This is a genomic window from Streptomyces sp. NPDC047000 (assembly GCF_040644295.1).
Taxonomy (GTDB): Bacteria; Actinomycetota; Actinomycetes; order Streptomycetales; family Streptomycetaceae; genus Streptomyces.
Window position 1 is genome coordinate 57,105 of record NZ_JBEYWE010000015.1, and the last position, 113,948, is coordinate 171,052.

Annotated in this window: 99 protein-coding genes and 1 pseudogene (2 of these 100 cut by a window edge); 36 read left to right on the top strand and 64 right to left on the bottom strand. The window is 72.5% G+C overall.

The window, feature by feature from the left end:
* The 6 genes from cobT to ABZ862_RS23145 all read right to left on the bottom strand — a co-directional run.
* Positions 1-3,332: the 5' portion of a nicotinate-nucleotide--dimethylbenzimidazole phosphoribosyltransferase gene (gene cobT, locus ABZ862_RS23120; protein WP_360960945.1), read on the bottom strand. Its footprint begins 667 nt before the window's first position; only the first 3,332 of its 3,999 coding nucleotides appear in the window; its start codon is at positions 3,330-3,332; its stop codon lies off the left edge, out of view.
* 416 nt (positions 3,333-3,748) lie between these two features.
* Positions 3,749-4,984, bottom strand: a complete 1,236-nt coding sequence (cbiE, locus tag ABZ862_RS23125; RefSeq protein WP_360960947.1) for a precorrin-6y C5,15-methyltransferase (decarboxylating) subunit CbiE — start codon at positions 4,982-4,984, stop codon at positions 3,749-3,751.
* A 203-nt stretch (positions 4,985-5,187) separates the two neighbouring features.
* Positions 5,188-5,823 (bottom strand): GNAT family N-acetyltransferase, encoded by a 636-nt coding sequence (locus tag ABZ862_RS23130; protein ID WP_360960949.1) that lies wholly within the window; start codon positions 5,821-5,823, stop codon positions 5,188-5,190.
* A gap of 150 nt (positions 5,824-5,973) precedes the next feature.
* On the bottom strand, positions 5,974-6,813 hold the full coding sequence (locus ABZ862_RS23135) for a MetQ/NlpA family ABC transporter substrate-binding protein (protein ID WP_360960950.1): 840 nt from the start codon (positions 6,811-6,813) through the stop codon (positions 5,974-5,976).
* Positions 6,814-6,923: 110 nt separating this feature from the next.
* Positions 6,924-7,691, bottom strand: a complete 768-nt coding sequence (locus ABZ862_RS23140; RefSeq protein ID WP_360960952.1) for a methionine ABC transporter permease — start codon at positions 7,689-7,691, stop codon at positions 6,924-6,926.
* On the bottom strand, positions 7,691-8,734 hold the full coding sequence (locus ABZ862_RS23145) for an ATP-binding cassette domain-containing protein (protein ID WP_360960954.1): 1,044 nt from the start codon (positions 8,732-8,734) through the stop codon (positions 7,691-7,693). Before ABZ862_RS23145 ends, ABZ862_RS23140 begins: the two co-directional genes overlap by 1 nt.
* Positions 8,735-9,289: 555 nt before the next feature.
* Here ABZ862_RS23145 and ABZ862_RS23150 point away from each other — a divergent pair.
* The gene (locus ABZ862_RS23150) at positions 9,290-9,649 is read left to right on the top strand and encodes a hypothetical protein (RefSeq protein WP_360960956.1); all 360 of its coding nucleotides are present in this window, start codon (positions 9,290-9,292) and stop codon (positions 9,647-9,649) included.
* A gap of 1 nt (position 9,650) precedes the next feature.
* The gene (locus ABZ862_RS23155) at positions 9,651-10,073 is read left to right on the top strand and encodes a hypothetical protein (RefSeq protein WP_360960958.1); all 423 of its coding nucleotides are present in this window, start codon (positions 9,651-9,653) and stop codon (positions 10,071-10,073) included.
* 71 nt (positions 10,074-10,144) lie between these two features.
* On the opposite strand, the gene ABZ862_RS23160 is transcribed toward ABZ862_RS23155, so the two are convergent.
* Positions 10,145-10,642 (bottom strand): N-acetyltransferase, encoded by a 498-nt coding sequence (locus ABZ862_RS23160; protein ID WP_360960960.1) that lies wholly within the window; start codon positions 10,640-10,642, stop codon positions 10,145-10,147.
* 195 nt (positions 10,643-10,837) lie between these two features.
* Positions 10,838-12,064 carry a glycerophosphodiester phosphodiesterase gene (locus ABZ862_RS23165; protein ID WP_360960962.1) on the bottom strand — a complete coding sequence of 409 codons (1,227 nt, stop codon included), beginning with the start codon at positions 12,062-12,064 and terminating at the stop codon, positions 10,838-10,840.
* Between the two features lie 399 nt (positions 12,065-12,463).
* On the opposite strand from ABZ862_RS23165, the gene ABZ862_RS23170 reads away from it, so the two are divergent.
* On the top strand, positions 12,464-13,135 hold the full coding sequence (locus ABZ862_RS23170) for a lysophospholipid acyltransferase family protein (protein ID WP_360960964.1): 672 nt from the start codon (positions 12,464-12,466) through the stop codon (positions 13,133-13,135).
* 70 nt (positions 13,136-13,205) lie between these two features.
* Here ABZ862_RS23170 and ABZ862_RS23175 read toward each other — a convergent pair whose 3' ends face one another.
* From ABZ862_RS23175 to argH, 4 genes are all read right to left on the bottom strand, one after another.
* Positions 13,206-14,729 carry an MFS transporter gene (locus tag ABZ862_RS23175; protein WP_360960966.1) on the bottom strand — a complete coding sequence of 508 codons (1,524 nt, stop codon included), beginning with the start codon at positions 14,727-14,729 and terminating at the stop codon, positions 13,206-13,208.
* Entirely contained in the window at positions 14,726-15,301 is a 576-nt protein-coding gene (locus tag ABZ862_RS23180) for a helix-turn-helix domain-containing protein (RefSeq protein ID WP_360960968.1), read from the bottom strand. Before ABZ862_RS23180 ends, ABZ862_RS23175 begins: the two co-directional genes overlap by 4 nt.
* A gap of 79 nt (positions 15,302-15,380) precedes the next feature.
* Positions 15,381-16,352, bottom strand: coding sequence for an aldo/keto reductase (locus ABZ862_RS23185; RefSeq protein ID WP_360960970.1), 972 nt, complete (start codon positions 16,350-16,352; stop codon positions 15,381-15,383).
* 132 nt (positions 16,353-16,484) lie between these two features.
* Positions 16,485-17,912, bottom strand: coding sequence for an argininosuccinate lyase (gene argH, locus ABZ862_RS23190; RefSeq protein WP_360960972.1), 1,428 nt, complete (start codon positions 17,910-17,912; stop codon positions 16,485-16,487).
* Between the two features lie 229 nt (positions 17,913-18,141).
* On the opposite strand from argH, the gene ABZ862_RS23195 reads away from it, so the two are divergent.
* From ABZ862_RS23195 to ABZ862_RS23205, 3 genes are all read left to right on the top strand, one after another.
* Positions 18,142-18,996: a hypothetical protein gene (locus tag ABZ862_RS23195; protein ID WP_360960974.1), complete on the top strand. Its 855-nt coding sequence runs from the start codon at positions 18,142-18,144 to the stop codon at positions 18,994-18,996.
* Between the two features lie 133 nt (positions 18,997-19,129).
* A complete protein-coding gene (locus ABZ862_RS23200; RefSeq protein ID WP_360960976.1) occupies positions 19,130-19,717 on the top strand; it encodes a pyridoxamine 5'-phosphate oxidase family protein in 588 nt (195 codons plus the stop codon).
* A 3-nt stretch (positions 19,718-19,720) separates the two neighbouring features.
* Entirely contained in the window at positions 19,721-20,434 is a 714-nt protein-coding gene (locus ABZ862_RS23205; protein WP_360960978.1) for a L,D-transpeptidase family protein, read from the top strand.
* Here ABZ862_RS23205 and ABZ862_RS23210 read toward each other — a convergent pair.
* Together ABZ862_RS23210 and ABZ862_RS23215 are read right to left on the bottom strand one after the other, a co-directional pair.
* Positions 20,421-21,917, bottom strand: a complete 1,497-nt coding sequence (locus ABZ862_RS23210) for a HAMP domain-containing sensor histidine kinase (protein ID WP_360960979.1) — start codon at positions 21,915-21,917, stop codon at positions 20,421-20,423. The genes ABZ862_RS23205 and ABZ862_RS23210 overlap by 14 nt on opposite strands.
* 38 nt (positions 21,918-21,955) lie before the next feature.
* On the bottom strand, positions 21,956-22,696 hold the full coding sequence (locus ABZ862_RS23215) for a response regulator transcription factor (RefSeq protein WP_360960981.1): 741 nt from the start codon (positions 22,694-22,696) through the stop codon (positions 21,956-21,958).
* A 150-nt stretch (positions 22,697-22,846) separates the two neighbouring features.
* Between ABZ862_RS23215 and ABZ862_RS23220 the strand changes: the two genes are divergently transcribed.
* The 5 genes from ABZ862_RS23220 (at position 22,847) to ABZ862_RS23240 (ending at position 28,143) form a co-directional block, all read left to right on the top strand.
* Positions 22,847-24,199: a ferredoxin reductase family protein gene (locus ABZ862_RS23220; protein ID WP_360960983.1), complete on the top strand. Its 1,353-nt coding sequence runs from the start codon at positions 22,847-22,849 to the stop codon at positions 24,197-24,199.
* A gap of 7 nt (positions 24,200-24,206) precedes the next feature.
* On the top strand, positions 24,207-24,707 hold the full coding sequence (locus ABZ862_RS23225) for an FMN-binding protein (RefSeq protein WP_360960985.1): 501 nt from the start codon (positions 24,207-24,209) through the stop codon (positions 24,705-24,707).
* 101 nt (positions 24,708-24,808) lie between these two features.
* Positions 24,809-26,191, top strand: coding sequence for a ferredoxin reductase family protein (locus ABZ862_RS23230; protein ID WP_360960987.1), 1,383 nt, complete (start codon positions 24,809-24,811; stop codon positions 26,189-26,191).
* Positions 26,192-26,216: 25 nt separating this feature from the next.
* Positions 26,217-27,350 (top strand): FMN-binding protein, encoded by a 1,134-nt coding sequence (locus ABZ862_RS23235; RefSeq protein WP_360960989.1) that lies wholly within the window; start codon positions 26,217-26,219, stop codon positions 27,348-27,350.
* Positions 27,343-28,143, top strand: a complete 801-nt coding sequence (locus ABZ862_RS23240) for an FAD:protein FMN transferase (RefSeq protein ID WP_360960991.1) — start codon at positions 27,343-27,345, stop codon at positions 28,141-28,143. Before ABZ862_RS23235 ends, ABZ862_RS23240 begins: the two co-directional genes overlap by 8 nt.
* Before the next feature lie 415 nt (positions 28,144-28,558).
* Here the strand turns inward: ABZ862_RS23240 and ABZ862_RS23245 are convergent, their stop codons facing one another.
* From ABZ862_RS23245 to argC, 5 genes are all read right to left on the bottom strand, one after another.
* On the bottom strand, positions 28,559-29,104 hold the full coding sequence (locus tag ABZ862_RS23245) for an arginine repressor (protein WP_360960993.1): 546 nt from the start codon (positions 29,102-29,104) through the stop codon (positions 28,559-28,561).
* A 7-nt stretch (positions 29,105-29,111) separates the two neighbouring features.
* Positions 29,112-30,326, bottom strand: a complete 1,215-nt coding sequence (locus tag ABZ862_RS23250) for an acetylornithine transaminase (protein WP_360960995.1) — start codon at positions 30,324-30,326, stop codon at positions 29,112-29,114.
* Positions 30,323-31,297 (bottom strand): acetylglutamate kinase, encoded by a 975-nt coding sequence (argB, locus tag ABZ862_RS23255; RefSeq protein WP_360960997.1) that lies wholly within the window; start codon positions 31,295-31,297, stop codon positions 30,323-30,325. Before argB ends, ABZ862_RS23250 begins: the two co-directional genes overlap by 4 nt.
* Entirely contained in the window at positions 31,294-32,445 is a 1,152-nt protein-coding gene (gene argJ / locus ABZ862_RS23260) for a bifunctional glutamate N-acetyltransferase/amino-acid acetyltransferase ArgJ (RefSeq protein WP_360960998.1), read from the bottom strand. Before argJ ends, argB begins: the two co-directional genes overlap by 4 nt.
* A gap of 88 nt (positions 32,446-32,533) precedes the next feature.
* Positions 32,534-33,562, bottom strand: a complete 1,029-nt coding sequence (gene argC / locus ABZ862_RS23265; RefSeq protein WP_360961000.1) for an N-acetyl-gamma-glutamyl-phosphate reductase — start codon at positions 33,560-33,562, stop codon at positions 32,534-32,536.
* Between the two features lie 221 nt (positions 33,563-33,783).
* On the opposite strand from argC, the gene ABZ862_RS23270 reads away from it, so the two are divergent.
* A complete protein-coding gene (locus tag ABZ862_RS23270) occupies positions 33,784-34,215 on the top strand; it encodes a carboxymuconolactone decarboxylase family protein (protein WP_360961001.1) in 432 nt (143 codons plus the stop codon).
* A gap of 19 nt (positions 34,216-34,234) precedes the next feature.
* Here ABZ862_RS23270 and ABZ862_RS23275 read toward each other — a convergent pair whose 3' ends face one another.
* The gene (locus ABZ862_RS23275) at positions 34,235-36,781 is read right to left on the bottom strand and encodes an alpha-L-arabinofuranosidase C-terminal domain-containing protein (protein ID WP_360961003.1); all 2,547 of its coding nucleotides are present in this window, start codon (positions 36,779-36,781) and stop codon (positions 34,235-34,237) included.
* A 186-nt stretch (positions 36,782-36,967) separates the two neighbouring features.
* Between ABZ862_RS23275 and ABZ862_RS23280 the strand changes: the two genes are divergently transcribed.
* Complete coding sequence (locus ABZ862_RS23280; protein WP_360961172.1) at positions 36,968-37,453, top strand: DUF6314 family protein; 486 nt, start codon at positions 36,968-36,970, stop codon at positions 37,451-37,453.
* Positions 37,454-37,512: 59 nt separating this feature from the next.
* Here the strand turns inward: ABZ862_RS23280 and ABZ862_RS23285 are convergent, their stop codons facing one another.
* The 3 genes from ABZ862_RS23285 to ABZ862_RS23295 all read right to left on the bottom strand — a co-directional run bounded on the left by ABZ862_RS23285 (position 37,513) and on the right by ABZ862_RS23295 (position 40,145).
* Positions 37,513-38,106 carry a histidine phosphatase family protein gene (locus ABZ862_RS23285; RefSeq protein WP_360961005.1) on the bottom strand — a complete coding sequence of 198 codons (594 nt, stop codon included), beginning with the start codon at positions 38,104-38,106 and terminating at the stop codon, positions 37,513-37,515.
* Positions 38,107-38,209: 103 nt separating this feature from the next.
* Complete coding sequence (locus tag ABZ862_RS23290) at positions 38,210-38,662, bottom strand: GNAT family N-acetyltransferase (protein WP_360961007.1); 453 nt, start codon at positions 38,660-38,662, stop codon at positions 38,210-38,212.
* A 10-nt stretch (positions 38,663-38,672) separates the two neighbouring features.
* Entirely contained in the window at positions 38,673-40,145 is a 1,473-nt protein-coding gene (locus tag ABZ862_RS23295) for a PLP-dependent aminotransferase family protein (RefSeq protein WP_360961009.1), read from the bottom strand.
* Here ABZ862_RS23295 and ABZ862_RS23300 point away from each other — a divergent pair.
* From ABZ862_RS23300 to ABZ862_RS23315, 4 genes are all read left to right on the top strand, one after another.
* Positions 40,144-41,163 carry a DMT family transporter gene (locus ABZ862_RS23300; RefSeq protein ID WP_360961011.1) on the top strand — a complete coding sequence of 340 codons (1,020 nt, stop codon included), beginning with the start codon at positions 40,144-40,146 and terminating at the stop codon, positions 41,161-41,163. The two genes, ABZ862_RS23295 and ABZ862_RS23300, sit on opposite strands and share 2 nt — an antisense overlap.
* A gap of 99 nt (positions 41,164-41,262) precedes the next feature.
* Complete coding sequence (locus ABZ862_RS23305; protein WP_360961013.1) at positions 41,263-41,463, top strand: DUF1918 domain-containing protein; 201 nt, start codon at positions 41,263-41,265, stop codon at positions 41,461-41,463.
* A gap of 320 nt (positions 41,464-41,783) precedes the next feature.
* Complete coding sequence (locus ABZ862_RS23310; protein WP_360961015.1) at positions 41,784-42,644, top strand: 3-hydroxybutyryl-CoA dehydrogenase; 861 nt, start codon at positions 41,784-41,786, stop codon at positions 42,642-42,644.
* A gap of 205 nt (positions 42,645-42,849) precedes the next feature.
* Positions 42,850-43,110 carry a hypothetical protein gene (locus tag ABZ862_RS23315; RefSeq protein WP_360961017.1) on the top strand — a complete coding sequence of 87 codons (261 nt, stop codon included), beginning with the start codon at positions 42,850-42,852 and terminating at the stop codon, positions 43,108-43,110.
* A gap of 51 nt (positions 43,111-43,161) precedes the next feature.
* Here ABZ862_RS23315 and ABZ862_RS23320 read toward each other — a convergent pair.
* The 10 genes and pseudogenes from ABZ862_RS23320 to infC form a co-directional block, all read right to left on the bottom strand.
* A pseudogene (locus tag ABZ862_RS23320) lies at positions 43,162-43,704 on the bottom strand (NUDIX hydrolase); the annotation flags it as partial.
* Between the two features lie 152 nt (positions 43,705-43,856).
* On the bottom strand, positions 43,857-45,197 hold the full coding sequence (locus tag ABZ862_RS23325; protein WP_360961019.1) for a transcriptional regulator: 1,341 nt from the start codon (positions 45,195-45,197) through the stop codon (positions 43,857-43,859).
* Positions 45,198-45,469: 272 nt separating this feature from the next.
* Positions 45,470-46,567 carry a PP2C family protein-serine/threonine phosphatase gene (locus tag ABZ862_RS23330; RefSeq protein ID WP_360961021.1) on the bottom strand — a complete coding sequence of 366 codons (1,098 nt, stop codon included), beginning with the start codon at positions 46,565-46,567 and terminating at the stop codon, positions 45,470-45,472.
* Positions 46,568-46,952: 385 nt separating this feature from the next.
* Positions 46,953-49,469 (bottom strand): phenylalanine--tRNA ligase subunit beta, encoded by a 2,517-nt coding sequence (pheT, locus tag ABZ862_RS23335; protein ID WP_360961023.1) that lies wholly within the window; start codon positions 49,467-49,469, stop codon positions 46,953-46,955.
* Positions 49,469-50,590 carry a phenylalanine--tRNA ligase subunit alpha gene (gene pheS, locus ABZ862_RS23340; protein WP_360961025.1) on the bottom strand — a complete coding sequence of 374 codons (1,122 nt, stop codon included), beginning with the start codon at positions 50,588-50,590 and terminating at the stop codon, positions 49,469-49,471. The genes pheT and pheS overlap by 1 nt, the downstream gene beginning before the upstream one ends.
* Positions 50,591-50,723: 133 nt before the next feature.
* Entirely contained in the window at positions 50,724-51,797 is a 1,074-nt protein-coding gene (locus ABZ862_RS23345; protein ID WP_360961175.1) for an ATP-binding protein, read from the bottom strand.
* Positions 51,798-52,011: 214 nt separating this feature from the next.
* Positions 52,012-52,872, bottom strand: a complete 861-nt coding sequence (locus ABZ862_RS23350; protein ID WP_360961027.1) for an RNA methyltransferase — start codon at positions 52,870-52,872, stop codon at positions 52,012-52,014.
* A 285-nt stretch (positions 52,873-53,157) separates the two neighbouring features.
* A complete protein-coding gene (rplT, locus tag ABZ862_RS23355) occupies positions 53,158-53,541 on the bottom strand; it encodes a 50S ribosomal protein L20 (RefSeq protein ID WP_067134332.1) in 384 nt (127 codons plus the stop codon).
* Positions 53,542-53,651: 110 nt separating this feature from the next.
* Positions 53,652-53,846, bottom strand: a complete 195-nt coding sequence (gene rpmI, locus ABZ862_RS23360; RefSeq protein WP_055470308.1) for a 50S ribosomal protein L35 — start codon at positions 53,844-53,846, stop codon at positions 53,652-53,654.
* A gap of 110 nt (positions 53,847-53,956) precedes the next feature.
* The gene (gene infC / locus ABZ862_RS23365; RefSeq protein ID WP_360961178.1) at positions 53,957-54,640 is read right to left on the bottom strand and encodes a translation initiation factor IF-3; all 684 of its coding nucleotides are present in this window, start codon (positions 54,638-54,640) and stop codon (positions 53,957-53,959) included.
* Positions 54,641-55,209: 569 nt separating this feature from the next.
* On the opposite strand from infC, the gene ABZ862_RS23370 reads away from it, so the two are divergent.
* Positions 55,210-55,527: a DUF1844 domain-containing protein gene (locus ABZ862_RS23370; protein WP_360961181.1), complete on the top strand. Its 318-nt coding sequence runs from the start codon at positions 55,210-55,212 to the stop codon at positions 55,525-55,527.
* 41 nt (positions 55,528-55,568) lie between these two features.
* Here ABZ862_RS23370 and ABZ862_RS23375 read toward each other — a convergent pair whose 3' ends face one another.
* On the bottom strand, positions 55,569-56,303 hold the full coding sequence (locus tag ABZ862_RS23375; RefSeq protein WP_360961029.1) for an SseB family protein: 735 nt from the start codon (positions 56,301-56,303) through the stop codon (positions 55,569-55,571).
* A 165-nt stretch (positions 56,304-56,468) separates the two neighbouring features.
* Here ABZ862_RS23375 and ABZ862_RS23380 point away from each other — a divergent pair, with 165 nt between their 5' ends.
* On the top strand, positions 56,469-57,521 hold the full coding sequence (locus tag ABZ862_RS23380) for a serine hydrolase (RefSeq protein WP_360961031.1): 1,053 nt from the start codon (positions 56,469-56,471) through the stop codon (positions 57,519-57,521).
* 18 nt (positions 57,522-57,539) lie between these two features.
* On the opposite strand, the gene mycP is transcribed toward ABZ862_RS23380, so the two are convergent.
* Both mycP and ABZ862_RS23390 read right to left on the bottom strand, forming a co-directional pair.
* Positions 57,540-58,727: a type VII secretion-associated serine protease mycosin gene (gene mycP / locus ABZ862_RS23385; protein ID WP_360961033.1), complete on the bottom strand. Its 1,188-nt coding sequence runs from the start codon at positions 58,725-58,727 to the stop codon at positions 57,540-57,542.
* Positions 58,724-59,938, bottom strand: coding sequence for a hypothetical protein (locus tag ABZ862_RS23390; protein ID WP_360961034.1), 1,215 nt, complete (start codon positions 59,936-59,938; stop codon positions 58,724-58,726). Before ABZ862_RS23390 ends, mycP begins: the two co-directional genes overlap by 4 nt.
* A 1,681-nt stretch (positions 59,939-61,619) precedes the next feature.
* Here ABZ862_RS23390 and ABZ862_RS23395 point away from each other — a divergent pair.
* Positions 61,620-62,822: an amino acid deaminase/aldolase gene (locus tag ABZ862_RS23395; protein ID WP_360961036.1), complete on the top strand. Its 1,203-nt coding sequence runs from the start codon at positions 61,620-61,622 to the stop codon at positions 62,820-62,822.
* A gap of 118 nt (positions 62,823-62,940) precedes the next feature.
* Complete coding sequence (locus ABZ862_RS23400) at positions 62,941-63,600, top strand: hypothetical protein (RefSeq protein WP_360961038.1); 660 nt, start codon at positions 62,941-62,943, stop codon at positions 63,598-63,600.
* Positions 63,601-63,648: 48 nt separating this feature from the next.
* On the opposite strand, the gene ABZ862_RS23405 is transcribed toward ABZ862_RS23400, so the two are convergent.
* From ABZ862_RS23405 to ABZ862_RS23415, 3 genes are all read right to left on the bottom strand, one after another.
* Entirely contained in the window at positions 63,649-64,404 is a 756-nt protein-coding gene (locus ABZ862_RS23405; RefSeq protein ID WP_360961184.1) for a 3-oxoacyl-ACP reductase, read from the bottom strand.
* An 89-nt stretch (positions 64,405-64,493) separates the two neighbouring features.
* Complete coding sequence (locus ABZ862_RS23410) at positions 64,494-65,915, bottom strand: aldehyde dehydrogenase family protein (RefSeq protein WP_360961187.1); 1,422 nt, start codon at positions 65,913-65,915, stop codon at positions 64,494-64,496.
* 40 nt (positions 65,916-65,955) lie between these two features.
* Positions 65,956-67,320: a glutamine synthetase family protein gene (locus ABZ862_RS23415; RefSeq protein ID WP_360961040.1), complete on the bottom strand. Its 1,365-nt coding sequence runs from the start codon at positions 67,318-67,320 to the stop codon at positions 65,956-65,958.
* An 86-nt stretch (positions 67,321-67,406) separates the two neighbouring features.
* On the opposite strand from ABZ862_RS23415, the gene ABZ862_RS23420 reads away from it, so the two are divergent.
* Both ABZ862_RS23420 and ABZ862_RS23425 read left to right on the top strand, forming a co-directional pair.
* Entirely contained in the window at positions 67,407-68,216 is an 810-nt protein-coding gene (locus ABZ862_RS23420; RefSeq protein ID WP_360961042.1) for an FCD domain-containing protein, read from the top strand.
* Positions 68,217-68,317: 101 nt separating this feature from the next.
* On the top strand, positions 68,318-69,016 hold the full coding sequence (locus ABZ862_RS23425) for a gamma-glutamyl-gamma-aminobutyrate hydrolase family protein (RefSeq protein WP_360961044.1): 699 nt from the start codon (positions 68,318-68,320) through the stop codon (positions 69,014-69,016).
* 73 nt (positions 69,017-69,089) lie between these two features.
* On the opposite strand, the gene ABZ862_RS23430 is transcribed toward ABZ862_RS23425, so the two are convergent.
* Positions 69,090-69,659 carry an XRE family transcriptional regulator gene (locus ABZ862_RS23430; RefSeq protein ID WP_360961046.1) on the bottom strand — a complete coding sequence of 190 codons (570 nt, stop codon included), beginning with the start codon at positions 69,657-69,659 and terminating at the stop codon, positions 69,090-69,092.
* A 603-nt stretch (positions 69,660-70,262) separates the two neighbouring features.
* On the opposite strand from ABZ862_RS23430, the gene ABZ862_RS23435 reads away from it, so the two are divergent.
* The 3 genes from ABZ862_RS23435 to ABZ862_RS23445 all read left to right on the top strand — a co-directional run bounded on the left by ABZ862_RS23435 (position 70,263) and on the right by ABZ862_RS23445 (position 73,171).
* Positions 70,263-71,192, top strand: coding sequence for a 5'-3' exonuclease (locus ABZ862_RS23435; protein WP_360961191.1), 930 nt, complete (start codon positions 70,263-70,265; stop codon positions 71,190-71,192).
* 99 nt (positions 71,193-71,291) lie between these two features.
* Positions 71,292-72,152: a siderophore-interacting protein gene (locus ABZ862_RS23440; RefSeq protein WP_360961048.1), complete on the top strand. Its 861-nt coding sequence runs from the start codon at positions 71,292-71,294 to the stop codon at positions 72,150-72,152.
* A gap of 65 nt (positions 72,153-72,217) precedes the next feature.
* Entirely contained in the window at positions 72,218-73,171 is a 954-nt protein-coding gene (locus ABZ862_RS23445; protein WP_360961050.1) for an RluA family pseudouridine synthase, read from the top strand.
* Between the two features lie 45 nt (positions 73,172-73,216).
* Here the strand turns inward: ABZ862_RS23445 and ABZ862_RS23450 are convergent, their stop codons facing one another.
* The 11 genes from ABZ862_RS23450 to ABZ862_RS23500 all read right to left on the bottom strand — a co-directional run bounded on the left by ABZ862_RS23450 (position 73,217) and on the right by ABZ862_RS23500 (position 84,713).
* Positions 73,217-76,078: a DEAD/DEAH box helicase gene (locus ABZ862_RS23450; RefSeq protein WP_360961052.1), complete on the bottom strand. Its 2,862-nt coding sequence runs from the start codon at positions 76,076-76,078 to the stop codon at positions 73,217-73,219.
* Positions 76,079-76,162: 84 nt separating this feature from the next.
* Positions 76,163-77,113 carry a twin-arginine translocase subunit TatC gene (gene tatC, locus ABZ862_RS23455; protein ID WP_360961054.1) on the bottom strand — a complete coding sequence of 317 codons (951 nt, stop codon included), beginning with the start codon at positions 77,111-77,113 and terminating at the stop codon, positions 76,163-76,165.
* A gap of 47 nt (positions 77,114-77,160) precedes the next feature.
* Entirely contained in the window at positions 77,161-77,451 is a 291-nt protein-coding gene (gene tatA, locus ABZ862_RS23460; protein WP_360961056.1) for a Sec-independent protein translocase subunit TatA, read from the bottom strand.
* A gap of 260 nt (positions 77,452-77,711) precedes the next feature.
* Positions 77,712-77,906: a hypothetical protein gene (locus ABZ862_RS23465; RefSeq protein ID WP_360961058.1), complete on the bottom strand. Its 195-nt coding sequence runs from the start codon at positions 77,904-77,906 to the stop codon at positions 77,712-77,714.
* Between the two features lie 45 nt (positions 77,907-77,951).
* Positions 77,952-78,212: a hypothetical protein gene (locus ABZ862_RS23470; RefSeq protein ID WP_360961194.1), complete on the bottom strand. Its 261-nt coding sequence runs from the start codon at positions 78,210-78,212 to the stop codon at positions 77,952-77,954.
* Positions 78,213-78,304: 92 nt separating this feature from the next.
* Positions 78,305-79,357 carry a WYL domain-containing protein gene (locus ABZ862_RS23475; protein WP_360961060.1) on the bottom strand — a complete coding sequence of 351 codons (1,053 nt, stop codon included), beginning with the start codon at positions 79,355-79,357 and terminating at the stop codon, positions 78,305-78,307.
* An 18-nt stretch (positions 79,358-79,375) separates the two neighbouring features.
* Positions 79,376-80,353: a WYL domain-containing protein gene (locus ABZ862_RS23480; protein ID WP_360961063.1), complete on the bottom strand. Its 978-nt coding sequence runs from the start codon at positions 80,351-80,353 to the stop codon at positions 79,376-79,378.
* Positions 80,354-80,506: 153 nt separating this feature from the next.
* Complete coding sequence (locus ABZ862_RS23485) at positions 80,507-80,878, bottom strand: FKBP-type peptidyl-prolyl cis-trans isomerase (RefSeq protein ID WP_360961066.1); 372 nt, start codon at positions 80,876-80,878, stop codon at positions 80,507-80,509.
* A 73-nt stretch (positions 80,879-80,951) separates the two neighbouring features.
* Positions 80,952-81,956, bottom strand: coding sequence for an FKBP-type peptidyl-prolyl cis-trans isomerase (locus tag ABZ862_RS23490; protein WP_360961069.1), 1,005 nt, complete (start codon positions 81,954-81,956; stop codon positions 80,952-80,954).
* 126 nt (positions 81,957-82,082) lie between these two features.
* Positions 82,083-83,444, bottom strand: coding sequence for a Pup--protein ligase (gene pafA, locus ABZ862_RS23495; protein ID WP_360961072.1), 1,362 nt, complete (start codon positions 83,442-83,444; stop codon positions 82,083-82,085).
* A 9-nt stretch (positions 83,445-83,453) separates the two neighbouring features.
* Positions 83,454-84,713: an MFS transporter gene (locus ABZ862_RS23500; protein ID WP_360961075.1), complete on the bottom strand. Its 1,260-nt coding sequence runs from the start codon at positions 84,711-84,713 to the stop codon at positions 83,454-83,456.
* 120 nt (positions 84,714-84,833) lie between these two features.
* Between ABZ862_RS23500 and ABZ862_RS23505 the strand changes: the two genes are divergently transcribed.
* Positions 84,834-85,856 (top strand): LacI family DNA-binding transcriptional regulator, encoded by a 1,023-nt coding sequence (locus ABZ862_RS23505; RefSeq protein WP_360961197.1) that lies wholly within the window; start codon positions 84,834-84,836, stop codon positions 85,854-85,856.
* 108 nt (positions 85,857-85,964) lie between these two features.
* On the opposite strand, the gene prcA is transcribed toward ABZ862_RS23505, so the two are convergent.
* The 6 genes from prcA to arc form a co-directional block, all read right to left on the bottom strand.
* Positions 85,965-86,744, bottom strand: coding sequence for a proteasome subunit alpha (gene prcA / locus ABZ862_RS23510; RefSeq protein WP_360961078.1), 780 nt, complete (start codon positions 86,742-86,744; stop codon positions 85,965-85,967).
* Between the two features lie 61 nt (positions 86,745-86,805).
* Positions 86,806-87,651 carry a proteasome subunit beta gene (gene prcB, locus ABZ862_RS23515; protein WP_360961081.1) on the bottom strand — a complete coding sequence of 282 codons (846 nt, stop codon included), beginning with the start codon at positions 87,649-87,651 and terminating at the stop codon, positions 86,806-86,808.
* Complete coding sequence (locus ABZ862_RS23520; protein WP_360961084.1) at positions 87,603-88,193, bottom strand: endonuclease VII domain-containing protein; 591 nt, start codon at positions 88,191-88,193, stop codon at positions 87,603-87,605. The genes prcB and ABZ862_RS23520 overlap by 49 nt, the downstream gene beginning before the upstream one ends.
* An 8-nt stretch (positions 88,194-88,201) precedes the next feature.
* Complete coding sequence (locus ABZ862_RS23525) at positions 88,202-88,420, bottom strand: ubiquitin-like protein Pup (protein WP_360961087.1); 219 nt, start codon at positions 88,418-88,420, stop codon at positions 88,202-88,204.
* 189 nt (positions 88,421-88,609) lie between these two features.
* On the bottom strand, positions 88,610-90,121 hold the full coding sequence (gene dop, locus ABZ862_RS23530) for a depupylase/deamidase Dop (protein ID WP_360961090.1): 1,512 nt from the start codon (positions 90,119-90,121) through the stop codon (positions 88,610-88,612).
* A 255-nt stretch (positions 90,122-90,376) separates the two neighbouring features.
* Positions 90,377-92,143 (bottom strand): proteasome ATPase, encoded by a 1,767-nt coding sequence (gene arc, locus ABZ862_RS23535; RefSeq protein WP_360961093.1) that lies wholly within the window; start codon positions 92,141-92,143, stop codon positions 90,377-90,379.
* 234 nt (positions 92,144-92,377) lie between these two features.
* On the opposite strand from arc, the gene ABZ862_RS23540 reads away from it, so the two are divergent.
* Complete coding sequence (locus ABZ862_RS23540; RefSeq protein ID WP_360961096.1) at positions 92,378-92,695, top strand: ferredoxin; 318 nt, start codon at positions 92,378-92,380, stop codon at positions 92,693-92,695.
* Positions 92,696-92,764: 69 nt separating this feature from the next.
* Here the strand turns inward: ABZ862_RS23540 and ABZ862_RS23545 are convergent, their stop codons facing one another.
* The 3 genes from ABZ862_RS23545 to ABZ862_RS23555 all read right to left on the bottom strand — a co-directional run bounded on the left by ABZ862_RS23545 (position 92,765) and on the right by ABZ862_RS23555 (position 96,170).
* On the bottom strand, positions 92,765-93,343 hold the full coding sequence (locus ABZ862_RS23545; protein ID WP_360961099.1) for a hypothetical protein: 579 nt from the start codon (positions 93,341-93,343) through the stop codon (positions 92,765-92,767).
* Positions 93,344-93,670: 327 nt separating this feature from the next.
* Complete coding sequence (locus ABZ862_RS23550) at positions 93,671-94,573, bottom strand: tRNA (adenine-N1)-methyltransferase (protein WP_360961102.1); 903 nt, start codon at positions 94,571-94,573, stop codon at positions 93,671-93,673.
* A 67-nt stretch (positions 94,574-94,640) separates the two neighbouring features.
* Positions 94,641-96,170: a site-2 protease family protein gene (locus tag ABZ862_RS23555; RefSeq protein ID WP_360961105.1), complete on the bottom strand. Its 1,530-nt coding sequence runs from the start codon at positions 96,168-96,170 to the stop codon at positions 94,641-94,643.
* Between the two features lie 174 nt (positions 96,171-96,344).
* On the opposite strand from ABZ862_RS23555, the gene ABZ862_RS23560 reads away from it, so the two are divergent.
* Both ABZ862_RS23560 and ABZ862_RS23565 read left to right on the top strand, forming a co-directional pair.
* A complete protein-coding gene (locus ABZ862_RS23560) occupies positions 96,345-97,280 on the top strand; it encodes a RecB family exonuclease (RefSeq protein ID WP_360961108.1) in 936 nt (311 codons plus the stop codon).
* Positions 97,281-97,294: 14 nt separating this feature from the next.
* Positions 97,295-97,966 (top strand): response regulator transcription factor, encoded by a 672-nt coding sequence (locus ABZ862_RS23565; protein ID WP_360961111.1) that lies wholly within the window; start codon positions 97,295-97,297, stop codon positions 97,964-97,966.
* Between the two features lie 183 nt (positions 97,967-98,149).
* Here ABZ862_RS23565 and ABZ862_RS23570 read toward each other — a convergent pair whose 3' ends face one another.
* From ABZ862_RS23570 to metH, 3 genes are all read right to left on the bottom strand, one after another.
* Positions 98,150-99,754, bottom strand: coding sequence for an ABC transporter substrate-binding protein (locus ABZ862_RS23570; protein WP_360961114.1), 1,605 nt, complete (start codon positions 99,752-99,754; stop codon positions 98,150-98,152).
* Between the two features lie 550 nt (positions 99,755-100,304).
* Positions 100,305-101,081, bottom strand: coding sequence for an HAD family phosphatase (locus ABZ862_RS23575; RefSeq protein WP_360961117.1), 777 nt, complete (start codon positions 101,079-101,081; stop codon positions 100,305-100,307).
* 269 nt (positions 101,082-101,350) lie between these two features.
* Complete coding sequence (gene metH / locus ABZ862_RS23580) at positions 101,351-104,866, bottom strand: methionine synthase (protein ID WP_360961120.1); 3,516 nt, start codon at positions 104,864-104,866, stop codon at positions 101,351-101,353.
* Positions 104,867-105,202: 336 nt separating this feature from the next.
* Between metH and ABZ862_RS23585 the strand changes: the two genes are divergently transcribed.
* The 6 genes from ABZ862_RS23585 to ABZ862_RS23610 all read left to right on the top strand — a co-directional run bounded on the left by ABZ862_RS23585 (position 105,203) and on the right by ABZ862_RS23610 (position 112,945).
* Positions 105,203-105,967 (top strand): IclR family transcriptional regulator, encoded by a 765-nt coding sequence (locus ABZ862_RS23585; RefSeq protein ID WP_360961123.1) that lies wholly within the window; start codon positions 105,203-105,205, stop codon positions 105,965-105,967.
* Between the two features lie 802 nt (positions 105,968-106,769).
* Entirely contained in the window at positions 106,770-107,564 is a 795-nt protein-coding gene (locus tag ABZ862_RS23590; RefSeq protein ID WP_360961126.1) for an MIP/aquaporin family protein, read from the top strand.
* A gap of 89 nt (positions 107,565-107,653) precedes the next feature.
* Entirely contained in the window at positions 107,654-109,213 is a 1,560-nt protein-coding gene (gene glpK, locus ABZ862_RS23595) for a glycerol kinase GlpK (protein WP_360961128.1), read from the top strand.
* Between the two features lie 9 nt (positions 109,214-109,222).
* Positions 109,223-110,839 (top strand): glycerol-3-phosphate dehydrogenase/oxidase, encoded by a 1,617-nt coding sequence (locus ABZ862_RS23600; RefSeq protein WP_360961131.1) that lies wholly within the window; start codon positions 109,223-109,225, stop codon positions 110,837-110,839.
* Positions 110,840-111,108: 269 nt separating this feature from the next.
* Positions 111,109-111,780, top strand: a complete 672-nt coding sequence (locus ABZ862_RS23605) for a FadR/GntR family transcriptional regulator (RefSeq protein WP_360961134.1) — start codon at positions 111,109-111,111, stop codon at positions 111,778-111,780.
* A gap of 175 nt (positions 111,781-111,955) precedes the next feature.
* The gene (locus ABZ862_RS23610) at positions 111,956-112,945 is read left to right on the top strand and encodes a PAC2 family protein (RefSeq protein WP_360961137.1); all 990 of its coding nucleotides are present in this window, start codon (positions 111,956-111,958) and stop codon (positions 112,943-112,945) included.
* 126 nt (positions 112,946-113,071) lie between these two features.
* Here the strand turns inward: ABZ862_RS23610 and mshC are convergent, their stop codons facing one another.
* A protein-coding gene (mshC, locus tag ABZ862_RS23615; protein ID WP_360961140.1) for a cysteine--1-D-myo-inosityl 2-amino-2-deoxy-alpha-D-glucopyranoside ligase crosses the window boundary here: on the bottom strand, positions 113,072-113,948 show its 3' portion. It continues 353 nt past the right edge of the window; 877 of the gene's 1,230 nt are visible here — the last part of the coding sequence; its start codon lies off the right edge, out of view — the gene reads right to left on this strand; the stop codon is at positions 113,072-113,074.

Consider the following 113,948-nt stretch of genomic DNA (forward strand, 5'->3'; position numbering starts at 1 on the left):
CGGGGCAGCAGCCCCGGTGTGGCGGGCAGTTCGGCGGCCACGCCCACGTCGATGACGCACACCTCGGCGCCCACCTGGCTCGCGAAGGCGTTGCAGACCGCTCCCCCGCCGAGGAAGTTGGCCACCATCTGCGCGGTGACCTCCTGCGGCCAGGGCGTGACGCCCTGCGCGTGCACCCCGTGGTCGCCCGCGAAGACCGCGACCGCCGCGGGCTCCGGGATCGGCGGCGGGCACTGCCGGGACAGACCGGACAGCTGGGCGGAGATGATCTCCAGCATCCCGAGCGCCCCGGCCGGCTTGGTCATGCGCTTCTGCCGCTCCCACGCCTCGCCGAGCGCCTTGGCGTCCAGCGGGCGGATCCCGGCGACCGTCTCGGCGAGCAGGTCGTGCGGGTCCTCGCCGGGCAGGGCGCGGCGGCCGTACGTCTCCTCGTGCACCACCCACGACAGCGGGCGGCGCTTGGACCAGCCCGCCTGCATCAGCTCGGGCTCGTCGGGGAACTCGTCGACGTAGCCCACGCACAGGTAGGCGATGACCTCCAGATGCTCGGGCAGGCCGAGGGCCCGGACCATCTCGCGCTCGTCGAAGAAACTGACCCAGCCGACCCCGAGGCCCTCCGCGCGGGCGGCGAGCCACAGGTTCTCCACGGCGAGCGCGGCCGAGTACGGCGCCATCTGCGGCTGTGTGTGGCGGCCCAGGGTGTGACGGCCGCCGCGGGTCGGGTCGGCGGTGACGACGATGTTCACCGGGGTGTCGAGGATGGCCTCGATCTTCAGTTCCTTGAACTGCTTGGCCCGGCCCTTCGGCAGCGACTTCGCGTACGCGTCGCGCTGGCGCTCGGCCAGTTCGTGCATGCTCCGGCGGGTCTCGGCGGAGCGGATGACGACGAAGTCCCAGGGCTGCGAGTGGCCGACCGAGGGCGCCGTGTGGGCCGCCTCCAGGACGCGGAGCAGCACCTCGTGCGGGATGGGGTCGCTGCGGAAGCCGTTGCGGATGTCGCGGCGCTCCCGCATGACCTTGAGCACGGCCTCGCGCTCGGCCTCGTCGTAGGCGGGCGCGGCCGGTCCGGTGGAGCGGTGCGTCTCCGGCTCCGGCACGGGCGGCGCCCCGGGGCCGGCCTGGGTCTCGACGCCCGGCTCGGCCGGTTCGCCCGCCTCGGCCGGCGCTCCCTGCGCGTCGGCTGACTCCGGCTCCTGCGGCCCGGGGGCCGGAACCGCCGCGTCGTCCTCGTGCGCCACGGCCACGGCATCGGCATCGGCTCGCGGCGCCGGGACGATGGGGACGGGGCCGGCCGTCGTGGCGGGTTCGGGTGCGGCGGCTCCGGTGGGTTCCGGGATCTGCGGCCCGTCCACCGGCAGCACGATCGGGTGCGGCGGGGTCGGTGCGAGGTGCGGGGTGGTCGGCACGATGCCTTCGACCGGGACGAACTCGCCCAGCGGCTGGTCCGGCCGGGGCTCCAGCGGCACGCCTCCGGGAAGCGGCGTCCCGGCGGCGGCCGGCTGCTCCGGGTCCTGCCCGGCCGGCGTCTCCGCCACCGGCTCCGTCACCGGTTCGACCGCCCGCTCTGCCGGTACGGCCGGTCCGGCGGCGGGAACGGCCGCGAACCCGGGCGCGGGGTCGGGGTCGGGGGACGCCACCGCGAGCTGGGGATCGGCGACGGCCGTCTGCGCGGCGGGGTCCCCGGCCGGGAGCTGGGGGTCCGCCACGGGTCCGGGGGCTTCCCCGGCGGAGGGGGCGAACTGCTGCTCCGGCGCGGCGGGGACCGCCTCCGGGACGGCCTGGGCGTACGCCTCCGCCGCCTGGACCGCCTCGGCCGGCGGCACGGACTCCGGGGCCGCCGGGGCCTCTTCCTCCACCGTCTCCGCCACGGCAGCCGAGGCCACCGGCACGGGCTCGGGGTCCTGACCGGGGGCGACGGGGAGCGCCGTCTCGTAGAGATACGTCGTCCCGGCCGCCGGGGCGGGTTCCCCGGGGGCCTGCTGAACGGGGGCGGCCTCGTGGACCTGCCCGCTCTCCGCACCGTCGGCCGGCTGCGGGACCGGGGCATCCGGAAGGACGTCACCGGAACCGGACACGGGCACGGGCGCGGGAACGGCCTCGGGAACGAACAGGGACCCGGCGCTCACCATGCCGTCCGGCCCCACCGGCACCGGGTCCGGGCCCGGAGTCATCGGCACGCTTCCCGTCCCCTGGTCACCGGACGGCACCGGCGCGGGCGCGGGCCCGCTCACGGTGCCCTGCGCCGCCTGCGCACCGCTGTCGTACGTCACTTCCGCGAGGGGGGCGCCGTGGCCGCCGTCGGGCCGGGCGGGGTCCTGGAACCGGCCGCCCGTCCCCTCGGCGGCGCCGGACCCGTCGGGAGGGCCGGGGACCGTCTCGGGCACCGGTCCGGTGCCCGGCCCGACCGCTTCGCCGCTCTGCGTCACGTCCCGGTCGGGCACACCGGGCTCGGGCACGCCGGGCTCCGCGTGCATCCCGGCGTCCGCCTGTCTCACGTCCTCCACCGGAACCGTAGCCTCGGCCATAGCGGGAGCCGGAGTCGCAGCCGGGGCCTGGGCCTGGGCTTGGGCCACCTCGGGCACCGGGATCCCGGCCACCACGGGCCCGGCCACCACAGGGGCGGCCGGAGCGGCGACCGCCGGGGCGACGGACGGAACGGGGACCGCGGGGGCGGCCGGAGCCACCGGGGCGGCGGAGACGGCCGAGGGGACGGACGGGACCGTCGGCACGGCGGAGACGCTGGGTCCGGCGTGGCCCCCGGCGGCGGGCGCGGGCGCCGCATGGGTCCCGTGCGCCCCTCCCGCGGGAGCCCCCCACGGCACCGTGCCCTGGGGCACCGCACCCGGCGGTGTTCCGGTGCGGGAGGCGTCCAGGTACTCGGGTCCGGCCGGGGAGGTCCCGGCCGCGGGCGCCCGGTGCCGGGCGGGTGCCCCCGCCGGACCGCGGTCGGCGAGGGAACGGACCGGGCTGGCGGAGGTGCTGGGCATCGGCGGCCCCAGATGCAGCGGGCGGCGCGGGCCGGCGGACGGTACGAGGGGCACCGGGCCGGCGTTGCGGACGGCACCGAGGTCGACGGAGCCGGTGTCACGGCCGCCGGCCTCGTGCGCACCCGGTTCGTGGAGGGGCTCCACGACGGTCTCCACCACCGGTTCCGGGGCGGGCGGCGCCACCTCGTTGCCCCACGCGCTCTGGGCACCCGGCAGCAGGAGGTCTTCGTCCTCGGCGGTCGTCTCGGAGAGGTAGGTGTAGCCGAGCGGGGGGACGCCCGGCTGTTCCACCATGCCCGCGCTCTCCGGCTGCCCGTCGCCCGGGACCTGGCCGGTGTCCGTCATGCGTACCCCTCGCCCATCGGTTTAGTGCTTCTACGACCTGCTACCGGGAACGGCGCACCGACCGTCCCGTGGAGAAGAACGAGCGGGTGTGCCCGGCGGCACGAACGACCCGCCGCCAAAAGGCGACAAAGCCATTCGGAGGCATTCTCGTGGCCACCCGGCCGTCGTGACACCTCGATCCGCGACAGCCCGTTGTGGACTGCGCCACAGCCCGCCGCGGACCTCGCCACATTGCGCGTCCTCCGGTTCCGCCGTACCACTGCTCCCCCCAAAAGGGGCGTGTTTTCCGGACATTGACGAACGAATTTCCGGGCCGCACGAGCGGTGCAACGATCGGCCAGCCTACCGCGCGCAGTACGACAACAGGATCACGGGGGCGCAATCCGGAAGAAGCATCCGCCATCCGGACGGCGTGCTCATCGAGTCGGTTCGCGGCGCACCAGTTCACCGCTGAGCAGGAAGGCGACACTGCGTTCCTTCTCCGTCCAGGCGCGGGTGTCGAGCTCCACGGACTGGAGGAGCGAGCACGCGACCCGGTAGCCGCGCTCGGTCAGGTCCCGCCCGACGAGTTCGGCCTCGTCGCGGGTGGCGGCACGGGTGACGACCCGCTGCGGGCGCCGGTCGGCGACGGCGGAGACCACCGCCGCGCCTCCGCCGCCGATCCGTACGACGTCCGGTTCGGGCAGGTTCTCCAGGACGTGCGGCGCGCTGCCGTGCACGACGTGGAGCTGGACGCCGAAGCGGCGGGCCGCCGCCTCGGCGCGGGCGCACGCCTCGGGGTCCCGGTCGACGGCGATGACGGCGGCGCCGCTGCGCGCGGCCTCGGTGGCGAACGCGCCGCTGCCGCAGCCGATGTCCCACACCAGGTCCCCGACACGCGGTCCGAGCCGGGCCAGTTGGGCGGCACGCAGCGGTTCCGTCTCGCCCTCGCCGAGCGGGGCGCCGTAGGCCTCGGCGGGCTGGGTCCAGCCGCGCGGTCCGGCGCCCGGGTCGCGCCCGTTGATCCAGGCGCCCTCCCCCGGCCCGGTGGGGCCGCCGCCGGTGCCGCCCGTGCCGCCGATGACGATGACGACGTTGGGGTCGCGCCAGCTGTGGTCGGGGGCCTTGTCGGAGGTGACGACGGTGACACGCTCGCGCTCGGTGCCGAGTTCCTCGCAGATGACGAAGGTGCGGTGCACGCCGTCGAGGAGCAGGCCGAGTTCGGCGGGTCCGGCGCCGGGCGAGGTGAGGACGGCGACCTTGGAGTGGGCGCGGCACACGTTCACCGCGCGGCGCAGGGTGCGCCGGTGGGCGACGACCACCTGGGCGTCGTCCCAGGGCATTCCGGCGCGGGCGAAGGCGGCGGCGACGGAGGAGACGGCGGGGACGACCTCGACCTCGAGGCCGAACTCGGGTGCGCGCAGGGCCCGTACGACGCCGAAGAAGCCGGGGTCGCCGTCGGCGAGCACGACCGCGGTGCCGCGGTGGGCGGCGACGGCGCGGGCTGCGAGGGCGAGGCTGCCCAGCCGGATGCGTTCGGCGGTGGGCGGCACCTCGGGGAGCGCCAGGTGGTGGAGGGCGCCCGCGACCAGGGTGGCGGCGCCGAGGGCGGCGCGTGCCGCGCCGTTCAGCGGCGAGCCGTCCCAGCCGATCACCGTGACCCGGTCGGCCATCGTCGTCAGTCTCCAGGGTGTCGCGCGGGTCGTGGGGGGGCGGCCCGCGTCGGAGGCGGACTCCGTGAGCGTACCCGGTCGACCGGGGCGAATGCGGCGACGGGGCGGTTCGGGACGTGTCCGGAACAGTCCGACGGAAGGGGCCGGTGCGCGCGTCCGGGACAGGTCCCGTGACCTGCGCCGTGACAGGTCCCGCGGGGGCCTCAGTTCCAGTCGGCGTACGACATGAAGCCGTCGGGGTCGGTGAGCTGTCCCGCGCCCTCGATGTCCTCGGGCAGCAGGCTCCAGACGATGTAGTCGGTGCGGATGTCGGACCAGGTGCCGTCGTCGGTGCGGACCCGCGCTATGCAGGCGTTGCGCAGGACGCCCTCGCTGATGCAGCCGATCTTCTGGGCGACCTGCTGGGCGGCGGCGTTGTCGGCGGCGGTGCGCAGCTCGACGCGTTCGAACCGCTGGGCGCCGAAGAGCCATTGGGCGGTGGCGAGGGCGGCTTCGGAGGCGTAGCCCTCGCCGCGCGCCCAGGGGGCGATGACACACGCCAGTTCGGTGGCCCGGACGCGCCAGTTGGTCCTGGCCAGCCGGACGACTCCGACGAGGCGCTGGGTGAGGAACTCCGCGACGGCGAGGTCGAGTCCGCGGCCCGCGGCCCGTTCGGCCGGGGCCTGCTCGGTGATCCAGGCGCGGGCGTGGTCCTCGGTGAACGGCTGGGGCAGGTCGGTCCAGGCCCCGACCTGCTCGTCGTTCATCATCTCGGACAGCGCGCGCACGTCGTCCTCGTCGAGGTGACGAAGCACCAACCGCTCCGTGCTGATGGAGATGTCGGGGAAGGTGCTCGTCATGCGCCGCTCCGTAACCTTCGGAAATCCTGGGGGCCTGCGAACTGCCCAGCATGCAGCATGAAACCACTGAACGGCACGACGGGGCCCACTCGGGGTGAGGGAGCGGACCCCGTGCGTGGCGGCATGCGGGTGTCGGGCGAGGCGCGGATCTCAGAAGGCCGGGATGACCGAGCCCTGGTACTTGTCCTCGATGAACTTCTTGACCTCGGGCGAGGTGAGGAGCTTGGCGAGCTTCTTCACCCGCGGGTCCTTCTCGTTGCCCTTCTTGACGGCGAGGAAGTTGCCGTAGGGGTTGTTCTTCGCGGATTCCAGGACGAGGGCGTCCTTGGCGGGCTTGAGGTTCGCGGAGATCGCGTAGTTGCCGTTGACGACGGCGGCGTCCACGTCGTCGAGGGAGCGCGCGGTCTGGGCGGCCTCGACCTCCTTGAACTTCAGGTTCTTGGGGTTCTTGGTGATGTCCTGCGGGGTGGCCTCGGTGCCGGCGCCGGACTTGAGGGTGATGAGTCCGTTGTCGGCGAGCAGCTTCAGCGCGCGGGCCTCGTTGGAGGCGTCGTTGGGGACCGCGACGGTCGCACCGCTCTTGAGCGCGTCGGCGCTCTTGACCTTGTGGGAGTAGAGGCCCAGCGGCTCGAGGTGCACGGTGACGACGGGCACGATGTGGGTGCCGCGCTTGCTGTTGAAGTCGTCGAGGTAGGGCTTGGTCTGGAAGTAGTTGGCGTCCACCGAGCCGTCCTCGGTCGCGGTGTTCGGGACGATGTAGTCCTGGAACTCCTTGACCTCCAGGTCGAGTCCGGCCTTCTTCGCGAGATGCTGCTTGATGTAGTCGAGGATCTCGGCGTGCGGGACGGGGCTGGCGGCGACGACGAGCGGGCCGCTGTAGTCGGCGGAGCCGGAGGAGGACGAGCCCTTGTCCGAGCCGCAGGCGGAGAGCGCCAGGGTGAGGGCTCCGGCGGCGAGGACGGCGGTGGTGATCTTGGCGGTGTTACGCACGAAAAGTGCCTTTCCTGAGGGGTGGTGCGGCCCCGCGGGGTGTGCGGGGAGTCTGCGGGTGGGGGTGCGGTGAGGAGGTGTGCCGTGGGTGAGGAGGCGCGGGCCGGGGGTCAGAGGGCCTTGCCGGCCTCGGCGGCCGCGGTCGCGGGCTCGGTCGCGGCCCCGGGCTCCCTGGCCTTCAGCAGGCGGAGCCTGGGCGCCGGACCGGAGTGGCCGCCGCGGCGGTGCAGGGAACGGGCGGCGAGGTCGCCGGCGAACTGGATGGCCGAGATGACGACGGCCAGGATCACCACGGTGATCCACATCAGCTGGGTCTCGAAGCGCTGGTAGCCGTAGCGGATGGCGATGTCGCCGAGGCCGCCGGCGCCGACGGTGCCGGCCATGGCGGAGTAGCCGATCAGCGCGACGACCGTGGTCGTGGTGCTGGAGATCAGGGAGGGCAGGGCCTCGGGGACGAGGACCTTGCGCACCACCGTCCAGGTGTTGCCGCCCATCGCCTGCACGGCCTCGACGAGCCCGCCGTCCACTTCGCGGACGGCCGTCTCGACCAGCCGCGCGAAGAACGGGATGGCGCCGACGGCGAGCGGCACGATGGCGGCCTCACGGCCGATGGTGGTCCCGGTGATCCAGCGGGTGAACGACATGAGCGCGACCATCAGGATGATGAACGGCATCGAGCGGGCGATGTTCACGACCTGGCCGATGACCTTGTTCGCCACGACGTTCTGCAGCAGGCCGCCGCGGTCGGTGAGGACGAGCAGGATGCCGAGCGGAAGTCCGCCGACGACGGCGATCAGGGTGGACCAGCCCACCATGTAGAGGGTGTCCCAACACGCCTGCGACAGCAGCGGTTGCATCTCCGACCAGTCGGTCCCCATCACTTGGCCCCTTCCTTCACCGGCGCGGACGCCCCGGCCGCGCGTTCCACGACGTCAATCTGCAGGCCCTGTTCACGCAGGAAGCCGATGGGCACCACGTTGTCCTCGTAGCGGCCGGGCAGTTCGATGCGCATCCGGCCGATCTGGAGCCCGCCGACGGTGTCGATGGCGGCGCCGAGGATCGAGATGTCGATGTTGTAGGTGCGGGACAGCCGGGAGATGACGGGCCGGGTGGCGGCCTCGCCCTGGAAGGTGACGTCGACGACGGTGTGCTCGTCCCCGCTGCCCGTGCCGCCCACCGGGAAGAGCGCGGCGGCCAGTTCGGAGCCCGGGGTGGCGAGCAGTTCGCCGACGGTGCCGGACTCGACGACACGGCCGTTCTCCATGAGGGCGGCCGAGTCGCACACGCTCTTGACGACGTCCATCTCGTGGGTGATGAGCAGGACGGTCAGGCCGAGCTGCCGGTTGAGGTCGCGCAGCAGCTGGAGGATGGAGCGGGTGGTCTCCGGGTCGAGGGCGCTGGTCGCCTCGTCGGACAGCAGCACCTTGGGGTCGCCCGCCAGGGCGCGGGCGATGCCGACGCGCTGCTTCTGGCCGCCGGACAGCTGGGCCGGGTAGGCCCTGGCCTGGTCGGCGAGGCCGACCAGGTCGAGCAGTTCGAGCGCCTTGCGGGACCGTTCCCTGCCGGACCTGCCGAGGATCTCCAGCGGCAGTTCGACGTTGTCCTGCACGGTGCGGGTGGACAGCAGGTTGAAGTGCTGGAAGACCATGCCGATACGGCTGCGCGCCCGCCGCAGCTCCTTGCCGGCCCGGGGTCCGCGCCCGGCGAGGGCGGTGAGGTCGCGCCCGTCGACGGTCACCGTTCCGGCGGTGGGACGTTCCAGCAGGTTGACGCAGCGGATGAGCGAGGACTTGCCGGCGCCGGACTGGCCGATGACGCCGTACACCTCGCCTTCGCGGACGTGCAGGTCGACGCCGTCGAGGGCGGTGACCTCCCGGCCGCGGGAGCGGTAGACCTTGGTGAGGCCCGTGGTGGTGATCACGTGGGTTTCCGTCACTGTCGAGTGCGCGGGCGCGGGTGGGCCCGGGCGCACGGCTGCATTGCTTCGGGGCGCGGCACGGTTCCCGCCGGAGGCGGTCGGAGCGGGGGAACGCGGTGCGCCGACGGGCAGCGGTCACGGACGCGGCGGTGCGGCGTACGGACGTGCCGGGGCTGCTCGCTTCGGGGCGCGAGACTTGTCAGGCGGTGCGGGGGCCCTCTAGAAGGCGCACATTCGACACATACAACGAGCACCGGGCGTCCTGGTCGCCTCGGTCGCAGTGCTGCGGCAGCTCGTCGTGGTCATGCGATCAGTAAAGCAGACATACGGTGTCGAGAAATCCGCCCTGTCCACATTACGGACACGCGCGGACAGTGCCGGGACGGCTGCCCGGACCCGGCCGGACCCGGCCTTGACCAGTACTGACGGGCCGGAGCGGGCCGCCGCCCCGGGCTCCCGCCCGCTCCCCTCCGCGGGCGGGCTGTGGTCAACACCACGCACCCGACGGCACCCGGGCCCGGCGCGATCGCCGCGCACCGCCCGTAATAGGGTCGCCGCATGTTCACTGCCCTGACGCTGGTGACCGGGGTCGCCGCGCTGCTGCTCGCCGCGTGGTGCGGCTGGGCCGCCTACCGCGACCAGCCGACGAAGGACTGGCACTTCATCGGTATGGCCGTGGTCTCGCTGCTGGCGCTGATCTCCCTGGTGACCGGGATCGTGCTGCTGGCGCGGGGCGGGAAACCGGAACAGGGCACGACGATCTTCGTGGCGTATCTGCTGGGGGCGTTCGCGTGCGTCCCGGCCGCCGGGATGATGTCGCTCGCGGAACGGACCCGGTGGGGCTCGGTGACGGTCGCCGCCGGCGGCGTCGTCCTCGCCGTCCTCGAGGTGCGGCTCTACGACATCTGGGGAGGCTGAGGTGACCGCCACGCAGGAGAAGCCCGCGAGGACCCGCCTGATCAGCGGGCCGGGCATGCTGCTCGTCTGGTTCTACGGGGTGATGGTGGTCGGCGCGGTGTCGCGCTCGGTGTTCCAGATCGCCACCGACTTCGGCAGGGCCCCGCTCGCCTACACGCTGTCCGCGGTCGCGGGCGTGGTGTACGGCTTCATCACGTACTCGCTGGTCCGCGGCGGGGAGACGGCCCGCAGGGCGGCGCAGTTGTGCTGCGCCGCCGAACTCGCGGGCGTGCTGGTCGTCGGGACGTGGACCCTGGTCGAGCCGTCGGCGTTCCCGGACTCGACCGTGTGGTCGTCCTACGGCGCCGGATACGTCTTCATCCCGGTGCTGCTGCCGGTCTCGGCGCTGTACTGGCTGCGCAGGTCCCGCACCGCGGCGCCGTAGCCCTGCCGCGGCCCCGGTCCCACGGCGCCGGTCCGGCCGGTGGCGCGGTCGGGGTCGGGCCGCCGGCGGGGTCAGGCGGTGGCGGCGTACGTCTCGGCGGGCTTCTCCAGGACGATCACCGGCACACCGTCGTGTCCCTTGGCGGTGCCCACCCGCTCGTAGCCGACCCGGCGGTACAGCCGCAGACTGCCCTCGCTGCGATGGCCGGCCTCCAGGCGGAACCGCTTGGCGCCGTGGTCCGCGGTGAGCGCCGTCTCGGCCGCGTGCAGCAGGCGGGCGCCGACGCCGTGGCCCTGGAGACGGGGGTGGACGCAGAGTTTGTTGATGGCGGCCGCGCCCTCCGCCGTCACCGACCCGTGCACCGAGCCGACGACTTCGTCACCGAGCCGCGCCACGATGACGCAGTCCTCGGTGAGTTCGTGACGGACGGATTCGAGACTCTGGACGAGCGGGTCGATGTGGTAGTTGCCGTACAGTGCCGCCTCGCTCTGGAAGCACAGGTACTGCAACCTGAAGATCTGCTCCGCGTCTCGCTCGGTCGCCCCCGAGATGGTCACGCTCATGCCCATGCGCGCACGCCTCCCACCTGATCAGCTGGTTCAACCACTCCTATCCCCGGGGTGGAGGCCCGGCAACCGCCGCCGGCTGCGGACCTCCCGGACATCTCAGGCATTCCGTGCCGGGGTGGGGCTGTGAGATAGCCGACGGGGGTGCCCTCTCGCGCGGGAGGAGGACTTGTGCTGCGTGTACGGCCGCGAACGGAGTCAGCCGGCGAGGAAGTCCGCGCGGGCCAGCAGTCCGGTGTCCGCGTTGTCGGTGAACACCCCGTCGATCCCGGTCGCGAAGTAGGCGCGGAACGCACCGAACGCGTCGCCGTACGCGTCCGCGGCCGTCCCCTTCCGGAACTCCGCGGGCAGGAACGGGTTCTCGTTGCGCATGGTGTAAGGGTGCAGGACCAGCCCCGCCTTGTGCGCGTCGGCGACCAGCGTCGTGGGCGTGCCCAGGGTGCCGTCGGTGTTCCGCGGGATCACCAGGTCCAGGGTCGGGCCGATGCCCTGCGCGTAACCGGCGATCTCCCTCAGGCCCCCGGGCGTGATCAGGTCGGCGACGGTGCGCGGGTCGTTCGCCTCGACGAAGTCCCAGGGGCGGCTGCCCGCCGAGGACAGCAGCACCACCAGGGGGTTGTCGACGAGGGTGTTGAGGCGCTGGATGCTGCCCGGCTCGAAGGACTGCAGGATCACCGGCGAGTTCCGCTTGCCCTTGCCGTACCTGTGCAGCAGCTTGGCGACCCGCTCCTCCAGGCCCAGGCCCAGCTTGCGGAAGTAGGTGGGGTGCTTGGTCTCGGGGTAGATCCAGACCTGCTTGCCGCGCCTGCGGGTCTGCTCGTCCTGCCACTTCAGGACTTCCTCGAAGGTGGGGATCTCCCAGCGGCCGTTGTAGAGGGTGTTGTGCGGCCGGTTGGCGGGGATGCGCTCGACGGCGCGCAGGGTCTTCAGCTCGGCGAGCGTGAAGTCCTCGGTGAACCAGCCGGTGGTGGAGACGCCGTCCAGCAGCTTGGTGGTCCGCCGGGCGGCGAACTCGGGGTGGTCGGCGACGTCCGTCGTGCCGCCGATCTCCGGCTCGTGACGGCAGACCAGGTGGCCGTCCCTGGTGGGCACGAGGTCCCCGGCCTCGACGATGTCGGCGCCCAGGTCGAGGGCCAGCTCGTAGGAACCGAAGGTGTGCTCGGGGCGGTAGCCGCTGGTGCCGCGGTGTCCGATGATCGCCGGCACCGGAAGGCTCCTGAGACCCCCGCGGCCCGCCGCCGCACCGGCCCCCGCGGCTCCGGCGGTGCCGCCGAGCCCGAGGACCGCACCGCCCGCGCCCAGCACGGCGGCACCGAGCAGGAAACGGCGGCCGGTGCCGTGCGCCGGCCCGGACGGCTCGTCCGCCGCGTCCGCTCCGTGGGCGTCGCGGGCGTCGTGCGTGCTGTCCGGCCGCTGCGTGTCCATGCGTGGTCTCCTGCCGTCCGCCGGGCGTCTGGGTCCGGCGCCCCCGCCCTCCGGGTACGCCGTCGGTGCGGGGTGATCGTAGGGGGACGGGCATGACGGGCGGGAGAGCGCGGGGTCAACTCGGGGAGTACAGCGGGAGTGGGGCCGGGGGCGGGACCGGGAGGGGTACGGGGCAGGAGGGGAGGCGGCGGGGGCGGGCGCGATGTCCGTCACATCGCCGCGGGAAGGTCACGGACGGATCCCGTGACGCCACCGCAGGTGAACGAGCGTCAACCTCACGTAAGACCTCGGTGAACCGCGCGCCGTCGACGTGCGCTACCCCCCGGGCCGCGAGTATCGTCCTCACCTGCACAGACTCATACGATTCGCCTCGGCTTCCTCTTCACACCGGAGGGCACGTTGTCCCGCTTCACCCTCATCAAGGCAGTGCTCGGACCGATCATGCGCCTGATGTTCCGCCCCCGGGTGGAGGGCGTGGAGCACATCCCCGCCGAGGGGCCCGTCATCCTGGCGGGCAATCACCTCACCTTCATCGACTCGATGATCCTTCCCCTGGTCTGCGACCGTCAGGTGCTCTTCATCGGCAAGGACGAGTACGTCACCGGCAAGGGCGTCAAGGGCCGGCTGATGGCCTGGTTCTTCACCGGGGTCGGCATGATCCCCGTCGACCGCGACGGCGGCAAGGGCGGGGTCGCCGCCCTGATGACCGGGCGGCGGATCCTGGAGGAGGGCAACGTCTTCGGCATCTACCCCGAGGGCACGCGGTCCCCCGACGGCCGCCTGTACCGGGGGCGTACGGGGATCGCACGGCTGACGCTGATGACCGGGGCGCCCGTCGTGCCGTTCGCCATGATCGGCACCGACAAGATCCAGCCGAGCGGGTCGGGGATGCCGCGGCCCAGCCGGGTGACGGTGCGGTTCGGAGAGGCGATGGAGTTCTCCCGGTACGAGGGGATGGACCGGGACCGGTATGTGCTGCGGGCGGTGACCGACTCCGTGATGACCGAGGTCATGCGGCTGTCGGGGCAGGAGTACGTGGACATCTACGCCACCAAGGCCAAGGCTGCCTGAGCCCGCTCCACGGGACGGGGTCACCGGGCGCGCGGTGACCTCTCGCGGGCGGCCACCGCGAACGGGACCGTCACTCGGTGTTCTCCAGGTGCTGGTCCCTCAGCAGGTGCCAGGCCGTGCCCGCTGCCAGGAGGAGTACCGCCGCTCCCACCGCCGAGGCCAGGGTCAGGCCCTGTACGAAGGACTCCCTCGCGGCGGTGAGCAGCCGGGCCGCCGTGCGGGGCGGGAGTGACCCGGCCGCCCGCACCGCCGCACCGAGGGACTCCCGGGCCGCCGACGGGATGCCCGGCGGGGCCGGGAAGGCACGGTAGACGCTGGTCACGATCGTGCCGAGCAGGGCGATGCCCAGGGCCGCGCCCAGTTCGTACGCCGTCTCCGAGACCGCCGACGCCGCACCCGCCTGTTCCCTGGGCACCCCGGCCAGGATGACGTCCGCGGTCACCGTGAAGGAGAAGCCCGCGCCGACGCCCACGACCAGGAGCGCGGCGCCCAGCACCGGATAGCCGGTGGAGCGGTCGATCGTCGCCAGCGCGGCCAGGGCGAGGCCCACCGCCGCCAGGCCGCCGGAGACCACGGCCCGTACCGAGAAGCGCCGGGCCGCGCGCCCCGCGACCAGGCCCGCCGCCACCGCGCCCACCGCTGCGGGCAGTTCGGCCAGCCCCGCCTCGAACGGCGGCCTGCCCTGGACGAGTTGCAGATACTGCGACAGGAAGAACACCAGACCCGACATGCCGAGCACGGTCAGCAGGTCGGCGAGGACGGCGGCGCTGAAACCCCGGTTCCGGAACAGCCGGATGTCCAGCAGCGGGGCCGGGAGCGTGAGCTGGCGGCGGACGAACCCGTACAGCGCCGCCGCGCCCAGCAGTCCCGCGGCCGCGGAGGGCGGGGTGGGGCCGTGGGCCGCGGCCTCCTTGACGGCGTAGACCACGCCGATCACGCCGACCAGCGAGAGCACGACGCTGCTCATGTCCCAGGGGCCGGGAGCCGGGTCTCGTGACTCGGGCAGGGTGCGGATGCCGACCAGGACCAGGACCGCCATCACGGGCAGGTTGATCAGGAACACCGAGCCCCACCAGAAGTGCTCGAGCAGGAAGCCCCCGGTGATGGGGCCGACCGCGGTGCCCGCGGAGGCCGTGGCTCCCCAGATGCCGACGGCGAGGCTGCGCTCGCGCGGGTCGTGGAAGAGGTTGCGGATCAGGGCGAGCGTGGCGGGCATCAGGGTCGCGCCCGCGACGCCGAGCAGCGCCCGCGCCAGGATCATCGTCCCCGGGGTCGTCGCGTAGGCGTTCAGCACGGACACCGCGCCGAACGCGGTGGCGCCGCCGAGCAGGATCCGTTTGCGGCCGATGCGGTCGCCGAGGCTTCCCATGGAGACGAGCAGACCGGCGATGACGAAGGAGTAGACGTCGCCGATCCAGAGCAGCTGGGTGCCCGACGGCTCCAGGTCCTCGCTGATGTACGGGGTCGCGAGACCGAGGACGGTCGCGTCGACCGCCACCAGCAGCACGGCGAGGACGAGGACGGACAGCGCGAGCCAGCGGCCCTGCCGCCGTGCCTCCCCGGCGGTGATCGCCGGCCGCAGGGTGCCGGTCATGATTCCTCCCCGTGCGCCGGGTCCGCCCGCCGGCCGCGCAGTACGCCGCCGAGCAGCAGTTCGGTGATCATGCGGGTGTAGTCGTTGCGGGCCACCCGGCCCTCGGCCACCGCCCAGGCGCCGGAGGCGAGCAGGCCGAAGAGGGCCTCGGTGAGCCAGGCGGGGGTCAGGTCGATGCGGAACGCGCCGTCCGCCTGGCCGCGGCGGAACAGCGCGGCGATACGGCCGTCGATCCTGGCCCAGCCCGCGTTCTGCTCCTCGCCCTCGAACAGCTGGTTCTCGGTGTAGAGGAAGGCCAGCAGCCCGGCCACCGGTTCGATCCCGGCGACCAGCCGCCGTACCGCGTCGGGAGCCGGTCCCCCGTCGAGGCGGGCCGCGTCCAGCACCCGCTCGCACTCCGCGATGCCGAGCGACTCCAGCGCCCGTACGAGGGCGTCGCGCCCGGCGAAGTGGCGGTGCAGCGTGGCGCGGCTGATCCCGGCGGCCCTGGCCACCTCGTCCATGGTGGAGGTGGCTTTGCGCGTCAGCAGGGCTGCGGCGGTGCGCAGTACGTGGTCACGGTCGACGGCCATGAGACGACTCTAACCCACATGAGACGTCGATGTCTCACCATAGGCGTGCGCGTCTCACGACCCCTCTCCGGTCGAGGTGTCAGTGCCAGGGCAGCTGTCCGCGCCGGCTCCAGTACTCGCCCGGTTCCTCCACCAGCGTGGCGAGGCGGTCCAGCTGGCGCTCGTCCAGGGCGACGGCGGCGGCGTGGAGGTTGGAGCCGAGCTGGCTGGTGGTCGCGGCGCCGGAGAGGACGACCTCGGCCCAGGGGCGGTGCAGGACGACGGCGAGGGCGACGGCGTCGCAGCCCATGGAGGTCTCCGCCGCGACGGTCTTCAGGATCTCCGGGGCGGCGGACCCCGCGAGACGGCCGTTGGCCATGCCCTCCTTGACGATCACCGTGAGCCCGGCCGCGTGGGCCTCGGCGAGGGCGGGCCCGGCCGAGGTCTCCAGGAGGTTGTAGGTGGACTGGACGGTGCCGAACAGGGGACGGCCCCCGACGGTGATCTCCAGGGCGCTGCGGATCGCCTCGGCCTGGGCGGGACCGCTGGTGGAGAAGCCGACGGTGACGCCCCGGTCGGCGGCGTCCGCGAGCCTGGCGTGCAGTTCCTTGTCGGTGAGGGCGGGGCTCTCGGGGGTCACGGAGTGGATCTGGTAGAGGTCCAGCCGGTCGCCCAGCAGGGCGTCGGTCTCGGCGCGCTGGCGCTCGTAGGCGGCGAGGCTGTGGTCCTTGACCTCGTGCGTCCCGGCGTCGGACGACCAGCCGGCGGTGTAGGTGTAGCCCCATTTGCTGCCGACGACGACGTCGGCGGCCTCGGGGCGGGTGCGGAGCCAGTCGGCGAGGAACTCCTCGGAGCGGCCGTAGGAGCGGGCGGCGTCGAAGTAGCGCACGCCCTGGGCGTAGGCGGCGTCGAGGAGGTCGTGGGTGCGTTCGCGCAGGGCGCCGACGCTGCGGTCGGGCGGCAGGTCCCGGTCCCGGCCGAGATTGATGTAGCCGGGACGGCCGACGGCGGCGAGACCGAGGCCGAGGTGGCAGGTGGCGGTCGTCGCCGAGGCCAGTCGGGCGAAGGACATCACGGGGCTCCGTTCGTTCTGCTCCGGTACGGCTCGCCCCCAACGTAACCCGTGATCAGGTACCGGCGGGCGGGGGCGGTGCCGCACGGCTGCGGCACCGCCCCCGCCCGCCCGTTCAGCGGACCCGGTACGTCACTTCCGGGCGCCGGCCCAGCCGTACTGGACGGCCAGGTCCGCCTTGACCTCGGTGAGCTGGACGGCGACCGCGCCGGGCGCCGTGCCGCCGCGGCCGTCGCGGGAGGCCAGGGCGCCGGGGACGTTCAGGACCGAGCGCACCTCGGGGGTGAGGTGGGCGCTGATCTTGGCGAACTGCTCGTCGGTGAGCTCGTCGAGTTCCTTGCCCTCGGCCTCCGCGGCCTTCACGCACTCGCCGGCGACCTCGTGCGCCACCCGGAACGGCACGCCCTGCTTGACCAGCCACTCGGCGATGTCGGTGGCCAGCGAGAAGCCGGCCGGGGCCAGTTCCGTCATGCGCTCGCGGTGCACGGTGAGGGTGGCGATCATGCCGGTGAAGGCGGGGAGCAGGACCTCCAGCTGGTCGCAGGAGTCGAAGACGGGCTCCTTGTCCTCCTGGAGGTCGCGGTTGTAGGCGAGCGGCAGGGCCTTGAGGGTGGCCATCAGGCCGGTCAGGTTGCCGATCAGGCGGCCGGACTTGCCGCGCGCCAGCTCGGCGATGTCGGGGTTCTTCTTCTGCGGCATGATCGACGAGCCGGTGGAGAACGCGTCGTGCAGGGTCACGAAGGAGAACTCCTTCGTGTTCCAGATGATGATCTCCTCGGCGATGCGGGACAGGTCGACGCCGATCATCGCCGTGATGAAGGCGAACTCGGCGGCGAAGTCGCGCGAGGCGGTGCCGTCGATGGAGTTGCCGACGCTGCCGCGCTCGAAGCCGAGGTCCGCCGCGACCGCCTCCGGGTCGAGGCCCAGCGAGGAACCCGCGAGGGCACCGGAGCCGTACGGCGAGACGGCGGTGCGCTCGTCCCACTGGCGCAGCCGCTCGGCGTCCCGGGACAGTGCCTGGACGTGGGCGAGGACATGGTGGGCGAAGAGCACCGGCTGGGCGTGCTGGAGGTGGGTGCGGCCCGGCATCGCGACGGCCGGGTGGGCCTCCGCGAGGCCGATCAGCGCGTCCTGGAGATCGGCGATCAGGCCGCCGACGATCCGGGCGTGGTCCCGCAGGTACATCCGGAAGAGGGTGGCGATCTGGTCGTTGCGGGAGCGGCCCGCGCGCAGTTTGCCGCCGAGGTCGGGGCCGAGGAGTTCCAGGACGCCGCGCTCGAGGGCGGTGTGCACGTCCTCGTCGGCGATGGTGCCGGTGAACGCGCCGGAGGCGACGTCGGCCTCCAGCCGGTCGAGTCCGCCGAGCATCCGGGTCAGCTCGTCCTCGGTGAGCAGTCCCGCCTTGTGCAGCACGCGCGCGTGGGCGCGGGAGCCGGCGATGTCGTAGGGCGCGAGCCGCCAGTCGAAGTGGACGGACGCGGACAGCTTGGCCAGGGCCTCGGCGGGACCGTCGGCGAAACGGCCGCCCCAGAGCCGTACGTCACCGCTGTTGCTGCTCACTTGCGCCGCTCCTCACGCTGCTGCACCTGTCCGGCACGGACGGTATCGACCTGCATGAGTATGCAGAGGTCTGCATGATTCGTCAATCCGAGTGGGCCGGACGGACCCTTCTCGACGTGTGCACGACCAATCTGAAACTTCCTTGAACAACCGCAACCGCTTTCCCGTACTCCCCACCGAGCACGGCGCCGCTCCTGTCGACCACCCCTGACCCTAGTGAGGTCTCCGCATGTCCAGGGCACTTCCGAAGTACAACAAGCGTCGCGTCGTGATGATCGGCGGCGCCGCCGCCGTGGTGCTCTCCGGCGCGGTCATCGCCGGGTCCGCCCTCGCCGGCCAGTCGTCCGGGAGCGACGCCGCCCAGAACGCCCGCACCCTGGCGGACCCCGGCACCATCACCTGCCCGGACGTGAAGTCGCAGCTGCCCGCGGTCCCCGCCTCCGCCCAGGCCGAGGTCGACCGCAACCTCACCCTCCTGAACACACAGATCCAGGAAGCCAACACCCGGCTCCGGAACACCGTCGGCCAGGGCGGACCCAACTTCGTCAACAACGCCATCCTCGGCCCCCTCAAGGACAAGCGCGTCTCCACCATCGACCGCATCGCCATCGCCATCGGCCGCACCTCCACCAAGCCCACCGGCCTGGACTCGCTGGCCGCCTGCACGCTCGGCACCGGCGGCACCGCGACCGGCGGCACGGGATCCGGCACCGCGACGGCCGCGCCCGGTGCCACGGCCACCCAGCAGGCGAGCGGCAGCACGGGCGGCGGCTCGACGGCCGCGAGCGGCGCCGGCACCATCACCTGCCCGGACGTGAAGTCGCAGCTGCCCGCGGTCCCCGCCTCCGCCCAGGCCGAGGTCGACCGCAACCTCACCCTCCTGAACACACAGATCCAGGAAGCCAACACCCGGCTCCGGAACACCGTCGGCCAGGGCGGACCCAACTTCGTCAACAACGCCATCCTCGGCCCCCTCAAGGACAAGCGCGTCTCCACCATCGACCGCATCGCCATCGCCATCGGCCGCACCTCCACCAAGCCCACCGGCCTGGACTCGCTGGCCGCCTGCACGCTCACCAAGTGACGTGACAGGCAGCCGCGGCCGCCCCGTTCGAGCGCCGGCCGGGGCGGCCGCGGTGACGGCGCCGCCGGGAGCGCACCGCCGTACGCGGAAAATCCCCGGACGGCCGAACGGATCCCGTCGATAATCGGCGGACATGGGAAAGACCTACGAACGCATCGACGGCAGACTCCGTACGTTCATCGAGTCGCAGCCCCTCTTCTTCACGGCGACCGCCCCGCTGTCCGGGGACGGCACCGTCAACCTCTCCCCCAAGGGCCTGCGCGGCTCGTTCGCGGTGCTGGACGACCACACCGTGGCCTACCTCGACTTCGCCGGGTCGAACGCCGAGACGATCGCCCATCTGCGGGAGAACGGGCGGATCACCCTGATGTGGTGCGCCTTCCAGGGCCCGCCGAACATCGTGCGCGTCCACGGGCGCGGCGAGCCGGTCTTCCGCGACGACCCGCGCTTCCCCGGTCTCCTCACCCGCTTCCCCGGTATCGACCCCGCCGCGCACGGTCTGCGGGCCGTCATCGTCGTCACGGCCGAACTCGTCCGGGACACCTGCGGATACGCGGTGCCCTTCATGACGTACGACGAGGACCGCGACCTGCACGGCAAGCGGTTCGCGCGCGAGGACGACGCCTCGCTGAGCGCGTACTTCACCAAGAAGGACCACGTGGCGACCAGCCTGGACGGACTCCCCGGGCTGCCGCTGCCACTGCCTCCGGCTAGCTTCTGAGGCATGCGCCCAGGTGCCGTCGCCCTCCTCGCGTCCCTGTCCCTGCTCACGCCGGCCGCGGCGGCCGCCTCCGCACCGGCAAACCGGCCGCGGCCGCTGGCCGCCCGGCTCGCGGACACCGGCGGCGGCCGCCAGCTGATCACCGCCGAAGCCCCCGCGGCACGCGCCACGACCGGCACCGTCACCTGGTGGGACCGGCGCCACGGCCACTGGACGCGTGCCGGTTCGGCGGTGGCACGGTTCGGGGCGAACGGCCTCGCCGAGGGCGCCTCACGCGTCCAGGGCACGGACACCACCCCGACCGGGCTGTACGGCCTGCCGTTCGCCTTCGGCACCGAGGCGCCGCCGCCCGGCACCACCGAGCCCTACCGGCCGGTCCGCCGGGACTCCTGGTGGTGCCAGGACAACGGTTCCCGCTCCTACAACCGCTGGACGCAACCGCTCCCCGCTGACTGCGGCGCCCCTGACGCGGAACACCTGATCACCTACCCGGTGCAGTACGCGCACGCGCTGGTCATCGGCTTCAACTACGACCGTCCGGTACGCGGCCGCGGCGCCGGGATCTTCCTGCACGTCAACGGCAGCGGGGCGACGGCCGGCTGCGTCTCGGTGCCGAAGGAGGCGATGCGCCGCATCCTGGCGTGGGCCGACCCGGCACGCGCCCCGCACATCGCCATCGGCACGACCGACGGACCGACGGCGATCACCCGGTACTGACGGCCACCGGCAGGCGGACCGAGAACGTCGTCGAGCCCGGCTTGCTCTCCAGGCCCACCGTGCCGCCGTGCGCCTCCGTCACCGCCGCCACGATCGACAGGCCGAGGCCCGCGCCGCCACCGGTCGCCTCGGTGCGGCGGCGGTCGGCCCGGGTGAACCGCTCGAAGACGCCGGGCTGCACCTCGTCCGGCACGCCGGGCCCGTCGTCGTGCACGGTGACGACGGCCGTCCCGGCCTCGGTCTCCAGGGCCGCGGTCACCGTGGTCCCGGCGGGCGTGTGCAGCCGGGCGTTGGCCAGCAGATTGGCCAGCACCTGCTGGAGACGGTGCGCGTCACCGGTGACGGTCACGGGCTCCTCGGGCAGCTCCAGCGCCCACCGGTGCCCGGGGCCCGCGGCGCGCGCGTCGGTCACCGCGTCCAGGACGAGCCGGGTGAGGTCGACGGGGAGCCGTTCCAGGGGGCGGCCGGCGTCCAGGCGGGCCAGCAGCAGCATCTCGTCGACCATCTCGCCCATCCGCGCGGACTCGGCGGCGATGCGCTCCAGGGCCCGCGTCACCTGCGGCGGCACCGGGCCGGGGTGCAGCAGGGCCAGTTCGGCGTGGCCGCGCACCGAGGCGACGGGGGTGCGCAGCTCATGACTGGCGTCGGCGGCGAAGCGGCGCAGCCGCTCCTCGGAGGAGTGCCGTTTGGTGAGCGCGTCCTCCACATGGCCGAGCATCCGGTTGAAGGCGCCCGCCACCTGCCCCACCTCGGTGCGCGGGTCGGCCCCGGGGGCGCGGGAGGGCAGCGCGACCTCGCCGCTGGCCAGCGGGAGTTCGCTGACCCGGCGGGCGGTCGCGGCGACCCGTTGCAGCGGCCGCAGGGACAGCCGTACCCACAGGGCTCCGGCGACACCGGTGATGGCGAGGGCGGCGCCGAAGACGACCGCGGCGACCAGCAGCAGCCGGTGCACGGCCGCCTCGACCGGTTCCAGGGGCAGGCCGCTGATCAGCACGTCACCGTCCAGGCCGTGGGCCGCCATGACGCGATAGGAGCGCAGCGCGGACAGCTCCACGCTGTGGCCCCGCCCGTCGGCCGGGATCGCGGCGAGCTGCGCGCGGTCCCGCCCGGTGAGGGGCACATTGTGCAGATCCGTCGAGTCGTCGTTCCCGCTCGGCACGACGGCCGCCGTGGTGACGATGCCGTCCTTCACCCGGGCGCCGAAGGTGCCCGCTCCCTGCCTGCGGGTGTCGCCGTTCTCGTCGCCGTCACGGTCGTCGCGTGGCTGCTTCTTGTGTTCCAGGCTGGCCGGGAAGCGGGTGCCGACGTCTCTGAGCTGCTGGTCGAGCCGAGTGGTCAGGAAGCCGCCGAGCTGGAGCACCGCGGCGAGACCGACGGCGGCGCAGCTGATGGCGAGCAGCACGACGAGCCCGGCGGTCAGCCGGGCCCTTATGGTGCGCGGCCGGGGGATCCCGCGGACCAGGCGGCCCGCGCGACGCCCCACCGTGCGTGCCCACCGTGCGACGGCCCGCGCCGCCGCCCTCACCGGCCCACCGGCTTGAGGACGTACCCCGCGCCGCGCACCGTGTGGATCATGGGCTCGCGTCCCACGTCGACCTTCTTGCGCAGATAGGAGATGTACAGCTCCACGACATGGGCCTGGCCGCCGAAGTCGTAGGACCACACCCGGTCGAGGATCTGCGCCTTGCTGAGCACGCGCCGCGGGTTGCGCATCAGGAAGCGCAGCAGCTCGAACTCGGTGGGCGACAGCTCGATCAGCTCACCGCCGCGGGTGACCTCGCGGGCCTCCTCGTCCATGACGAGGTCGCCCACCGCCATCCGCGGCCCCTCCTCCTGCTGGCGGGCCATGCCGGCACGGCGCAGCAGTCCGCGCAGCCGGGCGACGACCTCCTCCAGGCTGAAGGGTTTGGTGACGTAGTCGTCGCCGCCCGCGGTGATACCGGCGATACGGTCCTCCACCGCGTCGCGGGCCGTGAGGAAGAGCACACAGACGTCGGGCTTCACCGAGTGCAGGGTGCGCAGCACGGCGAAGCCGTCGGTGTCGGGGAGCATCACGTCGAGGACGACGGCGTCGGGCATCAGCTCGCGGGCCTCGGCGAGGGCGGCGCCGCCGTCACCGGCCGTGCGGACCTCCCAGCCCTCGTAACGCAGGGCACCGGAGAGGACCTCGGCGAGGTCGGGGTCGTCGTCGACGACGAGGACGCGCAGGGGCGAGCCGTCGGGGCGGGTGAGGGCGGGTCTGCCCGAGCGGGTGGTGTTCATGGCCCTTCAAGGATGCGCCCTGCCTCACCCGCGGAGTGTCTCGGAACGCTCTGAGTTCCCTCTGAGTGTGCTGGGCCGGCCCCCGGTTCAGAGGTTCCTCAGAAGTAGCGGCGCGAGAGTTGCAGGCCTGACGGACGAAAGGACCCAGCCATGACCGCCGTGTACGAGCGGAGGACGGCACCACCCGTGACACCCGCTCCCCCTCGATCCCCCGCGGGCCCGTTGCTCGCCCTGCTGTGGGCCGGTGCGGCTGCCGTGGTGGGCCTGTGGTGGCTGGACACCGGCTCGGTGGTCGGCGCGGCCGGCTGGCTGACCGGCGCCGGGCGCATCGCCGGTCTGCTGACCGGGTACGCCTGTGCGGTGCTGGTGGGTCTGATGGCCCGGGTGCCGCTGCTGGAGCGCCGGATCGGCTCGGACCGGGTGGCGCGCTGGCACGCGATGGCGGGCCGCTACACGATCTGCCTGCTGGTCGCGCACGTCGTGCTGATCCTGCTCGGTTACGCCGCCCAGGACCACGCCACGCTGTGGCACGAGACGGTGACGGTGGTCACCGACTATCCCGAGATGCTGAAGACGACCATCGGCACGGTCATCCTGTTCGCGGTCGGCATCACGTCGATGCGCGCCGCGCGCCGCAAGGTCAGCTACGAGTTCTGGTACTACGTCCACCTCCTCACCTACGGCGCCGTCTTCCTGGCCTTCAGCCACCAGCTGGTCCTGGGCAACGACTTCAACGGCCACCCGGTCGCCACCGCCGCCTGGTACGCGCTGTACCTGGGCGTCGCCGCCCTGGTGCTGTGGTACCGGATCCTCGCCCCGGTGCGGCTGAACCTGCGCCACCGGCTGAGCGTGGAGTCCGTCCACAAGGAGTCGCCGGACGTGTACTCCATCGTCATCCGCGGCCGGCACCTGGACGAGATGGGCGCCGAGTCGGGGCAGTTCTTCCGCTGGCGGTTCCTCGGCCAGGGCCTGGGCTGGACGTCCACGCCGTACTCGCTGTCCGCGCCGCCCCGCAAGGACCTGCTGCGGGTCACCGTCAAGGCGCTCGGCGGGCACAGTGCCGCCGTGTCGATGCTGCGTCCCGGCACCCGGGTGTGGGCGGAGGGCCCGTACGGCGGGATGACCGCCGACCGGCAGACCTCGTACAAGTCGCTGCTGATAGCGGCCGGCGTGGGCATCACCCCGATGCGGGCGCTGTTCGAGACGCTGCCGGGCGAGGTCACCCTGCTCTACCGGGCCCGCACCGCCGAGGACCTGGCCCTGGGCGCGGAACTGGAGGCCGTCGCGCGCTGGCGCGGGGCGAAGATCCTCTACGCCCTCAACGGTGCCCGCGGCAAGCGGCCCGACCTGTCCGCCCGGGCGCTGCAGGCGAGCATCCCCGACCTGGCCGAGCACGACGTGTACATCTGCGGTCCGCACGCGTTCGCCCAGGACCTGTACCAGGCGCTGCACGCCGCGGGCGTGCCGGACCGCCGTATCCACCACGAGTCGTTCGAGCTGTGAGGCCGTCGTGCACGCGTTGAAGAAGAACCGTCCCCTGCGCCGTATCGTGCTGGCGAGTGCCGCCACCGTGTCCGGCATGGTGATGCTGCTGTCGCTGAAGCCGCACGCCGCCCAGGACCTGGCCGTCGGCTCCTCGTCGACCGCCCCGCAGGGCAGCTCGTCGGCGGCACCCGCGCCGTCCAGCAGTTCGGGAAGCTCGAGCAGCGGTTCCAGCGGCTCCTCGACCAGCGGCAGCAAGACCTACACCGGTGACACGGTGCAGACCCGCTGGGGCCCGGTCCAGGTGCGGATCACGGTGAAGAGCGGCAAGATCACCGACGTGACCGCGGTGTCGTACCCGTCGGACAACCCGCGCGACCAGGAGATCAACTCCTACGCCATCCCCCAGCTGCGCAGCGAGGCGCTCGCCGCGCAGAGCGCGAACATCGACAGCGTGTCGGGGGCGACGTACACCAGCGACGGCTACAAGCAGTCCCTGCAGTCGGCGCTGGACTCGGCCAAGCTGTGAGCGCCGGGGACCGATTACCCGGTGCCGGGCGGCGGACGGTGAACGCTGGGCGGGCACGGCACGTACCTCTGGGCCAAGGGCCGAGTCCCGACGGAGGAACCGTGACCACCACGCTCGCAGGCGGCCGTGCCGCCCGCCGCCAGACGATGCGCCGCATCCGCCCGCGCCGCTCCCCGGCCGTACCGCTGCTGCTCGCCGTATGGGCGGGCGCGGCGGCCGTGCTGTGGCTGTGGTGGCACAACACCCCGTCCATCGCGGACACCGACGGGAAGATCCTCAACGCGGGCCGGATCACCGGCCTGCTGGCCGGCTACCTGATGGCGCTGGTCGTGCTCCAGATGGCCCGGGTGCCCGCGCTGGAGCGGCGGGTCGGCTCCGACCGCGTGGCCCGCTGGCACGCGATGAGCGGCCGCTACACCCTCAGCCTGATCGTCGCGCACGTCTTCCTCACCATGTGGGGCTACGCGCTCCAGGCGGGCAAATCGCTCGGCGGCATCGCCCAGCAGACCTGGGACTCCGTCAACCAGCTGCCCGACATGGGCAAAGCCGCCGTCGGCACCGGCCTGTTCGTCCTCATCGGGCTGTCCTCGGTCGGCGCGGTGCGCCGCCGGATGCCGTACGACACCTGGTACCACGTGCATCTGACGACGTACGCGGCGGTGTTCCTGACCTTCTGGCACCAGATCACCACCGGCAACGACTTCGCCGTGGAGCCCATGGCGAAGACCTTCTGGTACGGCCTCTACGGCGCGGTCAGCGTGCTGGTGGTCTGGTACCGGATCATCGTCCCGATCCGCCTGAACCTGCGGCACCGCATGCATGTGGAGGCGGTCGTCGAGGAGGCGCCGGGCATCGTGTCGGTGCTCATCGGGGGGCGCAAGCTGCACCGGATGGGTGCCGAGGCGGGGCAGTTCTTCCGCTGGCGGTTCCTCGCCCCCGGGATGCGGTTCAGCTCCCACCCGTACTCGCTGTCGGCGGCGCCCCGCCCGGACATGCTGCGCATCACGGTCAAGGCGATCGGCGACCACAGTGCCCGGCTGCGCGAGCTGCGCCCCGGCACCCGGGTGTGGGCCGAGGGCCCCTACGGGGCGATGACCGCCTCCCGGCGCAGCCGCGGCAAGGTGCTGCTGGTCGCGGGAGGGGTCGGTATCACGCCGATGCGGGCGCTGTTCGAGACGCTGCCCGGTTCCGCCGGTGACCTCACGCTCCTGTACCGGGCCAACAGCACCCAGGACCTGGCCCTGTGGGACGAGCTGGCGGTCATCGCCAAGGAGCGCGGCGCGCGCCTGATGTACGCGGTCAACAGCCCGGACGGGGCACGTCCGGACATCTCCGCGGAGAACCTCCAGCGCAAGATCCCCGACATCGAGCGCCACGACGTGTTCATGTGCGGGCCGGCCGGCTTCGCGCAGTCGGTCTACGAAGCACTGCGCGGCGCGGGGGTTCCCGCCCGCCGCATCCATCACGAGTCGTTCGAGATGTGAGCGACGGGACAGGAGCCCAGGAACGATGAGGAAGAGCCATCCCGTCCGGCGCGTCGTGCTGGCCACCGCCGCGACCGTCTCCGGCGTCGTGCTGCTGCTGTCGCTCAAGCCGGCGACGGACCCGGCGTCCGCCTCCGCGGCGGGCGGCGCGGCCTCCGCCTCGGCGGCGGGCCAGGAGGCCCCGCAGGGCGGCACCTCGGCCGGTACGGGCACGTTCACCGGCGACGTCGTCACGACCGAGTACGGGCCGGTGCAGGTCCGCCTCACCGTGGCCGGCGGGAAGATCACCAAGGCCGAGGCGGTCCAGGCTCCCAAGGGCGGCACCAGCGACCAGAAGACCGCGCTGTCGGTGCCGAGGCTGAACCAGGAGACGGTGACGGCGCAGAGCGCGTCCATCGACTCCGTGTCGGGGGCGACGTACACCAGCACGGGGTACAAGAAGTCGCTGCAGTCGGCACTGGACCGGATGAAGAAGGCGAGCGCCTCGTCGGGGTCGTCCTCGGGGTCGTCGGGTTCCGCCCAGGCGAAGACGGTCACCGGGCAGGTCGCGCAGACGGAGTACGGGCCGGTGCAGGTCCGGATCACGGTCGCCAACGGCAAGATCACCAAGGCGGAGGCGGTGCAGGCGCCCAAGGGCGGGCTGAGCGACCAGAAGACGGCGCTGGCGGTACCGAAGCTCAACCAGGAGGCGGTGGCGGCGGGCAGCGCGTCCATCGACTCCGTGTCGGGCGCCACGTACACGAGCACCGGGTACAAGAAGTCGCTGCAGTCGGCACTGGACCAGGTGAAGACGGGCGGAGGGTCGGGCTCGTCGTCCGGCGCGTCCGCGAGCGCCTCGTCGGGGTCGTCCGCGGGCTCGGGGTCGGGGTCGTCGGGTGCCGCCCAGGCCAAGACGGTCACCGGGCAGGTCGCGCAGACGCAGTACGGGCCGGTGCAGGTCCGGATCACGGTCCTCAACGGGAAGATCACCAAGGCCGAGGCGCTCCAGACCCCGCAGGGCGGGCTCAGCAGCCAGAAGTCGGCGGCCGCGGTACCGAAGCTCAACCAGGAGGCGGTGGCGGCGGGCAGCGCTACCATCGACTCCGTGTCAGGAGCGACGTACACCAGCAGCGGTTACAAGAAATCCCTTCAGTCCGCCCTGGACCAGGCCGGTGGCTGACGCCGTGGCCGAGTCGCGGGACGCCCCCGCCGCCGTGCGGCACGCCGAGGAGGTCATGGGCACGGTCTTCTCCTTCGACGTGCGCGGCGGGGAGCCGGGGGCCGTGCGGGAGGCGCTGGCCGAGGCGGTGGCCGGACTGCACCGCGTCAACGAGGTGTTCAGCACCTACCGCGACGGCAGCCAGATCTCCCGCCTCGCCCGGGGCGAGCTGACGCTCGAGGAGTGCGATCCGGAGGTCGCCGAGGTGTTCGGGCTGGCGGCGGAGGCGGAGCGGACGAGCGACGGCTGGTTCAGCACGCGCTACCGCGGCACGCCGGACCCGACCGGCATCGTGAAGGGCTGGGCCGCGGAGCGCGCGGCGCGGCTGATCGCGGCGGCGGGCGTGGCCGGGGTGAGTGTGAACGGCGGCGGCGACGTGCAGATGATCGGGGCGCCGGAGCCTCAGCGGCCGTGGCGGGTGGGCATCGCCGACCCCTTGCGGCCGGGCGGCCTCGCGGCGGTGATCACTGCGGCGGGGGTGGCCGAGCTGGCGGTCGCCACGTCGGGCACGGCGGAGCGGGGCGCGCACATCGTGGACCCCCGGACGGGGAAGTCGGCGGTGACGGACCTGGTGGCGGTGACCGTGGTGGGGCCGCGCCTGACGTTCGTCGACTGCTGGGCGACGGCGGCGTTCGCGATGGGCTCACGGGAGGGACTGGCGTGGCTGGAGTCCCTCCCGGACGTGGAGGCGCTGCTGATCACCGCGGGCGACGAGGTCCGCTGCACGGGCGGCCTCGCGGCACGCCTGGGATGACCCCCGCACCGGTCCCGGCTGCCGGACGGGGCCCCAGCGGCACGATCGCCCACAGGCCGGGCCTGAGGCGGCTGCCCGCCCCTGCGACCGAGGCCGACGGCAACTCCCCAGGGGCGCGAGGAACTGCGCGACCAGCCACCACGCCCCCACGCCCGGCCGCAGGCTGAGGCAGCTGCCCGCACCTGCGACCAAGGCCGACGGCAACTCCCCAGGGGCGCGAGGAACTGCGCGACCAGCCACGACACCGCCGCACCCGGCCGCAGGCTGAGGCGGCTGCCCGCACCTGTGACCAAGGCCGACTGCAACTCCCCCAGGGGCGCGGGGAACTGCGCGACCAGCCACCACACCCCCGCACCCGGCACCCCACAGCAAGCCGCAGGCTGACGGCACCCGGCGTTCCAGGAGGCGCCGCAGGCTAGTGGTGGCCGTTCTGAGCCAGGCGGAGCAAATGGTCCGCCAGAGCCTGCCCGCCCTCGGGATCCCGCGAGATCAGCAGCAGCGTGTCGTCGCCGGCGATGGTCCCCAGGATGTCCTGCAGCTCCGCCTGGTCGATCGCCGAGGCGAGGAACTGCGCCGCGCCGGGCGGGGTCCGCAGGACGACGAGGTTGGCGGAGGCCTCGGCGGAGATCAGCAGCTCCTGGGAGAGACGCCGCATCCGTTCCTCCTTCGCCGACTCCCCGAGCGGGGCACGCGGCGTGCGGAACCCGCCCTCGCTCGGCACCGCGTAGATCAGGTCACCGTCGTTGTCCCGGATCTTCACGGCGTTCAGCTCGTCGAGGTCCCGGGACAGCGTCGCCTGCGTGACGTGCAGCCCGTCGTCGGCGAGCAGCTTCGCCAGCTGGCTCTGCGACCGCACCGGCTGCCGGTTGAGGATGTCCACGATCCGCCCGTGGCGGGCGGTGCGGGTCTGCGGCACCGGGCCGCCGACCGCGGCGTGCCCCTGGTCCTGCGCCTGACTCATCGTCGTCTCATCTCTCCGGATCATCCGTCCCGTCGGCCGCGTCGAGGATGCCGGGCAGCGCCGTGAGGAACGCGTCCACCTCCGCGTCCCCGATGTTCAGCGGCGGCATCAGCCGTACGACGTCGGGGGCGGGCGCGTTCACCAGGAACCCGGCCTCCTGGGCCGCCTGCTGCACGCTGGGTGCGTGGGGCCCGGTGAGCACGATACCCAGGAGCAGGCCCGCACCCCGGACATGCCCGATCATGGGGTGACCCGATGACTCGATGCCGTCGCGCAGTCTCGCGCTCTGCCGCTTGACGTTGTCGAGGAGTCCCTCCCCCTCGATGGTGTCCAGCACCGCGAGTCCGGCGGCGCAGGCGACGGGGTTGCCGCCGAAGGTCGTGCCGTGCTGTCCGGGCTTCAGCAGTTCGGCGGCCCGTCCGAAGGCGACGGTGGCGCCGAGCGGGAGGCCGCCGCCGAGCCCCTTGGCCAGGGTGACCACGTCGGGCAGCACACCGTCGTGGGCCTGGTACTCGAACCAGTGCCCGGTACGGCCGACGCCGGTCTGCACCTCGTCGAGGACGAGCAGCGCCCCGGTGGCGGCGGTGATGGCGCGGGCCGCCTTGAGGTAGCCGGGCGGCGGGACGACGACGCCGTTCTCGCCCTGGACCGGTTCGATGATCACGAGGGCGGTGTCCTCGGTCACCGCGGCGGCCAGCGCCTGCGCGTCGCCGTAGGGGACGTGGGTGACGTCACCCGGCAGCGGGTGGAAGCCGTCCTGCTTGCCGGGCTGCCCGGTGAGCGCGAGGGCGCCCATCGTGCGGCCGTGGAAGCCGCCCACCGTGGCGACCATGTGACGTCGGCCGGTCAGCCGGCCGATCTTGAAGGCGCCCTCGTTGGCCTCGGCACCGGAGTTGCAGAAGTAGACCTTGCCGTCGCGGCCGAAGAGCCGCAGGAGCCGTTCGGCGAGGGCGACGGGCGGCTCGGCGACGAACAGGTTGGAGACATGGCCGAGGGACGAGATCTGCCGGGTCACCGCCTCGACGACGGCCGGGTGGGCGTGGCCGAGGGCGTTGACGGCGATGCCGCCGACGAAGTCGGTGTACTCCTTGCCGTCGGCGTCCCACAGCCGGGCGCCCGCGCCGCGCACGAGCGGCAGCCGGGGGGTGCCGTAGTTGTTCATCAGCGCGCCCTGCCAGCGCTGGGTGAGCTCCGTGTTCGCGGACGTCGTCGTCCCGGTCATCGCGCATCCCCCGTCGCGTCGGTGCCGCCGGTGTGCCCGGCGTGCTCGGTGTGGTCGGTCCGGTCGGTGTCATCGGCGTCGTCGGGCACGACCATGGTGCCGATGCCTTCGTCGGTGAAGATCTCCAGCAGGATCGAGTGCTGGACCCGTCCGTCGATGACACGGGCGGTCTGCACCCCGCCCCGGACGGCGTGCAGGCAGCCCTCCATCTTCGGGACCATGCCGGCGGACAGGTCCGGCAGCAGCCGCTCCAGCTGGGAGGCGGTGAGGCGGCTGATCACCTCGTCGGAGTCCGGCCAGTCCTCGTAGAGGCCCTCCACGTCGGTGAGGACCATGAGGGTCTCGGCGCCCAGCGCCGCAGCCAGTGCCGCAGCAGCCGTATCAGCATTGACGTTGTAGACATGTCCGTCGTCCTCGCTGCGTGCGATCGACGAGACGACCGGGATGCGGCCGTCGGCGAGGAGTGCCTCGATCGCTCCGGTGTCGATGGCCGTGATCTCGCCCACCCGGCCGATGTCGATCAGTTCGCCGTCGATCTCGGGCTGGTGACGGACGGCGGAGATGGTGTGCGCGTCCTCGCCGGTGAGGCCGACGGCGAGCGGTCCGTGCCGGTTGAGCAGCCCGACCAGCTCGCGCTGCACCTGCCCGGCCAGCACCATCCGTACGACGTCCATGGCGTCCTCGGTGGTGACCCTGAGGCCCGCCTTGAACTCGCTGACGATGCCGTGCCGGTCGAGGGCCGCGCTGATCTGGGGGCCGCCGCCGTGCACGACGACGGGCCTGAGCCCGGCGTGGTGGAGGAACACCACGTCCTGCGCGAACGCGGCCTTCAGGTCCTCGTCGATCATGGCGTTGCCGCCGAACTTGATGACGACGGTCTTCCCGTTGTGCCGGACCAGCCAGGGCAGCGCCTCGATGAGGATCTGCGCCTTGGGCAGCGCGGTGTGCTTGCGTGCGGGGGCGTTGGTCATGACGAGTACGCGCTGTTCTCGTGGACGTAGTCGGCCGTGAGGTCGTTGGTCCAGATCGTCGCGGACTCAGCGCCTGCCGCGAGGTCCGCCACGATGTGGACCTCGCGGTAGCGCATGTCGACCTTGTCGCGGTCCTCGCCGACGCCGCCGTTCTTGCACACCCAGACGCCGTTGATGGCGACGCTCAGGCGGTCGGGCTCGAAGGCGGCCTTCGTGGTGCCGATGGCGGACAGGACGCGGCCCCAGTTGGGGTCCTCGCCGTGGACGGCGCACTTGAGGAGGTTGTTGCGGGCGATCGAGCGCCCCACCTCGACGGCGTCGTCCTCGGTCGCGGCGTTGACCACCTCGACCCTGATGTCCTTGCTGGCGCCCTCGGCGTCCCGGATGAGCTGCTGCCCGAGGTCGTCGCAGACGGCGCGCACGGCCTCGGCGAACTCGGCGGGAGCGGGGGTGATCCCGGAGGCGCCGGAGGCGAGCAGCAGCACGGTGTCGTTGGTGGACATGCAGCCGTCGGAGTCGACGCGGTCGAAGGTGGTGCGGGTGGCGGCGCGCAGCGCGCGGTCCAGTGCGGCGCTGTCGGCGTCGGCGTCGGTGGTGAGGACGACGAGCATGGTGGCGAGGCCGGGGGCGAGCATGCCGGCGCCCTTGGCCATGCCGCCGACGGTCCAGCCGTCCCGGGTGACGACGCTCGTCTTGTGGACGGAGTCGGTGGTCTTGATGGCGATGGCGGCCTTCTCGCCGCCGTGCTCGGACAGCTGGGCCGCGGCGGTCTCGACGCCCGGCAGGAGCTTGTCCATCGGGAGCAGGACGCCGATGAGCCCGGTGGAGCAGACGGCGATCTCCCCGGCACCCACCCCGAGGACATCGGCGGCCTTCTCGGCGGTGGCGTGGGTGTCCTGGAAGCCCTTCGGTCCGGTGCAGGCGTTGGCGCCGCCGGAGTTGAGGACGACGGCGGACAGCTCTCCGCTCCGGAGGACCTGCTCGGACCACAGGACGGGGGCGGCCTTGACGCGGTTGGAGGTGAAGACGCCCGCGGCGGCGCGGCGCGGCCCGGTGTTGACCACGAGGGCCAGATCGGGGTTGCCGTTCTCCTTGATCCCGGCGGCGATGCCCGCCGCCGTGAATCCCCTGGCTGCCGTGACGCTCACTGTTTCCCCTTGTCCGTCCGTGTCCCGGTGTTCATGCGTGTCCCGGTGTTCATGCGTGTCCCGCAGGCCGTCCGCCGTGCCGTACCGCTCACGGTGCGACTCCGACGGCGGACAGGCCGGTCGTCTCGTCGAGGCCCAGGGCGATGTTCATGCTCTGGACGGCACCGCCCGCGGTGCCCTTGGTCAGGTTGTCGATGGCGCTGATCGCGATGATCCGGTGCGTCGCGGCGTCGAGCGCGACCTGCATCTGAACGGCGTTGGAACCCTGGACGGACGCCGTGGCGGGCCACTGTCCCTCGGGGAGCAGCCGCACGAACGGCTCGTCGGCGTACGCCTTCTCGTACCCGGCGCGGACGGCCTCGGCACTGACGCCGGGCTTCGCCTTGGCGCTGCAGGTGGCGAGGATGCCGCGGGGCATGGGCGCGAGGGTCGGGGTGAAGGACACGGCGACCGGCTCGCCGGCGGCGGCGCTGAGGTTCTGGATCATCTCGGGGGTGTGCCGGTGGCCGCCGCCGACGCCGTACGGCGACATCGACCCCATGACCTCGCTGCCCAGCAGATGCGGCTTGGGCGCCTTGCCCGCGCCGGAGGTGCCGGAGGCGGCGACGATCACCGCCTCGGGCTCGGCGAGGCCCGCCGCGTACGCCGGGAAGAGGGCGAGGGAGACGGCGGTCGGATAGCAACCGGGCACCGCGATGCGCTTGGACCCCTCCAGCGCGGCGCGGCCACCCGGAAGTTCGGGAAGGCCGTAGGGCCAGGTGCCGGCGTGCGGGGAGCCGTAGAAGCGCTCCCAGTCGGCCGGGTCCTTCAGCCGGAAGTCGGCGCCCATGTCGACGACGAGGACGTCGGGGCCGAGCTGTTCGGCGACGGCGGCGGACTGCCCGTGGGGCAGGGCGAGGAACACCACGTCGTGCCCGGCGAGCACCTCGGGGGTGGTCTGCCGCAGCACCCGTCCGGCCAGCGGGAGCAGATGCGGCTGGAGCGCGCCGAGCCGCTGTCCGGCGTTGGAGTTCGCAGTGAGGGCGCCGATCTCGACGCCGGGATGGGCCAGCAGGAGGCGCAGCAGTTCACCGCCCGCGTACCCGCTCGCCCCGGCCACCGCCGCACGTACCGCCATGGATCTCCTCCTCCTAGACGGCATGACTATACGTTTCGCTGCACGTTTATGCAATCTTTCGGGGTCGCCGGAGGTGGCGGAGGGCCGGTACGAGGAGGGGCGAGGGCGGCGTGATGTGATCGCTCCGCTTGCCCTGGAGTGTGCTCCAGCACCTAGCGTCGCCCCTGATCCACCCTACGGACGTCCGCCGTGAGGACGGCGGGCGGGAACGGACGGTCGCGATGAGTGAGAGCACCACCCGTGAGGAGCGGTATGCCCGGGGCATGGAGGTGCTGCGGAGTGTCAGCGGCGAGGCGGGGCAGCGGGCCGTCGAGTCGCTGGCGGACATCAGCCCCGAGCTGGGTCACCAGGTCGTGGCCTACGGCTTCGCGGAGATCTACGCGCGGCCCGGTCTCGCGCCGCGCGACCGCCAGCTGGTGACGCTGGGCATGCTGACCGCGCTGGGCGGCTGCGAGGCGCAGCTGGAGGTGCATGTGGGCGCGGGGCTGAACGTCGGGCTCACGCCCGGGGAGATCGTGGAGGCGCTGCTCCAGTCGGCCGCGTACTGCGGTTTCCCCCGGGCGCTGAACGCGACCGCGGTGGCCCGGAAGGTGTTCGCCGAGCGCGGGCTGCTGCCGGTGGAGCAGCCCGCGCCGTCGGGGGACGGGGCCTGAGGCACCCGGGTGAGGCCGGCTACCTCTGCTTGATCCTGAGGAAGGTGACGGAGTTCGCCGGGAACGTGTACGTGAAGCGGTCGGCGACCGTCGTGAGGACGGATGTGACGGGGGCGACGGGCGTGGCGGTCTCGGTGTTGACCGCGTCCGGCGCCGCCGTCAGGGTGGTCACCCGGGCCCGTGAGGCGACCCTGGCCCCTCCCAGGTCGACGGCCGTACGGGCCGCAGCGTCCTGGGCGTTGACGACCTTCACGATCAGGTCACCGGTCCTCGCGTCCCGGGTGACGACCTGGCGGAAGGGCTCGGCGGGGCGGTCGTCGGTGAAGCTTCCCCACTCGGTGCCGTCCAGGTAGAGGGTGACCTGCCGGCCCCGCACCGTGATGTCGATGTCGTAGGCGCGGCCGGTCTCGACCGACCCCGCCTTCGAGATCAGGGTCGACTTGCCGCCGTCCACCGCCTGTTCGACGGCCGACTGGGTGTTGTTCCAGCCGCCCAGGTTCCACCAGTAGAAGTTCCCGGTGTCCCGCACGCCGAACGCGACCAGGAAGCCTTCCCTGCCGGACTTCTTGGTCGCCTTCACATGCAGGTCGTAGTCGTGCCAGGCGGGGTCGCCGGCAAAGACCATGGTGTTCTCGGCCGCGGTGTCGCTCTGGACGTACTGGCCGTCCTGGACGCTCCAGCTGCCGGTGCCGGTGTGCGTCCACTGCCCGGCGTCACCGGAGAAGTCGTCGGTGAGCAGCGGGGTCCCGTCGGCGGCGGTCACCCGCACGTCGTCGTAGGCGGCGCTGGTGTTCCAGGTGGACAGGCCGACGGCGCCGGTGAGGGGGCCGAGCAGGGAGGGGGTGCCGGTGGCCGTGGAGGGCACGACCCGGGTGCCGGTGTTGCTCATGAAGAGCTTCTGGACCTCGTAGTTGGCCGAGTTCCAGGAGGCGTGGTTGTTGAACCACACCAGGTCGGGGCGCCACTGCACGTAGTCCTCGTTGGCGAACAGCGGTGCGTAGGACGCGAGTCGCACGACGTCCGCGTTGCGTTCCAGGCCCGTCATGTAGGCCGCCTCGGCGAGGCCGTTCTTGAAGGTGTTGCCCTGGGAGGCGTACTCGCCGAGGAAGACCTTGGGGCCGGTGCGGTCGTAGCCGTCGTAGCGGTCGTTGTTCTGGAGGAACCAGCGGGTGCTGTTGTAATAGTGCTCGTCGACCATGTCCACCTTGGCGTCCCGGTTGAGCTGCCAGGCCGTGTCGAAGGTGGAACCGGAGTCGTCGGGACCGGCGTTGGAGATCACCGTCATGTACGGGTACCTCGCCTCGATCGCGGCGCGGAACTGCTTGAAGCGGGCGAAGAACTCGACGGGCAGGTTCTCCTCGTTGCCGACCTCGATGTGGGTGAGGTGGAAGGGCTTCGGGTGGCCCATCTCGGCACGCTTGTGTCCCCAGGTGGAGGTGACGGGGCCGTTGGCGAACTCGATGAGGTCGAGGGTGTCCTGGATGTGGCGCCGGAGCAGGGCGTCGTCGTCGACGGCCTGGTTCTGGCCGCAGCCGGTCACCAGTGCCGGGACGACCGGCAGGGGCATGGCGCCGATGTCCTCGGCGAAGCGGAAGTACTCGTAGTAGCCGAGGCCGTAACTCTGGTTGTAGCCCCAGAAGTTGCTGTTGACGGCCCGGGTCTCGACGGGGCCGACGGTGTCCTTCCACTGGTACGACCGCTTGCGCTGCCAGCCGGACGCCTCGCTGTAGTCCTGCATGGAGCCGGTGTTGACCAGGCAGCCGCCCGGGAAGCGCACGAAGCCGGGGTGCAGGGCGGCGACCTTCTCGGCGAGGTCCTTGCGCAGGCCGTTGGGCTCGTGCCGGTAGGTGTCACGCGGGAACAGCGACACCATGTCGAGCGCGGCCGGGGCCGAGGAGGCGACGGTCAGCCGGCCGGTGGCGGAGGTACGGGTCGCGGTGAACGACGCCTTGTACTGCGCCCATCCGCCCCGTACGGCCACCCGGCGGGCGGCGGCGAGGGGGCCGTCGGCGTCCTGGAGGGTCACGGTGAGCGCGGTGCCGTCCGCGGCCCTGGCCCACACCGAGAAGTCGTACCTCTCGCCCTTCTCCACCGCGATGCCGGTGTTGTAACCGGCGTTGGTGACCGAGGAGCCCGCTCCGAGGGAGAGGTAGGCGCGGTTGCGGTCGTTCAGGCGGCCGGAGTCGTCCGTCACCGCGGCGGTCCCGCTGACCGTCCACGCGGTCAGCGGGGTGTACGCCTTGTTGTCGTCGGTGGAGTACTCGAAGGACCGGTTCTGCACCAGCTCGGCGTACAGACCGCCGTCCGCGGCACGGTTGATGTCCTCGAAGAAGACGCCGTACATGGTCTTGGCGATCTTCGCGCCCCGGGCGGTGGGGTCCACGGTGATCGCGTAGTCGGTCGTGCCGGCCGTGCCGGTCGTGCCGGTCGTGCCGGTCGTGCCGGTCGTGCCGGTCGCATCGGTCGCGCCGACGGCGTGTGCGGGGGCCGGGACGAACGTCGCGGCCAGCAGGAAAGCGCTTGCCCCTAGGGCGAGTCTCAGGCGGGTGACGGGGGTGCGTGGCATGGATTCTCCGCGGCTCTGGAGGTTCGGGAGATCGCTCGAGTACGTGCCGGCCGCCAGACAGTCGTTCGACATATCAGACAGCGATCAGCACGTCGAACGGCAACATAGGGTTGCGACATGACCGCGTCAATGGGGCAGGCCCGAAAGGAGCGCCCGGGAACGTAGGCTCGGCACATGGCTCGGCACATGAGTGGTACAGCCCGATATTGGCCCGTGCCGGACGTCCTGGCGCATCTGGCGGGGTGCTGGCGGGTGGAGCGCACCGTGGAGGACCTGGCGAGCGGCGCCCTCGGGCGTTTCGAGGGGACCACGTCGTTCAGCCCGCTGCCCGGGGGCGGGCTGCTGCACGAGGAGGCGGGGAGTTTCACCTGGCAGGGCGTGACACGGCCCGCCGAGCGCACCCTGCGGTTCCTGCCGGGCGCCGCGCCGGGCACGGCGGATGTGCGGTTCGCCGACGGGCGGCCCTTCCACGACCTGGACCTGACCTCGGGACGGTACGTCGCCGACCATCCCTGCTCCGCGGACCTCTACCGGGGCGAGTTCACCGTCCGGGACGCCGACCACTGGCGGACGGTGTGGCGCGTCGGCGGCCCGGCGAAGGACCTGGTGCTCACGACGGACTACACGCGTGACGTGCCGCAGGCTCCCGCCTCACCGGCCCCGGGCGCCTGAGCGCAGCCCTCGCCCGCGCCACCGCGTCACCACCCCGGTCCCCGGTGTCCAGTGCCAGGTCACAGCCGTGCCGACTGGCCGGGTGCCTTGCCGAAGCGCAGGAACCAGCGGCCCGCGAACCCGGCGACCGTGGTCGTCGCCAGCGGGCGCACGTCGATGTTCCAGAACGTCGAAGGCGGCGCCTTCAGCGCGTACACCACGGCGGCGCGGATCACCGAGGGCTCGGCCACCGCGACGATACGGCCGCCGTCCTCCAACGGCCGGGTGTCGAGCCAGCCGCCCACCCGGGAGATGAACGTCAGCAGCGACTCGCCGCCGTGCGGGACGGAGCGCGGGTCGGCGAGCCAGGCGTCCACCATGTCCGGTTCGCGGGCCATCGCCTCGCCGAGGGTGAGCCCGCGCCAGCGGCCCATGTCGCAGTCGCGCAGGGCGGGCTGCACGAGCGGGGCGTAGCCGAGGGCGTCGCCGGTGGCGCGGCTGCGCGGGGTCGGGGAGCAGTAGCGCAGTTCGGCCGCGGCGAGCGGCAGCAGGTCCCGGGCGACGCGACGCACCTCGTCCCAGCCCGCCTGGTCCAGCGGCCGGTCGTCGTCGAAGCGCTCGGCGAGCAGCGGTGAGCCGCGGGCGGCGGCGACGAACGTGACCCGAAGTGACATGCCGAGATGGTGAGCCGCGCGAGTGCGCAGGTCAAGGGCCTTCGGTGTGAGGTCACCCAGGGTGCGCGGAATCTCACCGGGCGGCCGGGGCATGACGGACAAGTCACTCGAAAAGCAGCGCCATCCAGTGGTCGGGGCGGGCGAGCGGCGCGAAGCCGAGCTTCTCGTAGACGCCGTGGGCGTCCTGGGTGGCGAGCAGGACGCGCCGCAGCCCGTACGGGCGCAGATGCTCGCGCACCGCGCCGACGAGCGCCGTGCCGATGCCCTTGCCGCGCACGGCCGGGTCGACGTACACGTCGCACAGCCAGGCGAAGGTGGTCCGGTCGGTCACCACCCGGGCATACGCCACCTGATCACCCGAAAATGTCTCGTACACGCCGAAGTTGAGCGATCCGGCGATGGCCCGGTCCTGCTTCTCGCGGGGCCGGCCGAGGGCCCAGTAGGCGTCGGTGGACAGCCAGTGGTGGACGCGCGCGGCATCGACGCGGGCGGGGTCGGCGGAGAACTCGTAGCCGTCGGCCAGGGCCGGGGGAACGAGGTCGGAGGTGTCGTCCATGGCGTGATCCTCACAGGCCGGGTCGGGGCTGTCGACCGGATTCCGCGGCGGTCAGCACCTCGTCGAGGGCGGTGCGCAGCCGCCGTACGCCTTCGGCGAGTTCCTGGGTCCCGGCGACCGCCGCGAAGCTCAGCCGGACGTGTCCGGCCGGGGGTTCGGCGCTGAAGTAGGGGCGTCCCGGGATGACGGCGACGCCCGCGCGCAGGGCACCGGTGGTGAGGGCGGTCTCGGTGACGCCGTCGGGCAGCCGGAGCCAGAGCTGGTAGCCGCCCGACGGCACGTGCGGCAGGGCCAGTTCGGGCAGCTCCAGGTGCAGCGCGGCGGTGAGCGCGGTACGGCGGGTCGTCAGTTCCGCTGCCACGGAGCGCAGATGGCGGGGCCAGGCGGGCGAGCCCACGAGTTCGAGGGCGGCTTCCTGCAGCGGCCGGGGCACGAAGAAGGAGTCGACGACCTGGATGGCGCGCAGCCGTTCCAGCACGGGTCCGCGGGCGGCGAGCGCGCCGACCCGGAAGCTGGGCGAGGTCGCCTTGGTGAGCGAGCCGACGTGCACGACGACGCCGTCGGGGTCGTCGGCGGCGAGCGGTGGCGGCAGCGGGCCGGCGTCCTCGTGCGCGAGCCGCCGTACGAAGTCGTCCTCGACGACGAACGCGCCCGCCGCGCGGGCGATGCGCAGCACCTCGGGGCGGCGGTCGGCCGACAGGACGGCGCCGGTCGGGTTCTGGAACAACGGCTGGCAGACCAGGGCGCGGGCGCCGGTCGCCCGGAACGCGTCGGCGAGCAGGGCGGGACGTACGCCGTCGGCGTCCACCGGGACGGGCACGGGTCTGAGGCCGGAGGCGCGGGCGATCGCCAGCATCCCGGGGTACGTGGGCGACTCGACGAGCACGGGGGCGCCGGGCGGGGCGAGGGCCCGCAGCGCGGTGGTCAGGGCGCTCTGGCCGCCCGCGGTGACCAGTACCTCGGCGGCGGTGACGGCGCCGCCGATGCCCCGCGCGAACCACTCGCGCAGCTCGGGCAGCCCGTCGAGGGGCGGGCGGCCCCAGGCCCCGGGTCTGCGCCCCGCCCGGGACAGCGCGGCGGCCATGGCCCGCTCGGGCTGGAGGGAGGGGTGCAGATAGCCGCCGCTGAACTCGATCACCCCGGCCGGCGGCGCGGCCAGCGAGACGGTGACCCCGGAGGCGTCCACGGTGCGCGGCACGAGATCGGCGGTGCCGTCGGCGCTGAGGGCGACCTCCTGCCAGGAGGTGTCAGCGGCCGGGGCCGGGGCCGTACGGGGGCGGGCGCGGAAGGCGCCGGCGCCGGGCCGGGTGACGACCAGGCCCTCGGCGGCGAGCCGGGCCAGGGCCCGGGAGACGGTCACCGGGCTCACCCGGAAGCGTTCCACCAGGGCCCGGCTCGACGGGAGCTTTCCACCTTGAGAGTAGCGGTCGAGCTCGCTCCGCAGCCGTTCCGCCAGTTCATCGACGCTGCTACGCTCATGCATGAGAGCACAGGATAGCGCTACCGCGCCGACCCAGATAGCGGTCACCGCCCCGACGGCCGGTCCGACGGCCGGTCCGGCAACGGGCCCGGCGGCGCACACCGGAACCCGCACCGCCGCACCTGCCGCCGCCACGTCCGCCGCGGGCACCGTCCAGGCCGCCCTGGGCGTCGTGGCGTTCTCGCTCACCTTTCCCGCGACCGTCTGGGGCCTGGAGGGCTTCGGGCCGTGGAGCCTCGTCACGGTGCGGTGTGTCCTCGCCGCGCTGATCGCGGGCGCCTGCCTGCTCGGCGTGCGGCGGCCGCCGGGCGCGGACGGGCGGCGGCGCAGAGGCGTTCCCGTCCCCGCGCGCCGCCACTGGCCGGGTCTTGCGGTCGTCGCCGCCGGGGTCGTGATCGGCTTCCCGCTCCTGACGACCCTCGCCCTGCGCACCTCGACCACCGCCCACGCGGCCGTGGTGGTGGGCCTGCTGCCGCTGACCACCGCCGTGTTCTCGGCCCTGCGGGTCGGCGCCCGGCCCTCGCGCCGTTTCTGGGCCGCGGCGCTCGGCGGGGCCGCCGCCGTGGTCGCGTTCACCGCGGCGCAGAGCGGCGGCGCCCTGACGGCCGCCGATCTGTATCTCTTCGGCGCGCTGCTGGTGTGCGCCGCCGGATACACCGAGGGCGGACGGCTGGCCCGGATCATGCCGGGCTGGCAGGTCATCGGCTGGGCCCTGGTGCTGTGCCTGCCCCTCGCGGTGCCGGCGGCGGCACTGGCCCTGTCGTACGAGCCGGTGAGGCTGAGCGCGCACGGGGTGGCCGGGCTGCTGTGGGTCGCGGTGGGCTCGCAGTTCCTCGGGCTGGTCGTCTGGTACCGGGGCATGGCGGCCGTCGGCATCCCGCGCGCCAGCCAGTTGCAGTTGGCGCAGCCCCTGCTCACACTGGTGTGGTCGGTGCTCCTGCTGGGCGAGCACCTGACGGTGGCCGCGCCGCTGACGGCCGCCGCGGTGCTGGTGTGCATCGCGGTGACCCAGCGGGCGTGAGACCGAGCGGGCCCGTGCGGCCCTCGTACGGCCGTGCCGCGCGCCGTAGACTCGGGGCCACGGACCGCTGCTCCCGCACCCGTGAGGAGGCCGTTTCAGATGCGTGCAACCGTGGGCGACCAGCTTGTGCAGCACGGCAGGGTGGTCGGACAGCACGACAAGACCGCCGAGATCGTCGAGGTCCTCGGCGATGCGGGCACTCCCCCGTACCGCGTCCGCTTCGACGACGGCCACGAGGCCCTGTGCTCCCCCGGCCCCGACTCGGAGATCCGCCACAAGGAACTGCGCCGGACACACTGACCGCACGCTGTCCGCGTCCCTACACCGGCCGCGCCCGTCCGTCCGTCGTACGGCACGGCGTGCCCGCCGGCCACCGCCGAACGGTGGCCGGCCCCGTCGCGTGCCGCGACACGCGCCCGGCGCACGGCCGCGTCACATCCGGTGCGTGTCCCGTCCCACGGCAAGGACACCTTTCCCCCGGCCGATCGATCATCGATACTACGGGGTAACCTGCTCGTCCGGAGCAGGGCGCCGCACGACGGAGCACCTGCTCCTGCCGTTGATCAGGCACGCTGGTGCGCCGCCCCGGAGGCGGTCCGCACGGAACCGAGAGGGACGATGTGACCGACATCGAGCGCGTCGGAGTCGTGGGCTGCGGCCAGATGGGTGCCGGTATCGCCGAGGTGTGCGCCCGCGCCGGACTGGACGTGAAGGTCGCCGAGACCACCGGTGAGGCTCTGGAGTTCGGCCGGACCCGGCTGCTGGGCTCGCTGTCCAGGGCGGCCGGACGCGGCAAGATCACCGAGGAGGAGGAGCAGGCCACGCTGGCCCGGCTGACCTTCACCACCGACCTCGGCGAGTTCGCCGACCGCGATCTCGTGATCGAGGCGGTCGTGGAGAACGAGCAGGTCAAGACGGAGATCTTCCAGGTGCTCGACCAGGTGGTGACCCGGGCGGACGCCGTCCTCGCCTCCAACACCTCCTCCATCCCGCTGGTGAAACTGGCGGTCGCCACCTCACGGCCGGACCAGGTGATCGGCATCCACTTCTTCAACCCGGCCCCGGTGCAGCAGCTGGTCGAGCTGATCCCGGCGCTCACCACGTCCGAGGCCACCGTCGGGCGGGCCCAGGCGTTCGCGGAGAAGCTGCTGGGCAAGCACGCCATCCGCGCCCAGGACCGCTCCGGCTTCGTGGTCAACGCGCTGCTGATCCCGTATCTGCTCTCCGCGATCCGGATGTTCGAGTCGGGCATCGCCAGCCGCGAGGACATCGACAACGGCATGGAGCTCGGCTGCGCCCACCCGATGGGCCCACTGAAACTGTCCGACCTGATCGGGCTCGACACGGTCGCCTCGGTGGCGAGGAGCATGTACGACGAGTTCAAGGAGCCGCTCTACGCCGCTCCCCCGCTGTTGCAGCGGATGGTCGACGCCGGCCGGCTCGGCCGCAAGACGGGCTCCGGCTTCTACACCTACGCCTGACCCCGCCCCGCCCCACCTCCTCTCGCCGTCGTCCGCCGGACCCGGCACCGTCGTCCGTACGGTGCCGGGCCCTCCGCATTCACACTCCGTGTGCGCCCAGGGCCCGCATATGCCCGGCGCACACCCTCCCGCCGCGCCCACCAGGGGTGTTGACTCACCATGCACATGCAAGGGATGTGAGACGACTACGGAAAGGAGCGGACCTGTGACCGCCGATCCCGAGCATCCCGTCGTCCATTCAGAAGTCGCGGAGTTACGGCGCCGCCTCGACGTGGCCTACGCCCGCGTCGAAGGCGGACTCGCCCTGCTCAGCCACCGCACCGAGGAGACCGCCAAGGAGCTGGACGAGCTGAGCGCCCGGATCGTCACGCTGGAACACTCACGCTGGCCGCTGCCCTCGATCGCGGCCCTCACGGCCCTGGGCGCGCTGGCCGTGACCGTCTGGCAGGCCGCGGGCCGGGCCTAGTCCGGTCCGGGACCCGGGCACGGACCCCGGCGCGGTCCCGGCCACGGACCCCGGCACCGCGTCCTGACCGAGCCTGAGATGGTGCAGCAGCAGTAACGCGGCCGCCATGTTGGCGGCCGGGACCTCGCCGCGGGCGACCATGTCGGGGACGAGTTTGAGCGGGACCCACTCCCGGCGGTCCGACTCGAAGTCGTCCACGGGGTGTCCGACGTAGTCGCCCTCGTCCGACCAGTAGATGTGGTGCCGCGCGTCGGTGAGACCGTTGGACGGCTCCACCGTCATGAGGTGGCGCAGGGTTCCCGGCCGCCAGCCGGTCTCCTCCTCCAGTTCCCGGGCGGCCGCGACGGCGATGTCCTCACCGTCCTCCACCACGCCCGCCGCGAGCTCCCAGCCCCAGCTGTCGGTGATGAAACGGTGGCGCCACAGCAGGAGGACCTCGTTGGCCCCGTTCACCACCGTGGCCACGGCCACGGGCCGCAGCCGGATGAGGAAGTGGTCGAGATGCCGGCCGTCCGGCAGCTCGACGTCGGCGAGATTGACGCTGAACCAGCGGTTCGCATACACGGTCTGCTCGTTCTTTTTCATCCACTGCACGGTTCTGCCACCTTCCGACGGGTAAGTGGCAATATCGCAGCAGAAGCATCCGGACAGCAGGTGCGACGGCGGGCGCATCGCGGTCCGTGCGCGGCGCGCGGCGGTGCGCCCCGGGCCCCGGTCGCCGCCACCGTTGCGCCCTGCCGCCACCGCTACAGCGGTACCCGCAGGGCGCCGTCGATGAGTTCGGCGGCCTCCGCGGTTCCCGCGCCGCCGCTGCGCACCAGATGCTCGCGCACCACGCGGAGTCTGTCCCGCAGCCGCTGCGACTCCATCCCGCGCGCCGCCTCGGCCATCCGTACCGCCGTCGCCACCGCCCGGTCGGCGTTGCCCTGCCGCAGCTCGACCTGGCTGAGCATGGCCAGCCGGTGCACCCGCCCCCGGTCGTGGGCGGGGATGTCCACGGCCGCCGCGGCATGCTCCTGGGCCGCCGCCAGCTCGCCGAGGCTGAGCAGCGCCTCCGCCACCTGGACGTTGACCAGGCCCGGCTGGACGTAGCCGGTCTCGTCGGGTTCGTGGCCGCGCCGGATGCGTTCGGCGGCGTCCTCGGCACGCCGGATGCAGGACAGGGCGCTCGTGGCGTCGCCGAGATGGGCGTACGCCTTGGCCTGCATGGCGTAGAGGTCGGAGGCGAGGGCGGGGGTGATGTGCCGGCCCGCGGCGCGCAGCGCGGCCTCGGCGAAGGCGACGGCCTGCCGGAACTCCCGCATGAACAGCGCCTGGTTGACCAGCAGCGCGATCACATAGGCGCCGAGCCCCCGGTCCCCGCTGGCCTTGGCGAGCCTGAGGGCCTGATGGAAGTAGCGCTGGGCGAGGCCGTGCGCGTCGGAGTCGTAGGAACAGATACCGGCGATGGCCACCAGCCCGCCCGTGGCACGGTGCAGCTGACGGCCCGTGGCGTCGGTGTAGCTGCCGCGCAGCAGCGGGGACGCCTCGGCGTTGAGGAACCCGACGATCCGGCCGCGGGTCGCCACGCCGCCCGCCTTGCGGTACATCTGCTCGTAGTGGGTGCGGGCGGCGCGCAGCATGCCGAGGTCGGCGTGGGTGACCCGGTGACGGCCGCCGCGGGAGACGTCGGTGTCCTCGGGCGGGTTCTCCCACTCCCACACCGGCATCACGGCGGGTGTGCCGGTGACGGCGGGGGCGCCCAGGAGATGCGGACGCTGCTGCTCGTCGGAGCGCCACAGGGCGGTGGCCCGCTCGACGAAGCCGGACAGCGAGGTGGTGTGCGGGGCGACGGGTTCACCGGGGACACCGAGGCCGATGTCGTCGAGGGTGACCGGACGGTGCAGCCGGCCGGCGAGCACCTCGCAGATCAGGTCGGGCACCTGACCCCGGGGCCGCTGTCCCTTCAGCCACCGCGCGACGGCGGTGTGCTCGTAGCGCAGGGCGAGTCCGCGCGCCCGCCCTTCCTGGTTGACGTGCGCGGCGAGCCCCGCGTGGGAGATGCCCGCTTCGTCCAGGATGGCGTCCAGCAGAGTGTTGGGCTGCATCTGTGGCCCCCTGGTGACCTCGATGCGTCAGAAGACTAGTGCGTCCCGGTTCACACGGGGTGTGAACGGAGTACGCCGATCCGCAGGGTGTGCGCACTGTCGCGCAGAGTCCCCGCCTTGTTGACTGAGACACCTCGAAAGAGGCGGCCGGGCCGCCGGCTCCCCCTCGTACAGTGCGGCGGCCCGCGTCCGCGCCGTCCGCTCAGCCGCCCGCCCGACCCGCGGCGGGCGGACGGCGCCGCCGCGACGGCGGCTGCACCACTGTCCCCGGCTCATCTGCGGCCGGGGCGTGCCCGGTGCCCGGCGTGCCGGCCGCCCGGTGACGGTGGCGGGCCGGGAGCGCGGCCGCGGTCCCGGTGCAGGACCAGCAGGGCGGCGTCGTCGGAGGGGCTGGTCCCGGCGTGCCGCAGCAGGAGGGTGAACACGATGCGCAGGACGGACTGCGGGAACGGCGGTCCCTCGCGCACGGCCGCGGCGAGGGCGGCACGGAGCGGAAAGAACCGGCCATGGGCGTCCCGGGCGTCCTCGGCACCGTCCGTGTGCAGGAACAGCGCCTCACCGGGCAGCAGTTGCGGGCACACCACGGCGGGGAGGTCCGCGGGCAGCGGGAACAGCCCGAGGGGCGGCAGGGGTTCGGCCGCGGTGAGCGGTTCGACCCGGTCCTCACCGAGCAGATACGGCCAGGGGTGACCGCAGTTGAGGGCCCTCAGCTCGCCGTCGGCGCCGATCTCCAGGAGCAGGACGGTGACGAACTCCTCCGCGGACGCCTCGCCCGTCGCTCCGCCTGTGTCCTCACCGGGTGTCTCGCCGTGCGCGGTGCCGGTGCCCGCGCCCAGGTGCCGCTCCAGCGCACGGTCCAGGCGGCGCAGTAAGCCGCCGAGTTCGGGCTCGTCGTGGGCGGCCTCGCGGAAACTGCCGAGGACGGCGGCCACGGTGCCGAGGGCGGCGAGACCGTGTCCGCGGACGTCCCCCATCACGACCCGCACCCCGTACTCGGTGCCGATCGCCTCGTAGAGATCGCCGCCGACGACGGCCCCGTGCTCGGCGGACAGCCGGGCCGCGGCGATGCTCAGCCCCTCGATACGGGCGGGCAGCGGCCTCAGCAGGACGCTCTGCGCGGCACCCGCGACCCGGTGGACCTGCCGCAGTTCGCGCAGCAGACCGCGGTTCGCGAACAGGATGAGCGCGCTGCCGACACCGAAGAACACCACATTGGTGAGCAGCCGGGCGCAGAACAGATGCCGTTCGGCGAGCGGGCAGGTCAGCTTGTACGTGAGCGCGGTCGCGCCCCACAGGGTGGGCAGACCGAGCGTCAGCGCCCGGCACAGCGGCCGGCGGTGCGCCCGGCCGGACGGCACCGTGTCGGACACGGCCGTGCCGGACGGGGTCCTGCCGGGCCCGGCCCCGTCGGACGGGGCCCTGCCCTGTACGGCCAGGGCGGACCGGACCCTGCCGATGAGACTCCTGCCGGAGCGGGCTCTGCGGGGATTCCCAGCCCTGGTGCGGATCATGGCGTTGGCCCCCCAAGTAGGCCCGGACAGCCGAGACGGGCCCCGAAAGGCCGGTCCGATTCTGTCGATCACACGCGCCCGGAGGGGCAGGCACCGGCTCTTCTCACCCGAATGAGTGAGTTACCCCTGGTCAGGTGCGGTGTCGGGCGCTCCCTCAGGTGCATTTATGCGCGCGGCAGGCGGAGAGGGCCGGCCCGGGCCCCTGCGGGGTCTCCGGACCGGCCCTCTCCCGGGCCGGACGGGATCACGCGCCGCGCAGCACGGCTCCCGTGCGCTCGGCGGCGAGGGCGACCGCGGTGTCGCGGGCCGCCGTCGCCTCGTCGACCGTCAGCGTCCGGTCTCCGGCGCGGAAGCGCAGCGCGTAGGCCAGCGACTTCTTGCCGCCGCCGAGCTGTCCGGCGTTGGTGTAGACGTCGAACAGGCGGATGGACTCGAGCAGTTCACCGGCGCCCTCGCGCAGCGCGGCCTCGACGTCCGCGTGCGGCACGGCGTCGTCGACGACCAGGGCGACGTCCTGGGTGGCCATCGGGAAGGAGGAGATGCCCGGGGCCTGCGGGAGGCCGTCCGCGGCCTCCTCCAGGGCGTCCAGGTCCAGCTCCATCGCGCAGGTGCGCGCGGGCAGGCCCAGCGTCTTCAGGACGCGCGGGTGCAGCTCGCCCGCGTGGCCCACGATCCGCTCGCCGTCGCCGCCGGTGACGGCCAGTTCGGCGCAGCGGCCCGGGTGCCAGGGGCCGTACCGGCCCCCCCGGACGACGAGGTCGGCCCCGGCCTCGCGGGCGACGGTGCGTGCCGCCTCGACGGCGTCGGCCCAGTCGCCCGGGCGGCCCGTGCCCCACCAGCCGGCCTGCTCGCGGGCGCCCGCGAGGACGACGGCGACATGGCGCGGCTGGTCGGGCAGCGCGGCGTTCAGCGCGGCGAGTTCCTCGTCGGTGGGGCGCCGGTCGACGGGCAGGTTCGCCGCGGCCGTGCGCTCCTCGCGCGGCTTGAACACCAGACCGGTCTCGAAGAGCGCCAGGTCGTGGGTGCCGCGGCCGTCGTTGCGGCGCAGCGCGCCGAGCAGGCCCGGCAGCAGGGTGGTCCGCAGTGCGGGTTCCTCGTCGCTGAGCGGGTTGACCAGCCTGACGACGCGGCGGGCCGGGTCGTCGGCCTCCAGACCGAGCTGGTCGAAGACCTGCTCGCCCAGGAACGGGTTGGTCGGTGCCTCGACGTAGCCCGCTCCGGCCAGCGCACGGCCGACACGGCGGTGCAGCCGCTGGCGGTGCGTCAGGCCACGGCCCGAGGGGGGCTTGGGCAGCGTGGCGGGCAGGTTCTCGTAGCCCTCCAGGCGGATGACCTCTTCGGCCAGGTCGTTGGGCTCGGCGAGGTCGGGCCGCCAGGACGGCACGGTGACGGTCAGCTCGTCCTGCCCGTACACGTCGCAGCCGATCTCCTGGAGGCGCCGTACGACGGTCTCGCGGCCGTAGGTGACGCCCGCGACCTTGTCCGGGTGGTCCGCGGGGGCCTTGACGACGTGCGGCGCGGACGGCGTGACGATCTCGGTGACGCCCGCGTCGGCGGTGCCGCCGGCGAGGAGGACGAGCAGGTCGACGGTGCGCTGGGCGGCGGCGGAGGCGGCCTGCGGGTCGACGCCGCGCTCGAAGCGGCGGGACGCCTCGGAGGACAGCTTGTGCCGGCGGGCGGTACGCGCAATCGACACGGCGTCGAAGTGCGCGGCCTCGATGACGACCTCGGTGGTCGCGTTCTCCAGGTTCTCGTGATCGGCGATCTCGGTGTTCGCGCCGCCCATCACCCCGGCGAGGCCGATGGGACCCCGGTCGTCGGTGATGACGAGGTCCTCGGCGTGCAGCTTGCGCTCGGTGCCGTCGAGGGTGACGAGCTTCTCGCCCTCGGCCGCGCGGCGCACGCCGATGGTGCCCTGGACCAGCTTGCGGTCGTAGGCGTGCAGCGGCTGGCCGAGCTCCGTCATCACGTAGTTGGTGACGTCGACGGCGAGCGAGATCGGGCGCATGCCGACCTTCTGCAGGCGCCGCCGGAGCCAGATCGGGGAGCGCGCCTCGGGGTCGAGGCCGGTGACGGTGCGGGCGGTGAAGCGGTCGCAGCCGAGCGGCTCGGAGACCTCGACGGGGTGGCCGAAGGCGTTCGGCGCGGGTACGTCGATCAGGGCGGGGTCGCTCAGCGGCAGGCCGTAGGCGATGGCGGTCTCACGGGCGACGCCGCGGAGGGACAGGCAGTCGCCGCGGTTGGCGGTGACGGCGATGTCGAGGACCTCGTCGACCAGTTCCAGCAGCTCGACGGCGTCCCTGCCGACCTCGGTCTCCGGCGGCAGCACGATGATGCCGTGCGTGCCGTCGTCGCCCATGCCCAGCTCGTCGCTGGAGCAGATCATGCCGTGGGAGGTCTTGCCGTACGTCTTGCGCGCGGCGATCGCGAAGCCGCCGGGCAGCACGGCGCCCGGGAGCACGACGACGACCTTGTCGCCGACGGCGAAGTTGCGGGCGCCGCAGACGATCTCCTGCGGCGCGCCGGTGCCGTTGGCGGTGCCGACGTCGACGGTGCAGAAGCGGATCGGCTTCTTGAAGCCCTCCAGTTCCTCGATGGTGAGCACCCGGCCCACCACGAGGGGGCCCTTGAGGTCGGCGCCGAGCTGCTCGACGGTCTCGACCTCCAGGCCGGCGGAGATCAGCCTGGCCTGTACGTCGCGTCCGGTCTCCGTCGCCGGCAGGTCGACGTACTCCCGCAGCCAGGAAAGCGGGACGCGCATCAGATCTCCATTCCGAACGGCCGGGTGAAGCGGACGTCACCCTCGACCATGTCTCGCATGTCCTCGACGTTGTGGCGGAACATCAGCATCCGCTCGATGCCGAACCCGAAGGCGAAGCCGCTGTACTTCTCCGGGTCGACGCCGCACGCGGTCAGCACCCGGGGGTTGACCATGCCGCAGCCGCCGAGCTCGATCCAGCCCTCGGAGGAGCAGGTGCGGCAGGGGCGGTCGGGGTTGCCGACGGACTCGCCGCGGCAGACGTAGCACACCATGTCCATCTCGGCGGACGGCTCGGTGAACGGGAAGAAGTTGGGCCGCAGCCGGGTCTTCATGCCCTCGCCGAACAGCGACTGGACCATGTGGTCGAGGGTGCCCTTGAGGTCGGCCATGGTCAGGCCCTCGTCCACGGCGAGCAGTTCGACCTGGTGGAAGACCGGGGTGTGCGTGGCGTCCAGCTCGTCGGTGCGGTACACGCGGCCGGGACAGATGACGTAGACCGGCAGGTCGCGGTCCAGCAGGGAGCGGATCTGCACCGGCGAGGTGTGGGTGCGCAGGACGACGCCGGAGTCGGCGGTGCCGTCCGGGCCCTCGACGAAGAAGGTGTCCGCCTCGCCGCGCGCCGGGTGGTCGGGGCCGATGTTGAGGGCGTCGAAGTTGAACCACTCCGCCTCGACCTGCGGGCCCTCGGCGACCTCGTAGCCCATGGCCACGAAGACGTCCTCGATGCGCTCGGACAGGGTGGTGAGCGGGTGGCGGGCGCCTGCCGGTACGCGGTCGTACGGCAGCGTGACGTCCACGGCCTCCTCGACCAGGACGCGCGCGTCACGCTCGGCCTCCAGCTCCGCCTGCCGGGCGGCGAGGGCCTTGTTGACGGCGCCGCGGGCCTGGCCGACGCGCTTGCCCGCGTCCGCCTTGGCGTGCGGGGGCAGGGCGCCGATCTCGCGGTTGGCGAGGGCCAGCGGCGAGGCGCCGCCGGTGTGGGCGACCTTGGCCTCCTGGAGCGCGTCGAGGGAGTCCGCGGCGGCGAAGGCGGCGAGCGCCTCGTCCCGCATGCGCTCGATCTCTTCCGGTTTCAACGCCTCGACCTCGACAGGGTCGTACGACTTATTCGGTGCCGACATCTCTTCCCGTGCTTCCGATTGGCTGGCTGAAGGTCCCCGTGACCGGCTCGTGGGTCTGTCGTCCTCGGGACACAAAGGTGCCAAAGGCCGAGTCTAACGGGGCGGAGGTGTGCGATCGCGCCCGTGGGTCCGCTCAGCCCAGGTGGGCCGGGGTCGCCACGGGCAACGTAAATCGGAACTCGGCGCCGCCGGCGGGGGCGCGGCCGACCGTGATCACTCCGCCGTGGGCCTCGACGATGCCCTTGACGATGTAGAGCCCGAGGCCCGTGCCGCCGCGCTTGCTGCCCCGCCAGAAGCGGGTGAAGACGCGGTTCATGGACTCCTCCGGGATGCCGGCGCCCTCGTCGCTCACGGTGACCGACGTGCCGGTGTCCTCTCCCTCGCGGGGGGACGCCGCAGGCGTGACGTCAATGGTGACGGTTCCCTCGCCGTGGCGCACGGCGTTTTCCAGGAGATTGCTCAGCACCTGGTCGATCTTGTCGGGGTCGGCCCACAGGGCCGGGAGCGGCTGCTCGATGCGCAGCAGGAAACGGTCGGCGGGCTGTCCGGCGGCGACGTACGCCTGGATGTGCCGTCCGACGGCGGCGCCCATGTCGACGAGCTGGCGGCGCACCTCCAGCCGTCCGGAGTCTATGCGCGATATGTCGAGCAGTTCGGCGATGAGCCGGGTGACCCGGTTGGCGTCGGCGTCGACGGTCTCCAGCATCAGCCGCTTCTGGTCGTCGGTGAACCGTTCCCACTTGGCGAGCAGGGTCGCGGTGAACCCCTTGACGGAGGTCAGCGGGGAGCGCAGTTCGTGGGCGACGGTGGCGATCAGCTCGGCGTGGCTGCGTTCGGTGCGGCGGCGGGCCTCGGTGTCCCGGAGCTGGACGACGACGCGGTGCACCGGTCCGGTGGGGGCGGTCCTGACGTAGCGGGCGGAGACGAGGACCTCACGGCCGCCGGGCAGCAGCAGGTTGCGCTCGGGCTGCCGGACCCGGATGGCGAGGCCGCCGTAGGGATCGGTGAGCTGCCACCAGCGGCGGCCCTCCAGGTCCTCCAGCGGCAGTGCCTTCTCCAGCCGCTGTCCGAGGGCCTCCCGCGCGGACTGCGCGGTGATGCGCGCGGCGGCGGTGTTGAAGCAGATCACCCGCCCGTCCTCGTCGGCGACGACCAGTCCGTCGGGCAGATCATCGGCACCGACCCCGACACCCGCCCCGGGCCCGATGACGACACTCCCGTCCCCACCCCTCGGACCGGCAGGGGCCGCGCCGGACGCGGACGGTGCCGGGTCGGGGGCCTGCGAGGGGACGGCCGGGGTGGTGCCGGACTGCTGGGGCAGCGGCGGGCGCGGCACGTCCCGTGCTCCCGACGTGCTGCTCGTGCCCACACCCATCCCCGTACCCAGCCCTTCCTACGAGGGTCCCGGGCAGGTCACCCTACTAGTTCTCGGTGACGGAGCGGCACCCTCCGGGGGCGCGCTGTGCACGGGCCGACGCGTAGAGACATACGGCGGCGGCGGTCGCGAGGTTCAGACTCTCGGCCTTCCCGTGGATCGGGACGCGTACGACGGCGTCCGTGAGGGCGCGGGTCTCCGTCGGCAGGCCCCATGCCTCGTTGCCGAACACCCAGGCGGTGGGGCCGCCCATGGTGCCCTTGTCGAGTTCCGCGTCGAGGTCGCGGTCGCCCGCGCCGTCGGCGGCGAGGACCCGCACCCCGGCCTCCCGCAGCCCGGCCACGGCCCGCTCCACGGGTACGCCGACGGCGACGGGCAGATGGAACAGCGAGCCGACCGAGGCGCGCACGGCCTTGGGGTTGTAGAGGTCGACGGAGGCGTCGGTGAGGACGACGGCGTCGGCACCCGCGGCGTCCGCGCAGCGCAGCACCGTTCCGGCGTTGCCCGGGTCACGGACGTGCGCGAGGACGGCGACCAGCCGGGGCCGGGCCGCGAGCACCTCGTCGAAGGGCGTGTCGATGAAACGGCACACCCCGACGAGCCCCTGCGGGGTCACGGTGGTGGAGATGTCGGCGACGGTCTCCTCGGCGGCGAGGTGCACCCGGGCGTCCGCCTCACGCGCGGCGGCGACGATGTCGGCGTACCGCTCGGCGGCGTCGGCGGTGGCGAACAGCTCGACCAGCACCGGCCGTCCGCCGCTGCGGTGCGCGGCGGCCTCCCGTACGGCCTGCGGCCCCTCCGCGAGGAACAGCCGGTCCTTCCCCCGGAAGTTCCGCCGGGCGAGCCGCCGGGCGGCGGCGACCCGGGGGGACCGCGGGGAGATCGGCTCATGGCTGACGGGGGGCATCTTCCTCACCTTCGGGAATCCAACATCGCGGCGCCTTCCGACCCGCGAGCACGCAACACGCTCCGGGCCCGCGAGCACGCGGCACGTTCCAGGCCGCGGGACCGCAACTCCCCAGGGGCGCGGGGAACTGCGCGACCAGCCCCGACGCACCCGCAGCCGCACAAGCGCCCGCCGGCGCACCCGCAGCCGGTCACGGCCGAACCGCCGACGGCAACGACAGGACCCGCAAGCCGTGAAAGCCTGCGGGTCCTGCGGTCACGTCGGCGGCCTAGAGCCGGCGCAGCGTCACGCGGCCTTGGGCGCGTTCACGTCCGCCGGCAGGGCCTTCTGGGCGACCTCGACGAGCGCGGCGAAGGCGCTCGCGTCGTTGACGGCCAGCTCCGCGAGGATCTTGCGGTCGACCTCGACGTTGGCGGCCTTCAGGCCCTGGATGAAGCGGTTGTACGTGATGCCGTTGGCGCGGGCAGCGGCGTTGATGCGCTGGATCCACAGCTGACGGAAGTCGCCCTTGCGCTTCTTGCGGTCGTTGTAGTTGTAGACCAGCGAGTGGGTGACCTGCTCCTTGGCCTTGCGGTACAGGCGCGAACGCTGACCGCGGTAGCCGGAGGCCTGCTCGAGGATCGCCCGGCGCTTCTTGTGGGCGTTGACTGCCCGCTTGACGCGTGCCACTTGTTAACTCCTTGTAGCGGGGCCGCGGTGGGACTCACGCGGCCCGGAATCGAATGGGTCCCGGTCCAGACGTACGGCGCCAGGTGATCAGTGCGATCGGCGCCGCATGGTCACTTGCCGAGAAGCTTCTTGATCTTCTTGGCGTCGGCCGGAGCCATCTCGGCGTTGCCGGTGAGGCGACGTGTCAGGCGGGACGACTTGTGCTCGAGCAGGTGGCGCTTGCCGGCGCGCTCACGGAGCACCTTGCCGGAGCCGGTGACCTTGAAGCGCTTGCTGGCACCGCTGTGCGACTTGTTCTTCGGCATAGCGCCGTTCTCTCCTCGTCGGTGGCGTTCCGGTGCCCGGTCGTGAAACCGGGCACGGTGGAACGTCGCTCTTGTTTCGGTTACGTCCTGAGGACCGGAGTCCTCCGGGGTCACGCGTCGGCAGAAGCCTCGGCCGGGGCCTCGGCGTCCACACCGCTCTCGTCGTGCACGTCGATCCCGGCGTCGTCGGCGTCGGCGGCGTTCTGCGAGCGGCCGGGGTGGGCCTTCGCTTCGGCCTTCCGGGCTTCCTGCGCCTGGCGGGCCTCGGCCATCGCCTCGGTCTTCTTCTTGTGCGGACCGAGGACCATGATCATGTTGCGGCCGTCCTGCTTCGGGTTCGACTCCACGAAACCGAGGTCCTGGACGTCCTCCGCGAGCCGCTGCAGCAGCCGGTAGCCCAGCTCGGGCCGGGACTGCTCGCGACCACGGAACATGATCGTGATCTTGACCTTGTCGCCCTGCTTGAGGAACCGGACGACGTGACCCTTCTTGGTGTCATAGTCGTGCGGGTCGATCTTCGGCCGGAGCTTCATCTCCTTGATGACCGTGTGCGCCTGGTTCTTGCGCGCCTCACGGGCCTTCATGGCCGACTCGTACTTGAACTTCCCGTAGTCCATGAGCTTGCACACGGGCGGACGGGCGTTCGCCGCGACTTCGACGAGGTCGAGGTCGTACTCCTGGGCAAGCTCCAGTGCCTTCGCGAGCGGCACGATGCCGACCTGCTCGCCACTGGGACCGACAAGTCGAACCTCGGGAACGCGAATCCGGTCGTTGATGCGGGGCTCGGCGCTGATGGATCCTCCTCGGTAGCACCACGCGGCGGTCTGGCGGACTGCCGCGTATCGTCTGTTTCAGACAGACCTAACCGCGCCGAAGCAACAAAAATGCCCCGGACGATCACAGGCGGGGCTCCAAGCACTACCGGAACACCGCCGCGGGGATCGCGGGGCGCACTATCGGACGGCCCCACCGTCCACAGGAACGACGGCAGCCGTCTGACCGGATGACCCGCCGTCCCGGAGGGCGGTCGGGTGGGAGTTCGGAGCCTCCACTTGTGGGCCGAGCGCGACATGTGTCATACGCGTCCGGCCGGTCGTCACACAAGGTTAGCAGCAACCCCGCACAAGAGCGAACGGGGGATGTACGGGCCCGGGCGCCGCCCCGGGGACCGGGCGGACCGGGCCTCGGTGCGGGGGCCCGCGGGGCTGCCCCTAGGGTGTGGGGCATGAGTGACACCCCTCCTGAGACCACCCCCGCCGGGGTCACGCCCGATGCCCCGTCCGAGGCCTCCCTCGGCACCGCCGCCGGCACCCCGGCCGGTGCCACGGCGGGCAACCCCGTCGAGGACCCCGACTTCGACGCCCTGGCCCGTGACATCGCCGAGGTCCCCGCGGTCGAGGTGATCGTAACGGTCGCCGTCAATCTGATGAGCGCCGCCGCCGTGAAGCTCGGACTGTCCGAGGAGGGCGACAAGTACAAGGACCTGGACGAGGCCCGCAAACTGGTGACCGCGCTGGCCGGTCTGCTGGACGCCAGCGCGACGGAGATCAGCTCCTTCCACGCGGCCCCGCTGCGCGACGGTCTGAAGTCGCTCCAACTGGCGTTCCGCGAGGCGTCGATGGTCCCGGACGAGCCGGGCAAGGGCCCGGGCGAGAAGTACACGGGCCCGCTGTACGTCTGACGCGGCCCGGTCCGGCCGTTCCGTTCCCCGTCCACCGCCTCCTACGCGCGGACGAACACCGGCTCGCCCGGCGGCGCGGCCGCCCCGGCCGGCAGGACCGCCAGGTCCAGGCCGCGCACCAGGCGGGCCCGCAGCGTCTCGTCGGCGGCCATCCGGGCGGCGACCGCGCGGACGGCCACGGCGGGCTCGGCGGCCGGGTCGAGGACCAGCGCGAGGGTGCCGTCCGCCCGGCCCGGGCCGAGGTGCGCGCGCAGCACGGCGGGCTCGGCGGCCACGGCGGCGCGTACGGCGCCGGTGACCGCCGGGTCGGCGAGCGGGTCCGTGGTCGTACGGCCCTCCGCGAGCGCCAGCAGCACCGGCCCGGTCAGTTCGAAGGGCACCGGACCGGCCAGGTCGAGCACCACGGTGTCCGCCCGCTCGTGCGCGGCCGCGCGCAGCGCCTGGTGCAGGGGTACGGCGACGGGGCGGGCCCCCGGGTCCCAGCGGGCCAGCGAGTCCGTGGAGGTGAACGCGGGCAGCGCCGTGCGGCCACCGGCCTTCAGGGTGGGTACGGCCATCTCGCTGGTCTTCTCCCGGCGCAGCCCCCGCTCGTCCTCCTCGGCCTCGCCGAGCACGGCGACGACCGGAACGAGCAGCCGGGTGCCCTTGAGGGCGGCCAGGACGGGTTCCAGCGCGGTGCGGTCCTCGGCCCACGCGGCGAGGGCCGCGCCGAGCCGGGGGTCGGCGGAGCCGTCGTCGTCGGAGTAGCCGGGGTCGGGGATGTTCGTCTTCGCCACGGTCACCGAGCCTATCCGGGCGGCGCCCCCGACTTCGTCCGGCCCCGGCCTCGTCCGGCCCCCGCCCACGGTGGTCACCTCGCTCACGGCTTTCTCAGAGATCCCTGACACGCCTCTCACGTCCGTCCAACGGTGCGCACAGCCGTCGCGTCCAGCATCGCCGGCATGTCCTCCAGAGCCCGTGGGCGCGGCCGCCGCGCCCGTCCGCCGTCCCGGCGCCGCCCGGTCCTCTACGTCGCGCTCGCCTCGGTGGCCGTCGTCGGCGCCACGGCGGCGGGGACGGTGTACGTGAAGGAGCGGGCGCACCCCGGCTCCGGCGCCGTAGTCTCTTCCCCGGCGCCGTCGGCCTCGGCGCCGGGGAACGGGGAGGCATCCGTGGAGGCAGTGTCCCGGCCGGCCGTGGACCACGACGCGTTGCTGTCGGACGCGCTGGACGGGGTGACGCTGACCGGCGACCAGCGGGTGTCGGCGGCGGTGCTGGACCTGGACTCCGGGGACAGCGCGGCGTACGGCACGGCGGCGTTCGACACCGCGAGCATCGTCAAGGTCGACATCCTGGCCGCGCTGCTGCTCCAGGCGCAGGACGCGGGGCGGCAGTTGACGTCGGCCGAGAAGGCGTACGCCACGGCGATGATCGAGAACAGCGACAACGACTCGGCCTCGGCGCTGTGGCGGGCCATCGGCACGGCGGACGGTCTCGACGCCGCGAACAAGCGCTTCGGGCTGACGGACACCCAGGGCGGCGACGGTGCGCTGTGGGGGCTGACGCAGACCACGGTGGCCGATCAACTGGTGCTGCTCGGGCAGGTGTTCGGGGACGGGGGCGGCTCGAGGCTGAGTGCGGCGTCCCGGGCGTATCTGCAGGGGCTGATGAAGAACGTGGAGACCGACCAGCGGTGGGGGGTCTCGGCCGCGGCGGACGGTTCGGCGTGGGCGCTGAAGAACGGCTGGCTGGCCCGCAGCACGACGGGTCTGTGGGACGTCAACAGCATCGGCCGGGTGACGGTCGGCGGCACCGGTTATCTGGTGGCCGTGCTGTCCGACGGAAGCACCACGCAGGCGGAGGGCATCTCGCTGGTGGAGGCCGCGGCGAAGGCGGCGGTGACGGTGTTCACGGGTGACGGTTCGTCGGCGACGGCCCCGGCGTCCGCCTCCGCGTCACCGTCCGCGTCCGGGTCCGCGTCCGGGTCGGGAACGTCCGCGCGGTCGGGGAACTAGCCCGAGCCACCGGGGAGTTCAGCGTCCGCCGGCCGTGTCGTCGGCACGGTCGCGGCCCCGCCACATCACCACCGCTCCGGCGAGCAGCGCCGCGCCGAGACCGCCCGCGACGAGGCCGGCCCAGCCGACGGCGTCGTCACCGGCCGGTTCGGGATCGGGGCCGGAGCCGAAGTACCGCTTGCCGTAGGCGGCGGTGTGCAGGCCGTCCGGCTTCAGGCGTCCGGCGGCCTCGAGGGCGGCGGCGGGGTCGATGAAACCGAAACCGCGGGAGTCGTCACGGCCGTTGACGGGGGCGTCCCGGGCGGTGTCCTCCAGGAGCTTCTTGACCTGGGCCGGGGTCAGACCGGGGTGGGCGGCCCTGACCAGCGCGGCGGCTCCGGAGACGAAGGCGGAGGCGGCGCTGGTGCCCCAGCCTTCGTAGTACTTGTGGTCGGGGTCGGCGATGACGATGTCGACACCGGGCGCGCTGACCGTGGCGTACCAGCGGCGGGTGGAGAAGGCGGCGCGGGTGCCGTAGCGGTCGACGGCGGTGGCGGCTATCACGCCGGGGTAGGCGGCGGGGTAGGAGACGTGGTCGCCCTTCTCGCCTCCGTTGCCCGCGGAGGCCACGACCACGACCCCCTTCTTGAGGGCGTACTGGACGGCCTCGTCCTCGGTGGGCTCGGGGTGGGCGGAGGCCGAGTCGTCGCCCAGGGAGAGGTTGATGACGTCGGCACCGTGGTCGGCGGCCCAGCGGATGCCCTCGGCGAGGGCGTTGCCGCGGGTGGTGCGGGCGCGGGTGCGGGCGGAGTCGCCGTCCTCGAGGATCACCCGGACGGGCAGGATCTTCGCCTCCGGGGCGACACCCATGACCCCTTCGGCGTCGCCGGGCCCGTGTCCGTGCCCGGCGATGATCCCGGCCATGGCGGTGCCGTGCCGGGCCCAGGCCCGGTCGCCCTCCCGGGCGCCGAAGCCGATCATGTCCTTGCCGGGCAGGACGTTCCCCTCGAGGTCGGGGTGGTCGGCCTCGACGCCGGTGTCGAGGACGGCCACGGTGACGCCCTTGCCCTTGGTGGTCTGCCACACCTGGCCGGTGTGCAGGGCGGTGAGCCCCCACTGCTGGGCGCGGATGCCGTCGGCGTACGCGGTGGCGGCGGGCAGGAACGTCAGGCCGGCGGCGAGCCCGAGACTCACGGCGGCCGTGCGGAGGGGGTGACCGCGGCTCATGAGGCGTCCTCCGCGCCCGCGCCGGACGTCGGCGCCGGCGATGTCACGGTCTTGCGCAGACCGCGCTCGACACGGTCGGCTATGCCCTGTGCCTCGTTCCCGAGGCCCGCCTGCGCCGGAGCCGTGGTCGCGCCGGATCCGGCGGCCTCGGCGGCCGGTTCGGGGGTGCCGGCGCTGCGGCCGTCGGCCCAGCCGGAGACGGCGTAGACGACGACGGGTGCGTCGGTGAGCACGGAGACGGTCCAGGAGGCACGCTGCCGGTCGCCGAAGTGTTCGGCGGCGGTGCCCTTCGCGGCGTACGGGCGGGGCATGAGGTCGGTACGGCGGCCGAGGCCCTCGTTCTTGAAGCGTCCGGCGAGTGTGTTCATCGCGGCGGCGTCGGCCTTGGTGAACATGAGGCCGACGGTGGTGACGAAGCTCTGGGTCGCGTCGGTGTAGGTGGCCCGCAGCAGCCGCCGGCAGCCGGCGGGGGCGAGGGCCCGGTACAACAAGGGGTCGAAGGCGTTCGCGCAGCCGCTGTCCGGGGCGACGGCGATCCGGGTCCAGGTGCGGTCGGCGCCGCCGGGTCCGGCACCGGTGCCCTGGAGGGTGGGCGGGAACAGCCGGTCGACGGGGGCGCTGTGCCAGAGGTCGGCGGCGGCGGTGAAGGTGTCACGGTGCTGGGCGGCCCCGGAGTCCCCGGTGAGCCAGCTCCCGGTCACCGCACCGCCGATCAGCCCGAACCCGAGGACGACGCAGGCGGCGGCAGCGACGGTACGGCTGCGCATCCGCTCCCCTATCGGCTTGGGCCGCCCCCGGCCGTCGTACCCCTCGGGCAGCCCGAACGACACGAACGGCCGCACGACCGCGGGGGGTACGACGGGTGGCTGGGCGGCGCTCCAGGAGAGCGCGGGGTCGGGGGCGACGCCGCCCGCGGCGGGGGCCGGGGCGAAGCGGGGTCCGGAGGTGCCGTCGGCCGGGGCCGGCGCGGCGGGCGGCCGTCCCGGGGGGCGCGGCGGCACCCGGGTGCCGCCGGCGGTCGCGTCCGGGGCCCGGCCCGGCGTGAGCGGCCGCTCCGGCGCGGACCGCGGGACCCGCCCGGGGGCGGGAGCGGACGGGGACGCCGGGACACCGCTCGCCGGAGCGGCACCGGAGGGGGCCGGGCCGGGAGCCCGCGGCGGCACCGGGCCGCTGCCGGACCCACCGGTGCCGCCCGGCACGGCGGGTGGCACGGCCTGGTTCCCGTCGCCCTGGCGGGCGGCCGGAGCGGTGTCGCCCCGCCTCCCCGGCACGGTGGACGGAGGTGTGCCGGGGACGGGAGGACGCGACGACGCCGGAGCACCGCCCGCCGGAGCACCGTTCGCCGGGCCGGCTGTGCGCGAAGGGGCTGGAGTGTTTCCGGACGCGGTGGTGCCGGGCCGGAGCGGCGGCCGGGACGGGACGGGCGGCGGAGCGCTGCCCGCCGCCGGGCCGGGAGTCGTCGGGACACCGGTGGGGCGTGACGGGACCGCGGGACCGGACGGAGCGGTCGGGGCGGGCGCCGTCGGCGGCCGGGAACCGGCCGGGCCGGAGACGTCCCGGCCGTCCGCGGGAGCCGGCGGCGCCGTGCCCGGGCGGTCTCCCGCCGGGGCCTGGTCCGCACCGGGGCGGGGCTGCTCATCCGACGGGGTCCCCGACGCGGCGCGGATCCGGCGCAGCCGGGCGGTGATCTCCGGCGGCAGCTCCGAGGGCGTGTCGGTACGGCCTGCCGGCGCGCCGGGCAGGTGGGCCGGCCGGGGCGGCGTGTCGGCGGGGCCGTCGGCGGCCGGGGCGCGGCCGGCCGACGGCGGTGCGTCCGGGAAGCGGGCGGAGGCCGGGGGCGGGGGCGGCGACGGGGGTCCGGCGACCTCCGGGGCGAAGGGCCTCAGGCCGGGGAAGCGGGGAGGGACGGGCGAAGTCCGTGCGGGGGCGGTGGCCGCCGACGGGCCGGCCGTCCCCGGACGGTGGTCGGCACCGGCGGTGCCGCGACCGGAACCTGGCACCGGGACGGCCGGACCGGTGTCCGGGCCGTTCCCCGGCCGGGCCGGGCCGGTACCGGCCGTACCGGCGTCCGGGGCGCCGCTCCCGTCGGGTCCCGCCGCCCGGCCCGGGCCGGAACGCCCGGCCCCGTTCACCGCCGCGGGGCCGGCCCCGCCGGGCCCCGTACCGAAACCGCCGTGGCCGCTCGTGCCGAAGGCCGCTGTCCCCTGCGGGGTCCCGGGAGCCGGATCCGCCGGATCCCCGGCAGGGGATCCCGGGCCCGCCCGGTGCCGCGCCCGCGAACCGTTCCGGGGCCGGCTGCCGTCGTCCGGCGTGCCGTCCGCCCCGGCCGGGGTGTCCGCCGTACCGCCGCCCGGCGCCCGCCGGACCCACGGGTCGAACCGGCGCCCCAGCGGCGCTCCGGGACCCGGCCGGGTCCCGCCGTTCGCCGTACCGCCGGCCCGCGCGGGCCCCCCGTCGCCGTTCGGCGCCGTACCCGGACCCGTGTCGCCGTTCGCACCGGACCGCTCCGCGCCGCCCCCGTCCGTCCCGGAACCGCTCAGGTCGCCCCCCGCCGTCCCCCGCGGAGCGGAACCGTCCCCCCGGGAGGGGGCGCGCCGCGCCTCCGTGCTCATGCACCCCCCGTTTCCTCGTGCGCGGGCCGTCGTTCGTACGTGATCGGGCCCCGTCGTCCAGATGCCCGGCCCGGCACGACCGTGTCGTCCCGGGCAGACGCATACCCGTACGGACGGAACGCCATCCCGGACTCAGCTGTTCGACCGGTTCCGTTTCCCCGCACGTTCGCGTCACTCTACGGGTTGCTCCCACTCGAACGGGAACCGGTCCGGAAGCCCGGCGGCATCTGCCCGGAACGTCCCCCTACCCTGCGGTAATCCTGTCTGGCAGGCTTCGTTCATGACTGCGCGCGCCGCCGACCGGGCCCGTTACGACCGGGCCACCGCCCTGCTGGACGCCCCCCTCGCGATCGTCGACCTGGACGCCTTCGACGCCAACGCGGACGACCTGGTCCGCCGGGCCGGAGGAAAACCGGTCCGGGTGGCCAGCAAGTCCGTACGCTGCCGGGCCCTGCTGGAACGGGTGCTGGCGAAGGACGGCTTCGCGGGTGTGATGTCGTTCACGCTCGCGGAGTCCCTGTGGCTGGCCCGCTCCGGTGTCGACGACGTCCTGCTCGCCTACCCGTCGGCCGACCGCTCCGGCTACGCGGAACTGGCCGGTGACCCCAAGCTGGCCGCCGCCGTCACCGTCATGGTCGACGACCCCGCCCAGCTCGACCTGATCGACGCGGCCCGGGCGGGCGGCCGTGAGGAGGTGCGGGTCTGCCTGGAGCTGGACACGTCGCTGCGGATGCTCGGCGGCCGGATACGGGTCGGCGCCCGCCGCTCCCCGCTCCACTCCCCCGCTCAGGCGGCCGAGGTCGCACGTGCCGTGGCCCGGCGGCCCGGCTTCCGGCTGGCCGGGATCATGGCGTACGAGGGTCATGTCGCCGGTGTCGGCGACGCCGTCGCCGGGCGGCCGCTGCGGTCCCGGGCGATCCGGCTGATGCAGGCCACCGCCCGGCGTGAACTGGCCGGGCGCCGCGCGGCGGCGGTGGCGGCCGTACGGGCCGTCGTACCGGATCTGGAGTTCGTCAACGGCGGCGGGACGGGCAGTGTGCAGCACACCGCCGCCGAGGACGCCGTGACCGAGATCGCCGCCGGTTCGGGGCTGTACATGCCGCGGCTGTTCGACAACTACACGTCGTTCAGCGGCCGTCCGGCCGCGCTGTTCGCCATGCCGGTCGTACGGCGCCCGGGTGTGGGGGTCGTGACGGTGCTCGGCGGCGGCTACCCGGCCTCCGGCGCCGCCGGAGGCGACCGGCTGCCGGTGCCGTACCTGCCGGAGGGGCTGCGCTACGACCCGCAGGAGGGGCCGGGCGAGGTGCAGACGCCGCTGCTGGGTCCGCCCGCCGACGATCTGCTGATCGGCGACAAGGTGTGGTTCCGGCACGCCAAGGCCGGTGAGCTGTGCGAACGTTTCGCCGCCCTGCACCTGGTGGCGGGCGACGCGGTGACGGCGACCGTGCCGACCTACCGGGGCGAGGGACACACCTTCCTGTAGGCCGGCGGACCGGAACACGGCGGACCGGCGGACCGGCGCGGCTCGGTGTCGGCGGGCCCCGCCGGTGGACCGCCCGGGGCGGCCGTCGTTGTCGGACCTCTCTGCCATGCTGTGCGCCATGACAGCAGCCAACGATCCGACTGCTCCCGGTACCGCCCCGGAGCCCCTGGAGGCCATGGAGGCCCTGTTGTGGCGGTGGGTCGAGCACATCGACGGGGACGGCGGCAAGGGGATGACACGGCCGGAGTGGTTCGCCCGCGTCGGCGAGCTGACGCTGGCGGAACAGGTCACCTGGTACGGGATGTCGACGCTCGGCAGCTGGGTGCACGGCAACCTGGCGTCCGGCACCGGCAAGGCCCCCGTGTACGCGGGCTTCTACCGGTCCGCGAGGGACGACGGGCCGGCGGTGGCCCGGGTGAGCATGGTCGTCCTGCCGCTGGCGGATCCCGGCCGGATCGCGGAGGCCGACTGGGACGACGGGTACGGCGGCTACGAACCGGCGCCGGTGGACGGGTACGCGGTGCTGTGCGGCGACCCGTTCGACCCGGCGAGCGTACCCGGCCGGGACGCCGGGGCCGACCTCCGCGAGGCCGAGCGGATCATCGCGGCCTGTGACGCCGAGGGGCGCCGGGTCAGCTGTGCCGAGATCGTCACCGACCCGGCCCGCGGGGGCAACGCCCTGTTCTTCCCGGTCGAGGCGGCGGAACGGGACGGTTACGAGGCACTCGAGGAGGACGGCACGATCGTCTGCCTCGCCTTCGTCGCGTACGACTTCTGAGCGGCGGGGCGGTGGGGCCGGCACGTCGCCGCACCGGCCCCGCCGCTCCTAGAGCGGTGTGACGTACGCTCCGGAGATCCCGCCGTCGACCAGGAAGTCGGTGGCGTTGACGAAGGAGGAGTCGTCGCTGGCCAGGAAGGCGACGGCGGCGGCGATCTCCTCCGCCTCGGCGAACCGGCCGGCCGGGATGTGCACCAGGCGGCGCGCGGCGCGCTCGGGGTCCTTGGCGAACAGCTCCTGCAGGAGCGGGGTGTTGACCGGGCCGGGGCAGAGCGCGTTGACGCGGATGCCCTCCCGGGCGAACTGCACGCCGAGTTCGCGGGACATGGCGAGCACCCCGCCCTTGGACGCGGTGTACGAGATCTGCGACGTCGCCGCGCCCATCCGGGCCACGAAGGACGCGGTGTTGATGATGGAGCCCCTGCCCTGGCGCCGCATGTAGGGGAGGGCGGCCTTGCAGCACAGGAAGACGGAGGTGAGGTTGACCTCCTGGACACGCTTCCACGCCTCCAGGCCGGTCTCCAGGATGGAGTCGTCGTCGGGCGGGGAGATACCGGCGTTGTTGAAGGCCACGTCCACGCTGCCGTAGGTGTCGTGGGCCGCCTTGAACAGGGCCTCGACCTGGTCGGGGTCGGTGACGTCGGTCTTCACGAAGAGGCCGCCGGTCTCGTCGGCGACCGCCTTGCCGCGCACCTCGTCGACGTCGGCGCACACGACGTGCGCGCCCTCGGCGGCGAGCCTGCGCGCCGTGGCGAGGCCGATGCCGCTGCCCGCTCCGGTGACGACGGCGGTACGGCCCACCAGGCGCCGGCAGACGGGCGCCCCGGCCGGGGCGGCTTCCGGCGCTGTCTCCCGGGCGGCTTCCGGGGCGGTGGGTTCGGGGGTCGGTGCGGTCACTGTGCGGGGCCCTCCGTGCTGATGAAGACGTTCTTGGTCTCGGTGAAGGCGGTCAGGGCGTCCGGGCCGAGCTCACGGCCGATGCCGGACTGCTTGAAGCCCCCGAAGGGGGTCCAGTAGCGCACGCTGGAGTGGGAGTTGACGGACAGGTTGCCCGCCCGGACGGCCTGCGAGACACGCAGTGCGCGGCCCACGTCGCGGGTCCAGACGGAGCCGGAGAGGCCGTAGTCGGTGGCGTTGGCGAGCCGCACCGCGTCGGCCTCGTCGTCGAAGGGCAGCACGACGGCGACCGGTCCGAAGACCTCTTCGACGGCCACCCGGGAGCCCGGGTCGACGCCGGTGAGGACGGTGGGCGGGTACCAGAAGCCGGGCCCCTCGGGGGCCTTGCCGCGGATGCCCTCGGCGTCGTCGGGGACGTAGGAGCGTACGCGGGCGAGCTGGGCCGCGGAGATCAGCGGGCCCATCTCGGTGCGCTCGTCGGCGGGATCGCCCACCACGACCGACTCGATCGCGGGGGCGAGGAGTTCGAGGAAGCGGTCGTGGACGGTGCGCTGGACCAGGATGCGGGTGCGGGCGCAGCAGTCCTGGCCCGCGTTGTCGAGGAAGGACAGGGGTGCGGCGGCCGCCGCGGTCTCCAGGTCGGCGTCGGCGAAGACGATGTTGGGGCTCTTGCCGCCGAGTTCGAGGGTGACGCGCTTGAGGTGCGCCGAGCCCTTGGCGAGCACCTGCCTGCCGACGGCGGTGGACCCGGTGAAGACGATCTTCGCGACGCCGGGGTGCTCGACGAGGGCGTTCCCGGCGACGGGGCCGTGGCCGGGCAGTACCTGGAACAGGTGTTCCGGAAGCCCCGCGTCGAGGGCGAGCCCGGCCAGCCGCAGAGCGGTGAGGGGGGTGGTCTCGGCGGGCTTGAGGAGGACGGCGTTGCCCGCGGCGAGCGCCGGGGCGGTGGCCCAGGCGGCGATCGGCATGGGGAAGTTCCAGGGGGCGATCACCCCGACGACGCCGAGCGGTTCGAGGAGGGTGATGTCGAGACCGCCGGGCACCGGGATCTGGCGTCCCGTGAGCCGCTCCACTCCCCCGGCCGCGTAGTCGAGCAGGTCCCGGACGTTGCCCGCCTCCCAGCGGGCGTTGCCGATGGTGTGCCCGGCCTCGCGCACCTCCAGCCGGGCGAGTTCCTCGAGGTGCTCGTCGACGGCGACGGCGAAACGGCGCAGCAGGCGGGCCCGTTCGGCGGGGGCGAGGGCTGCCCACCGGGCCTGGGCGCGGGCGGCCCCTACGACGGCGGCGTCCACGTCCGCGGTGCCGGCCGCCGGGACGGTCGCGACGGTCTCCCCGGTGGCGGGGTTGAGCACCCGGAGCGCGGCCTGCGGCCCGGACTCGGGCCGCCCCGGCGGGCGGAACTGATCGGCCTGGTGGATCTGGTCGGGCTGGTCGGGCTGGTCGGGCAAGGAAGTGACCTCACATGCGTTCGAAGGAGCGGCGCAGTTCCCAGTCGGTGATCGCGGCGTCGAAGGCGTCGAGTTCCACGCGGGCCATGTTCCGGTAGTGGGCGACGACCTCCTCGCCGAAGGCGGCCTTGGCGATCGGGCTGTTCTCCCACAGCTCGGCGGCCTCGCGCAGGGTGGTGGGCACCTGGTCGTAGTCGGCGGCGTAGGCGTTACCGGGGCAGGGCGCCGGGAGTTCCAGCCGGTGCTCCACGCCGTACAGTCCGGCCGCGACGAGCCCGGCGACGGCGAGGTGCGGGTTGACGTCACCGCCGGGCAGCCGGTTCTCGAAGCGCAGGGAGCGGCCGTGGCCGACGACGCGCAGGGCGCAGGTGCGGTTGTCGTGGCCCCAGGCGACGGCGGTCGGGGCGAACGAGCCCGGCTGGAACCGCTTGTAGGAGTTGATGTGCGGGGCGTAGAGGAGGGCGAAGTCACGCAGCGCGGCGAGCTGTCCGGCGAGGAAGTGCCGCATGACGTCGGACATGCCGCTCCCGCCGTCGCCGGGCATCGCGCTGGTGCCGTCGGCGCCGGCGAGGGAGAGGTGGATGTGGCAGGAGTTGCCCTCGCGCTCGTCGTACTTGGCCATGAAGGTGAGCGACACGCCTTCCTGCGCGGCGATCTCCTTGGATCCGGTCTTGTAGACGGCGTGCTGGTCGCAGGTGACGAGGGCCTCGTCGTAGCGGAAGGCGATCTCGTGCTGGCCGGGGTTGCACTCGCCCTTGGCGGACTCGACGGTGAGGCCGGCGCCGGCCATGTCGTTGCGGATGCGCCGCAGCAGGGGTTCGATGCGGCCGGTGCCGAGGACGGAGTAGTCGACGTTGTACCGGTTGGCCGGGGTCAGGCCCCGGTAGCCGGCGTCCCAGGCCTGTTCGTAGGTGTCCTTGAAGACGATGAACTCCAGCTCGGTGCCGACCTGCGCCGTGTAGCCGAGCGCGGCGAGCCGCTCCAGCTGGCGGCGCAGGATCTGGCGGGGCGCGGCGACGACCGGGCTGCCGTCCTGCCAGGCGAGGTCGGCGAGCAGCAGGGCGCTGCCGGGGTGCCAGGGCATCCGGCGGAGGGTGGCGAGGTCGGGACGCATCACGAAGTCGCCGTAGCCGCGGTCCCAGGAGGACATCGCGTAGCCGTCGACGGTGTTCATCTCGGCGTCCACGGCGAGGAGGTAGTTGCAGCCCTCGGTGCCGTGGTGGACGACCTCGTCGAGGAAGAAGCGCGCGGCGAACCTCTTGCCCTGCAACCTGCCCTGCATGTCGGGGAAGGCCAGGACGACGGTGTCGATCTCACCGCTCGCGACGAGGACGTGCAGGGCCTCGATGCTGAGCGGGGGTGTGCGGTCAGCCACGTACGGGACTCCTTCGGCTACTGCGGGTGAGCCGGGAGCCATAAGGTATGCGTCGGAACCATTGCTTGGGAAGGGGGCGCGGCCGTATGCCGGAGGACGAGGACGGGAACGAGGGCGGGGGCGGCGCGGAGGACGGCGGCGGGGGCGGCGCGGACGGCGGCACGGACGGCGGCGACCGGCTCGCGGCGGTGCTGCGACCGGTCCGGGCGGGCAACGGCTTCGAGGAGGCGCTGGAGCAGATCCTCCAGGTCGTACGGCTGGGCCTGGTGCCGGACGGCGGACGGCTGCCGTCCGAGCGGGATCTGGCGCGGCGGCTCGGGATCAGCCGGGTGACGCTGCGCGAGGTGCTGAGGGTGCTGCACGACCAGGGGCTGGTCGAGGCGCGGCGCGGACGCTACGGCGGGACGTTCGTGCTGCCGCGCCCCGGTGGTGCCGGCGGGGCGGGAGCGGGGAACGGGGACGCGCTGCGGCGGAGGGTCGCCGGGACCGACATCGAGGACGTGCTGCGCTTCCGTGAGGTGCTGGAGACGGGCGCGGCGGGGCTGTGCGCGGCGCACGGGCCGGCCGGCGGGCAGGCGGTCCGGCTGCGCGAGGCGCTGGCCCGCACCGGGGAAGCGCCGCTCGCCGGGTACCGCCGTGCGGACACGCTGCTGCACCTCACCCTGGCCGAACTGTCCGGCTCGCCGACGCTGACCGCGCAGTACGCGGCGGTCCGGGCGACGGTGAACGGCCTGCTCGACTGCATCCCGCTCCTGGTCCGCAACCTGGAGCACTCCCAGCGCCAGCACACCGCCCTGGTGGAGACGGTCCTGGAGGGCGACGCGGACGGCGCCCGGGAGATGATGCGGGAACACTGCGCGGGCACGGCGGCCCTGCTGCGCGGCTTCCTGACATGAGCCGCACGCCCGCCGCGGAGGCCGGACGGCCGCGCACGGCGGAGCACCGGCGCACGGCGGAGCACGAACGCACGACACGCACGACAGACAGGAACGTACGTATGACAGGCAGGCGGCCGCTGATCGGCGTCAGTACCTACCTCGAGGCCGAGGCACGCTGGGGCGTGTGGAAGCTGGAGTCCGCGCTGCTCCCGGCGGGATATCCGCGGCTGGTCCAGCGGGCGGGCGGGCTCGCCGCCATGCTCCCGCCGGACGCTCCCGGGCACGCCGCGGCGACGGTGGCGCGGCTGGACGGTCTGGTGATCGCGGGCGGCCCGGACGTGGAACCGGTGCACTACGGCGCCGAGCCCGACGCCCGCACCGGCCCGCCGGACCGCGCCAGGGACGCCTGGGAGCGGGCGCTGATCGAGGCGGCGCTGGCCGCCCGCCTCCCGCTGCTCGGCATCTGCCGGGGCATGCAGCTGCTGAACGTCGCCCTGGGCGGCACCCTCGTCCAGCACATCGACGGTCACGCCGAGGTGCCCGGTGTGTTCGGCCGCCACCCGGTCAAGCCGGTCCCGGACACCCTGTACGGGAGGACGGTCCCGGAGGAGGCGTCGGTACCGACGTTCCACCACCAGTCCGTCGACCGCCTCGGCCGGGGCCTGGTCCCCTCCGCCCACGCCGCGGACGGCACGGTGGAGGCCGTCGAGCTGCCGTCCTCGGAAGGCTGGGTGCTGGGCGTGCAGTGGCACCCGGAGATGGCCGACGACCTGCGTGTCATGCACGCCCTGGTCGAGGCGGCGCGCGGTACCGCGTGACGCGCCGCGGGCAGGCACGCCGTCGGGCACGGCCGGCGCGGGCCCCGGACACGACGGCCCGGGGCCGGCCGGTTCAGCGCGAGCGGTCCTGGACCGCCTCGATGTGCTCCGCGACGGCGACGACGACCACCCGGGTGTCCGGGACCGTGGCCCGCCAGCGGTGCCGTACCCCGCCGGTCAGATAGAGGGTGTCGCCGCGGCCGAGCCGGTAGGCGCGGCCCTCCGCCTCGATCTCCACGGCACCGTCCGCGACGTACATCAGCTCGTCGTTGCGGTGCTGGAACTCGCGGCCCGCGTCATGGTCGCCGGTGAACTCGGAGGCGTGCAGCTGATGATGGCCGCGCACCAGGGAGCGCACCCGCGGCTCGAACACCGGCTCCGCCGCCTCCGCCCGTACGACGTCCACACTGCACGCCGGGTCGGCGGCGGCGAGGAGTTCGACGGCGGTGGTGCGCAGCGCGTCGGCGACCTTCTCCAGGCTGCCGCGGCTGGGGCGCGCCTTGTCGTTCTCGATCTGGCTCAGGAAGGGGACCGACAGGCCGCTGCGCCCGGCCACCACGGCGAGGGTGAGCTCCAGGGCCCGGCGCCGGCGCCGGACGGCCGCGCCCACCCGCAGGGGCCGCTGTTCTTTGTGGTCGCCCATCGCTCCGGCTCCCTCCTTCGCTCGTCGTCGCCCGCTCGCCGGTCCGCGGTACACGGCCCGTGGTCCGGGTCCCGTGCGCCGTGCCCGGCGCGCAGGGCTCCTGGTCAGTTCTCTGCACCCTACGCATGTTCGGCAAACCGTTTCATGCGCCCGTCACATCGATGTCACGCGACGTGGCCGGGACCCTCACGGTTCGCGCCAGTCGCCCGGCGCCCCGCAACCGCCCGGCACCTACTCTGCCTCGTCCGCGAACCCGCTGCACAGCGACGCCGTACGCCCCCCTGAGCCACCCGCGCCACGGCGTGTGCGCCGCCACGCCCCCGCTGCGCCCGAGGCCACGGCCACCGGCGCGGCGCCCGTCCGCCCTGCGGCCGCCGTGCGATCACCGTCCGCCCGTCACATGCTCAAGCGGGTCCGTGACGCTCCCGGCCCCGGCCGCCACCGTCGCATCCGCGCCGCCGGCCCCCGCACCCCTCACGAGAGGGTCACGTTAGGTGATTGGCCGGATCCTGCCCGTACACATGACCAGGTACGTGACCGCGGGCGCCGCGTCCGCCCGCGGCACGGTTCCCCGCCGGGTGGCTGTCGGTGCCGTACGGCATGATGCGAGGCGTGACCGGACGACTCATGCTGCTCGACGCCGCCTCGCTCTATTTCCGCGCCTACTTCGGCGTCCCGGAGTCCGTGAGAGCCCCGGACGGCACGCCGGTGAACGCCGTGCGCGGGCTGCTGGAGTTCATCGACCGGCTGGTGAGGGACCACCGGCCGGGCGATCTGGTGGCGTGCATGGACGCCGACTGGCGCCCGCGGTGGCGGGTCGAGCTCATCCCCTCCTACAAGGCGCACCGGGTCGCCGTCGCGCACCCGGCCGGCCCGGACGAGGAGGAGGTGCCGGACACCCTGGCGCCGCAGGTCCCGGTGATCGAGGCGGTCCTCGACTCGATCGGCATCGCCCGGGTGGGCGTCGCCGGGTACGAGGCCGACGACGTGATCGGCACGTTCACGGCACGGGCGAAGGGCCCGGTCGACATCGTCACCGGCGACCGCGATCTGTACCAGCTGGTCGACGACGGGCGCGGGGTGCGGGTGCTGTACCCGCTCAAGGGCGTCGGCACGCTCCAGCTGACCGACGAGGCGGTGCTGCGCGAGAAGTACGGCGTCGGCGGACGCGGGTACGCGGACCTGGCGCTGCTGCGCGGCGACCCGAGCGACGGTCTGCCCGGTGTGCCCGGCATCGGTGAGAAGACGGCCGCCAAGCTGCTCGCCGAGTTCGGCGACGTGCCCGGCATCATGGCCGCGGTCGACGACCCGGGGGCAAGGCTGACACCGTCGCAGCGCAAGAGACTGGCGGAGGCCCGGCCCTATGTCGCGGTGGCACCGAAGGTGGTGCGGGTGGCGGACGACGTCCCCCTGCCCGACGTCGCCACGGCGCTCCCCCGGACCCCCCGCGACCCCGCCGCCGTGGACGCCCTGTCCGCCCGCTGGGGCCTGGGCGGCTCCCTGCACCGCCTGCTGACGACGCTGGCCGCGTGACACGCCCGGCGGGGGCCGTACGGCGCCGCGCTGGTCCCGCACAAAGAGAGGGATGTTAGCTTAGGTAAGCCTAAGCAAGTGAATCTCTGGGAGGCCGTCATGGCAGAGCGCCCGGCGCGGAAGCCGCGCACGCCCCGTTCCGCGCAGGTCGTCCGTACCGAACGGCTGTCACCGCACATGCAGCGGGTGGTGCTCGGCGGCCCGGGTCTGGCCGGGTTCGCGGCGGACACGTGCACCGACCACTACGTCAAGCTGCTCTTCCCGGCCGGCGGCGCGGTCTACCCGGAGCCGTTCGACCTGGAGCGCATCCGGGCCGGGTTCCCGCGCGAGCAGTGGCCGGTGACCCGGACGTACACCGTGCGGGCCTGGGACGCCGGGCAGCTCGAGCTGACCCTGGACTTCGTGATCCACGGCGACGAGGGCCTGGCCGGGCCCTGGGCGGTGCGGGCGCGCCCTGGGGACACCGTACGGTTCCTGGGTCCGGGCGGCGCCTACGCCCCCGGCCCGGACGCGGACTGGCATCTGCTCGCCGGTGACGAGAGCGCCCTGCCGGCGATCGCCCGCTCGCTGGAGGCGCTGCCCGCCGGTGCCACGGCGCACGCCTTCGTGGAGGTCTCCGGACCTGAGGAGGAGCAGAAGTTCGACTCCGACGTGGAGGTCGTCTGGCTGCACCGCGGGGACCGGCCGGTGGGCGAGGCGCTGGTGGAGGCCGTACGGGCGCTGGAGTTCCCGGCGGGTCGGCTGCAGGCCTTCGTGCACGGCGAGGCCGGGTTCGTGCGGGAGCTGCGGCGGCTGCTGCGGGTCGAGCTCCAGGTGCCGCGGGAGGATCTGTCGATCTCCGGCTACTGGCGGCTGGGCCACGACGAGGACGGCTGGCAGGCGTCGAAGCGGGAGTGGAACGCGCGGGTCGAGGCCGAGCAGGAGGGTTCCGGGACCGGGACGGCGGCACCGGCCGCCTGAACCGGCCACGAGGCGGCCGCGCGTGGCCGCCGGTGCCGCGGCCGCGAGCGCCTACCCTTGCCCGGATGAGTCGCAGGACGCGTATCCCGCCCTCACCGCTCCCCCAGCGCGACGGGATCGACGCGGTGCGGGTCCGGCTGCCCGCCGGGGGGCCGTGGGCCACGGTGGGCGAGCATCTGGTCGAGCGCCTCTCGGGGGCCGGGGCCGGAGTCGTCGGGCGGATGCTGGACGCGGGTCTCTTCGTCGGGGCCGACGGGCGGCCGGTGGCGCCGGAGGCCGCGTTCGTGCCCGGGATGTACGTGTGGTTCCACCGGGAGCGGGCCGCGGAGCCGCGGGTGCCGTTCGAGATCGAGGTGGTGTACCGCGACGAGCACATCGTCGTCGCGGACAAGCCGCATTTCCTGGCCACCGTCCCGCGCGGCAGTCATGTCACCGAGACCGCGCTGGCCCGGCTGCGGCGGGACCTGGACCTCCCGGCGCTGGGCGCGGCGCACCGGCTCGACCGGCTGACGGCGGGCCTCGTGCTGTTCACCGTGCGGCCCGGGGAACGCGGCGCCTACCAGGCCCTGTTCCGGGACCGGCGGGTCCACAAGGAGTACGAGGCCGTCGCGCCCCACGACCCCCGTCTCGCCCTGCCCCGCACGGTGTGCAGCAGGATCGTGAAGGAACGCGGGGTGCTCGCCGCCCGGGAGGTCGAGGGCGAGCCCAACGCGGTCAGCCGCGTCGAGCTCACCGGGCACCGGGCGGACGGACTCGCCCGCTACCGGCTCGTCCCCGCCACCGGGCAGACCCATCAGCTGCGGGTGCACATGAACGCCCTGGGCGTGCCCATCCTCGGCGACCCCCTCTACCCGGTGGTGACCGGCCCCTGGCTCCCGGGCGACTTCCGGCGCCCGCTGCAACTCCTCGCGCGGCGGCTGGAGTTCACCGACCCCGTCACGGGGACGGCGCACCGCTTCAGCAGCGGGCGGTCGCTTCCGGCGTGGGACCGGCCCGAGGAGTGGGCGGCGGGGGGATGAGCACGGGACCCCGGCGACCGCACCGCCGGGGCGGGCGCCGCCGGCTCAGCCCACGGACGAGTAGGCCACAACCCCCCTCAGCAGCTGATCGACCGCCTTCCGCGCGGCCCGCGCCACCGTGGAGCCCTCCACCGGTGCCCCGCCCGGCGCGGACGAGATCTGCCCCAGCACATCGATGACCTGCTTGCACCAGCGCACGAAGTCCCCCGCGGGCATCTCCGCCTCGCGCAGCACCTCGTCGAGTCCCTTGCCCTCGGCCCACATGTACGCGGCCCACGCGAAGCCGAGGTCCGGTTCGCGCTGGCCGACGCCCTCGGACTGCGTGATCCGGAACTCCTCCTCCAGCGCGTCGAGCCGCCCCCAGATGCGGACCGTCTCGCCGAGCGCCGCCTTCGCCCGGCCCGACGGCACCTTGGGCGCCAGCGCGTCGTCGCCGGCCCGGGACTCGTACACCAGCGCCGAGACGCACGCGGCGAGTTCGGAGGGCGACAGGCCCTCCCACACGCCGGCGCGCAGGCATTCGCTGGCGAGCAGGTCGAGTTCGCCGTACAGCCGGGCGAGGCGCCTGCCGTGCTCGGTGACCTCGCTGCCGCGCAGATAGTCGAGCTCGGTGAGGAGCGCGACGATCCGGTCGAAGGTGCGGGCGATGGTGTTGGTGCGCCCCTCGATGCGCCGCTCCAGCTGGGAGGTGTCGCGCAGCAGCCGGTGGTAGCGCTCCGCCCAGCGGGCGTGGTCCTCACGGTCGTGGCAGCCGTGGCAGGGGTGGGCGCGGATCGCGGACCGCAGCCGGGCGATCTCCCGGTCGTCGGCGGCCTGCGAGCGCCGCTTGCGGTGCCGGTCCGGCTCGATGTGCCCGGCCTTGGTGCGCAGCGCGGTCGCGAGGTCGCGGCGGGACTGCGGGGAGCGCGGGTTGAAGGATTTCGGGATCCGCATCCGCTCCAGCGGTTCGACGGGCACCGGGAAATCGATCGACGCGAGCCGCTTGACCTGGCGTTCGGCGGTCAGGACGAGAGGTCTGGGGCCGTCGTGGTGCTCGAAGCCGCGGTGGCCGTCGGCGCGGCCCGCGGGCAGCCCGGGGTCGAGCACGAGGGCGAGCCCGGCGTACTTCCCGGTGGGCACGTGGATGACGTCGCCCGGTTTGAGTTTCTCCAGGGCCACGGCGGCCTCGGCGCGGCGCAGGGCGACGCCCTGGCGGGCCAGTTCGGTCTCGCGGTCCTTCAGTTCGCGGCGCAGCGCGGCGTACTCGTCGAAGTCGCCGAGGTGGCAGGTCATGGACGCCTTGTAGCCGGTCAGGCCCTCCTCGTTGCGCTGTACCTGACGGGAGATCCCGACGACGGACTTGTCCGCCTGGAACTGTGCGAACGACGTCTCCAGCAGCTCCCGGGAGCGGTGCCGGCCGAACTGCTCGACCAGGTTCACGGCCATGTTGTACGACGGCTTGAAGCTGGAGCGCAGCGGATACGTGCGGGTACCGGCGAGCCCGGCGAGGTGTTCGGGGCTGAAACCGCGCTGCCACAGCACCACGGCGTGACCCTCGACGTCGATGCCGCGGCGCCCGGCCCGGCCGGTGAGCTGGGTGTACTCGCCGGGGGTGATGTCGGCGTGCTGCTCGCCGTTCCACTTGACGAGTTTCTCCAGCACCACGGAGCGGGCGGGCATGTTGATGCCGAGGGCGAGGGTCTCGGTCGCGAACACCGCCTTGACCAGGCCCCGCACGAAGAGTTCCTCGACGACCTCCTTGAACGTCGGCAGCATGCCCGCGTGGTGGGCGGCGATGCCGCGCTCCAGGCCCTCGAGCCACTCGTAGTAACCGAGGACGTGGAGGTCCTCGGCGGGGATCGACGCGGTGCGCTCCTCGACGAGGGAGCGGACCCTGGCGCGGGCCTCCTCGTCGTTCAGACGCAGCCCGGCGTACAGGCACTGCTGGACGGCGGACTCACAGCCGGCGCGGCTGAAGATGAAGGTGATGGCGGGCAGCAGCCCCGCCGCGTCCAGCCGTTCGATGACCTCGGGACGGCTCGGCGTCCACACCCGGGACCGCTGGCGGCGCTCCCGCTCCCGGTCGGCCTCCCGCATCGCCCGGCCGCGTCTGCGGTCCTGGAACGAGGGACGGCTCGCCTCCATACGGGCCAGCCGCGTCAGGTCCGGGTTGACGGCCTTCTTGCTGCCCTCGCCCTCCTCGAACAGGTCGTGCATCCGGCGTCCGGCCAGCACGTGCTGGAACAGCGGCACGGGACGGTGCTCGGAGACGATGACCTGGGTGTCGCCGCGCACGGTGTCGAGCCAGTCGCCGAACTCCTCGGCGTTGGACACGGTCGCCGACAGGGAGACCAGGGTCACCGACTCGGGCAGGTGGATGATCACCTCCTCCCACACGGCTCCGCGGAAGCGGTCGGAGAGGTAGTGCACCTCGTCCATGACCACATAGCCCAGGCCGAGCAGGGTCCGGGAACCCGCGTACAGCATGTTCCGCAGGACCTCGGTGGTCATGACGACCACCGGGGCGTCGGGGTTGACGCTGTTGTCGCCGGTGAGGAGACCGACCTCGGAGGTGCCGTAACGGCGGCACAGGTCGGCGTACTTCTGGTTCGACAGCGCCTTGATGGGTGTCGTGTAGAAGCACTTCTTGCCCTGCAGCAGGGCGAGGTGGACGGCGAACTCGCCCACGATCGTCTTGCCCGAGCCGGTGGGTGCGGCGACCAGTACGCCCTTGCCCGCCTCCAGTGCCCGGCAGGCCTCGGTCTGGAAGGGGTCGAGGCCGAAGTCGTACATCTCGCGGAAGGAGGCGAGTGCGGTGGCCTGCTCGGCAGCACGCCTGCGCGCTGCCGCGTACCGCTCGGCCGGGGAGAGGTCCTCTGTCATCGTGCTTTCGAGCGTACCGGGCCCCACCGACAACGGGACGATCATTATCCGGAACCCGGGACGGACGGCCGGGCGAACGGCAGGTGCCCGTGTCCCGGCCGGGACACGGGCACCTCGCGGCGGGACGGGTCAGGTGACGTCGTCGTAGCCGTTGACGCGGTCGGTGCCGGTCTGTTCCGGCAGCGTGCGGCTCGCGGAGACGGTCTCGACGCCGCCGATGTCCTCGGGGGTGAGATCCAGCTCGGACGCCTCGTCGTCGTCGGGTCCCGACAGCTCGCGGCGGCGCCTGCGGCGGTCGTTGAGCACCGAGAAGCCGCACGCGCCGAAGTACAGGACCCAGATCGGCCCGGCGAGCGCCAGCATCGACAACGGGTCCGTGCTGGGGGTGGCGACGGCCGCGAACACCGTGATGCCGAGGATCATGCCCCGCCACCAGCCGAGCATCCGCTTGCCGCTGAGGACATGGGTGAGGTTGAGCATCACCAGCAGCAGCGGCAGCTCGAAGGAGAGACCGAAGACGATCACCATGCGGGTGACGAGCTGCAACAGGTCGTCCAGCGGCAGCAGGTTGTCGACCCCGTGCGGGGTGAAACCGATCAGCACCTTCGCGGTGGTCGGCATCACCTTGTACGCGAAGAACGCGCCGCCGAGGAACAGCGGGACGCCGGAACCGACGAACGCGTAGGCGTACTTCTTCTCGTGCCGGTGCAGACCCGGCGCGACGAACGCCCACAGCTGGTAGAGCCAGACCGGGGAGGCGAACACCACGCCGGTCATCAGGGAGACCTGGAGGGCCAGCGTGAAGGGGGCGAGGAGGCCGTTGATCGTGATCCGGGCGCACGGCTGCGACTTGGCCGTCGACTGGGCCAGTTCCTCGAAGCTCTTCCCGCAGCCGACCGAGTCGAGGATCGGCTTCGTCAGGAAGTTGATGACGTCGTTGTAGAAGAAGGCGGTGACGACCGTGACGACGACGATGGCCAGCATGGCCTTCGCGAGCCGGTTGCGGAGCTCACGAAGGTGATCCGCGAGGGGCATCCGCCCCTCGGGATCCTTCTCCTCTTTGCGGGCAGACTTGAGCAACCCACGTCCTCATCTCATGCGGCGGGCCGGGGGGTTCCGGCCCTGCGTCAGCGCTGGGTGGTGTCCGTCGGCTCGTTGACCGGGCGGGCGCTGCTCACGTCGCCGGGGGCCGCCTGGATGGTGCGCTGCGCGGGGGGCTGCTCGCCGGTGCCGGGCGCCGGGGCGGGCGCGGCGGCGTTGCTGTTGCCCTCTTCCTTCATCGCCTTGGCCTCGCTCTTGAGGATGCGCGCGGACTTGCCGAGCGAGCGGGCCATGTCCGGAAGCTTCTTCGCGCCGAACAGCAGGATGATGACGACGAGGATGAGAATGATCTCGGGAGCTCCGAGCCTTCCGAACATAAGTCTTTACCTTCTCACCGAGGCGGCTGGGGGGTGGGACTGTCCGACCGATCGGACAGGCAGGACTGCCGTGTCGGCAGCGATCGTAACGCTCGGGGGTAAACGTGAGGCAATCCCCGTGCGTACTCCCGGTCAGCGATACGGGCCTCGATCTCCGCACCACGATCAGCAGCGTACCCGCCGCGGAGGGGCGGGTGACAGAGCGAGGCGGCGGGCGGCCCGTCCGGCACCGGACGCGACGGCCGTACCCGGCCGTCGCGTCACAGGGAGTCCGCGCTGCGCGCCGTGCTCACGGCGGCCCGCTCCAGGTCCTCGGCGGCGCGGCTGATACGGAGCGCGGAGTCCGACACCTGACGGCCCAGCCGCCGCGCCTCCACGAACACCCGGACGGCGAGAACCCCCAGCACGGCGAGCCCCGCGAACCCCAGCGCCACCGCGCACATCGGCCAGAACATGTCCCCGAGCCTAGCCTGTCCGGCCCGCCCTCCCCGCGGGCCGCCCTACGCGGTGGAGTGCAGCCGCAGCGTCCTGACGCCGCCGCCGGTGAGCAGTTCGACGATCCGCTCGCCCGCCGGTTTGCGCACAGCGGCGCCGCACTCGGGGCAGGTGAAGGAGTAGAACGTGGTGCGGCTGGTGGCGCCCACGGCCAGCAGCAGGGCGCTCGCGCCGAGTTCGAAACGGCCGCGGCAGTCCGGGCAGCCCGCCCGGAACACCACCGGCGAGGCGGCTCTCATCCCGGCGAACGCCGCCGCCACCGACATCCTGCGCGCCCCGGTCGCCCCGGCCGCCCCGGACACATCCGTCACACCCGTCGCACCGGCGGCACGCGGCACACCGGACGTCGCCGACTCGCTCACAGCCCCTGCTCCTGCCTGTCGGACAGCCTGCCGTCGGCCGCGCCGTCCGCCGCGCTCCCGTCAGCCGCGGCCTCGTCATAGGCGGCGAGCGCCGCTCGGGCCGCGTCCCGGGCGCTGGCGGCCAGCTCCGGCGGGGACACGATCCGCCCGTCACGGCCCAGCCGCAGCGCCAGACGTCTCAGCGACGCCGGATCGGGAGTGCGCAGCGTGATGCGCAGCCCGCCGTCGGCACGCTCGTCCGCGCTGTCGTGCGGGTAGTACTCCGCGACCCAGCGGCCCCCGGGCCCCACCTCGACGACGACCTCCGGATCCTCCGCGGCCGGCTGCACCAGCGCCTGCGACAGATCCCGCAGCTCGATCTCCGGCGGCGCCGACGGCTCGTCCAGCACCCGGATCTCCGCGACCCGGTCCAGCCGGAACGTACGGCGCGCCTCCGAGCGGTAGCACCACCCCTCGACATAGGTGTGCCCGACACTGACCAGACGGATCGGATCGATCTCCCGCTCGGTCACCTCGTCACGGGCCGGGGAGTAGTAGCGGATCCACAGCCGGCGGCGCTCCGAGATCGCCCGGTCGACGTCGGCGAACACCCCGCCCTCCGACTCGAACGTCACCGAGAGACGGGAACTCGCCCCGGCCGCCTCGCCCGCCGCCGTCTCCACCTTCGCGGTGGCGCGCAGCAGCGCCTGCCGGTCGCTCTCCCGCAGCCCCGGCAGCGTCGCCACCGCACGCGCGGCCACCAGCAGCGCCGTCGCCTCGTCGGCGGCCATCCTCAGCGGCTCCGCCGCCTCCGCCTCCAGCGCCGACGGATTGTGCCACCAGATCCGCTCACCGTCGGTGTCGATGTCGAGCAGATCGCCGCCGCGGAAACTGGTGCCGCACATCGGCAGCACATCCAGATCGCCGACCAGCTCGTCCTCGGTGATCCCGAAGGCGCGCGCCACGTCCTCGATCCGGGCCCCCGGACGCTCCCGCAGATAGGTCACCAACGACAGCATCCGCCGGGTCTGGTCGATGGCGTTCGCCGCCCTGACCGGTTTGCCTGCCACAGTCCTGTCCGCTCCCCCTCAGCCCCCGGCCACCGCGCGCAGCCGGTCCACCACGTCCGCCCGCAGCTCAGCGGGCTCCATCACGACCACGTCCGGACCGAACTCCACCAGCCACGCGTCCAGACCGTGCCCGTACGGAACATCCAACTCGTCCCACCCGTCGCCCAGTTCCCGCACAGCGGTGGCTTTCGCCCGAAGGGGGTAGCCGGCGCCCCCGCGCAGCCGGATCCGCGCGCTGCGGTCGGTGATCTCCCCGGCCCACCGCGCCACCGTCTCACGGACCGTGACGACATCGGGCACCGGCACGGTGAAACGGGCCGCCCGCGAACGCGCCTTGCCCGTGATCCGCGACAGCCGGAACACCCGCTCCGCACCCCGGTCCCGGTCCCAGCCCGCCAGATACCAGTGGCCGCGCCAGCACTCCAGCGCCCACGGCTCGACATGCCGCGCCTCGGGCTCCGCCGCGTTCGCCTTCCGGTAGTCGAAGACGACCGGACGCCGGTCACGGCAGGCCAGCATCAGCGGCTCGAACGCCGCCTCGTGCACCGGGATCCGCGGCTCCAGCGCACCGTGCGCCCCGTACGGGTCGACGTCCTCGGGCAGCCCCGCCGCGCGCAGCTTCTGCAGCGCGCCGCTCGCCGCACCGGCCAGCCGGGCCTGCTGCCACACCTTCGCGGCAAGACCCAGCGCCGCGGCCTCCTCGGCGTCCAGGGTGATCGGCGGCAGCCGGTTGCTGTCACGGCGGGCCAGATAGCCGACGTCCCCGTCCAGGTTCTCCACGGTCTCGATGACCAGGCCCAACTCGCGCAGATCGTCCTTGTCGCGCTCGAACATCCGGTTGAACGAGTCGTCGGACCCGCTGCCGCCCCGGTCCGGCCCGAACGCCTCCATATAGGCCTCGATGGACTCACGCAGCTCACGCTTGCTGAGCGGCCGCCTCGTCCCCAGCAGACACAGCGCCAGGTTCATCAGCCGCTCGGCCTTGGCAATGGCCATCGACGCCCTTCGCCTTCCCTATGGTGCTTACGAGCGACGACCGTACCTCTCCCCCGCGCCCCGGCGAAAGCGGAGGGCCCGCGCCCCGACGGGCACGGGCCCCGCAAGACCCCCTCAGGGGCCCGGTCCTGTGATGCTCAGACGCCCAGCTGCTCAGACGCCCAGCAGGTCGACCACGAAGATCAGGGTCTCCCCCGGCTGGATCGCCGGCGTCGGGCTCTGGTTGCCGTAGGCGAGGTGCGCCGGAATGGTCAGCTGACGACGGCCGCCGACCTTCATGCCCTCCACACCCTGGTCCCAGCCCTTGATGACCCGGCCCCCGCCCAGCGGGAAACGGAACGGCGTGCCACGGTTCCAGCTGGCGTCGAACTCCTCACCCGTGCTGAAGGCGACACCCACGTAGTGCACGGTGACCGTCTGACCCGCCTGGGCCACCGGACCGTCGCCCTCCCAGATGTCCTTGATCTCGAGGTCCGCCGGGGGCTGACCGCCGGGGAAGTCGATCTCGGGCTTCTCGATGTTCACGTCTTTCAGCTCCTGCTTGTCCACGGAAAGGCAACAGGGACCAGTCTTACATCACCCGGCCGTCCACCGGACCTCACATCGCCGCCAGGATGTCCACCGAGAACACCAGCACCGAGTCCTTCTTGATCCCGCTGCCCGACGGCGGGTTGTTGCCGTAGCCCAGGCTCGGCGGCACCACCACCAGCACCCGGCTGCCCACCTTCTTGCCCGCGAGACCCTGCGCCCACCCCTTCACCACCTGCTGCAACGAGAACGACGTCAGCGCACCCCGCTCGTACGAGGAGTCGAACAGCTTGCCGTTCTCCCACAGCACGCCCTGGTACTGCACCAGCACCGTGCTGGTCTCCTTCAGCACCGGCCCGTCGCCCTCGAGGACGTACTCCGACACCAGCCCCTTCGGCGCCGCCGTCTTCGGCACCTTGATCTCCGGCGCCTTGCCGTCCGTGTTCGTACCGACCACCGGCAGCTTCGCGTCCGTCTGCGGGACCTTCTTGCCCTGCGCCGAGCTCTTCGCGTCGAACGCCGCCTGCACATCCGCCACGAACACCAGCGTGTCGGTGCCCTTGATCCCCGCCTGCGAGTTCCCCGACGTGCCATAACCCCAGGTCGGCGGCACCGAGAACTCCACCCGGCTGCCCACCTTCTTCCCCGTCAGCGCATACCGCCAGCCGTCGATGATGCTGCCCTGCGCCAACTGGATCACCAGCGCGGTCTTACGGTCGTACGAATTGTCGAACACCTTCGCGGTGTCCCACACCTGCCCCAGATAATTCACCTGCACATAGTCGTTCTCCGCGATGATCCGGCCACCCCCCGCGATCACCGTCTTCACCGCCAGCTGCTTCGACGGCTCCCCCGGCCCCTTCGCCACCGTCGGCTTCTCGTCGAACTTCACCCCGGCCGTGATCGCCGGCAACGGACCCGCCACGATCTTCGGAGGCGGCGCCGCCGACGTCGCCGCAGCCGACGGCGACGCACTCGCACTCTCCTTGCTCGAAGCGGACTTGCCACCGCCGCACCCGGCGACAGCGACCAGTCCAGCGGGAACAGCGGCAAGCAGAAGAGAGCGTCGGCGCACGGTCAGGCCTCATCGTCGGTCGATCCTGTGAATGGAACGCGCGCAACTCTACGGCGTGAGAAGGGCGCCGCACCGGAAAGGTACGACGCCCGCGTTGCGCTCCGGCGTCACCGCCCACGCAACCCCTCACATACCGGCGATCAGCTTCTCCACCCGGTCGTCCACCGAACGGAACGGGTCCTTGCACAGCACCGTCCGCTGCGCCTGGTCGTTCAGCTTCAGATGCACCCAGTCCACCGTGAAGTCCCGCCGCTGCTCCTGCGCCCGCCGGATGAAATCACCCCGCAGCCGCGCCCGCGTCGTCTGCGGCGGAACCGACTTCCCCTCGAAGATCTTCAGATCGTCGCAGATCCGCGCCGCCTGCCCCTTGCGCTCCAGCAGGTAGTACAGACCCCGGCGCCGGTGGATGTCGTGATACGCGAGGTCTATCTGCGCCACCCGCGGATGCGACATCGTCATGTTGTGCTTCTCCCGGTACCGCTCGATCAGCTGGTACTTCATCACCCAGTCGATCTCGGTACCGATCCGGTCCAGGTCCTCCGACTCGATCGCGTCCAGCGTCCGGCCCCACAGCTCCAGGACCTGCTCCACCGTCCCCGTCCGGATCCCCCGGCGCTCACAGAAGTCCACGGCCTTCTCGTAGTACTCCCGCTGCACCTCCAGCGCCGACGCCTCCCGGCCGCTCGCCAGCCGCACCTTGCGCCGGCCCGTGATGTCATGACTGACCTCACGGATCGCCCGGATCGGGTTCTCCAGCGTCAGATCCCGCATCACCGTGCCCGCCTCGATCATGCGCAGCACCAGATCGGTCGCACCGACCTTCAGCAGCATCGTCGTCTCGGACATGTTCGAGTCGCCCACGATCACATGCAGCCGGCGGTACCGCTCCGCGTCCGCGTGCGGCTCGTCCCGCGTGTTGATGATCGGCCGCGAACGCGTCGTCGCCGACGACACACCCTCCCAGATGTGCTCCGCCCGCTGACTCACGCAGTACACCGCACCACGCGGCGTCTGCAGCACCTTCCCCGCACCGCAGAGCAGCTGCCTCGTCACCAGGAACGGGATCAGGATGTCCGCGAGCCGGGAGAACTCCCCGTGCCGCGCCACCAGATAGTTCTCGTGGCAACCGTACGAGTTGCCCGCCGAGTCCGTGTTGTTCTTGAAGAGGTAGACGTCGCCCGCGATTCCTTCCTCGTGCAGGCGTCGCTCCGCGTCCACCAGAAGCCCTTCGAGAATGCGCTCCCCGGCCTTGTCGTGCGTGACCAGTTCGGTCACATTGTCACATTCGGGTGTCGCGTATTCCGGATGTGACCCCACGTCCAGATACAGCCGGGCCCCGTTCCTCAGAAAGACATTGCTGCTCCGACCCCATGACACGACACGGCGGAAGAGGTACCGAGCCACTTCGTCAGGCGACAGCCGACGCTGTCCCCTGAACGTACACGTGACGCCGTACTCGTTCTCCAGCCCGAAAATGCGGCGGTCCATGCCTGAACATTACGCCCGATCCACCGACCTGAAACGGGGTTCGGCCGCACGATTTGGATCATTTTCCGGTGAACCCGCAACCACCCCACCCCCACCGGGAACAGCCAGGACCCTCCCACCGGCCACCAGAACCAGCAACGCCACCGCCCCCGCCCCACCCGGCACCGCGAACCCCCACCCCGCCCCGCCCGCCTCCACCACCGGCCCCGCAAGACCCGTCCCCACCGACGCACCCACCGTGAACGTCGTCACCAGCCACGAGAACGCCTCCGTCACCGTCCCCGCCGGAGCATGCCCGTCCACCAGCACGAACGCACACGCGATCGACGGCGCCAGGAACACCCCCGCCACCCCCGCCAGCACCGTCATCGCCACCGGACCCGGCACCAGCGCCAACGGCACGTAACACACCGCCAGCAACCCCACCAGCACCCGCAACCGCCGCTCCGGCGCCCCCGCCCACCGCCGCGCCCCGTACGCCGTACCGCCCACCAGCGCACCGAGCCCCACCGCGGCCATCAGCCACCCGTACACCGCGTCACCACCGTGCCCGTCCGCGTACGACAGCGCCGCCACCGTGATCGCCCCCAGCGCCACCCCCACGCACAGGAACGCCCCCAGCAGCACCAGCAGCCCCCGCGAACGCAGCGCACCCAGCCAGTGCGCCTCACGCGGCGCCGAACGCCACGCCCGCGACGGCGGCGACACCACCACCGACAGCGCGCCCAGCACCCCCACCGCACTCAGCACCACCAGCGCCGCCCGCGCCGACCACACCGACGCGCACAGCGTCACCAGCAGCGGCCCCACCGTGAACAGGACCTCCTGCGCCACCGCGTCCAGCGCGTACGCCGTCCGCACGTCCTCCCCGTCACCCAGCACGTCCGGCCACAACGCCCGCAGACCGCCCTCCAGCGGCGGCGCCGCCACCCCCGCCACCACCGTCGCCGCGTACGCCAACGGCAGCACCCCGACCCCCGACCACGCCAGCACCACCGTCGCCAGCGCCGACACCAGCGCCGCCGGCAACTGCACCCGCGGCTGGCCGTACAGATCCACCAGACGCCCCAGCACCGGCTGACCCACCGCGTTCGACACCCCGTACACCGCGGCCAGCGCCCCCGCCAGACCGTACGTACCGCCCTCGGCCCGCACGAACAGCACGATCGCGAGCGCCGCCACCGCGTTCGGCAACCGCCCCGCCAGCGTCCCGGCCAGCAGCCGCACGGCATGACGCGCCCTGAGGATCTCCACATAACCCGCGGCCATCGTCCGCCCCTCCCACGTCGGCGACGCCCGGGACGGACGCCTCAAGTTTTACGTATAACCCACCTTGCCATACGTAGCATGAACGCTGTTCCCCCGTCCGGACGACAGAGCGGACCACCGGTGGCACGCCCGACCACGCACCCGACCAGCCGCGACGTCGCCCAGGCCGCAGGCGTCTCCCAGGCCGCCGTCTCCCTCGTCCTCGGCGACAAATGGCACGGCCGCGTCTCCGAACCCACCGCCCAGCGCGTCCGCGACGCCGCACGGCAACTCGGCTACCGCCCCAACCTCGCCGCCCGCAACCTCCGCCTCGGCCACACCCGCACCGTCCTCCTCGTCGTCCCCGCCCTCACCACCGAATTCTTCGCCGGCGTCTACACCGGCGCCGCCCGCGTCGCCGCCGACCACGGCTTCGGCGTCGTCCTCTACCCCTCCCCCCAAGGCATCGGCCCCGCCCGCAACCCCTTCGCCTCCGCCCGCGCCGCCCTCGACGGCGTCATCGCCTCCTCCATGGCCGCCGACGCCCTCACCGCCCTCCACGACGACCGGCTCCCCCTCGTCATGCTCGACAGCGACCCCACCGCCGGCCCCGGCACCACCACCGTCAACCTCGACATCGCCGACGGTACCCGCCAGATCGCCGAACACCTCCTCGGCCTCGGCCACCGCCACTTCCTCCACCTCGCCGCCGACATCCCCTCCTGGACCTTCGACGTCCGCGCCCGGGAACTCACCCACCGCCTCACCACCGTCCCCGGCACCACCCTCCGCACCGCCCGCGCCGCCCTCACCATCGACGCCGCCCGCACCGCCACCGAGACCGCCCTCACCACCGCCCCCGGCACCACCCGCCCCACCGCCGTCGTCTGCGACGACGACCAACTCGCCGCCGGCGCCTACAAAGCCGCCCGCCGCCTCGGCCTGCGCATCCCCGACGACCTCTCCGTCACCGGCCTCGACGACCTCGCCCTCGCCACCGCCATCGACCCCGAACTCACCACCGTCCACCTCGACGCCGAACTCTTCGGCGCACGGGGCATGCACGCCCTCCTCGCCGTCCTGGACGGCCGCGAACCCGACGCCGGAGACATCCCCGTCCACCTCGTCGTACGAGGCTCCACAGCACCCCCACAGGCCCCCTGAAACCCCCTGAAGCCCTCGGTGAAGCCACACCCCGCCCCGGACACGCCTGTGCCCCGGCCGACCCACCGACCGGGGCACAGGGCGACACCAGGCGCCACACCAGGGGCGCTACTTCTCCTCGGAACCCCCCGAGCCGTCCGGACCACCGGACTCCTCGGAACCCTCCGCCTCGACGGCCGGCTCCCCGCCGCCCGCCTCCAGCAGCCGCGCCAGCTGCGGACCCACGATCCGCCGGAACTTCCGCTTCTGCGGACGCGTCCGGTCCAGCACCGCCACCTCGAGACGCTCCGCCGGAATCTCCCGCTGCGTCCCGTTCGTGTCCCGCGACAACGCCTGCACCGCCAGCCGCAGCGCCTCCGCCAGCGTCATCCCGTCCCGGTGCCGCTGATCCAGATACGTACTGATCTGCTCGGCGTTACCACCCACCGCGACCGAACCGTGCTCGTCCACGATCGACCCGTCATGCGGCAACCGGTAGATCTGATCCCCCTCCGGGGTCTCCCCCACCTCCGCCACGACCAGCTCCACCTCGTACGGCTTCTCCGCCGCCGAGGAGAAGATCGTGCCCAGCGTCTGCGCGTACACGTTCGCCAGACCCCGCGCCGTCACATCGTCACGGTCATAGGTGTAACCCCGCAGATCGGCATACCGCACACCACCGATCCGCAGATTCTCGTACTCGTTGTACTTACCGGCCGCCGCGAAACCGATCCGGTCGTAGATCTCACTGAACTTGTGCAACGCACGGGACGGATTCTCACCGACGAACACGATGCCGTCGGCGAACTGCAGCACCACCAGACTGCGACCACGCGCAATGCCCTTCCGGGCGTACTCCGCACGGTCCGCCATGGCCTGCTGAGGCGATACATAGAACGGCGTCGACACCGGTCAACCGTCCCTTCCTGTCGAAGTCACTGCGATCACCCTGAAAAGACCCGGCCCCGCACTACAGCAGCGCCGCCCGCGGACCGTCCGGCTCCTCCAGACGCCGCGCCAGCACCGCACGCGCGATCTCCGACGTCTCGTCCTCCGTCAGCCGCCGGAAACCGTCGTCGGTGATCACCGTGATGATCGGGTAGATCCGGCGCGCCACATCGGGACCACCCGTCGCCGAGTCGTCGTCCGCCGCGTCGTACAACGCCTGCACCACCAGTGTGGTCGCCTGCTCCTCCGACAGGTCCGGACGGAACAGCTTCTTCATCGCGCCCCGCGCGAAGATCGAACCCGAACCCGTCGCCGCGTACCCGTGCTCCTCGGACCGGCCGCCCGTCACGTCGTACGAGAAGATCCGCCCCTTGCCCCGGTCCACGTCGAACCCCGCGAACAGCGGCACGACCGCCAGGCCCTGCATCGCCATGCCCAGGTTCGACCGGATCATCGTCGAGAGACGGTTCGCCTTGCCCTCCAGCGAGAGCTGCGCGCCCTCGACCTTCTCGAAGTGCTCCAGCTCCAGCTGGAACAGCTTCACCATCTCGACGGCCAGGCCCGCGGTGCCGGCGATGCCGACCGCCGAGTACTCGTCCGCCGGGAACACCTTCTCGATGTCCCGCTGCGCGATGACGTTGCCCATCGTGGCCCGGCGGTCACCGGCGAGCACCACGCCGCCGGGGAACGCCACCGCCACGATCGTCGTCCCGTGCGGCGCCTCGATCACCCCCTGGACGGGGGGCAGCTGACGCTTGCCGGGCAGCAGCTCCGGCTGGTGCTCGGAGAGAAAGTCCATGAACGAGGACGACCCAGGCGTCAGGAAGGCAGCTGGTAGACGCCCGGTGCTACGAGTGTTGGCTTCCACACGTTTCCTTCCAGATAGGCTGCGGCCCGGCGCACGATGTCGGGATCGTCACTCAACTTGCCGATGGCCGAATTGCAGTTGAAGCACAGTACGCCACGGACCCTACCCGTCTTGTGGCAGTGATCCACATGTACGCCGGGCTCCTTCAGACAGATCACACAGAGCCCCTTCTGTGAAGCGAGGAGCTCGTCACGCTCGGCTTCGGTCATGCCGTAGCTCCGCTTGAGGTGCCCGGCACGCCCTTCGGCGGCCCGGCACGCCTTGCACCGGGTCGACAGGCCGTCGGAGGCGGTGGCGTTGCGGTGCCACTCGCTCCAGGGCTTGACCTCTCCGCACGACCGGCAGAGCTTGTGCCCCTCAGGCACATCAATCTTCTCGCGGACGCTTCTGCCTCTGGCCTTCTGTCGACGTCGGTAGTACTCGGCAGCGCATTCGCGACAGTTGGTCTGCAGCCCGTCAAGCCGTGACCTGTTCCTGGCGAATGCGCTGACCGGAAGCACTTCCTGGCACGTCGAACACTGCTTCGAACCCCCGTTGTTCATGGATGTGACTACTGTCCACCCTTTTGAACAAATGAGCGAACGAAGTCCTCTGCGTTCTCCTCCAAGACATCGTCGATCTCGTCAAGAACCGAGTCCACGTCGTCGCTCAGCTTCTCGTGGCGTTCCTTGAGGTCGCCCGAGGCCTGGGCGTCCTGGGTCTGCTCCTCGGTCTCCTCGCTGGTGTGCGTGGCCTTCTGCTGTCCGCCGCCGGTGTCCTTGGTAGCCATAAAGCTCACCCCGCTCGTTTCGCCCGACATGGGTCGGCAGGTCGGCTTTCCTGCCGATCGGTGGTGATCAGACCCTACAAGCCGGGTCTGACACAGGTCCCGCAGTTTCTCCAACGTACGAGGACCATCTCGATGATTCCCGGGCGGGAGGGTTTCCACCCCGCCCGGTACGTCCGCCCCGGGGCCGGATCAGCCGCCGGAGAGCACCCTGACCAGGTCTTCCGCGGTGCGGCAGCGGTCCAGGAGTTCCTTGACGTGATTTCGCGTTCCGCGTAGCGGTTCGAGGGTTGGGACGCGCTGGAGGGAGTCGCGCCCCGGGAGGTCGAAGATCACGGAGTCCCAGGAGGCGGCCGCGACGTCGTCGGCGTACTGCTCCAGGCAGCGGCCGCGGAAGTAGGCGCGGGTGTCCTCGGGGGGCGTGGTCCTGGCCCGCTCGACCTCGGTCTCGTCGAGGAGGCGCTTGATGCGGCCGCGGGCGGCCAACCGGTTGTAGAGGCCCTTGTCGGCGCGTACGTCGGCGTACTGGAGGTCGACGAGCTGGAGGCGGGCGGCGTCCCAGCCGAGGCCGTCGCGGCGGCGGTAGCCCTCCATGAGCTCGCGCTTGGCGACCCAGTCGAGTTCGCCGGCGAGGCTCATGGGGTCGTTCTCCAGCCGGTTGAGGGTGTCCTCCCAGCGGGCCAGGACGTCCTTGGTCTGGTCGTCGGCGTCGGCGCCGTACCGCTCCTCGACGTACTTGCGCGCCAGTTCGTAGTACTGCATCTGCAGCTGGACGGCGGTGAGGGTGCGGCCGCTGCGGAGGGTGACGAGGCGCTTGAGGGTGGGGTCGTGGGAGACCTGGTGGAGGGTGCGGACGGGCTGGTCGACGGCCAGGTCCACGGCGATGAAGCCGTCCTCGATCATGGAGAGGACGAGGGCGGTGGTGCCGAGCTTGAGGTAGGTGGAGATCTCGGAGAGGTTGGCGTCGCCGATGATCACGTGGAGGCGGCGGTACTTCTCCGCGTCGGCGTGGGGTTCGTCGCGGGTGTTGATGATGGGCCGTTTGAGGGTGGTCTCCAGGCCGACCTCGACCTCGAAGTAGTCGGCGCGCTGGCTGAGCTGGAAGCCGTGCTCGTGGCCGTCCTGGCCGATGCCGACGCGTCCGGCGCCGGTGACGACCTGGCGGGAGACGAAGAAGGGCGTGAGGTGGCGCACGATGTCGGAGAAGGCGGTCTCCCGCTTCATCAGGTAGTTCTCGTGCGTGCCGTAGGAGGCGCCCTTGTTGTCGGTGTTGTTCTTGTAGAGGTGGATGGGCTGGGCGCCGGGGAGCGCGGCGGCGCGTTCGGCGGCCTCGGCCATGATGCGTTCGCCGGCCTTGTCCCACAGGACGGCGTCGCGGGGGTTGGTGACCTCGGGGGCGCTGTACTCGGGGTGGGCGTGGTCGACGTAGAGGCGGGCGCCGTTGGTGAGGATGACGTTGGCGAGGCCGATGTCCTCGTCGGTGAGCTGGCTGGAGTCGGCCGTCTCGCGGGCGAGGTCGAAGCCTCGGGCGTCCCGCAGGGGGTTCTCCTCCTCGAAGTCCCAGCGGGCCCGGCGGGCCCGGTGCATCGCCGCCGCGTAGGCGTTGACGATCTGGGATGAGGTGAGCATGGCATTGGCGTTGGGGTGGCCGGGTACGGAGATGCCGTACTCGGTCTCGATGCCCATCACTCGCCGTACGGTCATGCGGCCCTCCTTGCCCGGCGGCGCCCTCGGTCGTGGGCGGCGCTCTCGTCCCGCCGGCGCTCCGGTGCGTGTGCGGTGCCCGTCCCCGCACGGTGCGACTCGGCGGTACCGACGAGCCTAGAACGCCGTCGGCCCGGTGGGGAGATCATTTGCGTCATTGCCTTGCTCCAGCCTGCCCGGGTCCTGTTCCGGGGGGCCCGGAAAAGCAGCGGGCTGCGGGTGCCCGGTGGGGGCACCCGCAGCCGCCCTTCGTTCTTACAGGTACTGCCCGGTGTTCGCCACCGTGTCGATGGAGCGTCCGGTGTCGGAGCCCTGCTTTCCGGTGATGAGGGTGCGGATGTAGACGATCCGTTCGCCCTTCTTTCCGGAGATGCGGGCCCAGTCGTCCGGGTTGGTGGTGTTGGGCAGGTCCTCGTTCTCCTTGAACTCGTCCACGCAGGCCTGGAGGAGGTGGGAGACGCGGAGGCCCTTCTGGCGGTGGTCGAGGAAGTCCTTGATCGCCATCTTCTTGGCGCGGCCGACGATGTTCTCGATCATGGCGCCGGAGTTGAAGTCCTTGAAGTAGAGGACTTCCTTGTCCCCGTTGGCGTAGGTGACTTCCAGGAAGCGGTTCTCCTCGGATTCGGCGTACATGTGTTCCACGGCCGTCTGGATCATGCTCTGGACGGTGGTGGCCTTGCTGCCGCCGTGCTCGCCGACGTCGTCGGAGTGCAGCGGGAGGCGCTCGGTGAGGTACTTGCCGAAGATGTCCTTGGCGGCCTCGGCGTCGGGGCGCTCGATCTTGATCTTCACGTCGAGCCGGCCGGGGCGCAGGATGGCGGGGTCGATCATGTCCTCGCGGTTGGAGGCGCCGATGACGACCACGTTCTCCAGGCCCTCCACGCCGTCGATCTCGGCGAGGAGCTGGGGGACGATGGTGTTCTCCACGTCCGAGCTGACGCCGGAGCCTCGGGTGCGGAAGAGGGATTCCATCTCGTCGAAGAAGACGATGACGGGGGTTCCCTCGCTGGCCTTCTCCCGGGCCCGCTGGAAGACGAGCCGGATCTGGCGCTCGGTCTCGCCGACGTACTTGTTCAGGAGCTCGGGGCCCTTGATGTTGAGGAAGAAGCTCTTGCCGGCGGCCTGGCCGGTGACCTCGGCGACCTTCTTGGCCAGCGAGTTGGCGACGGCCTTGGCGATGAGCGTCTTGCCGCATCCGGGGGGTCCGTAGAGCAGGACGCCCTTGGGCGGGCGCAGTTCGTGCTCCTTGAACAGGTCCGGGTAGAGGTACGGGAGCTCGACGGCGTCGCGGATGGCCTCGATCTGGTTGCCGAGGCCGCCGATCTGCTCGTAGCCGATGTCGGGGACTTCCTCGAGGACGAGTTCCTCGACCTCGCTCTTGGGGACGACCTCGTAGACGTAGCCGGAGCGGGGTTCGAGCAGCAGGGCGTCGCCGGCGCGGATGGTGACGTCCAGCAGCGGCTCGGCGAGCCGCACCACCCGTTCCTCGTCGGTGTGCCCGATCACGAGGGCCCGCTCGCCGTCCTCGAGGATCTCCTTGAGGGTGACGATGTCGCCGACGCGCTCGTACTCCATGGCCTCGACCACGTTGAGTGCCTCGTTGAGCATGAGCTCCTGGCCGCGCCTGAGGCCGTCGAGGTCGACGCTCGGGCTGACGTTCACGCGGAGCTTGCGGCCGCCGGTGAAGATGTCGGCGGTGCCGTCGTCGTTGCCTTCGAGGAAGACGCCGAAGCCGGCAGGCGGCTGGGCGAGCCGGTCGACCTCTTCCTTCAGGGCGACGATCTGGTCGCGCGCTTCGCGGAGCGTGCCGGCGAGTCGCTCGTTCTGGGCGGACACGCCGGCCAGGTTGGTCTGCAGCTCGACGATCCGCTCTTCGAGAATTCTCGTGTGTCGCGGAGAGTCGGCGAGCTTGCGGCGCAGGACGGCGATCTCCTGCTCGAGATAGGCAATCTGCCCGGACGGGTCTTCGGACCCTCGTCCCGGGCGGATGCCGCGGTTCATGTCGTCGTCGTGGACTGCCACGGTCCTCACCTCCTCCGAATGGGAGCTGGACGCTTCCAGACCCTACCTGGGTGGGTGTCGATTGAAACCCCTAGATCACAAAGACTGTCGGGGATCGTCCGATCTTCACCCTTGCGCTCTCCCTCGTGCGAGGGGAATACCCACTGAACGTGAGGGGGAAGCGGGCGAAGGTAGGGTCAAAGTGTTCAACACCCGTCGGAGCTGGCCTGATTCCCGGTGCGGCCCGGCAAGGAAATGTCAGGGGAGTGTGGCGTGGGAAAGGATTCCGGGCTCGGCGGTACGGCTCTGGAGGTGTGGATCGACCAGGATCTGTGCACCGGGGACGGGATCTGCGCGCAGTACGCCCCGGAGGTGTTCGAGCTGGACATCGACGGTCTGGCGTATGTGAGGGGCGCCGGGGACGAGCTGCTGCAGGCGCCCGGTGCGGTGGCGCCGGTGCCGTCGGCGCTGCGGGAAGAGGTGGTGGACTCGGCGCGGGAGTGTCCGGGCGAGTGCATCCATGTGCGGCGGGTTTCGGACAGGGTGGAGATGTTCGGTCCCGACGCGGAGTGATCGTCCGGGGACGTATCGTGATCACTGTCTGTTTGGTCACACCGGCGGGCTCCGGGCGCCGGGCGCGGGTCAGACGGTCCGGGCCCGGCCGGGTGTCGAGCGTATGAACGCGCCGTCCTTCCACTGCCACTTGGCGGGGGTCTTGAGGTCGGGGCAGCAACTGGGCACGTCGGAGGTGGAGTAGCCGAGGAGGGTGGCGGTGACGGCGCCGGAGCGGACGGCGAAGTCGGTGACGGTGAGCCGGTCCTTGGGGTCGACGAGGGTGGCGACGACGCGGGTGGTGCGGGCGGCGGTGCGGGTGAGGACGTAGACGGCGTCCGGCGGGGTGCCCATGGCGGAGTCGCAGTGGACGACGGCCACGGTCTCGGGGGCGCCGTCGCCGTCGAGGTCGCCGGTGGCCTTCTTGGCGACGAGGGTCTTGACGGGGCCGCAGTCGAGGGGCCAGTGCACGCCGGTGGTGCCGGGCGGGGCTGCCGGGGCGTGCGCGGACTGGGGCCGGGTGCCGGCCGTCTTCTGTGCGGCGGTCGCGGGTCCTGGCTGCAGGACGGCGGAGAGGGCGATGACACCGGCGATGGCGGTGGCGGTCGCGACCCAGTGGATGGGCTGGGTGGTGGTGTGTGCGAGTTCCGGGACCGCGGGGTGCTGCACGAGGAGTGTCTCCTGCGAGGGGTGTGCCGGTGGGGGCGAGGGGGGGTGGCCAGCATCGTGCCACAGGCCACGGGGCGGGGGAACAGCCGGGGGCGGCGTTCGGCGACTTGATTTCGCGGTGTCGCCCATGTCACCGGGCCCGCCGGTGCCGTGAGCGGGGGCGGGGCGGTCCCTGAGCCGGTGGGCGGCTGCCTCAGGGGTGTTCGGGGTGGTGCGCGGGGTGTTTCTGGCGTGCGGTCAAGGGGCCGTGCGGCCGGCGGAGTTCCCGTTCGGTCCTGGGGAACTCCGCCGGGCCGACCGTGTGTTGGACGGGGGCGGGCGCCGGGGTCAGCGGGCGGTGCCGCCGTCGGCGTTGGGGCCGGCGTAGTCCTCGCCGTAGGCGCCCTTGGCGGGGCGGCGCCGGCGCATGGGCGGTTCGACGCCGTCGGCGAGGCGGCGGGCGGTGAGCAGGAAGCCGGTGTGGCCGATCATGCGGTGGTCGGGGCGGACGGCGAGTCCTTCGATGTGCCAGTTGCGGATCATCGTCTCCCAGGCGGTGGGCTCGTTGAAGGAGCCGATCTCGCGGATGGACTCGACGGTCCGGGCGAGCTGGGTGGTGGTGGCGACGTAGCAGCACAGGATGCCGCCGGGGACGAGTGCCTTGGAGACGGCCTCGAGGCATTCCCAGGGGGCGAGCATGTCGAGGATGACGCGGTCGACGTCGGTGTCGCTGAGGTTGTCCTGGAGGTCGCCGACGGTGAGCTGCCAGGCGGGGTGGGGGTCGCCGAAGTAGCGTTCCACGTTCTGCCGGGCGATCTCGGCGAAGTCGGCGCGGCGCTCGTAGCTGTGCAGCATGCCCTGGTCGCCGATGGCGCGCAGCAGGAAGCTGCTGAGCGATCCGGAGCCGACGCCGGCTTCGACGACGCGTGCGCCGGGGAAGATGTCGGCGAAGGCGAGGATCTGTCCGGCGTCCTTGGGGTAGACGACGGCGGCCCCGCGGGGCATGGACAGGACGTAGTCGGGGAGCAGGGGGCGCAGCGCGAGGTAGGCGACGTTGCCGGTGGTGCGGACAACGCTGCCCTCGGGATGGCCGATCAGTTCGTCGTGCGGGAAGGAGCCCTTGTGGGTGTGGAAGTTCTTCCCGGCTTCGAGCGTGAACGTGTAGTGGCGGCCCTTGGGGTCGGTCAGCTGTACCTGGTCCCCGACCTTGAAGGGCCCGCGCCTGCGGGCGGCACCGGTCGGTTCGGACATGTGCCCAGCCTACCGGCGTTCGGGGGGCGGGCGGACCAGTGCGGGGACCGGGGGGTGGGGGTGGGGGTCAGCTGGGGCGGGCCATGGCTTTGACGAAGGCGCGTTCGACGTCGGCGGCGGAGAGGACGCCGTAGATCTCGCCGGTCTCCTCGAGGACGAGGTATTCGGTGGCGGGGTGGGCGCGGAGGGCTTCGAGGAGGTCTTCCCCGGCGAGTTCGGCGGAGACGCGCATGCCGTCGGTGAGGTCCTGGGCGAGGCTGCCTGCGTCGACCCAGGGGCGGCGGTGCTGGGGTACGCCGACGATGGCTGCTTCGCGGACGAGGGCGAGGGGGTTGCCGTCGGTGTCGACGACGACGAGGGCGCGGGCGCCTGCGGCGTTGGCGCGGCGGAGGGCTTCGGAGAGGGGGGTGTCGGTCTGGACGGGGACGGCGCGCCGGGTGAGGGTGCGGGCGCGGAGTTCGGGGAGGTGTTCGCGCAGGCGGGCGACGCGGAGGCTGTTTCCGGCGCCGGTCCAGATGATGGCGGCGAGGATGGCGGCGAGGAGTGCGTCGGTGACGGTGTCCATGCCGACGTTGTCCTCGGCGGTGGGGCCGAGGGTGCCGGACTGGGTGAGGAGGGGGAGGCCGATGAGGACGGTGACGGCGAGGGCGCGGCCGACCCAGGCGGCGGCGACGGTGCCGGTCATGGGGCGGCCGGTGATCTTCCAGACGACGGCGCGGAGCATGCGGCCGCCGTCGAGGGGGAGGCCGGGGAGGAGGTTGAAGACGGCGACGATGAGGTTGGAGATCATGAGTCCGGCGAGGAGGACGCCGGGGACGGTGCCGGGTTCGACGGTTCTGAGGGCGAGGTAGAAGATGCCGGCGAGGACGAGGGAGAGGAGGGGGCCGACGAAGGCGAGGACGAATTCGCGGCCGGGGGTCTCGGCTTCTTTCTCGATCTCGGAGACGCCGCCGAAGAACTGGAGCTGGATGCGGCGGACGGGGAGTTTGTAGCGGAGGGCGGCGACGGTGTGGGCGAGTTCGTGGATGAGGACGGAGGCGTAGAAGGCGATGGCGAAGAAGAGGGAGACGAGGTAGCGGGCGGCGCCGAGCTGGGGCAGGACGCGGTCGAGCTGGCCGCCGAAGACCCAGGTGATGAGGGCGGCGACGAGGAACCAGCTGGGGGCGACGTAGACGGGGACGCCGAAGGGGCGGCCCATGAGGATGCCGCCGCCGGGTTCTTTGGGGCGGGGTGGGGGGGTGCTTCTGGCGAGGCCGGGGCCGGTGGGGGTGTGGGCGTAGGGGCGGTCGGTGTGGGGGTCGGTGCGGGGTGGTGTGCCGGGGGGTTGTTCGGCCGGGGGGTGTCCGCCGGGGGTGTCCTGGCCGGTGGGGGCAGGGGTGTCGCCGTCCTCGGGTGCGGTGTGGTGGGGGTGGTCGCCGGCGGGTTGGGGGGTGGCCGGGGTGTCGGTCTCCGGGTCCGGGTGGGTGTCCGCCGGTGGCCGGGTGCGGGCGTCCCCGGCCGCCGGTGCCGCACCGGTGCCGGGCCGTTCCCCGTCGTTGCCGGGTCGTTCCCCGTCGTTGCCGGGGCGCGGCTGCCCGCTCCCGCCGCTCACGTCCACGGTGTCCCCTCGATCGAAGCGTCTCCCGTGCCTGCCGGCCGGGAGGGTCTGTGGTCGATGGTATGCGGCCGTCGGGGTGTGTTCCGCCCCGGCACCCCTGGTGTTCTCCGTCCTGTCGCGGGGGCGCGGCGGTGGCTGGGTGGCTGTCGGTGGTGGGCCTTAGGGTCTGGGGTCATGGAGACGAGTGCCGAGGGTGTGGAAGAGGCGGGCGCCGGTGGTGGCGCGGTGGGTGGCCCGGGGGTGGGCGGGGCGCGGCCGGCGGTGGCTCCGGCGTCGTTGTCGCCCTCGCGGGCCGGTGACTTCATGCAGTGTCCGCTGCTGTACCGGTTCCGGGTGATCGACCGGTTGCCGGAGCGGCCGAGTGAGGCGGCGACGCGGGGGACGCTGGTGCACGCGGTGCTGGAGCGGCTGTTCGACGCGCCGGCGGTGGAGCGTACGGCGCCGCGGGCGAGATCGCTGGTGCCGGGGCAGTGGGAGCGGCTGTGTGCGGCGCGGCCGGAGCTGGTGGAGCTGTTCGCGGACGATCCGGGCGGTGAGCGGCTGGCGGGCTGGCTCGCGGAGGCGGAGCGGCTGGTGGAGCGGTGGTTCACGCTGGAGGATCCGACGCGTCTGGAGCCCGCGGAGCGGGAGCTGTTCGTGGAGGCGGAGCTGGAGTCGGGGCTGCGGCTGCGCGGGATCATCGACCGGGTGGACGTGGCGTCGTCGGGTGAGGTGCGGATCGTCGACTACAAGACGGGCAGGGCGCCGCGGCCGGAGTACGCGGAGAGCGCGTTGTTCCAGATGAAGTTCTACGCGCTGGTGGTGTGGCGGCTGAAGCGGGTGGTGCCGCGGCGGCTGCAGCTGGTGTATCTGGGCAGCGGTGACGTGCTGACGTACGACCCGGTGCCGGCGGATCTGGAGCGGGTGGAGCGGAAGCTGCTGGCGTTGTGGGAGGCGATCCGGGTCGCCACGGACTCGGGTGAGTGGCGGCCGCGGCCCACGAAGCTGTGCGGCTGGTGTGATCATCAGGCGCACTGCCCGGAGTTCGGGGGGACTCCTCCGCCGTATCCGCTGCCGGTGCGTTCGGGCGCGTCGGGGGGTGTCCGGCAGGGCAGAATGGGGCCGGACTAACGAAGGAGACTTACGTGGCCATCCGCGTGCTGCTGGTGGACGACCAGCCGCTGCTGCGCACCGGGTTCCGGATGATTCTGGAGGCGGAGCAGGAGATCGCGGTCGTCGGTGAGGCCGGTGACGGTCTGCAGGCTCTCGATCAGGTGCGGGCGTTGCAGCCCGATGTGGTGCTGATGGACATCCGTATGCCGCGGATGGACGGGGTGGAGGCGACGCGGCAGATCACCGGGCCGGGCCGGGACGGTCCGGCGAAGGTGCTGGTGCTGACGACGTTCGACCTGGACGAGTACGTGGTGGAGGCGCTGCGGGCGGGGGCGAGCGGTTTTCTGCTGAAGGACGCTCCGGCGAACGAGCTGGTGCAGGCGATCCGGGTGGTGGCGGGGGGTGAGGCGATGCTGGCGCCGAGTGTCACGAGGCGGTTGCTGGACAAGTACGCGACGCATCTGCCGTCGGGTGAGGAGCCGGTGCCGGACACGCTGCACACGTTGACGGAGCGTGAGGTGGAGGTGCTGAAGCTGGTGGCGCGGGGGTTGTCGAACGCGGAGATCGCGGCGGATCTGTTCGTGAGTGAGACGACGGTGAAGACGCATGTGGGGCATGTGCTGACGAAGCTGGGTCTGCGGGACCGGGTGCAGGCGGCGGTGTACGCGTACGAGAGCGGTCTGGTGCGTCCGGGGGCGCAGTAGCAGGGCTCCGTCCGCTGGTCTCTGTGCGTGGACGTGTGCGGACGGGCGGCGCGGGTGGGGGCCGGCACATGTACGGGGTACCGCCGCCGGTACCGGCGTGAGCGGCGGACATGGCGAAGGGCGTTCCCGCCTCCTGGGAGGTGGGAACGCCCTTCGTCTGTCGTGTGTGCCGGGGCGGTCGGGTCAGCTGCCGGAGCCGCGGCCGAGCTCCCACAGCTGGAGCGTGGAGGAGGAGTTGAGCGCGTAGGCGGTGCCGGTGATGTCGTTGCGGGCGGCGATGTACTGCTTGCCCTGCCACAGCGGCAGCACGGGGACGTCGTTGGCGACGATGTCCTGGATGGAGGTGATGCTCTTGGAGGCGCTCAGCCGGTCGGCCTCGCGGCGGGACTCCGGGATGAGGGTGTTGCGGATCTCGGTGTTCGCGTAGGGCGAGCCGAGGAAGTTGTCCTTGTCGAGGAAGGGCGCGATGTAGTTGTCGGCGTCGGGGAAGTCGGGGAACCAGCCCATGCCGTAGACGTCGTAGGTGCCCTTCTGCTCCGCGGGCCGGAACTCGGCCCAGGGAGTGCCCTGGATGCTGACGTCGAAGAGGCCGCTGTCGTTGAGCTGCTTCTGCAGGACCTCGAACTCCTGCTTGGTGGCGGAGCCGTAGTGGTCCGTCGTGTAGTGCAGGGTGAGCTTGACCGGGGTGCTGATGCCGGCTGCCTGCATCATGGCCTTGGCCTTGGAGACGCTGGGGTCGCCGTACTTGTTGAAGAACGAGTTCGAGTGGCCGGTGATGGTGGCCGGGACGAGCGAGTACAGCGGCTGGGCCTGGGAGCCGTAGACCTTGGAGATGAGTTCGCCGCGGTCGATGAGCTGGGCCATGGCCTCGCGTACGGCCTTGGTCTTGACCGTGCCGGCGTCGGTGTTGAACGCGAGGTAGCGGATCTCGAGGCCGGGCATGTCGACGAGGTCGACGCTGCCGCCGGTCTGGCCGTCGAGCTTGTTGATCTGGGCGGGCGACATGGTGCGGGTCATCACGTCGATGTCGCCCTTGTCGATCGCGGTGCCCATGGCGTCGGCGTCGGCGAAGGTGCGCAGTTCGACCTTGTCGTTGTTGACCTTCAGCGTGCCCTTGTAGTTGGGGTTCTTGGTGAAGGTGGCGCTGACGAGGTCGCCGTCCTTGATGCTGGGCGTCATGGTGTAGGGGCCGGAGCCGTCCACGTCGAAGCCGTCGCGGAGCTTGCCCTTGTCGTAGTCGCTGGGGTTGAGGATGCCGGCGACCGGGGTGGACAGCTTGTACGGGAACGTGGCGTCGGCGGTCTTGAGGTGGAAGATCACCTCGCGGTCGCCCTGGGTCTCCACGGTGTCGACGGTGGAGAGCAGGGCGAAGACGCCGCTGTCCGCCTTGATGCTCATGGCACGGTCGATGGAGAACTTGACGTCGGCCGCGGTGATGGCGTCGCCGTTGGCGAACTTGAGGCCGTCGCGGAGCTTGCACGCGTAGCGCTCGTTGCCGCTGTCGGTGAAGCTGCAGCTCTGGGCCGCCTCCGGGACCGGGTCGCCGTCGCCCTTGGGCTGGGTCATCAGGGTCTGCACGGTCTGCCGCAGGATGTTCCACGAGCCGACGTCGTAGGCGTAGGCGGGGTCGAGCGGCGCGGGTGCGTCCTTGGTGGCCGTGAACCGGTCCGTGGTGCCGACGACGATGGGGTCGCCGCTATTGCTCCCGCTGCTGGATCCGCCGCACGCGGCGAGAACCGGAGCGAGGAGCCCGGCGACGGCCGGCAGCACCAAAGTCTTGCGGTTCATGCTCGAGTTTCTCCAGGACTGTACGGATCCGTGTAACCCGGCATGCAGGGGTGTCGCGGCGGATTCACGGGGGTAAGGGGCGATGTTCTCGCGATGAGATTAGTCGGCGTCCGGCAGCCGTCACGCAGGGTCCGGAAACGGGTGCCCCTCACGCTGTGGAGCGGGCCGGGAACGCATCGAGAGGGGGGCGCGGGAAGGATTGGTGCATGCTTCCACCAATCGGGACACAAGGGCCCTGCCGCACCTCCCGTGCCGGGGTGTGCGGCACATCGCCCGGCACCCTGTCGACCCCCGGGAAAGTGAGGAACATCACATCGAGGGGAGGCCGTGCAGGCACCGGAATCCGGCCATCCGCTGTCACTCCCCCGGTGGCTCGCGGGCGCCGCGTGCCGGCCGGCCCGGATGTCGGTCTACCCAGGCCGCGGACCGGACGAACATCCGGGCCGGGCCCGGCCGGTCCGGCGGCCCGCTGTCCGGGCCGGTTCCCGGGTCGGGTCCTGGCGGGGTGCCCCGGGGCCGGGCTCCGGCCGGGGTGCCCCGGGCCGGTGCCTCAGGGCTGGTGCGGGCCGGTGCCCGGGGCCGGGGGCCGGACCGTGCCCGGCATGAGGCCGCGCAGGAAGGCCAGATCGACGTGTTCCAGGGAGGGCACGACGGTGCGTCCGGCGGCCGGGGCGATGGGCGCCACGGACGGTACGGCGACGACCTGGCAGCCCGCCGCCTCGGCTGCCGCCACGCCGGTGGCGGTGTCCTCCACGACGGCGCATCTGGCCGGATCCGCTCCCAGTCCGGCCGCGGCGGCCAGGTAGGGGTCGGGGTGCGGCTTGGTGCGGGCCACCTCGTCGCCCGCGATGGTGAGCGCGAAGTGGTGGGCGCCGAGGGAGTCCAGGACACGGTCGATGACCCGCCGGTGCGAGGCGGAGACCAGGGCCGTGGGGATGTCCTGCGCGACGAGTTCGGCCAGCAGTCGGGCGGCGCCCGGCATCAGGGGCACTCCGCGGGCGATGCGCTCCTCGAACCCCTCGTTGAGCAGCAGGGTGAGCTCGGGGATGCCGATGTCGGCGCCGGTGGCCTCGATCAGGAACCCCGCGCTGCGGTCCATGGGGCCGCCGACGACGACCTCGCGCCAGGACAGGTCGAGGGCGTGGCCGAGACCGGCGAACACCTCGGTCTCGACCTCCCACCAGAAACCCTCGCTGTCGACCAGGGTGCCGTCCATGTCGAGGAGCACGGCCTGCAGGGCCGCCGCCGGGATCTGCGGGGTCTTCGTGGCCCGGGGGGTGCCGGGGGTCTGGGCAAGGGTCTTGAGCGCGGGGACCGTGCTGGTCATCCGTGCGCACCTCCTTGAGGGACGCGCAGGCCGGTCCCCGAGCGGGGAACCGGCCTGCTGTGGACCGACCAGCATACGTCGGGCACGGTCGGGATGCCGGGTGAGGCGCCCGGGACCGTACCGGCCCACGGCACCGGGGGCCGCACGGGCGACCGGGCCGGGACCGGGCCCCGGGCGGGAGCCCGCACGGGGGGGGGCCGGGCGCGGCGGCCCCGCGCACCGCGTCCCGCGAGCCGTGGGCCGCGGCTCGCGGTGCGCGGAGGGCGTGCTCAGCGGGCGTTGAAGTACTTCGCCTCGGGGTGGTGCAGGACGATGGCGTCGGTGGACTGTTCGGGGTGCAGCTGGAACTCCTCGGACAGATGGACGCCGATGCGTTCCGGCTGGAGCAGGTCGGCGATCTTGGCGCGGTCCTCGAGGTCGGGGCAGGCTCCGTAGCCGAGGGAGAAGCGGGCGCCGCGGTACTTCAGGGCGAACATGTCCTCCATGGCGCCGGGGTCCTCGCCGGCGAAGCCGAGTTCCGAGCGGACCCGGGCGTGCCAGTACTCGGCGAGGGCCTCGGCCAGCTGCACGGACAGGCCGTGCAGTTCCAGGTAGTCGCGGTAGGCGTTGGTCTCGAAGAGCCGGGCGGTCTCGGCGCCGATGCGGGAGCCGACGGTGACGACCTGGAAGCCGACCACGTCGATCTCGCCGGACTCCTCGGGACGGAAGAAGTCGGCGAGGCACAGCCGGCGGCCGCGGCGCTGGCGCGGGAAGGTGAAACGGGTGCGTTCGTTGCCCGCCTCGTCGAGGACGATGAGGTCGTCGTCCTTGGACACGCAGGGGAAGTAGCCGTACACGACGGCGGCTTCGAGGAGGTTGTCGGTCTGGAGGCGGTCGAGCAGGCCGCGCAGCCGGGGGCGGCCCTCGTCCTCGACGAGCTGCTCGTAGGTCGGTCCCTCGCCGGTGCGGGCCTGCTTGAGGCCCCACTGGCCCTTGAAGAGGGCGCCCTCGTCGAGCCAGCCGGCGTACTCCTTGAGCGGGATGCCCTTGACGATGCGGGTGCCCCGGAACGGCGGCGCGGGCACCGGGTTGTCGGTGGCGACGTCGGAGCGGACGCTCCCCTCCTCGGGACGTTCCGTGACCTCCGCGGGGGCGGAGGCGCGGACGCGGCGCGGCCGGAGTTCGGGCAGCTCGGCGCCGGGCACGCCGCGTTTGACGCCGATGAGGGCGTCCATGAGGCGCAGGCCCTCGAACGCGTCGCGGGCGTAGCGCACTTCGCCCTCGTACAGCTCGTGGAGGTCCTGTTCGACGTAGGCGCGGGTGAGGGCGGCGCCGCCGAGGATGACCGGGTAGTCGGCGGCGAGGCCGCGCTGGTTGAGCTCCTGCAGGTTCTCCTTCATGATCACCGTGGATTTGACGAGGAGTCCGGACATGCCGATGACGTCGGCCCGGTGCTCGTCGGCGGCCTCGAGGATCGCGGAGACGGGCTGTTTGATGCCGAGGTTGACGACGTTGTAGCCGTTGTTGGACAGGATGATGTCGACGAGGTTCTTGCCGATGTCGTGGACGTCGCCGCGGACGGTGGCCAGCACGATGGTGCCCTTGCCCTCGGCCCCGGACTTCTCCATGTGGGGTTCGAGGTGGGCGACGGCGGACTTCATGACCTCGGCGGACTGGAGGACGAACGGCAGCTGCATCTGGCCGGAGCCGAACAGCTCGCCGACGGTCTTCATGCCGTCCAGGAGGGTGTCGTTGACGATGTCGAGGGCCGGGCGTTCGGTCAGGGCCTCGTCCAGGTCGGCCTCCAGACCGCCTCGCTCACCGTCGATGATGCGGCGCTTGAGGCGTTCCTCCAGCGGGAGGGCGGCGAGTTCCTCGGCCTTGCCGGCCTTGAGGGACTTGGCGGTGGCGCCCTCGAAGAGCTGCATGAGTTTCTGGAGGGGGTCGTAGCCCTCGCGGCGGCGGTCGTGGATCAGGTCGAGGGCGGTGGTGACCTGCTCGTCGTCGAAGCGGGCGATGGGCAGGATCTTCGAGGCGTGGACGATCGCGGAGTCCAGGCCCGCCTTGACGCATTCGTCGAGGAAGACGGAGTTGAGCAGGATGCGGGCGGCCGGGTTGAGGCCGAAGGAGATGTTCGACAGGCCGAGGGTGGTCTGGACGTCGGGGTGGCGGCGCTTGAGTTCGCGGATGGCCTCGATGGTGGCGACGCCGTCGCGCCGGGACTCCTCCTGACCGGTACAGATGGTGAAGGTCAGGCAGTCGACGAGGATGTCCTCCTCGCGGATGCCCCAGTTGCCGGTGAGGTCGGCGATGAGCCGTTCGGCGATCTCGACCTTCTTCTCCGGGGTGCGGGCCTGGCCCTCCTCGTCGATGGTGAGGGCGATCAGCGCGGCGCCGTGTTCCCTGGCGAGGCGGGTGACCTTGGCGAAGCGGGAGTCGGGTCCGTCGCCGTCCTCGTAGTTGACGGAGTTGATGACGGCGCGGCCGCCGAGTTTCTCGAGGCCCGCCTCGATGACGTCGACCTCGGTGGAGTCGAGGACGATGGGGAGGGTGGAGGCGGTGGCGAAGCGGCCGGCGAGTTCCCGCATGTCGGCGACGCCGTCGCGGCCGACGTAGTCGACGCACAGGTCGAGCATGTGCGCGCCCTCGCGGATCTGCTCGCGGACCAGTTCCACGCAGTCGTCCCAGCGGGCGTCCAGCATGGCGTCGCGGAACTTCTTGGAACCGTTGGCGTTGGTGCGCTCGCCGATCGCCAGGAAGGAGGTGTCCTGGCGGAAGGGGACGGTCTGGTAGAGGGACGCGGCGCCGGGTTCGGGGCGCGGGTCGCGCTCGGTGGGGGTGAGGCCGCGGACGCGTTCGACGACCTGGCGCAGGTGCTCGGGCGTGGTGCCGCAGCAGCCGCCGACGAGGGAGAGGCCGTACTCGTGGACGAAGGTCTCGTGGGCGTCGGCGAGCTCGGGCGCGCCGAGCGGGTACCGGGCGCCGTCCCTGCCGAGGACGGGCAGGCCCGCGTTGGGCATGCAGGCGAGCGGGATGCGGGCGGTGCGGGCGAGGTAGCGCAGGTGCTCGCTCATCTCGGCCGGGCCGGTGGCGCAGTTCAGGCCGATCATGTCGATGCCGAGGGGTTCCAGCGCGGTGAGCGCCGCGCCGATCTCGGAGCCGAGGAGCATGGTGCCGGTGGTCTCGACGGTGACCGACACGATCAGCGGCAGGTCGAGGCCGAGGGCGTCCAGGGCGCGGCGGGAGCCGAGGACGGCGGCCTTGGTCTGGAGGAGGTCCTGGGTGGTCTCGACGAGCAGCGCGTCGGCGCCGCCGGTGACCAGTCCCTCGGCGTTGCGCTGGTAGGCGTCGCGCAGGGTGGTGTAGGGGGCGTGGCCGAGGGTGGGGAGTTTGGTGCCGGGGCCCATGGAGCCGAGGACCCAGCGCTGCCGGCCGTCCCGGGCGGTGTGGTCGTCGGCCGCCTCGCGGGCGATGCGGGCGCCGGCCTCGGACAGTTCCTGCACGCGCCCGGCGATGTCGTACTCGGCCAGGGCGGCGTGGTTGGCGCCGAAGGTGTTGGTCTCGACGCAGTCGACTCCCACGGCGAAGTACGCGTCGTGGACGGAGCGGACGATGTCGGGGCGGGTGACGTTGAGGATCTCGTTGCAGCCCTCGAGCTGCTGGAAGTCGTCGAGGGTGGGCTCCTGGGCCTGGAGCATGGTGCCCATCGCTCCGTCGGCCACCACCACCCGGGCGGCGAGGGCGTCTCGGAGCGCGGACGCACGGGTCCGGCTGTCGGCGGCGGGGGTCGGCGGCACTGAGGCCATGAAGGGGCTCCCTCGGGTGCGACGGCTGTCGGCTTTGCGTCGCCGCGGGAGGATGCCTGTCGGGTTCTTCGCGTCCTTCCCGTGGACGGCGCACGTCGCCAGCGTAGCCGGGACCGGGGCGGGGCGGGCAGGGAGTCCACGGGCCGGACGGGTGACCTAGGGGAACTCCTAGGAGGATGACCGGTGGGCCCCCCGTGGGCGACCTGTCCGTGACGGATGACATAACAGGTAGGGGCCGACCGTTGGCGGGAGGTCGGCACGGACCGGTAGTGTTCGGCATTGCCGAACGACGGTAGCGCGCACGTCGGTCACCGACCGGGACGGAGGCAGCACGGCATGGCACGGAACATCCAGTCGCTCGAACGGGCGGCCGCGATGCTGCGGCTGCTCGCAGGCGGCGAGCGCCGGCTCGGCCTGTCGGACATCGCCTCCTCGCTGGGCCTGGCCAAGGGCACGGCCCACGGCATCCTGCGCACCCTCCAGCTGGAGGGGTTCGTCGAGCAGGACGAGTCGGGGCGGTATCAGCTGGGCGCGGAGCTGCTGCGCCTGGGCACCACCTATCTCGATGTGCACGAGCTGCGGGCGCGGGCCCTGGTGTGGACGGACGATCTGGCCCGTTCCAGCGGGGAGAGCGTGTATCTGGGGGTGCTGCACCAGCACGGGGTGCTGATCGTCCATCACGTGTTCCGCCCCGACGACAGCCGTCAGGTGCTGGAGATCGGGGCGATGCAGCCGCTGCACTCCACGGCTCTGGGGAAGGTTCTCGCGGCGTACGACCCGGTGGCGCACAGTGAGGCGCTGGAGGCCGACCGCAAGGCGTTCACGGACCGTACGGTGTGCGATCCGGAGGGGTTCGAGCACACCCTCGACGTCACCCGCGCGCGGGGCTGGGCGGCCGACGTGGAGGAGACCTGGGAGGGCGTGGCGTCGATCGCGGCGCCGGTCCACGACCGCCGGCGCATGCCGGTGGGGGCGGTGGCCATCACGGGCGCGGTGGAGCGGGTACGGCGGGACGACGGCGAGCTGCGGCCCGACCTGATCGCGGCGGTGCGGGACTGCGCCCGTTCCGTGTCCCGGGACCTGGGCGCCGGACGCTTCTGAGCCGTCCGGGCCCGGCCCCGGACGTTCCCGGGACGCCCGCGGACACGGTCCGGACGTTCCCGGACCCTGCGGATCCAGTGCCTGCGGATCCGGTCCGGAGCGATCACGGCCGGCCGCCGATCCGACCCGGGGCGTCCCGGAAGCCTGCGACCCGGACCCGGACGGCGCCCGGGTGCCCACGGATCCGGACATTCCCCGTACCCGCGGATTCCGTGCCGGGCGGCTCGCGGGCGGCTGCCGGAACCCCTCGCCCCGTGGTCCGAGGGATGGTGCCGGGCGCGCCGACAGCCGTGCCGGGCCCCGTGCTCCCGGGCGGCTCGTGGCCGGTTCCGGGCGGCCCGGAGAGGGGTCCGGACAGCGGGCGGAGGGGCCCGGACGGCGCGCGGCCGGAGACAGGGACCTTCGGGCACGATTCGAACGCAACCTGAGCGGAAAGGGTCAGGCCGGGACGCCGGGCGGCGTTCCGGCCCGCGCCGTACCCTGACATAACGGTCGTACCACCCGGTCGCAGCGCGTGCCGTCCGGGCCCTTGCGATCCACCTCTGACCAGCAAGATCAACCGGTCACAGGCGGGTCACGGGAACGGGTAACGATCGGATTTTCGACAACAGAACTCTTGACGTGCGTGTGACGCCGGGACAAGACTCCCGTCCATCGGTCGACATTGTCGAACACCTACCGGCAATACGCGCTAGTGTGTGACAACGTCAAGGGCCGGATTTCGCTCTCACCCCCGAGGGCGCACGACCCCCGGAGGGACCCGGGGTTCGGCTTTCCTGGACGAAGGACAAAGGAGTCGCGGGTGTCCAGCTCCGACATCTTCCTCGGCGAGACCATCGGTACCGCCATACTCATCCTGCTCGGCGGCGGTGTCTGCGCCGCGGTCACACTGAAGGCCTCCAAGGCACGGAACTCCGGCTGGCTCGCCATCACCTTCGGGTGGGGTTTCGCGGTCCTCACGGCGGTCTATGTGTCGGCCCCCCTGTCCGGTGCCCATCTGAACCCGGCCGTGACGCTCGGCATCGCACTCAAGGACAACGACTGGAGCAACGTCCTCACCTACTGGAGCGGACAGCTGCTGGGCGCCATGATCGGCGCGGCACTCGTCTGGGTCGCCTACTACGGCCAGTTCCAGGCGCACCTCACCGACCGGGAGATCGTCGGCGGTCCGGGGGCGCAGGCCACGTCGGCCAAGGCCGTCGAGGCACAGGAGAAGGGCGCGGGCCCGGTCCTGGGCGTCTTCTCCACCGGCCCGGAGATCCGCAACGTGGTGCAGAACATGGCCACGGAGATCATCGGCACCTTCGTGCTGGTGATCGCGGTCCTCACCCAGGGCCTCAACGACTCCGGCAAGGGCCTGGGCACCCTGGGCGCCCTGATCACCGCCCTCGTCGTGGTCTCCATCGGCCTGTCGCTCGGCGGTCCGACGGGGTACGCGATCAACCCGGCCCGTGACCTCGGTCCGCGCATCGTGCACGCCCTGCTGCCGCTCCCCAACAAGGGCGGCTCCGACTGGAGCTACGCCTGGATCCCGGTGGTCGGTCCGCTGATCGGCGGCGCCCTCGCCGCCGGCCTCTACAACGTCGCATTCGTCTAGCGGCAAAGAGCGCCGGAATCCGGCTCCACACGCCTCGCAGCACGCGCCGTACCGACCGTCCACTCCCACGGAATCCCCAGGAGCACACCATGACCGACGCCCACACCGCCGGCATCGCCTCCCACGGCCATGGGCCGTTCATCGCCGCCATCGACCAGGGCACCACGTCCTCGCGCTGCATCGTCTTCGACCGCGACGGCCGCATCGTCGCGGTCGACCAGAAGGAGCACGAGCAGATCTTCCCCAAGCCCGGCTGGGTCGAGCACAACGCCACCGAGATCTGGACCAACGTCCAGGACGTGGTGGCCGGTGCCATCGAGAAGGCCGGCATCACCCGCGACGACATCAAGGCCATCGGCATCACCAACCAGCGCGAGACCACCGTGCTGTGGGACAGGAACACCGGTGAGCCCGTCCACAACGCCATCGTCTGGCAGGACACCCGCACCGACGCGCTGTGCCGGGAACTCGGCCGCAACGTCGGCCAGGACCGCTTCCGCCGCGAGACCGGCCTGCCGCTGGCCTCCTACTTCGCGGGCCCCAAGGCCCGCTGGCTGCTCGACAACGTCGAGGGCCTCCAGGAGCGTGCCGAGGCGGGCGACATCCTCTTCGGCACGATGGACAGCTGGGTCATCTGGAACCTGACCGGCGGCGTCGACGGCGGCCACCACGTCACGGACGTCACCAACGCCTCCCGCACCATGCTCATGAACCTCCACACCATGGCGTGGGACCCGAAGATCTGCGAGTCCATCGGCGTCCCGCAGCAGATCCTCCCCGAGATCCGCTCCTCCGCCGAGGTGTACGGCGAGGTCAAGGGCGGCAAGCTGGGCGACCTGCTCGGCGGCATCCCGGTCGCCTCCGCGCTCGGCGACCAGCAGGCGGCCCTGTTCGGCCAGACCTGCTTCTCCGAGGGCGAGACCAAGTCCACGTACGGCACCGGCACCTTCATGGTGATGAACACCGGCGAGAAGATCATCAACTCGTACGCGGGCCTGCTGACCACCGTCGGCTACAAGATCGGTGACCAGAACACGGTGTACGCCCTGGAGGGCTCCATCGCCGTCACCGGCTCCCTGGTGCAGTGGATGCGCGACCAGATGGGGCTCATCTCCACCGCCGCGGAGATCGAGACGCTCGCACTGTCCGTCGAGGACAACGGCGGCGCCTACTTCGTACCGGCCTTCTCCGGTCTGTTCGCCCCGCACTGGCGCGACGACGCCCGCGGCGTGATCGCCGGTCTGACGCGGTACGTCACCAAGGCACACCTGGCGCGTGCCGTGCTGGAGGCCACCGCCTGGCAGACGCGGGAGATCGCCGACGCCATGACCAAGGACTCCGGCGTCGAGCTCACCACGCTCAAGGTCGACGGCGGCATGACCTCCAACAACCTGCTGATGCAGACCCTCGCCGACTTCCTGGACGCGCCGGTGGTGCGCCCGATGGTCGCCGAGACCACCTGCCTGGGCGCCGCCTACGCCGCCGGTCTCGCCGTCGGCTTCTGGGACAACACCGAGGACCTGCGCGCCAACTGGCGCAGGGCCGCCGAGTGGACCCCCCGCATGGACGCGGACCTCCGCGAACGTGAGTACAAGCTCTGGCTCAAGGCCGTCGAACGGACCATGGGCTGGCTCGAGGACGAGGAGTAAGAACCCCACATGACCAGTCAGTCCACCCTGAAGTCCGTACCTGCCCTCGGAACGCACCCGGCCTCGGGCCCGAACCCGAGCCGGGCCGAGACCCGGGAGCAGCTCTCCAAGGCGACGTACGACCTCCTCGTGATCGGCGGCGGGATCCTGGGCATATCGACGGCCTGGCATGCCGCGCAGTCCGGCCTCAGGGTGGCACTGGTCGATGCCGGCGACTTCGCCGGCGCCACCTCCTCCGCCTCGTCCAAGCTGCTGCACGGCGGTCTGCGCTATCTGCAGACCGGTGCGGTGAAGCTGGTGGCGGAGAACCACTTCGAGCGCCGTGCGGTCTCCCGCCAGGTGGCCCCGCACCTGGCGAACCCGCTCACGTTCTACCTCCCCGTGTACAAGGGCGGGCCGCACGGCGCGGCGAAGCTCGGAGCGGGTGTGTTCGCCTACTCCGCGCTGTCCGCGTTCGGTGACGGCGTCGGCCATCTGCTCAGCCCCTCGAAGGCCGCGCAGGACGTGCCGGAGCTGCGCACCGAGAACCTGAAGGCCGTGGCCGTGTACGGCGACGACCAGATGAACGACTCGCGCATGGCGCTGATGACGGTCCGCGCGGCCGTCGAGGCGGGCGCGGTCGTCCTCAACCACGCCGAGGTCACCGGCCTGCGCTTCACCCGGGGCCGGGTGACCGGCGCGGACCTCAGGGACCGGCTGTCGGGCGACGAGTTCGGCGTCGCCGCCCGGCTGGTGCTCAACGCCACCGGCCCGTGGGTCGACCATCTGCGCCGGATGGAGGACCCGCAGGCGGCGCCGTCGATCCGGCTGTCGAAGGGCGCGCACCTGGTCCTCCGGCGCACCTCCCCGTGGCGGGCGGCGCTCGCCACGCCGATCGACAAGTACCGCATCACGTTCGCCCTGCCGTGGGAGGACATGCTGCTGCTGGGCACCACCGACGAGCAGTACGAGGGCGACCCGGCGGACGTCGGGGTCGACGAGAAGGACATCGCCCAGATCCTCGACGAGGCCGCGTTCTCGATCCGCGACCAGCAGCTCGACCGCAGTCTGATGACGTACGCGTTCGCGGGCCTGAGGGTGCTGCCGGGCGGGCCCGGCGACACGGCGAAGGCCAAGCGCGAGACGGTGGTGACCGAGGGCAGGGGCGGGATGCTCTCGGTCGCGGGCGGCAAGTGGACCACCTTCCGGCACATCGGCCGCACGGTGATGAAGAAGCTGGAGGCGCTGCCGGGCCGTCCGCTGGGCGAGGATTTCGAGCCGGTCTCCGCACTGCCGAAGAAGCTGCCGCTGCCGGGTGTCGCCAACCCGCGCGCGGTCGCGCACCGGCTGCTGTCGGACGGCCCGGCGCCGGGCCCGCGGATGGCCGCGGACACGGCGAGGCACCTGGCCACCCACTACGGTTCGCTGGCGTTCGACATCGCGCGGCTGGCCAACGAGCGGCCCGAGCTGGGCCTGCGGGTGCACCCGGACGCCCCGGAGATCTGGGCGCAGGTCGTGTGGGCGCGGGACAACGAGTGGGCCCAGACGGCGGACGACGTGCTGCGCCGCCGTACGACGCTCACGATCCGCGGTCTGGACACGGACGAGGTGCGGGGCCGGGTCCAGGAGGTGCTCGACGGGAAGTGACCCGTCGTGCGGTGCAGAGGGCGGGGGCGGCCCGGCCGGTGACCCGGCGGGACCGCCCCCGTCCCCTGCCGCTCCCCGGTCGCGCGCGGGCCGTCCGGCTGTCCGCCCGTCCGGGTGCTGTCCGGGTGTCCCGCGGGGGACGTGGGAGGGACGGCCGGTGTCGTCCGGGCCGTCCTGGCCGCATAATGACCCCAGAGACATCCGATGTATTCGCGACGCGCACGCAGCACACACCGCATGCGGCACTCGCAGCACCTGGGGAGGCCCGCATGGCAGTCACCGACGAGGCGATCGAGAAGATCAAGGGGATGATCGTCAGCGGCGCGCTGCGCCCCGGGGACCGGCTGCCCAAGGAGAGCGAGCTGGCCGCCGAGCTCGGCCTGTCGCGCAACTCCCTGCGGGAGGCGGTGCGGGCGCTGTCGCTGATCAGGATCCTGGACGTGCGGCAGGGCGACGGCACCTACGTCACGAGCCTGGACCCGCAGCTGCTGCTGGAGGCGCTGAGTTTCGTCGTGGACTTCCACCGCGACGACACGGTCCTGGAGTTCCTGGCCGTGCGGCGCATCCTGGAGCCGGCCGCGACGGCGATGGCGGCGGCCCGGATCAGCGAGCAGCAGCTGGACGTGCTGAGCGGGCAGCTGGACGCGCTGGGCCCTGCGCCGTCGGTGGAGGAACTGGTCGCGGGAGACCTGGAGTTCCACCGGGGCATCGTGCAGAGCTCGGGCAACTCGGTGCTGTGCTCGCTGCTGGACGGGCTGTCCGGGCCGACCACCCGGGCGCGGATCTGGCGCGGTCTGACGCAGGAGGACGCGGTCACGGGGACGCTGCGTGAGCACCGGGCGATCCTGGCCGCGCTGCGGGAACGGGACGCGGAGGCGGCGCGGTCGTGGGCGACGGTGCACATCGCGAGTGTGGAGCACTGGCTGCGCAGCACCCTGTGAGAGCACTGTGCGCCGCCGGTGGTCCGGCCGGGACGACTCGGACGACCTGCGGGGTGTCCGGGAACCGTTGACGGGGCAGTGATCCGTTCACTCCCTCGTGCGAGGGCTGCGAGCGCTCTTGCCGGACGCCGTAAGGTTGGGGCGTACGTGAGGGAACGTCGGAAGGAGGCGCTGGGTGATCGAGCTCGAGGGGGTTCCCGAGCTGATCGACCCGGTCATGGTGGCCGCGTTCGAGGGCTGGAACGATGCCGGCGACGCCGCCTCCACCGCGGTCGCGCATCTGGAGAACGAGTGGAAGGGCGAGGTGTTCGCGGCGCTGGACGCCGAGGACTACTACGACTTCCAGGTGAACCGGCCCACGGTGTGGATGGACGGCGGCGTCCGCAAGATCACGTGGCCGACGACCCGGCTCTCGGTGGTGCGGGTCGGCGGCGACAGACCGCGGGACCTGGTGCTGGTGCGGGGCATCGAGCCGTCGATGCGCTGGCGCTCGTTCTGCAACGAGCTGCTCGGTTTCGCGCACGAACTCGGTGTGGAGCTGGTGGTGATCCTGGGCGCGCTGCTCGGTGACACCCCGCACACCCGTCCGGTCCCGATCAGCGGGACCACGTCGGACGCGGATCTGGCCCGCCGGATGGACCTGGAGGAGACCAAGTACGAGGGCCCGACGGGCATCGTGGGTGTCCTGCAGGAGGCGTGCACGCACGCCGGGGTGCCGGCGGTGTCGCTGTGGGCGGCCGTGCCGCACTACGTGTCGCAGCCGCCCAACCCGAAGGCCACGCTGGCCCTGCTCAATCGTCTGGAGGACCTGCTCGACCTGCGGATCCCGCTGGGCGAGCTGGCGGAGGACGCGCGGGCCTGGCAGGTCGGGGTGGACCAGCTGGCGGCCGAGGACAGCGAGGTCGCCGAGTACGTGCAGACGCTGGAGGAGGCCCGGGACACGGCGGAGCTCCCGGAGGCGTCCGGCGAGGCGATCGCGCGCGAGTTCGAACGCTACCTGCGGCGCCGGGATGTCACCCCGCCGGGGCACACCGCTCCGGACGGCGGTGAGGGCCCGTCCCCGTCGTCGTACCTGCGGGACAACCCGGGCGGCAGGACGCGCCCGCCGAAACCGCCGAAGCCGGGCGGCGCGGGTCCGGACGACGAGGAGTCGTCGGAGGACTGAGCACGCGGAGGGCGGTACCCGGGCCACGCCCGTGTACCGCCCTCCGCCCTGTGTCCCGGGCATCGCCGCACCTCTCGGCCGGGCCCCGTGCCGCAGGGCCGCAGGGCCGCAGGGCCGCCGCAGGGCTTACAGGGCGACGCCCAGCAGGGCGTCCACCGCGCGGGAGACCAGGCCGGGGGCTCCGGTGCCGGTGCCGCCCCCCTGCTCCTGGAGCGCGGCCCAGCGGTCGACCGCGGCGAGCGCGGCCGGGGTGTCCAGGTCGTCGGCGAGTGCCTCGCGCAGCTCCTCCACGAGGGCGTCCGCCGGGGGCCCGTCGGGGCGGGAGACGGCGGCACGCCAGCGGCCGAGCCGGGCGACGGCCTCCTGGAGGACCTGGTCGGTCCACTCCCAGTCGGAACGGTAGTGGTGGGCCAGCAGGGTGAGCCGGATCGCCGCCGGGTCGACGCCGTCCTGGCGCAGCCGGGACACGAACACCAGATTGCCCTTGGACTTCGACATCTTCTCGCCGTGCAGCGCGACCATGCCGGCGTGGACGTACGCCTTGGCCATGGGGAACTCGCCGGTGAGGACCTGGGCGTGCGAGGCGCCCATCTCGTGGTGCGGGAAGGCGAGGTCGGAGCCGCCGCCCTGCACGTCGAAGGTCATGCCGAGGTGGTCCAGGGCGATGGCGACGCACTCGATGTGCCAGCCGGGCCGGCCGCGGCCGAGCGAGCCGCCGTCCCAGCTGGGCTCGCCCTCGCGGGCGGCCATCCACAGCATCGGGTCGACGGGGTTCTTCTTGCCGGGGCGGTCGGGGTCGCCGCCTCGTTCGGCGGACAGCAGCCGCATGGCGGCGGCGTCGAGACCGGAGACCTGGCCGAAGCGGGGGTCGGACTCGACGGAGAAGTAGATGTCGCCGTCGAGCTCGTAGGCGGCGCCCAGGTCCCTCAGCCGTTCGACGAGGGGCACGATGCCGGGTATCGCCTCGACGGCGCCGATGTAGTGGCGGGGCGGCAGCATCCGC

What these genes read in the sequence shown, in the direction of transcription:
- mycP (WP_360961033.1), bottom strand. Translation starts at nt 58,727, where the DNA reads ATGAGCCGCGGTCACCCCCTCCGCACGGCCGCCGTGAGTCTCGGGCTC.
- ABZ862_RS23285 (WP_360961005.1), bottom strand. Translation starts at nt 38,106, where the DNA reads ATGTCACTTCGGGTCACGTTCGTCGCCGCCGCCCGCGGCTCACCGCTG.
- ABZ862_RS23245 (WP_360960993.1), bottom strand. Translation starts at nt 29,104, where the DNA reads ATGAGTCAGGCGCAGGACCAGGGGCACGCCGCGGTCGGCGGCCCGGTG.
- ABZ862_RS23250 (WP_360960995.1), bottom strand. Translation starts at nt 30,326, where the DNA reads ATGACCGGGACGACGACGTCCGCGAACACGGAGCTCACCCAGCGCTGG.
- tatA (WP_360961056.1), bottom strand. Translation starts at nt 77,451, where the DNA reads ATGTTCGGAAGGCTCGGAGCTCCCGAGATCATTCTCATCCTCGTCGTC.
- ABZ862_RS23560 (WP_360961108.1), top strand. Translation starts at nt 96,345, where the DNA reads ATGGAGACGAGTGCCGAGGGTGTGGAAGAGGCGGGCGCCGGTGGTGGC.
- argC (WP_360961000.1), bottom strand. Translation starts at nt 33,562, where the DNA reads ATGGCGGTACGTGCGGCGGTGGCCGGGGCGAGCGGGTACGCGGGCGGT.
- ABZ862_RS23220 (WP_360960983.1), top strand. Translation starts at nt 22,847, where the DNA reads ATGACCGCCGTGTACGAGCGGAGGACGGCACCACCCGTGACACCCGCT.
- ABZ862_RS23325 (WP_360961019.1), bottom strand. Translation starts at nt 45,197, where the DNA reads ATGCAGCCCAACACTCTGCTGGACGCCATCCTGGACGAAGCGGGCATC.
- cbiE (WP_360960947.1), bottom strand. Translation starts at nt 4,984, where the DNA reads ATGGCCGACCGGGTCACGGTGATCGGCTGGGACGGCTCGCCGCTGAAC.
- pheT (WP_360961023.1), bottom strand. Translation starts at nt 49,469, where the DNA reads ATGCGCGTCCCGCTTTCCTGGCTGCGGGAGTACGTCGACCTGCCGGCG.
- ABZ862_RS23160 (WP_360960960.1), bottom strand. Translation starts at nt 10,642, where the DNA reads ATGGGCATGAGCGTGACCATCTCGGGGGCGACCGAGCGAGACGCGGAG.
- pheS (WP_360961025.1), bottom strand. Translation starts at nt 50,590, where the DNA reads ATGTCGGCACCGAATAAGTCGTACGACCCTGTCGAGGTCGAGGCGTTG.
- ABZ862_RS23550 (WP_360961102.1), bottom strand. Translation starts at nt 94,573, where the DNA reads ATGTCCGAACCGACCGGTGCCGCCCGCAGGCGCGGGCCCTTCAAGGTC.
- ABZ862_RS23235 (WP_360960989.1), top strand. Translation starts at nt 26,217, where the DNA reads ATGAGGAAGAGCCATCCCGTCCGGCGCGTCGTGCTGGCCACCGCCGCG.
- ABZ862_RS23435 (WP_360961191.1), top strand. Translation starts at nt 70,263, where the DNA reads ATGCGAGGCGTGACCGGACGACTCATGCTGCTCGACGCCGCCTCGCTC.
- pafA (WP_360961072.1), bottom strand. Translation starts at nt 83,444, where the DNA reads ATGGACCGCCGCATTTTCGGGCTGGAGAACGAGTACGGCGTCACGTGT.
- ABZ862_RS23525 (WP_360961087.1), bottom strand. Translation starts at nt 88,420, where the DNA reads ATGGCTACCAAGGACACCGGCGGCGGACAGCAGAAGGCCACGCACACC.
- ABZ862_RS23540 (WP_360961096.1), top strand. Translation starts at nt 92,378, where the DNA reads ATGTCAGGGGAGTGTGGCGTGGGAAAGGATTCCGGGCTCGGCGGTACG.
- ABZ862_RS23425 (WP_360961044.1), top strand. Translation starts at nt 68,318, where the DNA reads ATGACAGGCAGGCGGCCGCTGATCGGCGTCAGTACCTACCTCGAGGCC.
- ABZ862_RS23180 (WP_360960968.1), bottom strand. Translation starts at nt 15,301, where the DNA reads ATGGCCGTCGACCGTGACCACGTACTGCGCACCGCCGCAGCCCTGCTG.
- ABZ862_RS23440 (WP_360961048.1), top strand. Translation starts at nt 71,292, where the DNA reads ATGGCAGAGCGCCCGGCGCGGAAGCCGCGCACGCCCCGTTCCGCGCAG.
- ABZ862_RS23305 (WP_360961013.1), top strand. Translation starts at nt 41,263, where the DNA reads ATGCGTGCAACCGTGGGCGACCAGCTTGTGCAGCACGGCAGGGTGGTC.
- metH (WP_360961120.1), bottom strand. Translation starts at nt 104,866, where the DNA reads ATGGCCTCAGTGCCGCCGACCCCCGCCGCCGACAGCCGGACCCGTGCG.
- ABZ862_RS23270 (WP_360961001.1), top strand. Translation starts at nt 33,784, where the DNA reads ATGAGTGAGAGCACCACCCGTGAGGAGCGGTATGCCCGGGGCATGGAG.
- ABZ862_RS23395 (WP_360961036.1), top strand. Translation starts at nt 61,620, where the DNA reads ATGACTGCGCGCGCCGCCGACCGGGCCCGTTACGACCGGGCCACCGCC.
- ABZ862_RS23185 (WP_360960970.1), bottom strand. Translation starts at nt 16,352, where the DNA reads ATGTCCTTCGCCCGACTGGCCTCGGCGACGACCGCCACCTGCCACCTC.
- ABZ862_RS23600 (WP_360961131.1), top strand. Translation starts at nt 109,223, where the DNA reads ATGACCAGTCAGTCCACCCTGAAGTCCGTACCTGCCCTCGGAACGCAC.
- ABZ862_RS23215 (WP_360960981.1), bottom strand. Translation starts at nt 22,696, where the DNA reads ATGAACACCACCCGCTCGGGCAGACCCGCCCTCACCCGCCCCGACGGC.
- ABZ862_RS23570 (WP_360961114.1), bottom strand. Translation starts at nt 99,754, where the DNA reads ATGAACCGCAAGACTTTGGTGCTGCCGGCCGTCGCCGGGCTCCTCGCT.
- dop (WP_360961090.1), bottom strand. Translation starts at nt 90,121, where the DNA reads ATGACCGTACGGCGAGTGATGGGCATCGAGACCGAGTACGGCATCTCC.
- ABZ862_RS23300 (WP_360961011.1), top strand. Translation starts at nt 40,144, where the DNA reads ATGAGAGCACAGGATAGCGCTACCGCGCCGACCCAGATAGCGGTCACC.
- ABZ862_RS23520 (WP_360961084.1), bottom strand. Translation starts at nt 88,193, where the DNA reads ATGAACAACGGGGGTTCGAAGCAGTGTTCGACGTGCCAGGAAGTGCTT.
- ABZ862_RS23605 (WP_360961134.1), top strand. Translation starts at nt 111,109, where the DNA reads ATGGCAGTCACCGACGAGGCGATCGAGAAGATCAAGGGGATGATCGTC.
- ABZ862_RS23195 (WP_360960974.1), top strand. Translation starts at nt 18,142, where the DNA reads ATGTCCAGGGCACTTCCGAAGTACAACAAGCGTCGCGTCGTGATGATC.
- ABZ862_RS23380 (WP_360961031.1), top strand. Translation starts at nt 56,469, where the DNA reads ATGTCCTCCAGAGCCCGTGGGCGCGGCCGCCGCGCCCGTCCGCCGTCC.
- ABZ862_RS23150 (WP_360960956.1), top strand. Translation starts at nt 9,290, where the DNA reads ATGTTCACTGCCCTGACGCTGGTGACCGGGGTCGCCGCGCTGCTGCTC.
- ABZ862_RS23200 (WP_360960976.1), top strand. Translation starts at nt 19,130, where the DNA reads ATGGGAAAGACCTACGAACGCATCGACGGCAGACTCCGTACGTTCATC.
- glpK (WP_360961128.1), top strand. Translation starts at nt 107,654, where the DNA reads ATGACCGACGCCCACACCGCCGGCATCGCCTCCCACGGCCATGGGCCG.
- ABZ862_RS23450 (WP_360961052.1), bottom strand. Translation starts at nt 76,078, where the DNA reads ATGATCGTCCCGTTGTCGGTGGGGCCCGGTACGCTCGAAAGCACGATG.
- ABZ862_RS23470 (WP_360961194.1), bottom strand. Translation starts at nt 78,212, where the DNA reads ATGTCGGTGGCGGCGGCGTTCGCCGGGATGAGAGCCGCCTCGCCGGTG.
- ABZ862_RS23275 (WP_360961003.1), bottom strand. Translation starts at nt 36,781, where the DNA reads ATGCCACGCACCCCCGTCACCCGCCTGAGACTCGCCCTAGGGGCAAGC.
- ABZ862_RS23280 (WP_360961172.1), top strand. Translation starts at nt 36,968, where the DNA reads ATGAGTGGTACAGCCCGATATTGGCCCGTGCCGGACGTCCTGGCGCAT.
- ABZ862_RS23430 (WP_360961046.1), bottom strand. Translation starts at nt 69,659, where the DNA reads ATGGGCGACCACAAAGAACAGCGGCCCCTGCGGGTGGGCGCGGCCGTC.
- ABZ862_RS23165 (WP_360960962.1), bottom strand. Translation starts at nt 12,064, where the DNA reads ATGGACACGCAGCGGCCGGACAGCACGCACGACGCCCGCGACGCCCAC.
- ABZ862_RS23175 (WP_360960966.1), bottom strand. Translation starts at nt 14,729, where the DNA reads ATGACCGGCACCCTGCGGCCGGCGATCACCGCCGGGGAGGCACGGCGG.
- ABZ862_RS23445 (WP_360961050.1), top strand. Translation starts at nt 72,218, where the DNA reads ATGAGTCGCAGGACGCGTATCCCGCCCTCACCGCTCCCCCAGCGCGAC.
- ABZ862_RS23130 (WP_360960949.1), bottom strand. Translation starts at nt 5,823, where the DNA reads ATGACGAGCACCTTCCCCGACATCTCCATCAGCACGGAGCGGTTGGTG.
- ABZ862_RS23575 (WP_360961117.1), bottom strand. Translation starts at nt 101,081, where the DNA reads ATGACCAGCACGGTCCCCGCGCTCAAGACCCTTGCCCAGACCCCCGGC.
- ABZ862_RS23500 (WP_360961075.1), bottom strand. Translation starts at nt 84,713, where the DNA reads ATGGCCGCGGGTTATGTGGAGATCCTCAGGGCGCGTCATGCCGTGCGG.
- ABZ862_RS23295 (WP_360961009.1), bottom strand. Translation starts at nt 40,145, where the DNA reads ATGCATGAGCGTAGCAGCGTCGATGAACTGGCGGAACGGCTGCGGAGC.
- ABZ862_RS23140 (WP_360960952.1), bottom strand. Translation starts at nt 7,691, where the DNA reads ATGGGGACCGACTGGTCGGAGATGCAACCGCTGCTGTCGCAGGCGTGT.
- ABZ862_RS23400 (WP_360961038.1), top strand. Translation starts at nt 62,941, where the DNA reads ATGACAGCAGCCAACGATCCGACTGCTCCCGGTACCGCCCCGGAGCCC.
- ABZ862_RS23465 (WP_360961058.1), bottom strand. Translation starts at nt 77,906, where the DNA reads ATGTTCTGGCCGATGTGCGCGGTGGCGCTGGGGTTCGCGGGGCTCGCC.
- ABZ862_RS23350 (WP_360961027.1), bottom strand. Translation starts at nt 52,872, where the DNA reads ATGCCCCCCGTCAGCCATGAGCCGATCTCCCCGCGGTCCCCCCGGGTC.
- ABZ862_RS23205 (WP_360960978.1), top strand. Translation starts at nt 19,721, where the DNA reads ATGCGCCCAGGTGCCGTCGCCCTCCTCGCGTCCCTGTCCCTGCTCACG.
- ABZ862_RS23290 (WP_360961007.1), bottom strand. Translation starts at nt 38,662, where the DNA reads ATGGACGACACCTCCGACCTCGTTCCCCCGGCCCTGGCCGACGGCTAC.
- argB (WP_360960997.1), bottom strand. Translation starts at nt 31,297, where the DNA reads ATGACCAACGCCCCCGCACGCAAGCACACCGCGCTGCCCAAGGCGCAG.
- ABZ862_RS23480 (WP_360961063.1), bottom strand. Translation starts at nt 80,353, where the DNA reads ATGGCCATTGCCAAGGCCGAGCGGCTGATGAACCTGGCGCTGTGTCTG.
- rpmI (WP_055470308.1), bottom strand. Translation starts at nt 53,846, where the DNA reads ATGCCGAAGAACAAGTCGCACAGCGGTGCCAGCAAGCGCTTCAAGGTC.
- ABZ862_RS23585 (WP_360961123.1), top strand. Translation starts at nt 105,203, where the DNA reads ATGGCACGGAACATCCAGTCGCTCGAACGGGCGGCCGCGATGCTGCGG.
- ABZ862_RS23420 (WP_360961042.1), top strand. Translation starts at nt 67,407, where the DNA reads ATGCCGGAGGACGAGGACGGGAACGAGGGCGGGGGCGGCGCGGAGGAC.